Genomic DNA, 115,343 nt, shown 5'->3' on the forward strand with positions numbered 1-115,343 from the left:
CTCTCCCATCGGGTCAGGACAGTCTTCCATTTCTGCTCTTTACTTCACTCTCCCATCGAGTCAGGATAGTCATCTTATTTCAGCTCTTTGCTTCACTCTCCCAACGAGTCAGGACAGTCTTCTATTTCAGCTCTTTGCTTCACTCTCCCATCGGGTCAGGACAGTCTTCCATTTCTGCTCTTTACTTCACTCTCCCAACGAGTCAGGACAGTCTTCCATTTCTGCTCTTTACTTCACTCCCTATCGGTTCCGACTCATTCATGGTTTCCATAACTAGATAATCAGCAAATGTATTTTGTTCAATGCTAAGAACCTTCCCGTGCTCAAATTCTCGGGTTCTGGTTCTTAGTAATACTTCTTATATGGATGTTTTTGCTTTCTTTCTGAATTTTGGGGAGTCCTAGCATGGTGGACTTCCTGAATCATCGGGAGATTGGCTATATAGAGATCCGGGTATATTCACTTCCTGACCCATGGGGAGACTGGTTATAAGGAACTCCGAACATATGGGACTCCCTGACCCAAGGGGAGATTGGGTATAAGCAACTCCGAGCATGTACGACTCCATGACTCATGGGGAGTTTGGACGGCACGGATTCCGGCCCCGCGGCGCTAGGCCGGGGATCATGCGCTTTCCACCAGGAAGTCATTATTTTCATGCTATCCGGATTCCGCGCAATTTGCGTGAACAGAAGGTCTTTTTCGTTTTTTCATGCGGAAGCATCTGCCTGTGCCGCTCCAAGCGTAGTCTGAAGTATAATTGCTTTATACAATTTCGGTATCTTGCTATTCTATTCGTATTCCCGTACAAACGCCTATTTCGAAGGATATACTAGGGATGGAGGTGAGCGCCCATGCCGGAGCCTGTAACCGATGAAATGTGGCATGCCATTGTCAGCAATAACAGTGCTTATGACGGTCAATTTTGGTACGCCGTGAAGTCAACGGGCATTTTTTGCCGCCCTTCGTGCAAATCCAGGCCGCCCAAGCGCGAGAATGTCGGCTTTTTCCGTAGTCCAGAAGCGGCGCTGTCCGCGCATTACCGTCCATGCAAGCGCTGCAAGCCGACCGGACAGCGGCTGCCGGATGATGAATGGATTGCGATCGTGACTGCGTATATCGACCGGAACTACGCGGAGAAGCTGACGCTCCACCGACTGGCTGAGATCAGTCACGGAAGCCCCTATCATTTGCACCGGATTTTCAAAAAAATCATGGGCGTAACCCCGGTTGAATATGTTCAGCGGCGCCGGATCGGTCAAGCCAAGGAACTGCTTCGATCAACGAAGCTGGCGATCGCCGAGGTTGGGGAGTGCGTCGGGTTGGCCAATCCCCCCTACTTCATTACATTGTTCAAGCAGACTGCCGACTGCACCCCGGCCGAGTACCGGAAGCGGCAGCAGGAGGCTGCGAAGGAGGATATCGACTATGGAAAAGAAGGCTGACACACCCATCTATTGGTCCGTTGTCGCGAACGAGGAGTGGAATCTCATCATTGCGGCGACAGACACCGGACTCTGTTATGTCTGCTCTCCGGAACAGCCGCTCGCCGCCATCGCCGAATGGGCAGTTCGCCGTTGGCCGGGCAGGCCGCTGCAGCGGGATGACGGGAAGCTGCAGCCGTATGCGAAGGAGCTTGCCGGCTATCTGCAAGGCAAGCAGCACAGCTTCGCCATGCCGTTGGACTTGCAAGGAACGCCTTTTCAATTGGCGGTCTGGCGGGCGCTATGCGGAATTCCGTACGGGCAGACGCTGTCCTATTCGGAGCTTGCCGAGCAGCTTCAGCGTCCGTCGGCTGTTCGGGCCGTCGGAACCGCCATCGGGGCCAACCCCGTCCTCATCACCGTTCCTTGTCATCGCGTCATCGGCAAGGACGGAGCGCTGACAGGCTACCGCGGCGGGTTAGACATGAAGGCGAAGCTGCTCCGGTTGGAGCGAGAAGTCCTGACCGCAGAGGGAGAGCAGATGCATGCTTGACCGCCTGACTGAACGGATGTCACAGCTCGATTGGAGTTCCGTCCGGCGATCATTGGACGAGCACGGCTACGCGAAGCTTCCGCTGATCTTAGATGCCGCCGCCTGCGAGCATATTATCGGCACCTACGCGGAGGAAGCGAATTTCCGCAAGACGATTGCCATGGCGAGATACCGCTTCGGAATCGGAGAGTACAAATATTATGATGCTCCGCTTCCGCCGCTGCTGCAGCAGCTTAGAGAAACGCTGTACCCGGGCCTGGCCCGGATAGCGAATGACTGGACGGAGCGGCTAAGGGGCTGCGCGTCAGCATATCCGGAACGGCTTGCCGAATTCCTGGAGCGCTGCCGCGAAGCAGGCCAGATCCGCCCTACCCCGCTCATCCTGAAATATGAAGCGGGAGGCTACAATTGCCTCCATCAAGATATGTACGGCGATGTCTTCTTCCCCTTTCAGGTTGTATTCGCGCTGAACCGCCTGGGGGAAGATTATAAGGGAGGCGAATTCCTGTTGGTGGAGCAGCGGCCGCGGGCGCAGAGCCGGGGGCACGCCCTGTCGCTGGCGCAAGGAGAAGGGCTCGTCTTCCCGACGAATCATCGCCCGGTGCAAGGCCGCCGCGGGTATTATCGAACCGGGGTTCGGCATGGCGTCAGCACGGTTACGGAAGGCACGAGATATAGTCTGGGCATCATCTTCCATGATGCGAAATAAAGGAGGACGGACATGAAGCCGGCATGCACTTATAAATCACCGAAAACCATACTTAATAAAGGCACGGGGGTCCTATCGGGCTACAGCCACTCGCTTAATCCTTATACAGGCTGCTCATTCGGCTGCTCCTACTGCTATGTGCGCCGCATGCCGGTGTCGATCTTCCGCGACGAGGAATGGGGTACCTGGATCGATGTCAAGCAGAACGCGGCCGAGCTGTTCCGGAAGGAATACCGGCGGGCGAAGGAGAAAGGACCTGTTACCATCTTTATGTCATCCAGCACCGATCCGTATCAGCCAATCGAGCATCAGGAGTGCATTACCCGTTCGCTACTGGAGGCTATGGCCGAGTGTCCGCCCGACTTCTTGCTCGTGCAGACGCGCAGCCCGCTCGTGCGCAGAGATATCGACCTGCTGGTCGGGCTTGGCGATGCCGTTCGCGTCAGCATGACCGTGGAGACGGACCTTGAAGAGATACGCAAGCACTTCTCGCCCCAAGCTCCACCCATTCCGGCACGGCTCAAGACGCTCGAGCTGCTGGCGGAAGCCGGCGTGCCGGCCCAGGCCACGATCGCGCCAGTACTGCCGAGCAGCGAAGCGTTCGGGTCCGTGCTCCGCCCGCTCGTGAAGCGGGTATGCATCGACGATTATTTTATGGGCGACGGAAGCGGCGGAAAAAGAACACGCCAATTGAACATGCAAGCGTTATACCGGCAGCTGGGACTGGAGGAATGGTATCATCCCTCCGCCTATCGCATCGTCTATGACCGGCTGCGGCGGCATTTTTCCGAAGAGGAACTGTTCATCAGCCAGGCGGGATTCGAGCCTTGACGCTCTATGTCGTGGTTGAGCCTGGAGACATACCCGGGGTAAAAATCAAAGAAGCAGAGCCGCTTCGGCATGTTTGCCGAAATGGCTCTGCTTCTTTGCGTTATGCAGGCGACAACCGCCTTCCCGCTGCCGGCGATTTGCGTTCCCGAGAAGCGCATCGCGGCACAACTCCTTACTTCCGCTTCATGCTTCGAATCAGCGCTTTCGTCTCCGGAGCGACGCGGTATGACTCCGTAATCTTTTGCAGCGCTTTATTGTAGGTGAAGTCGTCGAGCGAATTGCTTCGCAAATAGTCCATGGTGATGTCCGGCAGCTTCACGAAGCAGATCGACACGGCCCAGGCTACCGCCATTTTGACATAGTAGCCCTCGTGCGTAATCCGATCCAGCCGCCCCAGCACATGGTGGATATAAAGCTCATCGATATAATAATTCAGGAGCATCACGACGCCGAAGCGAATGTCGTATTCCTCGTCCGATTCGAGGTAAGGCTGGATGAACTCCCAGACCTGCTCTTTATGCGAGGAGGCGAATTTTAACCCCGAGCAGAAGCTGTCGCATACGGACCAGTTGTCGATCTTGGGCACGAATGCCGCGACGTGAAGCAGAATCTCCTCCACATCCGCCTTGGCGCAACCAATCACCATACCCTGCAGCATCACTTCCTCGAAATAATCGCTGTCCGCCTGTGCCAAATAAGCCCGCCAGTCGCCCTTGGCAATGTTCCGGGCGAGCTTGCGCAGCTCCGGCAGCCGCACCCCGACAACATTATTAATATTCGGAATCAAGGAAGCGGAAAATTTCCGGTATTTCTCATCCGCCAGCGCCATAATCTGTGCTCGAATCGTGGTATCCATGTCTAATCTCCTCCGCTTGCTTTTCATGACGTCCGCCTCGTTCCCGCCCGCCGTCCGGCCAGGCGCCGAGCCGTTTTATTCAAAAGATAAGACCCACAAGTAAATGGAAGCGACCGAACCGTACGGCGAATATGCCTGCCGATATCGATCGAACTGCGCCTTCTTCATCGTGTCGAGACCATATAAGGCCATCATGCCGCGGCGAATCGCGATATCGCCCCAGCTCACGACGTCCGGCCGCTCCAAAGCGTGAATAAGCAGCATCTCGGCCGTCCACTTCCCGACTCCGGGCAGCGTCATTAAGCGGGCGGTTGCGTCTGCATCGGATAAGCGATGCAACTCCTGCAGGTCGAATTCGCCATTCGCGACCTGCAGGGCTATCTCGCGAATGCGCTCCGCCTTCGTCATCGGCATGCCGCAGCCTTGAATCCGTTCAGCCGGCTGCGCTGCGAGATTCTGGGGAGAGATATCCCCCAGACGCTCGTGCATCCGTTCCCAGACGGTGTTAGCCGCCTTCACGGAGACAAGCTGGCCCACGATAGCGTGAACGAGCGCAGCGAACGGATCGGGCATAATGACGCGCTCCACCCGGCCGAGGCGGGCCATCGCAGCCCCAAGCGCCGCATCGGCGCTTCGCAAATAATTGATTTCCCGCTCCCCGTAGTCAAAATACTTCGTCACGACGTTCCCCAATCCGCTCCCCTCCTCCGTTAGGATTATGATCTTGCGGTTCGTAATAATCTTGCCCGCGGAAGCCGTTGAACACGGATACGAGTCCGCACAGCCGCAGCCGCTCTTCGTCCACCCGTTCCCTTCCATAGGCCTCGATGAAGCGCTCCGCATAGCGGTCGCTCCCCAGGTTGAATTGCAGCGACACTCGCATATCCCGCATGCCGGAGCAGGCTCATCTCCGCCTTGCCATTCCGGTAATTCTCCTCCGCCCGTCTGACCATTTCCTACAACCCGTTCGTACAGGGACAGTCCGTGCCGGGAAGCCGATGGAAATAGGACAAGCTGTCGGCAAATACGTCGCACAGCCGGGATGGCTCAGCGATATATTCGGAACTGGCCGCATCCGCGCCGACGATTCGATCGGTGATGAGACAATCCCGGAAAACGTCGGTCCTGTACATTCTTACGTTCGGACAGACACCGAGCTTGGATAGATGCGCCGTCATTCGCTCTTCGTTCTCCATCTGCCCCGCAGCGGTCACCTTCACATAAAAAGAATCATCCGCGCGATCCACCCGATACACGGCGGAGCGGGGTTTGTCCTTCACGACCGTAACAGCTGCTTCCCTGCAATACGCCTGCACCGCTTCCGGATAAGCTGCGAACCTGACTATCGCGTCTCTGCTCATCTCCAACCCCTTCCGCCGTTAGCTAATAGCCCGTACGAGATATTGTTCATACGTCGCCGGCAAGCCTTGAGCCGTGGCATGGCGGCGGAAAGTCGCTTCAATGCCGGACAAAGACTCATCGATAATCTTCGCGATGAGCGCAGGCGATTGTCCGAAGCAGCGAATGCGGATCACATCCATCGGCTCATGCAAATATTGAACACTGGTGACGGTCTCGATCTCAACCTGCCTCAGCCTTCCCTGCTCCAGTCGATGCGCCAGGCGATCGAGTATAGGGGTTCCGTCCGGAGATCGCTCGAAAAATCCGGGGAACAAACGCGGCAGTTCCATCGACATCCGATCGCCCGGATGAAGCGCGAGAATGTGCCCGCCGGGCTTCACGACTCGGGCAATATCCTGATAGCATGAGGTCGGACCTCTGCGATTGTAGGCGCAATCGAATTCCCCGTCCGCGAACGGAAGCCGTTCCTTCGTATTGGCGGTGACGAAGGCGACATTGGGCGGAGGCTGTTCCCTTCCGGACGCGATGAAGCCGCTCGTCACATCCAAGCCGATGATTCGCTTCACGCTCGGAGCCCATTGGGCCGTGAATTCCCCGTGGCCGCAGCCTACGTCAAGCACGATGCGATCGTTGACCATTTCTCTCACTTCCTGCTCGAATCGAACTTCGGCATTCGGTTCCGTTATCGTCGAATTCCATGAATACGCATATGCTCCGGATAAGGCCGCGATTTGATCGTACCAGGCGAAGGAGTGCGGCGGAAGCCATTCCTGGTGAGTCCTTGGATCTTCCAGCTTCGGGTACACATGAACACCTCCGGATACAAATTGAACCTGCCCATTTCAAAAGTACATCAAGTCTACCATCCCTTTTGGAAAAATCAAGACCGGTATCTTGCGTTTCTAATGGCCGCTGCCGTCGATAAACACCTCAACTCGCCGCTAAAGAACGAGGTGATTTCCGCTAATTTATTCGGGAAGAAGGTATCCCCGCATATTTTGCCGAAAGATGTAAGGTATGCCCAGACGGACCCGTCTGCAAGGCTGCGCGGGCATGAGCCCGGGGTATAGGAAGTACATACCGATGCCGACAGGAGAAGGATGAGGAATGAGCGAGACAACAGAAAGCGAAACCATAGAATTGGATGATGATTGGGAGCTGGAGAAACAGCTATACCTGAAAACGGACGATTTGACGAATGCAGGCAGACACGAGGAAGCGATCGCGAGCGCCGTCGAGATGCTGCGCTATTTTCCCCAGCACGAAGGTGCATTATATCTGATGTCATTATGTTATCTCCGCATGGAGCGGTATGGAGAAGCGGAGAATACGGCGCGCGAGCTGCTCGCTGCTCATCCAGGCGCGGAAGCGGGCTTGGATCTGATGGGCATGCTTTGCTATGAGACAGGTGACTTTAGACAGGCGGCGGACTATTTCAAGCATTGTGTCGAGTTGAACCCGGAATCCCCTTATTATCGAAAATGGCTGGCCAGAGCATGGTATCAAGGCCTGGATCGTGATCGGGCCTTCCAACGGTTCGGCTACAAGCTCCGGCCGGATTACGGCTCCCAAGTGAACAAGGCCATCGCGATGCTGCATGAGGCGCTCCGGCTGGAGCCCGATTCCGAATCGCATTTTCTGATCTCCCTGTGCTATGAAGCGCTGCGCATTCCGGAAAAGGAATTCGAACATCTGAAGGAGGGCATTCTCCTCGATCCAGAGCATATCAACCTTCATGTCCGCCTTGCTTGTCATTACATGATGTATGGCGACTTGGGCTCCGCCCAATCTCATTGCGAGCTGGCGCTGATGCTGGATCCGAATTATTCGGATGCGCTCACGGTGGAACAAACGATCGATACCTACCGTCAAAATGCTAAAACGTATTACAACGCCAAACAACAATATTGGAAGGCCATATGCCGGATACATCCTGCAGAAGCTGACCATTGGCGGCTGGCTGCTCAGATTCACTTGGACTACGGCGCCCGGCCGTTGAAGGAACTTCGAACCTATTTGAAGCTGGAGCCCAACGACTTGGAGATGCAGGTCACCTATGGGAAGCTGCTGTATGACGACAAACAGTACTTGGCGGCGGAGCGGCATTTCCGCAAGCTGGACACGGTATATCCGGGCAACGTCCATATTCAATCCTGGCTGGATACGATATCCCATATGAATCGGATCAACCTCTATTCCGCTCCGGTTCGAAGATGGTTGTACCGTTGCTTGATTCACTATCCGTACTGGATCTTGCTATTTTTGCTTGTCGCGCCTTTTTATCTTATCGGGCAATTGTTTACAAGACGGAAATAAGAAAGGTCTGCTAGATTCGGTGCAAGGATATCAGGAAAGGAGTCGCAGTATCTGTGGAGCATTCTACAGCATTCATTCAAGCGTTAAGAGAAGCTTGTTCACCTTATAACGGGGATAAATGTTATCCCGAAGAGATCCCCGCTCACATTCTCACGAGAGTAAGGCAAAAATTCGACGTGCCGGTTGACGAGCGGCTGATCGCTTTTTACGATTTCACGATTTTCGGATACGGGAAGGACGGGATCGCCATCGGCGTAGGCGGGTTCTATTGCAAAGAAGTATGGACCAAAACCTTCATCCCATGGATAAAAGTCGCCAAACTCAAAACGATTGAAATTCAAAAGAAAAACCTGGTTCTCGATTCGTTTCTCCAACTCGGCCTGTCCTCCTCGCCTATGCCCGGCGAGCAGTTGGCAGCGTTAGTGACCCGGCTGCGGGATACGGCGCTCGAGTTCGCTTCACAGGAGGCTTCGGGGCCTGAGAAGGAGCGAAGCGACGCGCAGGACAAGGAAACGCTGCATGAAGCGCTGCTTCGCGTCTGCCAGACTTATCACCGGAACAAAGTCTATCTTCACCCGATTCCCGATGACTTGCTTAGCCCCGTTCGTATCAGGTGCAATATCCCGCGGGACGAGACCGTGCTCGCCTTTTTTGATTTCACGATTTTCAGCAAAGGCAAGGGCGGGATCGCGTTCACCGAAGAGGGAATATACTGGAGGGTCATCACGATAAACTTCCTGTCCTGGCGGCAGTTCACTCCCCCGGCCCGGGTGCCTTCCGATGATACGACGCTGCATTTGGCCGGGAACGAGATCAATTTGCTTGGCAGTCCGCTCAAGCATGCGGAATGGATTGACCTGCTCATCGATATCGGTGAACTGCCGCAATTGGCCGCTGTGCGCCAAGATGCGGGGACGCTGCATTCGACGGGTTCGGGAGACGGCCCGGAAGAAGCGATATCCCTGCGGCAGGCGATACTGCGAGTCTTGCAGCCGTACGGCGGCGCTGTCATTTATAAGAAAGCATTGCCGGAGAAAATGAATGAACGCGTAATGAAAAATTATCCGCTTCCTGCGGACTGGGCCGTCTGGGCGTATTTCGATTTTGCGCTTATCAGCAAAGGAAAAAATGGTGTCGTGTTCACTGATCAGGGTTTTTATTGGAAAGGGCTCTCGGAAGGCTGCGTTTTTATCCCTTGGCACCGGCTCCGTCAAGTCAAGTTAGATTTTTTGCCCAAAAAGGAGAATTTGGTTCTGGATGGCGAAGAAACGTATTCTGTCAGCGGCAGTTCGATCGATGGAGCGGAATGGCTCGATATGCTGAACAAAATTAAGGCGCTGCCTCAGTTGGCCGGGCTTGACGCTCCGATTGCTGCCGTCTACCCTAGCGATACTTATCCTCTGCTAGATGTTGAGTTCATTGCAGCGGTTTGCCGCGCGCATTCTTTTTTTGACAAATTGAATGATTACGATATGGACGGAGAGAAAGAACAGCTTATCCGCGAGCATTTCCGCATCCCCGGCACGGAACCGCTGTTGGCGTTCCGCAAGACCGAGCCGGGAACCCCGTGGAAATACGGCTTGACCATCACGGGACGGGCCATTTGCATTTGCAACGATACGCTCTACTGCAAGCGGGCGAGAGCCGCTCTCCCCCTGGCCAGATTGCCTGAATTGCAATTCACTGTGCGCAACAAATCGATCTACGTCGGCGAAGAAGAAATTTTCCGCCGCGGAGACGCCGCTTCGCTGCTCGCTATGCTCAGCGATCTCCAAGTGTATGCGGCATCGCTGACGGCTGCGGATAATCCGGTGCGCTACCCTTATGACGCTTCCTACGCGCCGCGCTGGAATCTTCCGGTGCGGAATACGGAAGAGGAGCGCTGGATTGTGGCGGAAGGCGGAATGCTCCGCGGCGTGCATAGCGAATCGGAACTGAAATGGGCCGCGGACACGGGACAACTCGATCCGGCACGTACCCGCTGCTGGAAAAAAGGGTTGCCGGCATGGATTTCGGTAGAAGCTGCCGGCTTTGTCTAATCGTGAAGGATATATCGATAGAACATCATAATGAGGAAACATAAGCAAGGAGATGAAGAAGATGGACAGGCTATCTTTTTTACAGCGCATGGCACAGCAGCATCCGAACGATGCGGAAGCGATCTACTGGCTGGCCGCGGAATACGCGGCACGCGGACAATGGGTGAACGCGATCGGGCAATACAGCGCCGCGCTTGCCGTCTGCGCCGACGATGCGATCCGCTCCGCCTTGCTGGCGGGGCTGACGGAAGCGACTGCGCGGCTGCAGCATGGCGGCGGTTCGGCAGAGCAGCCCGCAGCGGCCGGGAACGCAGGCAGAGAGGCCGGCGCGGGAAGCTACGGGCCCGATGCCGAAGCGCTGCCCGGCGCGGGAAGCAGCGAATCAGGCCCCGAGTTCCGGACTGGCATGGGAAGCAGCGAATCAGGCCCCGAGTCCCGGACTGGCGCGGGAAGCAACGAATCAGGTGCCGAGTCCCGGACTGGCGCGGGAAGCAACGCGCCGGAATCCGAAGAGACAGATGAAGATGACGGGGAAATCGAGGTTGAGGATGTCGCGGACGAGGAATGGGAGGCTGCTCAAGCTGGCCATGCGGCCGTCTTCGCCCGTTCGGGCATCGGTCTGCAGGTGCTGGATGGCGGAAAATCCGCGGCGGCTCCGCCAGCGGGAGCGTCTCACAAAGTGACGTTCGCGGATGTCGCCGGCTTGCAGGAACTGAAGAAGACGATCCAACTGCGCATTATCAGTCCGTTCCAGAACCAGGGACTGTTCTCCAAGTTCCGCAAAAAGGCGGGCGGAGGCGTGCTTCTGTACGGACCGCCGGGCTGCGGCAAAACGTTTATGGCCAAGGCGACCGCGGGCGAATGCCGGGCTGCGTTCTTCCCTATTCATATTGCGGACATTTTGGACAAATACATCGGCGTCAGCGAGCAAAATCTGCGAGACTTATTCGACAACGCGCGTGCGCATAAGCCGAGCATTCTGTTCTTCGACGAAATCGATACCGTCGGCTTCAACCGCTCGAAGTCTTCGTCCAGCATGCGCGGCATGATCGATACGTTCCTAACCGAGATGGAGGGCATCGATACGAGCACGGATCATTTACTCGTCATCGGCGCGACGAACATGCCTTGGGACGTCGATGACGCGCTCAAGCGACCCGGCCGCTTCGATCGGCTTGTCTTTGTCGCGCCTCCAGACGAGGAAGCGCGGGAGCATATGTTCCGCTTGAAGCTGGAAGGCCGCTATATCGAAAACATCGACACCGTGCGGCTGGCGAGCCGGACCGAATTTTTCTCCGGGGCGGACATAGAGCATTTATGCGAGAGCGCGGCCGAGCGGGTGCTCGGGGAAATTCTCGAATCCGGCCAGGAGCGTCCGATTCGGATGTCCGATTTCGAAGCGCTGCTGGAGACCGCGCGCCCGTCTACGCTGGAATGGCTGCGCAAAGCGAAGAACTACGTCAAATACGCCAATCAGGCCGGGGCATACAATGACGTGGAGGATTATTTGCGCACATACGGCCGGCGGATTTAACTCATCAACAATTAGGGACTGTCCCATCAGCTTGAATGACGCAGGGCAAGACGGGATAACAGAGAAGGCAGAGGCCGGAAAGACAGCGGCGGGACGAGTTGCGGAATGAGCTGCGGGACGAGTATCGGGATGAGCAGCAGGATGAGCAGCAGGACGAGTAGCAGGATGAGCAGCGTAGATGAGCAGCGGGTTGAGTATCAGGATGAGGAGTAGGATGAGTAGCGGGTTGAGTATCAGGATGAGGAGCAGCGGGAGGAGCAGCGTAGATGAGTAGCAGGGTGAGCGGCCGAAGATGGTTGAGGCAGCCAATCCTGCATTTGTGCAGCAATTTACGCTCTTTCAGCCCCTGCCTGATGAAATTCCTGCAAAACTACATTATTTTCATCGATTTTTGTCTTTTGCCCACTGCACAGTCACAAATTGATGCAGTTTTCAGGCCGTTGGAAAAACCCTGTTTTTTACGAAGGGGGTGGAGATGTCCATTTACACAATCAAAACTTGGCACTCAGAGCGTTTTAAGTCGATTTTTTCTACTGAGAGACGAGATCCACCATATAAAAAATGAAGTATCAAAAATTCCCATATAATTCTCAACGGCCTGATTTTACGGGATCCAAGAGACCGCGTCGGATCCTGGGGGCATCATCGCCTTCAGGAAGCATCATTGCCTTCTGGAGGCATCGTTGCCTCCTGGGGCTTGAACGTGTGGAGGGAATTGCTGCTATTTTACAGGAATTTCGGCTCAATGAGTCCACATCCCGAGGAATTGCTGCAAATCTACATCATTTTAGGCCCTTTTGCTTCAAGCTCAAGCGAAACGGGTGAAATTCCTGCAGTTATGCAGGATTCCCTTTCTGGTAAAGTCGTCCATATCGAATTGCTGTATTTGCGCAGGATTTCGCTTACCGAATAGGCGTAGAAATCGTGCAGTTTTGCGGATTTCGCCTACCGGATAGACGTGCCTAGGGAAATGGTGCAGTTTTCAGGCCGTTGGAACCTTCCCTGTTTTTTACGATGGGGTGGAGATTTTCCATTTTCCTACTCAAAACTTGGACCCATAGCGTTTAAATCGATTTTTTCTACTGAGAGACGAGATCCACCACATAAAAAATGAAGTGCCACAAAATCCCTTGGACTTTCTCAACAGCCTGAGTTTTGCAGGACTTCCGGTAACGGAGAGCGCGACATAAAGAAAAACTGCACTTTTACAGTATTTTTAGCCACTTCGCTGTGAGCCGGGATCAGGGGCGGGGCTGTCTCCCTGTAGCTAAAGCTACTTATGGACAACCCCTTCCTTGTGCCTCCCTTTCCCTTCTGCTTCATGCCGTCCTCAGTACTCATGCCGTGTCAAGGCTTCGCTCCAACGCACCGGTCTCCACAGCCGAGCAGCCCGCCAATTCATAAGGCAAGCAGAGCGGAACGCCAGTCCTCGGATCAGGCACGATATCGGCCTCGATGCCGAAGACCTCCCGCAGCACCTGCGGTCTCATCACTTCTGCCGGCGTTCCCTCGCCGACGACCGTACCCGCTTTGATCGCGACCATATGCTGGGCATAGCGGGAGGCATGATTCAAGTCGTGGACGACCATGACGATGGTGCGGCCTTCTTCCCGATTCAGCTTGTGCAGCAGTTGGAGCACTTCCAGCTGATGGGCCATATCAAGAAAGGTCGTTGGCTCGTCAAGGAACAGAATGTCCGTCTGCTGGGCCAGCGCCATCGCAATCCAGGCACGCTGCCGCTGGCCTCCGGACAGTTGATCGACGGGGCGGTCGCGGAAGGCGTTCATGCCCGTCATTGTGATCGCCCAAGCGACGGTATCCCGATCCTCCGCCGATAACGAGCCGAACCCCTTCTGATGCGGGAAGCGGCCGTATCCGACCAACTCGGCGACGGTCAGTCCGTCCGGGGCCGACGGATTCTGAGGCAGGATGGCAAGCTGCTTCGCCACCTCCTTCGTCGACATGGAGTGAATGGATCGGCCGTCGAGCAGCACGCCCCCCGAGCTGGGCCGCATGATGCGGGCCATTGCTTTCAGAATCGTGGATTTCCCAGAGCCGTTCGCTCCGACGAGGGCCGTTATTTTGCCGTGCGGAATGGACAGGTTCAAATTTTGCACAATCGCCCTCTCGCTATAACCAATGTCGAGCTTCTGTGTCTGAAGCCGTTCCTTCATCATCGTACTGCTCCCTTCGCTCCGATATTTCTATACTATAAAATTTATGAAGTACTTGCTCAAAAAGGTCGGTTTTCAGCACCTCTACAAAATTTATGAAATCATCATGCCAACGCCGAACTGAGCCTGATGCAGCCGGTAGTAGATGCCCTGGGCCGCCAACAGTTCATCATGCTTCCCTTGCTCTGTTATGCCTTGCTCGGTGACGACGACGATCCGATCGGCATTCTTGATTGTGGCCAGCCGATGCGCGATGACGAGCGTCGTCCTTCCCTGCGACAGCGCGGCCAGCGCCTCCTGAATCGCCGCCTCGGTCTCCGTATCCAGCGCCGAGGTCGCTTCGTCCAGGATGAGGATTGCCGGGTTCTTGAGGAACATGCGGGCAATCGACAAGCGCTGCTTCTGACCGCCCGACAGCTTGACGCCGCGTTCGCCGATGAGCGTATCCATTCCTTCCTCCAGCGACAGGATCAGATCCTCCAGCTGAGCCTTCCGCGCGGCCTCCCATATTTCTTCCTCACTTGCGCCAAGCTTACCGTAAGAGATATTTTCCCGAATCGTGCCGTCGAACAGGAACACGTCCTGCTGCACAATTCCGATATGAGAGCGGAGCGATTCGAGCGTAATCTTCCGGATATCTGTCCCATCGATCGATATCGAACCTTCGCCGATCTCATAGAAGCGCGGCAGCAAGCTGCACAGCGTCGTCTTGCCAGCGCCGGACGGGCCGACGAGCGCGACAGTCTCTCCCGCCCGAATGGTCAAGTCAATGCCATTCAAGATCTTCTCCTTGTTCTCATAGCCGAAGCTTACGCCGTTGTAGCGAATATCCCCTTGCGGCTTGCCAATCGGCCGGGCATCGGGAGCGTCAGCGATATCGGGAGCTGTCTCCAATAGCTCGAGATACCGCTTGAAGCCGGCGATCCCCTTCGGATACATTTCGATGACGGCATTGATCTGTTTGATCGGGCCGAAAAATACGTTAGACAGCATAACGAAGGCAATGAATTCCCCGTACGTCATCTGATCGTTGATGACATACCATGTGCCGCATACGAGCACGAAGAGCGAGATGAGCTTCATCAGAATGAAGCTGATCGAGGAATTCCAGGCCATAATCTTATACGTAATGAGCTTCGTCAACCGGAAGCGGGCGTTGTTCTCGGCGAAGCGGCGAATCTCATGCTTCTCGTTGGCGAACGCCTGAACGACCCGAATGCCGCTCACGTTGTTCTCCACCCGCGCGTTATAGTCGGCGATATCGGCGAACATTCGCTTGAAGGCCCGCGACATTTTGCGGCTGAAGTAGAGCGACAAATAAATCATGAGCGGCACGATGATGAATGTCAGCACGGCGAGCTCCGAGTTGATGCTCAGCATGATGCCGAAGGCGCCCCCCAGCGTCATGACGGCGATGAAGAGATCCTCCGGCCCGTGATGCGCAATCTCGCCGATATCCATCAGATCGTTCGTCATCCGGGACACGAGATGCCCCGTCTTGTTGTTGTCGAAGAAGCGGAAAGACAGCTTCTGCACATGATCGAACAGCTTTTTACGCATGTCCGTCTCAATGTTAATGCCCAGCTTATGCCCCCAGTAGGTAACGACGAAGTGCAGCCCGGCACTGACGACATAAATGCCCAGCAGCCCGAGGCAGGCATACAGTATCCACCTCCAATTGCCGTTCGGCAGCAGCTGATCCACGACGCCGTTGACGGCGATCGGAAAGACCAGCTCCAGCAATGCGGCCAGGATGGCGCAGGAGAAATCGAGAATGAACAGCCATTTATAGGGCTGATAGTAAGCAAAAAAGCGTCGAAGCACAGTGATAACCTCTCTTTTCATTCATGATCAGGACGACTGTCCGTCGCTTGCTTACGCTTTGGATCGCGCAAGCAGATAGAGAAAATAAGGGGCGCCGATAACGGCGACGACGATGCCTGTCGGCACCTCGGACGGCTGCAAAATCCAGCGGCCGATCGTGTCTGCCGCCAGCACAAGCAGCGCGCCGGTCAGCGCGGAAGCCGGCAGCAGCAGCTGATGCTTCGGTCCGACAAGCCGCCGGGCCAAATGCGGGCCGATCAGTCCGACGAAGCCGATGCCTCCGCTTACGGCGACGCTGGAGCCGGCAAGACCGACCGCCGCCGCAAGCAGCTTCAGCTGCTCACGCGACACATTCGCGCCAAGTCCTGCCGCCATCTGCTCGCCCAGATTCAGCACATTCATGATGCGCGCCTTGCAGAATACATAGGGCAGCAGCACGACGATGAACGGCAGCAGCGCCAGCACGAACTTCCAGTTCGTTCCCCAGATGCTGCCCGCCAGCCAGGTCGCCAGGAATTGATACTTCTCCGGGCTCAGCCGCAGCGTCATCACGATCATGGCAGCGCTGATTCCCGCCGCAACGGCCACGCCCGTCAGCAGCAGGCGCGTCGGCCGCATCCCTTCATGCCGCTTATAGGCCAGCGCGCAGATGAGGGCGGCCGTCAGTCCCGCGCCAATCCAGGCCAGCACCGGCAGCAGGAACACCGGAGCCGCGGCCGTCGTCGGATAGAATGAGATGAATAGGATCACGATGAGTCCGGCGCCGGCGTTGATGCCGAGAATGCCCGGGTCGGCCAGCGCATTGCGGGAGATGCCTTGCATGACGCAGCCCGATACGGCCAGGCCTGCCCCGATAAGCAGGGAGAGGACGATCCTCGGCAGGCGGAATTCGAATAGAATCAGCTGCTGCTTATCGGTCCCCGCTCCGAACAGGGTGCGTACCAGATCCAGCGGAGACAGCCGGATGAACCCGGTATTCATGCTGACAATGAACATGAGTATAATCAAGATTCCCAATATGGCCATAATCGCAAGGCTGCGGCTTCGCTTGCGGCGCTCGGGCGTCAATGGTGTAATCTGTGCCATTTCGCTTACAGCTCCCTTCTTTCTTTACGCGCCAGGAAGAGGAAGAACGGAACGCCGATAAGCGCAATCAGCGCGCCGACAGGCGTCTCGAACGGCGGATTGATCATTCTCGCGGCCAGATCGGCGAATACGACAAGCAGGCTGCCGAGCACCGCCGAGCAAGGAATAATCCAGCGGTAGTCGACGCCGACCAGATAACGCGCCAGATGAGGGATAATGAGACCGACGAACCCGACGGCTCCGACAACGGACACCGCCGCACCGGCCAGAATCAGAACAATGATCGTACCCGCCAGCTTCACCAGTCCGGTACGTTGCCCCAGCCCCTTCGCGATCTCGTCGCCCAGACTGAGCATCGTGATCGAACGCGAGATGGCGATTGCGCCGATGAGCGCGGCCGCAATCCAAGGGAACATGATTTTGAGCTGGAACCATTTCGTCCCGGCTACACCGCCTGCATACCAGAAGGCCAGATCCTGCCCGATTTTGAAATAGAGCGCGATCCCTTCGCTCAGCGCCGACAGCAGCGCACTGAGCGCGGCTCCGGCCAGTACAAGGCGCCCCGGCGTAAGCCCCCCCTTGGCCAGCGAGCCGATGCCATAGATAAGCCCGGCCCCGAGCCCGGCGCCCAGGAAGCCGTACAAAATCAGATACATGAACGGCAAGCCCGGGAAAAAGGCGAAGCAGATGGCCATCATAAATCCGGCCCCCGCATTAAGCCCCAGCAGTCCGGAATCCGCCAGCGGGTTCCGGGTCATGCCTTGCATAATGGCTCCGGCCACAGCGAAGCAAGCTCCGACCATCGCCCCGCCCAAGACACGTGGCAATCGGAGCTCTTGAATAATCTGATGCTGCGTCACATTTGGATTGAAGCGGAAGATCGCTTCCCATACGGTCGCGAACTTGATATCCGCCGCGCCGAACGATATCGATAAGACGAGGCCGAATGCCAACGCAATCAGGCCGCCTATAATCATGATGACGCCCGCCCACGGACGCGACCGGAATTCGACTTCCTCCGGGACGGTTTCCTTGCGTAACACGTTTGCCACTTGATTCATGCATGTCACCCTTATGGTAGGTTTGATATTGATTCTCATTTTCATCAATTTCATTCTAGGTCGATCGCACAGTAGTGACAATGGACAAACGAAAGCGATTTTTTGCACAAAATCGAAAGCCCTTCCTCCCCCATCGATGGGCGGGTTGCCGGCTAATTCCTTCAGCGGCGGCCCATTAGCCAAGCGGGCGGCTTCCCGACGTCCTTTTTTCCCCGCCTTTTCTTTTGCACAAAATAAAATGCCCCTCTTTTCATTCGCCATTGAAAAGACTCTATTTTTCTACTACAATAATCACCGATAATCATTATCAATTAGAGAGGAGCAGCAATTTGATGACTGAAGACGCTCGCGCTTCCGCTCCACTCCGTTCGTTGCTCTTTCATTTGTCGAACATCGAGCTAATCGCCCGGCCTGTCGGATGGACCGGCGACATACATACGGAGAACCAACATTCCTTGCTCATTTTTACAAGCGGTTCGGGCAGCCTTGCCGTGGATGGCCGTCCCTTCCATTTCGGTGCTGACAAATGCTACTTGCTCGCGCCCGGAAACGCGGCCCGCATCAGCAACGGATACGATAACGCCGTCCGCTTCTACCGGCTCGCTTTCGCCGCCATCCGGGTAGGACTTTCCCGGCATACGAATTATACGGGCAGCCTGATGCCGGAACGTTATGCGCTTGCGGCCTATCCGTTCTCCCGGCTTATTCGTATCGTGGATGAGCTGTACGCAGGGAGACTTTACCGGTCCGATTTGGAGTCCTTCCGGCGGCAGCTTCGCTTTCAGGAGCTGCTCCGATTTCTGTTCGAGCAGAACTGCCGCTCGGAGCATGCGCCGAACCCGGCCCAGACAGTCGAGGATACGTCGGCTATTTGCAGAGCAATTATGGGGAGCCGATAACGGTCCGGCAGCTTGCCGAGATGGCCCGGCTGCCGCAGTGGCAATATACGGCCCTCTTCCAGGAGTTGACCGGCAAAAAGCCGCTTGATTATGTGACCGATATGCGCATCAACAGCTCCAAGCAGCTCTTGATCGCATCGCAGGATCCGCTGCGGGAGATCGCCCGCCAAGTCGGATTCTCCGATGAATATTACTTCAACCGCCGCTTCCGGCAGACAACGGGAGTGACGCCGAGACAATATGCCCGTTCCATGAGAAGCCGGACGCGGGTAAGAGATTGGACAGGGCATGAAGTCGAGATTCCGGCCCAGCCAGAGCGAATCTTCTACTACGGGGAGACGCTCGGGGATCTGCTGGCGCTTGGCGTGGATGCGATTGGCGGTCATAACCGCTTCAACAATTATTCGCTTTTTCAAGATCGGTTCATCTCTGTCGCAGATGTCGGACATCCGATCAATCCGGACAAGTTGATGGGGCTCAATCCGGATCTCATCATCTTCGCCAACGCGGATGAGCGCCAATACAGCCGCATCTCCAAAATCGCTCCTACGGTCACGTTCAATTCCTTCGCTCCGCTTGAGCATCGCTTGCATACGCTCGGCAGCTGGCTCGGCAAACAACGCGAAGCCGATGAATGGCTTCGCATCTATCATGCGAGGGCTGCGGCGGCCTGGCAGCGGTTAGGTCCACTGCTCGCTCCGGGAGAGACCGCATCCGTGTTCATCTATGAGCACGGCCGACGGCTGTTTGTTATGGCCATGGCCGGATTCTCGTCGGCCCTGTACCATCCTTCCGGCTTCCGTCCGGCGGAGCCCATTCAGCGAATGCTCGATGCGGGCACAGGCTTCGAGGAAATTGCCGAGCCGGATCTGCCCGCTTACGCGGGAGACCGGATATTTATGCTCATTCCGTAGAATCCCGAGTCCAAGGCCGCGATGGATTGCATGATGCGCAGCCCGCTCTGGCACAGTCTGCCTGCCGTGCGAAGCGGCCGCGTCCATCTGGTCGACGCCGTCAAATGGAACTACGCAGATGCGCTCACGAGAGAGCTGCTGCTCGATGCGCTGCCTCGCCTCATGGGCAAGATCGGTTAACATCCCCTGGGCGGCAATCCCCTAATCTGCTGTCCGAAGACGAGGGTCGGCTCGAACTCCCCGCATGTATGATCCGGTCTGCTCCTATTGATTCTCATTCGTTCGCTTGCCATTGTATCCCGCCTGCCCCGGCCGGAAATAGACAAACAAGAGCGTTTCTTTGTACAATTTCAATCAATACATCTGCATGTGACGGAGGGCGGAAGGATGAAGATGACACGAAGCCAGCTCGCCAAGCTTACCGGAGTGCATAAGGAAACGATCCGGTACTATGAACTCCAAGGAGTGCTGCCTGCCCCTGAACGGGCGCCCAACGGCTACCGGGTCCACACAGACAAGGATCGGGTCCGGTTGAAATTCATCAGAGACGCCAAGTCGCTCGGTTATTCGCTGAATGAAATTAAAGAAGCATTGCATTTGCTGGCAACCACAGAGGAGGACATTGAGCAGTATTTGCAAATATTTCGTTCGAACGATGATGACGATGATAACCCGGACTTGACATTGTAGCATGCTACAGACTTTATACTACAGGTGAAGATCAGAAGAACCCGTTCCCGGAATCCGGGAGCGAGTTCGATGCACCGGAGGTATGTAATATGACTGGATTGGAACTTGTCGTTATCGCCGCCAACCTGCTGGCAGCCGGGTGGATCTGCTTCGGGAGGAAGAACAAGCGGCTGGATGGGCCAGCCCTGTTCATCCTGGCCGCCGCGTTCCTGCTGCATGCCGGCATCGGCCAGCTTCGGCTGCAGATGGTGCCGGGCTATATCCTGGCTTTGCTTCTAGGCCTGATGCTTCTCGTCCGACTTATTCACAGCGGGGATGGCCGGCCCCGCCCGTCTCGCCTTACGATCGCAGCGCTGTCGCTGCTCGTGCTGGCCTTGTCCGGGGGCTCCGCCTATTTGGCGTATCTGTTCCCGGTCTTCGCCCTTGCCGGAGCCGACAGGCCCTTATGCGATCGGCACCGCATCCTTTCACCTGGTCGATCGGAGCCGTGAGGAGACCTATACAGACGATAAGGGCGATAACCGGGAATTGATGATCACCGTCTGGTATCCGGCCGATCACGATGCCGCGGCCAAGCTGCCGCGGAAGCCCTATCCGAAGGAAGTGACCGAAGCGATGAGTCTTGTCTTCCGCTTCCCGCCGTCCCTGTTCGGATATCTGGACGCCATTCCGACCCATACGGTCGAGGAAGCCGCCGTCTCGGATGCGCAGCCGAAGTATCCGGTCCTGCTATTCTCTCCCGGGGTTCGTTCCACGCGCTACCAGAGCATGACGATAGTCGAAGAGCTGGCCAGCAACGGATATATCGTCGTCGGCATCGATCATCCGTACACGTCCACGAAGGTGGATTTCCCCAATGGGAGCAGCGTACTGTACCGCCCCGGGCCCGAGTACCCGACTTCCGCAACGCAGTATGAGGCGAATGGGCTTCTTCCATCAGAGCTTCGCGGATGTCGCGCTCCTGTCTCCGATGTTCGCCAGGGAGGTGTCTGCGGACCAATCCGTCCGCATTAACCGGGACTATGTCCGCTCCTTCTTCGATCGCTACTTGTCGGCAAGGAAGCGCCGCTGCTGGACGGCCCGTCGTCGCGGTATCCCGAGGTGGAGTTCGATCCGAAGCTGACAGCGACCGGGGCGGCGGCAGCGCCATCCCGGTAGGCGCAAGACCCGGCCGGCGCGGAACGGGTCAGAAGCCTCCGCTCTTCGCACCGCCATTCCATGACACCTCTTCGCAATTTCCGGCTATTGCCGAAGTTGCGCGCCGGCGTTGCCGAAGTAACATACCGGCTGGCCTAGTCCTGTTCAAGGACTGGCGGAATTCCCGGATACTTGACGACAGGCCATTTCGTCTTGCGGAGCGACTTCATCAGCTCTGGCGACCCATAGACATTGTCTCTCACCAGATCATGCGGAGTCAGCGCCATCCATTGATTGAGAGACACGTCGGCGAAGCGGTCGCTCTTGAACATTTCCAGGAACCACAAGCTGTCCGTGCCCGTGTTCTGAATGTAGTGGCCGAACGCGAACGGAACGTATCCGACGTCCCCTGCCCGGTAATTGAACGTCCGTGCCGTGCCGCTGCCCGCGAAGACCGTCATCCGCCCTTGACCGCTAAGATAGTACTGCCATTCGTCATTATTCGGATGCCAGTGGAGCTCCCTCATCGCGCCGGGCTTAATCTCCACCAGGGCGGCGGCCACCGTGATGGATACGGGGAAGTTAGAGGAATCGACGATGCGGACGGAGCCTCCCGGCGTCGTCAGCGGAGGCTGAGCGAGCAGACGATGCACGAAGCTCCGCTCGACAGTGCCGTTCGGGGCAGGCACCTGCGCCTCCGAGATTGGACCTGGAACCTCGTCCTGGAAAATGTACAATTGCTCGGCCGGCACTTGCTTAAATGCGCTTATCGGCACTCCGAAATTGGCCGACAGCACTTCCTTCGGGGTGTGCGCGAACCAATCGGAGATCGACAGGGTGTTCAGATCGGAGAAATTCCCGTCATCGAAGACAAGCAGGAACTCGCAGCCTTCCTCCAGCCCCTGAATGGAATGAGGAATGCCCGGCGGGAAATACCACAAATCGCCCGGACCGACATCGGCAATAAAATTGCGGCCGTTCTGATCGACCGCGGTAATCCTCGCCCGGCCCAATATCATGAAGGCCCATTCGGCCTGCTGATGCCAGTGAAGCTCTCTTACCCCTCCCGGCGTAAGACGCATATTCACGCCGGCCAGCGTCTTCGCGACCGGCAGTTCCCGCGCCGTAATCTCGCGGGACCATCCTCCCTGATTCAACTGCATATGCGCGTCGGAGAATGAGAACTTCAAATTCGGCACCAGTCCCTCGTCCGTAACCGGCGGCACGAACATATCCGGGTTCTCCCGGTCGCGCATCACGTCGCGCGGGCCATAATCGGTTGCACCGGCGCCGTCGCTTTTCCGAATCGGATGCGGGATGCACTCCGGCTGTGCTTGCTTCGGATTGTGTTGCACCCGTTAACCACCTCCGCCTCAAGTTGTTGTAGCCTGGCATCTTCCTGGACGAGCCATTGAGGATCTGCAGGTTATCTCTCCGCACAAATCACTTGAACCATATGAGGCGGAGGCGATGATTCCGCCATGATTCCAGATGCTCAATGAACTGTTCGATGGAGGTCATCGTAATGAGGCAGACGTCGGCAGAGCCCGGAACCGGCTTCTTCGCTCTCGGCTCGATGTCCTGGCCCACTTCATGCAGATTGAATCTCTGCCTGCCGAACCGCAGCGGAAAGGCAGAAAAATTCCTTTTTAGCAAGAGTAGAGGAAGCGGCAGCGGTTACAGAAGCAGCTTTCTTTACCGGGCTCGCTGTAGCTCGCGTTTTCACCGTTAATCCTAGTTCGGCGGGAGAGCGTCCTCTCTTCGCGGAAAAAACGGGCTTCGTTGAACTGCTCCCGGCTCCCGAAATTCACAAAAAAACCGTCTCCTTGCCAATGGTTGCGGCGATGCCTCCATTTGACCCAGAAACGGTTTGTTTATGTTGTGGAACGGTCCTTCCGTTCGCCTATTCAAGCCCGGACGACAAACGAAAATCCTTCGATCTCCTCGGCCGCCTCTTCGAACAGCTGGAACAGCTTGCGGCCGTACTCGCCCAATCTGTGCTCGCTTGCCTCATAGTCGAGCCAGGTGAGCGTAAGCGGCAGCTCGACATATCCGGCAAGACAATCCCATAGGGCGTCGAGGTTGCGGCCATAATGCTCCGGCAATTCGAGCGATTCCTGCAGGAATGTATGCAGCTGCTCCTTGCTCTCGATGGAGCTTCCCTCTACGACTACGTTACGCACGGAACGTCCCCCTTTCTCATTCTATCGGTTCGAACGTCTCATAATGATCTTCCGTCTTATAGATCAGCCCATCGTTGGAAAATACAATTCTATCCTTTCCCCGATGGCCCTTCGTATAGTTGATATCCGCTTCATACCAGATTCTGTCCTTTTTCTTGGGCAGCTTCCCTTCACGGTTGCGGAATATGTCGCCCCCGATGCTTTTCCCTGGAGCTACCTCGTGCAGATTGCCTTGGCGGGCATCCCAGCCCAGCCTCTTGGCTTCCTCTTTCGTGATGAAGTTATCCGGCAATTGCTGGTGCGATTGGATATAGCTCGCAACCTCTTCGAAGCCGGTCAGCACCTGCGGGCCCGAATCTGGAATCGCGGACGGCTGGATGTCCAGACCGCAGCCCGCTAGCAGCAGCAAGCTTAATAGAAAGACCAGCACTGATTTGATGACTTTCAACAATGTCTACCCCGCTTCGCTCTTCGTAGAGCAGGAAGCTTGATGATAATCTTCCCATCTTCCTGCCCTCTCGCTGTAGTATCAACTATCTTTTCTCGATTTTCAACCCCTTGCTTGCAAATTCCCCCCCAAATCCGCCTTTTGTCATATTATAGGTGGCTATCTGCGGGAAGAATGTCCAATCAAGGCCAAAACGCCATGCATATAATGCCACTAGGTTCGACACTTATGGGAGAGAGGAGCTGAGACTCATGTCTCATGGATGCAAAGGCGAAGAGTTTTGCCCGAGCAAAGCGGTATTCGATCCGCCGCAATATATCTTCAACAAAACGTATCATCCGCAGAAGGTCGAAGTCGTTCATCCGATCGAGATCATTAATCAACATTTCTGTGTGCCGGTATTCAAGCATGTGTTTCCCGTAAAAGAGAAAGATGTATTTTGCTCCAGCGTAAGAAAACGGAGAAGAGCGAGAAGAAAATCATAATTTATTCCATTTGACGACTTACCATTGACAAACGACTGAAACAAGACATATGATAACAAAGTAATTTTCATAAAATCCTCGTTAGGTGAGGCTCCTATACAAACATAGGCCACTGCCCGGAAATATCGAAAGATACCAATGGGTAGAACAGGAACTGCCGGATTAAGGCTTTTCTTAAGGTGGCTAAGAGCGGACGCTCTTTACGTTGTATAGTGCTAAAACTAGACTAGGGGGAGCAAATGACGCTGTAGTCTCTATTTCTGCGCGTGTCCAACCCTCTAGCTCAGCTAGAGGGTTTTTTCATTTCTATTGCGAAAAGGGGGAATGCGTCCATGGACAGCGGACCTAGTAGTCAACAGCCGCATAGGCGACGACATCCTGTACTGAGGAAGAGCCATCTGCTTGTTGCTCTTCAAGCGATACCCAACTTATTTCATTCCCCCGAAAAAAATCGATGGCGGCGGGTTTATTTAAGTATGCGTATGTGACTTGAACGCATCGGTAGACGGTTCAGGCTCCCTCTGGAATACAGGGGGAGCTTTTTTATGTTTGTGTTCGAACGAATCGATACCGTAGGGATTCTGAGATGACCTGCGAGAGGAGGAATTGACAATGGCACGGAAATTGAAAAATTTGAAAAATAAAGATAAACTGACGAAACGCATCGCAGAGCGCCTCATTCAGGCCTCCGTGTTGCTGGAAGAAGATGTGATGGAGGAATGGAACACCCGCCCCGAGGGCCTGACCGATGCCGAGGCTAGCGCCCGGCTCGAGGACTGCGGCAAAAACGAAGTGGCTCATGAAAAGCCGCCGGCATGGTATATTCAACTGTTGAGTTGCTTTGCCAATCCATTTATATTGATTCTGCTGTTCCTTGCGGCCTTCTCTTATATAGCCGATTCGGATATCGAAGCCGTAGTTATTATTTCGACCATGGTCACCGTCAGCGTCATCATCACGTTCACCCAGGAATTCCGTTCTGCACGCACGGCGGAGAAGCTGCGAGCCCTGGTCAGCACGACGACCACGATTAGCCGGGAAGGCCGCCGCCAGGAAATCGACAACAAGCTGCTCGTGCCCGGGGATATTATTCACTTGTCCGCCGGGGACATGGTCCCGGCTGATGTCCGGCTACTCGCCGCTAAGGATGTCTATGCCGCGGAATCCGCTCTGACGGGCGAAGCGATGCCGGTCGAAAAAATCGATACGCTGCCGAGCGGCATGTCCCGGCCGGGGAATACGCGCCGAATCAATCCCGCCAATGCGCTGGAGTTAACGAATATGTGCTACATGGGAACGAATATCGTCAGCGGCTCGGCGACGGCCGTCGTAATTGCGACCGGTCCGGATACGTACTTCGGTTCAATGGCCAGCCAGTTAACGGGCAAAGCTCCGCTCACCAGCTTCGATCTCGGCGTGAAGAGCATCACCTATCTCCTTGTCCGCTTCATGCTGATTATGGTTCCGGTCATCTTTTTCGTCAACGGATTCACGAAGGGCGACTGGTGGGACGCTCTCTTGTTCGGCCTGTCGGTGGCGGTCGGACTGACGCCCGAAATGCTGCCCGTCGTCGTGGCCGGGAATCTGGCCAAGGGAGCGGCAACGATGGCCCGCAACAAAGTCGTCGTGAAGCGTCTCCACGCGATCCAGAATCTTGGCGCGATGGATATTCTGTGTACAGACAAGACGGGAACGTTGACGGAAGACCATATTGTGCTGGAACAGCATCTTGATATCAATGGTGATCCGGACAAACGCGTGCTGGAATATGCTTACCTGAACAGCTATCATCAGACCGGCCTGTCTAATCTGCTGGATGCTGCCATATTGAAGCATACCGAGTGTTCCCATTTGCTAAATAAATATGAGAAGCTCGATGAGATTCCGTTCGATTTCAACCGGCGCCGGATGTCTGTCGTCCTTCGCGCTTCCCAAGAAGAGCATCTGCTCGTATGCAAGGGCGCCGTGGAAGAAATGCTCGACATTTGCACGCATGTCTACGAGCAGGGCCAGATCGTTCCGCTCACAACGGATCGGGCGGACAAGACGCAGCGGCTCGCTCAGGAACTGAATGAAGACGGCTTGCGCGTACTCGCCGTAGCGATGAAGCGAACCTCTTCCCGCAAGGAGCCTTATGGAACCCAGGATGAGCAGAACCTCGTGCTGGTTGGCTGCCTCACCTTCCTGGATCCGCCGAAGCCTTCCGCCAAGGAGGCTATCCGGGCGCTGGCAGACAACGGAGTCAATGTGAAAGTTATCACGGGGGACAATGCGGCGGTCGCCTGCAAAGTCTGCAGAGATGTCGGGATCCCGACCGAGGCGGTTCTGCTTGGTGAGGCCGTGGATGCGCTGACGGATGAGCAGCTGGCCGAGATCGCGGAGCTAACTACCGTATTCGCCAAGATCAATCCGCTGCAAAAAGCGAGAATCGTTCGTGTCCTCAAAAGCAGAGGCCATACAGTCGGTTTCATGGGCGACGGCATCAATGACGCCGTGTCGCTGAAGGAAGCGGACGTAGGCATTTCTGTCGATACCGCGGTCGATATCGCCAAGGAATCGGCGGATCTGATCTTGCTGGAAAAAAGCTTAATGGTACTGGAGCAAGGCGTCATCGAAGGACGGAAGACGTTCGGCAACATGATCAAGTATATTAAAATGACCGCGAGCTCCAACTTCGGCAATATGTTCAGCGTCCTGGCAGCCAGCGCCTTCCTTCCCTTCCTGCCGATGCTGCCGATCCATTTGCTGCTGCAAAATCTATTCTATGATATCTCCCAGCTCTCGATTCCGTGGGATAAAATGGACAAAGAGTATTTGCGGAAGCCGCAGAAATGGAATGCGAAATCGATCAGCCGATTTATGGTGTTCATCGGCCCGATCAGCTCGATTTTCGATATTACGACGTATGCCTTGATGTGGTATGTCTTCTCGGCCAATTCCGTCGATCAGCAGGCACTGTTCCATTCCGGCTGGTTCATCGAGGGCTTGCTGTCGCAGACGCTCATCGTGCATATGATCCGCACTGAGAAAATCCCATTCGTCCAAAGCACGGCGAGCACTCCCGTCCTGCTGCTGACGAGTCTGATCATGGCATGCGGGGTGGCGCTTCCATTTACCGGAATGGGTGCCGCCATCGGCCTCGTGCCGCTGCCGCTATCGTACTTCCCATGGCTGGTGGCGACCTTGCTCTGTTATTGCGTGCTGACCCAGGTGGTCAAAAACTGGTATATCCGTAAATTCGGAGAATGGCTGTAATCGTGCTGATTCCGGCAACCGGTTAGCCCGGAACGACTCCTAACCCGATCTGGCGAACATGCCCGATCGGGTTTGTTCTGTGCAAGGAGGTCTATTGGCGGGAATCCCAGCCGCCGCATCCCCCGTCAGCACCGGGGCGCAGCTTGTCTCGAAGCCACAAAAATGGCTTGACTTGAACGGTACCATTGAACTGCCCCAATCATACGATGTAGGTAATCATCGATGGAAGGAGATTGCAATCGTGGAAATCCCGGTTACCGGATTTGTGCATCATAGCGAGGGGGGGAATGAGCATTCCCATAAGCTATATATTACTTCTTGGAATGGGAGGCCTGTGCATGTTCATGAGTTTTCCGGCATCACGTCCGTAAATGTCGGTCATCGGCATGAATACGCCGGAACGACAGAGCCAGCTCCGAGCGGAGTGCAGCATACGCATCACTATCATGCGAAGACCACATTCAATGCCGGACACTCTCATGTTATCAGAGGCACGACAGGTCCGGCCATTCCCCTGCCTAGCGGTGGGCATATTCATATGTTCGAAGGTGTCACGACCGTGAATGGAAGCACTCCCCACGCCCATCATTATGAAGGCAGAACGGGGAATGAAATCTCCTGCTAAGGCGCGCTTCCCTATTTTTTCATAAAATGGCCGTCCCGGCACATACTAAGCGGCAAAACGACGTATAAGGAGGATCCGTTCCTTGCGGATACAGCAGATCGAGACCTTTCCGCTCTTCTATCGTCTTGCCCGGCCATATGGCGATGCCAATGGCCCGAAAATGTACCGGACGAGTTATATGATCCGGGTGACAACCGACACCGGCGCTGCCGGATGGGGAGAATGCGCCGACTGGCTGCCGACGCTGCACGCCGGCTTCCATGAGCGGATTATTCCTTTTATGCTAGGCAAGTCGGTCTTCGAGCGTGGCACTTGGCTGCGGACGATCCAGAATTGGCATTCGCGCGCAGCTGCAGCTGTCAGCATGGCATGCACGGAAATTATGGCCCAAGCGTGCGGTCTGTCGGTATGCGGCCTCTGGGGCGGCAAGCGACGGGATCGCGTGCCCGTGTATGCGTCTTTCCAATCGTACAGCGAAGAAGCAGATTGGAAGCAGCTATCCCTGCAGCAAGTGGAAAGAGCATTGAGCGACGGATTCGACATGATCAAGCTAAAAATAGGCGGAAAGTCTGTCGCTGAGGATCAGGAGCATGTGCGTAAGGTGCAGAAGCTGCTGTCGGGCGGCATCGGCTTGGCCCTCGATGCGAATCAGAGCTATGACGCCGCGGCCGCGCTGCAATGGCAGCCGTTGCTGCAGTCGTGGCCCAATCTGATGTGGCTGGAGGAGCCGCTTCCTGTCACGCAAGTCGAAGAGTACGCGCTGCTGAGACAGCGGATCGCCGTGCCGATAGCCGGCGGAGAAAATCTTGGTTCGGCAGTGGCCTTCCTGCCCTTGCTGACGCGCCGGGCGATAGACATCATTACGCCCGATCCGCTTCATATGGCCGGGATCGACGAATATAGGCATACGGTGTGCCTGGCGCGCACATTCGGCATGCGCGCGGCTCCGCACGCCTATGACGGGGCGCTGTCCCGCTTATACGCGATGTTCGCCCAGGCATGTATTGAACCGTGGACCAAAATGGACACGGATTCGATCGAGCCGGTGGAATGGGACGTGATGGACAATCCGTTCACCCGCCTTGTCCCGCTGCGGCCGGAGAACGGTGCCGTCACCCTTCCTGAAGGAACGGGGATTGGAGTTGAACTGGATCTAGACCTGCTCGCGTTCTATCAATGGGACGGCAGCGCCTACGCATAGGCATGCCGTCCCTTCCGGGCAGCTGCAGAAGCGCTCGCTTCTACCGTTCCTACCTGTAGCAGCGAGTTGGACAAGCTCCGCCGCTCCTATGCACGGCCTCTTCTCCTTCCTCGGGGAAGCGATACGTCCAGAACCGTTCCCGGCTGTATCGCGCGCGGAACGCCGGATCATCCAGTGTTCCGCCGCCAAGCAGGTGCCGGACCTGGCTCTTGTGCGCATGAATCGCATGAATCTTCTGCTCGACATAATCGCTGACATCGTGAACCTCGTCCGCCGGGCCGAGCAGCTTCTCGCGGCCGGTTGCAATCGCGATGCACAGGATGCGGGGACGCTTGGCCGCCGGCATCCTCCCTACCGCCCGCACGACGGCGGCCCCGGTTGCGTCATGGTCCGGGTGAACGCTGTACCCGGGATAGAAGGTATAGACCCATTCGGGCTCCACTTCTGCCAGCAAGGCTTCGATCCGGTCCGCGAGCTTCTCTTCGTCTTCGAATTCTATCGTTTTGTCATGGTAGCCCCACATCCGCAGGTCGCGAATGCCGATGCGGCGGCACGCTTCCTCCAACTCTACCTTGCGGATGATGGGCAGCGTAGCCCGGCTCGCGAACGGAGGATTGCCCATATTCCGTCCCATCTCCCCCAATGTCAGGCAGGCGTAGGTGATAGCCGTTCCTTCGTGAATATGTGCGGCCAGTGTGCCGGCGATAATCCCTTCGTCATCCGGGTGCGGTAGGATGACGGCAATATGACGCTGTCTGTTCATATGATGTCTGGTCTCCTCTTCGTCATCTTAGAATGGTTCTTCGCTTAGCTGCAGACTGACAATCAGTCTGCCTTCCTGATCATGGCCCGCCATAATCAGTCTGTCGTGCGCCTCTGCCTGCTCGTCCCAATGGGTCAAGCCTTCGGCGTACACCCACCCGTTCGACGTCTTCAGTCCGACGCGATACGGTCCCTTCCCGGTGATCGAGCCTTCGGCATAGCGGATGACGGTATTGGTGACGAAGGCGGAAGCGGTATGCTTCGTCTTGTCGCGATGAGACGCATAGGCCCCGGTCGTCATCTCGAGATGGAGATATAATGGCTTCTCTCGCCATAATTGCAGCGCATGCTGCACCTTCTCTGGCTGTATCAACTGCATGTTCATTCCCCCGGACATGGAACAGCCCCTCGCCCGCCGGAGGCGCAAGGGGCTGTCTTTTTGATTTCGCCGCCGATGCGCGCATCCGCGGCGGTTATTGTGCATCCATTTCTTTTAGTGTACCGGAATTTCAGAGAATTGGGAAGGTATCTACTGTCTCTTCCGGATTTCTGTCTCGATAAGCTCCGCCAGCTCGTGAATGGGTTGCGATCCGAGATCGCCCTCGCCCCGCTTCCGCACAGACACGGTTTCCTCCCGCTGCTCCTGCTCCCCGACGACGAGCATATACGGGATTTTGGCGCGCTGGGCATCGCGTATTTTGAATCCGAGCCGTTCGTTGCGGCCGTCGGCTTCGGCACGGATGCCGCGCGCTGCGAGCGCCTGCTTCACCTGAAGCGCATAATCCGTGAACATCTCGGATACAGGCAGCACCTTCGCTTGAACGGGGGCCAGCCACAGCGGGAAGGCGCCGGCATAGTGCTCCGTCAGAATCCCGATGAACCGGTCGATTGAGCCGTACATCGCGCGATGGATCACGACCGGGCGATGCTTCTGGCTATCCTCGCCGATATAGGCGAGGTCGAATTTCTCCGGCATCTGGAAGTCCAGTTGAATCGTTCCGCACTGCCAGCTCCGCTTCAGGGCATCGAGGATAGGGAAGTCGATCTTCGGCCCGTAGAAGGCGCCGTCTCCTTCGTTGATCCGATAATCGACGCCGCGGCGATCAAGCACTTGCTTCAGAGCCCGTTCCGCCTCGTTCCACAGATCCTCTGATCCCATGGAATCTTCCGGCCGGGTGGACAATTCGATCTTGTACTCGAAGCCGAATACGTTGTAGATTTCGTCAATCAAGGACATGACTTCGTTGATCTCGCTCTCGATCTGATCCGGGCGGACGAAAATATGCGCGTCATCCTGGCAGAACGTGCGGACACGAAGCATGCTGAATGGCTTGCGCCATGACATGAGCCGTACTGTGACGCAGGATGCCCAGCCCTTCCAGGCTGTCCTGCGTAATGATGTCGACAAGGCTGTCATGCTCGATCGTCCGGTTCAGATCCATGAGCGCGCCATCGATTTTGCCCGCAATGGCCTGCTTCTTCCAGCTGGTGCTGATCGAAGCCGCCACATCCGCGATGGTCGTGCCTTGCGTATACCTCCTGTTCGATTTGTCTGGAAATGTAACCTTGATCTCCATGCTTCAGCCTCCCTTTCCTCCATACTGGTCCAAGCTTGATGAACGCACGCGGGAACGCAAAAAAAACGCAGCTCTCCCTGACAGGGACGAGTGCGTTCTGCTCGTGGTTCCACCCTACTTCGACCTTGCATGGCCGCCTGGCAGGTTCGCTTCACTAGCCATGCAGATGCAAGATCCTTCATTGGACATCCGGTAACGAGGATGAGACGGTGCCGCTTACTGCCGCAGAAGATCATTCGTTCGATGGGTTCAACGCCACGGCTGTAAAGGGGTAATTCCGCAACCGTAGCCGAAGAAGCTTGCAGCTTGCGCTTCTCTCTCTGGGCAGCCCGTGCAGGGAATCATGTCTTTGGTCATCGCCTGATGAATATGAATTTTATATTACACGCGCATTTCAAAAAAAGTCAAGTCTCTTGCTCACGTTGATTTTTCTGCAAAATATCGTTCCCGACCTTCTCTATCACAGACAGCTTCCCCAAATGCGGTGAACGCCTACCGCCGTACGGATCGGATAACAGCAGGACGGATTTTTTACTGCGGGCGAAACAAAACTGTACCAGTGCAGTTCCATAGAGTCGAAGCTTATGGGAGGAAGGGGTTCAATTCCGCGTCAAAGTTGGTTATAAAAAGCAGATGAAAAGGGGGGTGAGGGAGGTAGCGGAGGATAAAAGAAAAAACGGGATAGGTTACCCGTATTTACAATCCGCAGATTACATTTTTAATGTCTCTTTTATGATATTGAAGTCATAGCTGGATGGGATTGGCCCGATATGGATGACAGGAATCCCATTGGTTAATAGAGTATAATTTTGCTGATTGGTTGTCACTATGACATCTATATTTTTATTTAAGGCAAGATACTCCATCTCATGGACGTAATTTGCAGTCATAATTTTGACGAGTCCGCAAATATTTTCAAGCAACTTCAGCTTAACATATCTCATCACGCCGATTTCATTTACATACAATAATATCGTTTTTTCTTTTTGCTGCATTCTATATCCTTGCTTGCTGGCAACAAAGAACATCGTAATGTCTGCAATATCATCATCCCTAATTGACGCTGAATCATGAAAGTATTGTTGCATGGCCTCATGGATTAAGTTAAAAAGAGTGAATTCACACTTTTTTATCTTTATCGCATGTTGATTGGCATAACTATGAATTCCTGTAATCCATCTTATCCTTGCATGTTTAGCATAGTCATATACTTGTTGCAATAAAATGTGGTCGTCAGAAAATGGAAAACGCGTTTTCTCTTCCATGTATTGAATCACTTTACCTACAGAATCGATATGACATGGCTCTAACACTTCTTCTTCTATTTTGCCTTCACTTCGTGGCACACCGAGTAACAGAGCTGCCCCATAATGTAATTCACGATAGCTTGCCCTAATATGAAGTATTTTTAAATGTCTATCAATAATCGGGATCATCCATCGGACCGGCTCACCTAATTCAAAAAAAACAGAGGGACAATTTGTGATGAACTTTTTTTTACAAAGGCGAGTTTGCCAGATAGAGAAAACAATCGGAAGTTGTATGTAAGAAATGTCACAAAACTTAAATCCTCCAGTTTGTTCAATTGATTTCATAAGCGTGCGTATCGATGTTAACGTTTCTTGTTGTATGGAAGCCGTACAGTTCGAATTCAGATAATAGTCAAAATAAAATTGTCGTAAATGAAACTCATTTCCACTAATTTTTACTGGTTTTGTATCTAATTTTAGATGGTATTTTCTCAACTCTTGCTTTAATATCCTCATCATTTTACTGATTGCACTGACACTATAAAATAACTTTCGGCTGAGTTCTGTCAATGTACACCCTGACTCATTATGGATGAGATATCTTATTAGATTTTGAAGTATATCGGTATCACTTACGACATGTGTCAATGGTAAAATAGGCTGGTTAGAGGGACGATTTAGGCGAATCCCCTTGCCCCTTTGGCTTTCCAGGAACCAAGTATCCGGCAAAAAAGACTTAAGAGTTTTAAGCTCTTTTCTAATCGTGCTAACAGAACAGCTCAGCACCGCAGCTAATTGTTGGGTTGTTATCCAATCATTATGTTCAACTAAATATTGGTATAAAAGAACAAGTCGATTAGAAGATTTCACGCTTGCAATCACCTCTGATGTGTTCCCTACAAAGAAATTTATCATTTTTATTTTGGAAAATTAAAATATACATTATCATGGATAAAGTGAGTATAAGTATATATTAGTTCACAACGAATGATGAAAACTTCATGCCAATTTCCCCCTGTTCTTAAGGGAAAATATGGAAGATGAACAGAGAGAGCACACCATGTTAATGTGTTCATTAATTCATATTCATTACAGAAGCTCCTTCCGGGATAATCCTCGAAAGGAGCTTCATGTTATGCAGACAAGGCTGCTTTACGCTTTACGGATGGATTCGATCTGGATGAACGGCCTGCCATACTTCATAGCCATCTTCGTTGCGGCTATAGTCATGATAATTCGTCGCTTCCAATACATGTGTATAGTACCATTTGCCCGGCTTATTGTCCGGCCACGGCTTCGCATGATCATGAATATCGTTCGCCTTCACTTTCCGATTCAGCATACTGTTGATGAAAGCCATTGCTTCTGCACGCGTAATATACTGGTTCGGCTTGAAGGTGCCGTCCGGATAGCCTTTGATCCAGCCTTTGTTCGCAGCCGATACGATATACTTCTTCGCCCAATGTCCGAACACATCCGAGAACATGTCATTTGGTTGATCATTGAGCTTGTCGAATCGGGACGCAATCGCCGCGAACTCCGCCCGTGTAATGAAGTTACCCGGCTTGAAGGTGCCGTCCGAGTACCCGGTAATCATTCCGGCATGTTCCAGCGTCGAGATGTGCTTGTTCGACCACCGGCTGCCGGTTACATCCGAGAAGGAGTTCTTGTCTGACATATAGTGCTCCCGGCTCTCATTCTCCATGAGACGATAGAAGATAGCGGCTACCTCTTCTCGGCTAATCCGGTTCTCCGGCCGAATCGTCCCGTCCGGATAGCCGGTAATATAGTTGTAATGATGCTCCATCTCCAGCTTTGGTGTGTCCTCCTCCAACTGTGGCGGTTCCGTTTCCGGTCCTATAGGTCCCTCCGGCGCCGGGTTTGGCGGTATTTCCGGAGACGGGCTTGTGTCCGTATTACCCGAATCGGTATTGCCCGAATTCGATGAGTTTTTCGTGTAATAGAACGTGTATTCCTGTCCTTCCTGTTCGCTGAACGTATACATATGGCTGGATTTCACAGGCGTGTAGTCCGGTACATAGACCGGCGTCAAAGTAACCGCGTCTCCCGGCTTGCCGCTCATTGTCATTGGCGCAACCAGCTCTCTACCTGTCCCCTGATCCACATACTTCACCATGACCTGGCGCACAGTCTGCGATACGTCCTTGACATAGAAAATAGGAAGTGCTTGGTCCTGTCGCTCATCGAAAGTATAAGAGTAATCTGGCATCTCGGGCTTATAGATGACGCCCGACACCGTTATCGGGGTCGCCAAATACCGGATTTCCTCGCCGGATCGTCCTTTGACCAGCTCGGAATCATTCAGCACCTGGTTCGTGCCTGCTTCCAGATGGTGAATCGTCAGAAGCTGGACATCAGCGTCTTCGCCCTCGATGTACTCGAACGTATACTCCTGAACAGGATCCGTGGTAATCGTGTACAGCTCATTGTATGTTAGCGGCGTGTAGACCACACCTGTTACCGTGATCTGATCCGCTCTTAACCACAACACTTCCCCTTCCTTGCCGCTATAGATGGAAGAGTCTCTCAACATTTCCTTCGATTCTTGATCCACGTAATGGACGGTTACTCTGTATGTCTCGATATTGATCTTCTTGTAGCTGAAGGTTACGGTGGCGTCAGCTGCCACATCGCTCAATTCCTTGGTGCTCTCGTCGTATAATACATACCCCGAGACGTGCGGAGCATGCGCCTTGAAGCTGCCGCCCCTTGCCGTCTGGAACGTCTCCTCGCCGATGGACGCGCCTTGTTCATCGACCGCCTTAACCGTGATCGTGACAACATCCGTCGCATACGTAAATACGATCTCACTATCGGTTCCGATCAGTGCCTGCTGGTTGGCGCCGGAGGTCAGCTTCCAGCCCAGTATGCTCGGCGCCGTCGCTTTGACGGTCTCGCCAACGGCTCCGCTCATCACGTAGCTTTGCAGCAATACGCCGTCTTCCGACACCGCTTTGACGGCGACTTCATCATTCGCAACCGTTCTGTACTTGAAGATAACTTCGCTGCCGTCGGCGATTGCGGTTTGCGTCTGGCTGCCTACCAGGACATAATCCGCCACATTCGGCGCGCCTACCGTCACCGCCTCGCCCTTGCGCTGGCTGGCTACGATAACGGTGTCCAGCACGTCATTCGTCAAATAGTCCACTGCTTGAACCGGGATATCCACCAGATCCTTCGTATATTGGTATTCCACCGTCAACGCAGTTCCATTGTAAGTAACCGATTCAGCCGTACTTATTGCGGTGTAATGATCCGCCGCAAGATCTGGAACCGGGATTTCCCGCGTCTCGTTGACCGCGAACGTTTCGCTCGCCGTTTTGATGATGCGGCCGCCTTCTTTCAGCACAACGGTTACATTGCCGCTCGCCTGGCTGTACGCAAAGGTCAGGCTGTTGTTGGCGCTGCTTACGCTGGATATCGTTTGCGTGATGGCTCCTTCCAGATTATAGCCCGAGACGTAGGGCGCATTGTAGCTGAAGCTGTCTCCCGTCGTCGCCGCCACGTTGAAGCTTGGCGCCACCTCATTGCCGCTGCCGTCAACCATACGGATCGCAACGACCGTCGCCAACGTTTCATAATCGAAGGTAACCGTCTCATCTTTGTCTCCCACCGTGACGCTTGCCGGCGAAGAGTTTATTAAGTTGTAACCTTTAACCTCGAATGCGTCCACTTCAAAAGCTCCGCTGTTCTTCGGTCGGGTAATATCATACTTGTATAACTCCTCGGTTCCGCTCTTCCCGATCACCGTGATCGTTACCGTGTAGTCAGGGACCACATCCTCGATGCTCTTGTAACGGAAAGTAACATGGGTGTCGGCTGCGACATCGATCAATTCTTTGGCGCTCTCGTCGTCTAATACATACCCCGAGACGTGCGGAGCATACGCCTTGAAGCTGCCGCCCCTTGCCGTCTGGAACGATTCCTCGCCGATGGACAATCCTTGTTCATTGATCGCCTTAACTGTGACCGTGACGACATCCGCCGCATACGTAAATACTATCTCCTTGTCGGTTCCGATTAGCGCCTGCTGGTTGGCGCCGGAGGTCAGCCTCCAGCCCAGTATGCTCGGCGCCGTCGCGTAGACCGTTTCGCCAATTGTTCCACTCATCATATAGCTCTGCAGCAAGACGCCGTCTTCCGACACCACTTTGACGGCGACCTCATCGTTCGCCACCGTTTTGTAGTGGAAGATGACCTCGCTGCCGTCGGCGATTGCGGTGTGCGTCTGACTGCCTACGAGCACATAATCCGCCACATTCGGCGCGCCTATCGTCAACGCCTCGCCCTTGCGCTGGTTGGCTAGGGTAACCGTGTCCAGCACGTCGCTCGTCACATAGTCAACTGCTTTAACCGGGATATCCACCAGATCCTTCGTATACTGGTATTCCACCGTCAACGCGGTTCCACGGTAAGTAACGGTGTCAGCCGTGCTCAGTGCGGTGTAATGATCCGCCGCAAGATCCGGAACCGGGATTTCCCGCGTCTCGTTGACCGCGAACGTTTCGCTGAGCGTTTTAATGATGCGGCTGCCTTCTTTCAGCACAACCGTTACATTGCCGCTCGCCTGGCTGTACTCAAAGGTCAGGCGGCTGTCGGCGCTGCTTACGCTGGATATCGTCTGCGTGATGGCCCCTTCCAGATTGTAGCCCGAGACGTATGGCGCACTGTAGCTGAAGCTGTCTCCCATCGTCGCCGCCACGTTGAAGCTTGGCGCCACCTCGTTGCCGCTGCCGTCAACCATGCGGATCGCAACGACCGTCGCCAACGTGTCATAATCGAAGGTAACCGTCTCATCTTTATCCCCCACCGTGACGCTTACCGGCGAAGAGTTAATTAATTTGTAACCTCTGACCTGGAATGCGTCCACTTCAAAAGCTCCGCTGTTCTTCGGTCGGGTAATATCGTATTGGTATAACTCCTCCGTTGCGCTCTCCCCGATCACCGTGATCGTTACCGTGTAATCAGGGACCACATCCTCGATGCTCTTGTAACGGAAGGTAACGCTGGTATCGCTAACAACATAGGTCAATTCCTTGGTTTTTTCGTCGTCTAACACATACCCCGGGACGTGCGGAGCATGCGCCTCGAAGCTGCCGCCCCTTGCCGTCTGGAACGTTGCCTCGCCGATGGGCGCGCCTTGTTCATCGATCGCCTTGACCGTGATCGTGACGACATCCGCCTCATACGTAAATGCAATTTCCTTGTCGGTTCCCACCAGTGCCTGTTGGATCGCGCCTGTGGTCAGCCTCCAGCCCAGTATGCCGGGCGCCATCGCGGAGACCGTTTCGCCGACCGTTCCGCTCATCACATAGCTTTGCAGCGATACGCCGTCTTGCGACACCGCTTTGACGGCAACTTCATCATTCGCAAGCGTTCTGTACTTGAAGATGACTTCGCTGCCGTCAGCTATGGCGGTCTTCGTGTGGCTGCCTACCAGTACATGATCCGCCACATCCGGCGCACCTACCGTCAACGACTCGCCCTTGCGCTGGTTGGCTAGGGTAACGGTATCCAGCACGTCGTTCGTCAAATAGTCCACCGCTTGAACTGGGATATCCACCAGATCCTTCGTATACTGGTACTCCACCGTCAACGCGGTTCCACGGTAAGTAACCGTTTCAGCCGTGCTCAGTGCGGTGTAATAATCTGCCGCAAGATCCGGAACCGGGATTTCCCGCGTCTCGTTGACCCCGAACGTTTCGCTGACCGTTTTGATGATGCGGCCGCCTTCTTTCAGCACAACCGTTACGTTACCGCTCGCCTGGCTGTACACAAAAGTCAGGCTGTTGTTGACGCTGCTTACGCTCGGTATCGTTTGCGTCAAGGCCCCTTCCAGATTGTAGCCCGATACGGATGGCGCCGTGTAGCTGAAGCTTTCGCCCGTCGTCGCCGCCACGTTGAAGCTTGGCGTCACCTCGTTGCCGCTGCCGTCAACCATGTTGATTGTTACCGTCGCCGCGGTCGAGGTGTAGGTAAAGATCATCTCGGTAACGCTGCCGTCCGGCGTAAACACATGGTTCTGGCCGGCGTCCAGAACATAGCCCGGAATCGAAAAGACGTCCGCTTCATCCCTTAGCGTGATTGGTTCTGTTCCCTTCAATATGCGCTTGGTGTAGCTGTATAATGTGAGACCATTGCTGACACCCTTGATGGTTACGTCCACATAGGCAGCGTCTATCGCATCCTCTAAAGGCGTATAATAAAAGGTTGCCGTTTTATTCTCGTCTACAATCGGATAGGTAATTGGATTGGTATTCACCGCACCGGGTGTAAGTATATAGTCTGGCACATTAGGCGCATATACCGTCAACGGGTCGCCCTTAGGCACTTCATAGCTTATCGCGCCCAGCGTTGTGATTTCCGCGCCTGATAAGTAATCCATGAATTGGACCTCTACGGTCCACACGTCTTTATCGTATTGAAAGTAAATGGTTTGGGCGTCTGCACTTACTGTGGCGGTAACCGATTCTGCCTCTCCGCCCGCAAGCAGCCAGCCATGTATGGTCGGCGCCGGTATAGGAATAGACGAACCAACCGTTCCGGATAAATCATAGCTTTGAATCACCTGATCTATACCCGGCTCATAGGTTCCGCTGCCATTCGTATCATACCAAGCCACCACATGGACCGTACCTTTCGTTGCAGCCTTATAGTAGAACTTGATTTCAACGGGCGTTGAACCGTTGGCCACATAAATATCCTGTGACGTCTCGCCTATAATGGAGTAATCCACGCCGTCATGAGTCAAGCTTGGCGGAGCCTGAATCTGGTGCGTATCGCCTACAGTCAGATCCTCGCTGTGTATGTCTGTAATCTTCGCTCCTGTAGCCTCGTCATAAGCGGCTACTCTCACCGTACGCTTTATTCTTTCGTAGACGTAAGTCACGTTGATATCGTTAACACCATCATAGGTCACCGTTTCGGGCTCCACCGACTTATAGGTATAATGCTTTAAGACCTCCAGCCCTTCCACGGATTTCGGATCGTTAGGATAGGTCATGTCCTGGGGAACGCCTTTCATCAGAGAACGGTAAACGGTGCCTAAAGGAATGTTATCGACATCGACGATATTGATAATCAGTCCTTTTTCGGTAGTCTGCTTGGTATAGTAGAATATAATCTCGTTTTCCCCATTCGCGGCTACGCTGGCAATACTGTTGCCGTCAGGCGTTGTACTGTTATTGGCCGCTCCTTCATAATCGAATCCCCTGATTACGGGCGGATCATGCGAGAATGGTTTTCCTATTTCTGCGGCTACTCTATACTCGGAAAAGCTTTCTATAGGCGTAGCTGTGCCTTCATACATCGCTTTTATCGTTACGGTCGTCATGTTATCCGTATACCAAAAAACAAACGGCTGCTCCTGTTCCGCGGTCGCGGGATTTATTTCGATAAAGCCGCTCTCCGGCTCGGTTAATTTATAACCTGGCACAGTCAGAGCGGGAAACCGAAACGGTTCATCGTTCGCTCTCATTTGCAGCGGAATGGTGTATAACGGTTCCTGCGGTTCTGTTTTCCCCTGTACTTTGCCTATAATATTGACCGTAAAAGAAGGCATTAAATCGCCGATATTGATGTGGCTGACAGGACCTGCATTCCCCGCCCAGTCCACCGCACGGACATGAATATAACCTGTATCCGAATTATTAAGGGTAAATAATAGACCGTCTATATCGTCATTGTGCAAATACTGGGCTGGAACAACCGGGTTATTATTCTCATCCATTTCAGCGTAAGTTAACGGATCGTCATCTGCATTTTCGGATTTGTGAATTAAATAGCCTTTCGTCCCGCTTGTTACCTTTTCTTCGAAAATATTTGATTTTTTGCGTTCGGAAATGTTCGGGTTCTGATCAATTGCTTCCACATAACCCTGATAGGTTGTCCCGTTATCCTTCGCCGTGATGAGTGTCTTGTATTGGGCCGTTCCGTTAGCTGAATGGTAGCTGGCCACTGGCGCATCCGGCGGCGCTTCATCGGTAGCGGCGTTGTCATTTAATTTGGTGTCATGTGTCAATTGAGCCAGGAAGAACACCGTATTTGCGATAATATTTCTTTCGGCAACCGGAATGTTGGCATTGGTTGTGTGCCCGGTCTGGATAAAAGCGGTATTATGATACGTCGTTAAGTAATAGTTGCTGTGATATAGGGCATAACCTGTGCCATCATCATAGCCAACCGTATCATCGCCTTGATACAACGTGCCGTTCGCATTGGCAAACTGCAACCAGATGGTTCCTTTGGCGCTGGATCCATTTACGTGGGTGTTATTTACCGGCAAAATATCTCCAGGTTTAATGGTGTTCGGGTATTTAAGCAAAAAACCATCCCTTACCACCAGTGCACGAGTTGTTTGATGAGCAAGTCGTGCAACATTACTATTCGCAATAATGCCTGCATAATGTCTCAGCTTCGTGTATTGCCAGCCTTCCCCTCTGTTAGCGGTAGAACTTGTAATGTTCTCTAAGCCTGTCCCTACATTAGAGTTCGTTCTGTCAATTATCGTATCATGCCCGAATAACACGCCCCTGCCTGTCTTAATAAAATCTTCAATCGCAGTAACAGCGGCATCACTGGTACTGACGCTGCCGTTAAGGTCAGCCACGCCAATGATTACAACATCAAAAACATATTTCCCTTCACTGTTTTTTAAATAAGCGTCAGGATCGGCGTTAAAGTTAGCTTGGCTGACATCCGTGATCCGTAAAAGGTTGTCAATATCTCCGACACCGGAAGTGCCTTGCAGCCAGTATTGTATATACGATTGGTTGCGAGCGGTGTAGAAGCCGCTGCTGCCGGGGTATACGACGAGAACATTAACGGGCTTATTATATTTCGTGGATCTTGTTTCAAATTGCTCTTGCATATCCTCCGGCAACAAAGGTTCGTATTTTCTCTGATAATACAGATAACCGTAATCATTGCCATCGTCGGGCGGCTCCCAGTTCACATCCATGCGGTTCGCCTTCGGGACATTTTCTCCCCACGCCTGAAAATCTCCGTCTTCATCCGCAGAGGCAGAAGCGTTCAGGGCATAAAACGGCACTGCCTGCAGAAGAAGGAGCAAGGAAAGAAATAATGCTAATGCTTGTCTCCACAATTTCATTCGATACTTCATTTTTGGTCTATCCCTCTCCTCTCCATAGCATTTTGATCTTTTTTGTAATATAATGATAGATCTTAACTATCATTAGCAGTTTTCCCTAGTTATTTCACTTCCTTCCTATGTAGTGGCAATCTGGGTGCTTTGACCCAGCCCCGGCCATGCCCTGCAAAGCATTATAAAGGAAAGCGTTTGTTATGTGTTTATTTGGCTCTTATCATGTCGAAATGGACCGTCAAGATGTATGATCTGGCACTTAACGTGCATTTGTTCATCCCCTGTGGATGCCTGATCCGGTCTTACAATTCAAGTGCCCGGCGGAAAGCCTTGACGTAATTGCGGCTTACGGATAGAAATTCGTCCGCCCCGGACAGTTCAAGTTGATAAGCGCCATTGAACCAGGGAATAAGCCGCTTTGCAAAATGAAAATTCACAATATGGCTCTTATGAATACGTATAAAGGAATGATGCCGCATTCGACTCTCCAGTTCCTTTAAAGGTGTCTTCATTTGATATTCCCGCGTTATCGTGACAATTCGGGTTACGCCATTCTTATGCGTGATAAAAATGATTTCCTTCGGATTGATATAAATGATCTCCTGTTCCACCTCAACCGCAAGCTTGCTTCCTATTCTTGGCGGGGCCGGCACGCTTGGCGGGCAAGTCCATTTCTCCAGGCGCCTGACGGTGTCCGCCAGATGTTCTTTATCGAGCGGCTTCAATAAATAATCAAAGGCTTCCAGACGAAAAGCTTCTGCTCCGAACTGTCTGTTTGCGGTCACGAAGACAAGTCGCGGAACATCCTTCATGTTGGCAATCGCCTTCGCTGCCTCAATCCCACTCATAATTGGCATCGCAACGTCCAGAAAGATTACATCCGGCTGCAATTGCATTGCCCGCAAGACGGCTTGTTCCCCACTGTCTGCCACGCCTACAATTTCTATAGTTGAATGCTGCTTCAATAAATAGATTAACTCGTCGCGGCTATGTCGTTCATCATCAACTACCAACGTGCGAATCGGGGGCATCATAAGCCTCACTCCTTCTTGCTTTACTACGTAACTTGTCCAGAGAAATCGGAAGGACACCTTGTGTCCCCTTCTCCTGATTTCTTTCTATTCGTCAATTCCACCTCCTTGCCAAGCCTCATTTATCAATCGCCGATTCATTAGCGGTGAAGACATGCTCAATCCCGAGTCCGAATGCCTATATGTTTGATCTTCCTAGCTATACTAATTTTTACCTTTATGGGCGGTTCCAAAAGATTAGTAAAGCTCTTGGCCTATCCTGCCTAGAAGATAACGGTAGAGTCGGGTAAACGACAAGCAAATGGCCACCTGTCGGTACCGCATCGCTAGAGCTTACCGAGGCTGCCACACATCATTATTTTTGTTAATTCAGGATTATGTAATAGAAACAAAAAGGACGGTTTGTTATTGTTAACAATTAGTTAGTTTCAATTTGTGAAGGGTTGGGGGGGACTTGTGGTATAAATTCATCCCGGAGGATTACATGGAGTGGTTGTCGGTTCATACGGTGACGATTACAATAAATATCATTTTTCTAAACGAGGTTAATTCTTTATGCCATTATTTTTGCCTCCTCTTGGTTAAATGCTTTTTGCCTTATTAAATCTCAGAATCTTCTTTTTTATCCCACTTATCTTCTTCAATTGAAACGTAGCCGTATTATAATGTTTCTCGGGCGGATATAAATCTTCATTTTTGTCTTTGCAGAAGGTATTAAAGGGTAGAAATATGACATGCTCTACTAAGGGGGAAGAAAAAAAGCCAAGACCTAATCGTCTTGACGTCTACTCCGATAACGGCACCCGATATTTCTGCCGCTACCGGTACGGTAACATTTGCGGCAATCACCGATGCAGCAGTTCGGAAGGATTCATGCCGTATTTGTAGCGGAACACTTCGGCAAAGTGGCTGAGATTGGCATACCCGACCCGGGCCGCCGCATCGGTCACGTTCACATCATCATCACGGAGCAGATTTGTAATTATAAAGGAACGGCATTACGCAAGCAATGCTTGAATACAGCGAAGCTCAGCCTTTCAGCTTCTGGTTCATGAATACGACTTCACGGGCTAGTCTGTCCAGGCGGCCGCGAATATCCGGATCGGCTATCTGCCGCTCCGCGTTGAAATGATCGTCATGCAAATAGACGTAGCTTGGCGCGACGAACGCCCGCAAATAACCGGCGATCGGCTTCAGCTGATTCTCAACGACGAGGTAATGCTGGTACGTGCCGCCCGTTGCGACAAATCCCATCACTTTATTGTAAAAGGCCGCGGTCGGAACCAAGTCGAACAGATTTTTCAGCACGCCCGTGATCGAGGATTGGAAAATCGGCGTCCCGATAATATAACAATCTGCGGAAGACACGATATCGATGACGGTCCTCGTATCCCCCGTATACGCCGATGGCTCTCTCCCGTCGCAGAACTGGACCTGATAATCCTTCATATCGAGATATTCGTTCTCGATCTCGGGATAGAATTGCTTCGCCGAATCCAGCACGCTTTGCACCGCGATTCCCGTCTTGGAACCAACGATCGTTCCTGATATACCGAGTAATTTCATTCCCGACACTCCCTCTCTTCTGCCGACCGTGACGTGGTTCGACATCCATATCATGGTTTTGATACTTTTGCAACATTAATGTATAATAATTATGGAACACACCCATTGGCTTTGTCAATTCGAAAGCGCCCAGACGTCCCTGTGACATTCGGGTTCACTTATCGATACATTATAAACTTCTATGTTGACTATGTATGTCTCGTTCGTTAGAATAAATCTATTGTGATTGACAAGCATTGGTAAGCTTCATTATGCCATGGAATGCGGCGGAAGGTAGAGGCCCCCCCTCTCTCTTCCGCTCTTCTTGTTGACAGACTCCGATAACGAAAGGATTGAGTACGCACGATGAAAGACTATCGAGTGCTTCTTTTTTATAAATATGTGGCGATCCCCGACGCAGAAGCCTTTGCGGCCGAACATCTGCGATATTGCCAGGAGCTCGGCATCAAGGGACGCATTCTGATTGCTAACGAAGGAATCAACGGCACGCTGTCCGGAACAGTGGAACAGACCGAACGGTATATGACGGATATGCACGGCCATCCCCTGTTCGAGGATCTCTTGTTCAAGGTGGACGACAGCAACGGGCATGCCTTCAAAAAGCTGTTCGTCCGTCACAAAAAGGAACTGGTTACGCTTCGCTACGATCAGAAGCTTGACCCGAACACCGACGGCGGCGGTCGGCTCAGTCCGGTCGAGTTCCAGCAATATTTGCAGCGTGACGATGTCATCGTGCTGGACGGGCGGAGCGGCTATGAGTATGATCTGGGTCATTTCCGGAACGCGATTCGTCCGGACGTAGACAGCTTCCGGGAATTCCCTGACTGGCTTCGGGACAATATGGAACAGCATAAAGACAAGACCATCATTACGTACTGCACGGGGGGAATCCGGTGCGAGATGCTGACCGCCGTCATGCGCAAGGAAGGCTTCGAGGATGTATATCAATTGGACGGCGGCATCGTAACATATGGCAAAGACCCGGTTACGCAAGGCCGGCTGTTCGACGGCAACTGCTATGTGTTCGACGAACGAATCTCGGTTCCGATCAACCATACGGACGAGAACGTCGTCGTGGGCACCTGCTATCACTGCGGCCAGCCGAGCGAGAATTATATCAACTGTGCGGATGATACCTGCCATCGCCAGCATCTGTGCTGCGATGCGTGCCAAGCCGAGTACGAAGGGTATTGCTCGGAGGAATGCCGGCAGCATGACTGGCCTCCGCGGCAGCAGCCCGTTAACAAGGCGGTGATAGCCCATGATGGATAACGCGCCGCTATCGACGCGCGAGAAAATTATGCAAATGCTCAAGACAGATGGCGAGCTAAGCGCCAAAGCGATGAGCGAGCGGCTGGGAATCACCTTGATGGCTGTGCGGCGGCACCTGAATACGCTGGACCGCGATCATTTGATCGAATCCGGCACCGTCCGCCAGCCGATGGGACGTCCGATGGCCGTCTATCGTTTAACTGCAGGCGCCGATGATCATTTTCCGAAGAAGTATCATGCCGTAGCCCTGGAGCTCCTGGCCGAGCTCGCACAAGATTCCGGCGAAGCCAAAGTGAACCGCCTGTTCGATCTCCGGCAGCGCTCCCTGTACAATCAATACGAGTCCCGCCTGCGCGGGAAGAAGCTGGCCGACAAGGTCGCGCTTCTGGCCGGTATTCAGGATGAGAGCGGCTATATGGCCGAATGGGATAAAATAAGCGAAAACGAGTTCGTCTTGACCGAATACAATTGCCCGATTGCCCGGATTGCGAATCAATATAACCACGCCTGCGCTTGCGAGCTGCGGCTGTTCACAGACTTGCTCGGCGCGGAAGTGGAACGGACATCCTGCCTCGCCAGCGGAGACAGGAAGTGCGTCTATAAGATCAAGGGGGCCGATGGCGGAATCCGGTCAGCCAGGGGGGAAACATCATGAACAATATGGGCTTTGTCATCGTGGAGGTCTGCGCCAATAACGGCATCAATTCCGACGCTCTCGAAGCGTTCGAGGCGGAAAATCCCGACATTGCCGTCCTGCGCATGGAATGTCTGTCACTGTGCGGCCTGTGCGCCCGGCAGCCTTATGCGCTCGTCAATGGCAAGCGCGTTACGGCCCGTTCCGTGAACGAATGCCTTGACCGTGTGAAGGAGACAATCACCGCAGAGCTGGATGAATATGCGGAGGAAGATCTGTACGATGAATAAAGGAAACGCAAAAAAACCAGTAAAACACATCTTCTTGTGTCTTACTGGTTTTTTGAGTGGGCTATTTCAAGGCGATGCCGAATTCCGAGCCCGGCGCGCCGGCAAATACGATCGTGCCGTTCTCCGGCAGCGACACTTCGTTATTGCCGCTGACGACCGTGTAATTCACGCAGAGGCCCTGCTCGTCATAGACGGCGAACGCACCCTTCGCCGGCAGCGCGACGGTCATCGTCTTGCCTGCGGCCGATTTCGGAACCGTGAGCCATTTGGCATGCCCGTTCGCTTGCAGCGTGAGCTTGGATTCTTTGCCCGCGTAGAGCGGCTTTACTGTCCCCCCGCTCACATATAAGCCGCCGGCCGACTCCATATAGTCGGCGCCATCCTGCGTGAAGAAGCGGATTTCAGCCATATCCCGGCCTGCCATTCCCGGGATCTGAAGCTGGCTCGTCGCCGTATTCGGACCTGTAATTTTTTTGTCCCCCAGATAGCCCGGCAGCTCGTCAGTGCGGGTGATCTGTACCGACGATTGCATAATGAGATACATGAGAGACGTATACTTCTCGTTCACAGGATAGAAAGTCATGCCTTCCCGCTTCGCCCATGCGTCTGCGGTCTCCTTCGGAAGCTTGTTGTCTTCCAGCTTCTCGGCCGCATAGTGGGACATGGCGAGCTGCCCCAGTCCCGGCACCGTGATATATTCTCTCATCCACAGGTATGTGCGTCCATTTTTCTCGGTTACGAAGCTGACCTTGGAGGTTCCGTTCTCATTGACGAAGCTCCCATCCGCAGTATACACATACTTTTCTTGCGAATTATCCATCATGAATGTCAGCGGCAAAGACAGTTCTCCGTCCTTCTTGATCTCAATCTGGATATTCTGGCCTAAGGTGCCGTAATAACCTGCATGCTTTGCTACCTCTGCAGGCATCTCCGCCTTGACTGGCTTGCCGAAGGATTTCTCCGGCTTGATCGTTTTGATTGCGCCCTTCTCTTTCAACGCTTGCAGCAGCAATTCGTTCGCCAGCAACTCATTCGTCGAACTGGAACCGCCGGAGGACAGCACCGCTGCCGCCATCTTCTGCTCCGGAAGCACGACGAGGGAAGCGTGATAGAGGAGCGTGTCCCCGCCTTTGGCCAAGCCCTTCATTCCGTATTCGTTGAACGGGAACAGCTTCACGCTGTCCCAGCCGAGACCGTAGTTGAAGATATTATCCGTATCTTCCGGCCACAGGCCTTTCTTGTATTCCTCGTCCGCCATCGCCTGTACCGCCTTGTCAGAGAGAATGCCGTCCGCCTGGCCCGTAAATAGTTGCGAGAATCGCACCAGATCTTCCGCCGTGGAGTAAATTCCCCCTGTTCCGATAACGTTGACGGTTTCATTCGGAAGCTGTCCCTGGTAGACAGGGAAATAAAGCCCAGCCATTTTGCTTCCTTCCAATTCGTCCTGGGACGTCTTCGTGTGGGTCATCTTCAACGGATCGGTAAAATATTTGTGAATGAATGCCGTATAGTCCATGCCGCTGACTCTCTCTACCAAAATCTCGGCCAGCGTGAATCCGTCATTGCAGTAGACCGAGAACGCTCCCGGGTCCGCCTTCAGGCTCTGCGCGGATAATTGCTTCAGCAGCGTATCATGCGCATAGGTGTCATTATCCTCGAACAGGAAAGAGCTACCGAGACTGGAGCCTTGAAGACCGGAGGAATGGTTCAGCAGCATGCGCGGCGTAATCTGCTTGTACCGTTCGTCCTTCATCGTGAAGTCGGTAATGTAGCGGACCAAGGGCGCATCGAGATCGATCTCCCCGTCATCGGCCAGCTTCATGACGGCAGCGGCCGTAAACACTTTGCTCGTCGATCCGATGCCATACATCGTATCCTTGGTAAGCGGCTTCTTCCCTTCCATATCGTTCATGCCGGTCTGTCCGGACACCGTGATCTTGCCGTTGTCAATCAGCGCATATTGTACGCTGATCGTCCCGTACGATTCGGTGAGCAGCGCCGCCTTCTCGGCCGCGATCTTCTCCAATCCCTGAGTCGCAGCCGCAGCAGCGCTGCTGCCGGACGGGGACGCCATCGCCGCTGACGGCGCGATCATCGACAGGGCAAGCGCTACGGCCAGCACCCAAGAGAGCCTTTTCTTCATTCCAAAATTCCTCCTTTTTGTGAATCTATTACTTAGTACGATCTGGCAGCACGATCGGTTCAATCAAATAGGAAAAAGAAGGGCACGGCAAAAAACGCCCCTTCCTGATCCTCGGATGCAGGAAGGGGCGCCGCCTGATGCCCGCATTCACGGGCCGATGTCAACGTTTATTTCCACTCTACTCGATTCCATGCCCATTCTCAAAGACCCGAATGGCGCATACCGGGCGGAAGCCTGCCCGCTTGTATACGCCTGCCCCCGCTTCGGAAGCCTGCAGGACGATAAGCCCGTCATGCCAGGTCAAGATGTCAGACAAAATATGATGGAACATGGCAGAGCCGAAGCCTCGCTTCCGGTATTCGTCCAAGGTCGCGATATCATATATGCCGACGCTATCCCGGCTGCGCATGGTCGATCCGACGGTGACAGGCGTTCCATCGTTCAGCACTCCGATATATAACGCCATCTCAGGCCGGGTCCATAGCTGGGATTCGGCAAGCCGCTCATAGTACAGGCTGACATGCTTGGCTTCGCTGCTCTCTCCGAATAGGCACGACAAGACCGCACCAAATTGCTCTACTTCCCCAGGAGTCCGAATCTGCTTCACGGCAAAGCCCTCCGGCATGTACGCCTCCGGAGACAGGTCTTCCGCATACGCATACATGCCCTCATTGACCTCGGCCAGACTTAGCCCGGCATGTTCAATCTCCTGCCGGGCGCTTGCGCCCAGCGGCTCCCAGCACCATAGCGACATCGGGAACGATCGCGCCGCAAAATAATCCGTCATCTGCCGCACAGCGCCCTCTGATCCGGCATCATCTGCCCGCAGGACGCCAATATTGAACGTATCCGCGGGCATGCCGCAATCGACCAGCATATATTGTTCCGTGGTCTGGACGGACATGCCTTCGCTCTCCCGTGCGACGAACGAGACTTTCTCCATAAAATTATGTTGAATATAAGCGGACATCCGTTGATCCATTTCTTTCATTCCAACTCGCTCCTTATTATATATATTTCGTAAGGGTCGCAAGTCTGCTGTCAAATACAGAATAGCCAGTCAGAATGAATGGCGGCGATATTTTAACAATATCTCCATGCAGCTATCGCCATCTGTTTATCGTGCAGACGTTGCATGGAGCGCTCTGAAAATGATGGCCGATGGAAAAAACATACGATCACCCTTTCTTCCGTTCGATGTAAAAGCGGTCAGGACAATTCCCCCATCGCATTTCAATTATACGGAAGTGTCCGATAAGGCGCAATTGGACAGGGCCAATCTCATATCTGCCCTGCCGCCTTGTTTCCTCCCGTACCCGGAAAGACCGATCCGGAAATTTTTCATATTCCATGCTGCCATATTGGGGGTTGAAAGTGACGCGACGTCAGCGGATATACTCGAACTAGGCTTGATGAAGAAGGCTCTGAGAAAGGGGAAAAGAAACAATGAAACAAGGAAAAACAGCCGCTCGCATTCTAGCGCTGGCGCTTGCCGCCGTCATGGCGTTCGGTCCGTCCGCTGCGGCAAAGGGGTCTAATCACATCAGAACGGAGGCGCAAGCGGCCCGATTCAGTCCCTGCGATCTGAAGCGAGTGGAGTCATTTGCAGATGAGTTTTTTGCAAGCGATTCTTTCCGCTCGTCCGGCGCTCCCGGCGCAGTGGTTGCCATTGTGAAGGAGAATCAGGTTCTACTCAATAAAGGGTATGGCATGGCGAATGCGGAGACACGGATACCGATGACGGCCGATACGGTCGTCCGGATTGCCTCTATCAGCAAATCGGTTACTGCGGCCGCGGTCATGCAGCTTGCCGATCAGGGCCAGCTCAGGCTGGATGACAACATCGAAGCTTACTTGGGCGTTGGCTTGAAGTTGAGTAATCCATTCAAGGAACCGGTCACGATCACGCATTTGCTGACCCATACGACCGGCTTCGACTATACGGATATGGATGCGAAGGATATTCATACCGATTTCGGCCAATACACATCGATGGAGCAATATCTTCGGGAGCGTATGCCGTCTGTCGTGCGGAAGCCGGGCGATATGTTCAAATACGATAACTTTGCCAATCTGCTGCAAGGCTATATTGTCGAACAAGTCTCGCGGATGCCGTTCGAGCAATATATGGAGAACCATATCTTCCAGCCATTGGGCATGACGCATTCCGGCTTCGTCATGGATGCAGACACCAGATCCGCCATGGCCGTCGGCTATGACTCTTCCGGGGCGGCAATTGCCCCGTACACCTATACGCCGACCATCGCACCGCACGGAAGCATGCATTCGACCTCAAGTGACATGACCAGATTCATGATGGCCCATCTGAACAGCGGCGAGCTCGATGGCCATCGTATCCTATCCGGATCAGCGGCGGAAGAGATGCACCGCTTCCACTATGCCATCCACCCGAAGAAACCTAATATGACCTACGGCTTCGAAGCGGCATTGCATCCGCTGCATAACGGCCGGTACGTGATCGAGAAAGCGGGAGATACGGACGGATTCTCTTCGTGGATGTGGCTGCTGCCGGAAGAGAAAGTCGGCATCTTCATCGCCTATAATACGAAAAACGCTCAGTTGCGGGTGGAGTTCATGCAGGCATTTATGAATCGCTTCTTCCCGGAAGAGTCTGCCAAGCCGGTATTTCTCAAGCCGAGCCGAACGGAGCTGGAACGGTTCGCCGGCCTCTATCGCGACGCGCGCAAAGGAATGAACTTGACCCGCATTGCCGCATCCGATGATGGCAAGCTGCTCGTCGAGGACACCGTCGGCGGCAAAATTGAACTGCGGCAGATCGACCCCCTGCTCTTCATCGATGACTATGGGCTAACCATGGCATTCAAGGAGAAGGAAGACGGATCCATCGGATATATGATGTATCTGAATCCGTACAGCATTGCGATCAAGGCCCCGGATCAGCCTCCTGGCACCGGAACCGGCGTCCCGGCCGCTCAGCCGTACCGCGATGCGATAGAACAGCTGCAGAAGTTGGGCGTGCTGGAGGGGCAAGAGGATCATCCGCTTCGTGCCGAGGAAGCCGTGACCCGGGGCGAATTCGCCCGCCTACTGATCGGCATGCTCGATCTGCCGCTGTCCAGGAGCGCGGCCGCATTCACGGATACCGCAGAGAGCCCGTACCTGCGGCATATCAATACATTGGCCGAGCGCGGAATCATCAAGGGCACGGCCGGCGGCGCCTTCGAGCCGGATCGCATGATCAGCCGTCAGGAAGCGGCAGCCATCCTGTGGCGGGCGCTCGTCCAGGCCGCTCCAGCGAAGCCTTCCGAAGCGGCGCTTGCCGGGACGGCCGATTCCTGGGCGCTGGAAGGGGTGCAGAGCATCGCGGCCCGCCAGCTATTCGGACCGGATACCACGCCGGGCGCAGACGGCCGCATTGATGTCCGGGCCACGGATCCGCTGCTGCGCCAGGAAGCGGCATATATGCTGTACCACGCCTTCCAGGGGTTATATCGCGAAGGCGGGTTGTTCTAGCGAAGAAGCAGCTCCCATAACCATCGGGAGCTGCTTCCTATTGTTGTCCTTATGGATGATAAGGATAGGTTCGGCCTTCGTCGATTGCCCATACCGTCCCGAAGCTCCAGCCGGATAAAGTGCTTCGCTTCAGCATCTCGGCAGTCGTTTTCGGCTCGCCCATACCAAAGTCGTCATCTTGCCGCAGGTCTGCGTCATGGTCAACTTGGTTCATCGGGCACTCCTTCAACCCGGACGGGTGGTGTATAGGGGAACCATTATACCCGATCGATCACCTATTCCGAGCGGAGAATCTTCGTGGATTGTTCCTAACGCGAGAGCAATTCGAGCAAAAATGGCTTGAGGTCTATGATGCGCAAATGCTCCGGTTTCCGATCGGTGCCGCAAATAAGCAGCGGCACGAGCGATTCCTCGCTTCGCATCGACCCATGTCCCCCGCCGCCTTTATGCGTCGGGGAGCTTCTGTCCGCCAGCTCATAGCCCGGCTTCGCGGTTACGACGAGGAACTCTCCCTCATGGGAGTGCAGCGCCGCCGATAATCGCCGCAGTCCGTCAGGATAGTGTCCGTAGTTAATCGTTTTCGCAGATGCATCAACCTGAAGATCCATCACTTTCGCATCGCCTTCGATTGTCCACGCCTGCCCATACGTATCGATGAGCGGCCCGTCTGCATGATACCTCATCTCCTGTCGCATGTTCCCGGGAACTGAATGTATCCAGCCGTGTTCCTTCCACGCGATCAGGTCGATGCGCGGATCAGAAGACAGCGATTCGGCTATCGTTCGCAGCGGCTTGTGCTTGCCGTTCGTGTAAATATAGGCCATCGTCTCATTGACCGCGAGAATCAAGTCGGTCTCATCGGACACCGCGTCCCCCGGCCGCAGCACGCGATAGTTCGCCAGGAGAGAAGGCAGCTCGATGACTGGATTGTCCCGTGCCGGTAATATGGACGTCATGCCGCTATCCCCGGCAATGATAAATACCGCCTGCCGTAAAGCATCTTCCATCGAGCCGAATTCTTCGAGCAACGAACGAAGTTGCCGGTCCACTTGTTGGACGCCCCTTCGTTCCCCGGGTCCATTCTTGTGCAGCTTCTGATCCAGATCCGGTAAATAGACAAATAAGAAATCCGGCAGTTGGTTGTTGCTTATCAAGTATCTCGCCGCTTCCACGGAATATGCATTATTCAACCCTATGCGACGGGTGATGCCATCACGAAGATCGGTCTTCCCCTCGAACGGGTTGGAAAACGCGCCGAGCGCCAGCAGATCGGGGCCTGTCACCTCTATCTGCCGCGGCAAGGAGGCAGGACGCTGAATCCAGGCGGGAATCGATAAGGTATGCTTCTTCGTCCCCCGGAAGATCAACCCGTTAATGGAGCCGGCTGTATGCCCGCGCCGGGCCAAGTCCTCATAGATGGTCGGAACTTTGGGATTCAGATGCGAGCCGTTCAAATGCTGCAAGAGATCTGTCAATACCGGGTTAACGCCATGCTTCAACACCTCCATCGGGCCCGTCCCGTAATTAATGACTTTCTTCTCGGACGCGGAATACCAGGTCAGTCCCGGGATTCGATGCTCGTCTGGATACGTTCCCGTCAGCAGAGAGCTGTCAATCGTAACGGACATCGTCGGAAAAGAAGAGACCATTTTCTTATAGTATTGCCCGTGCTTGGTAAGAAATTGGAACGCAGGCAGCTCATTTCGTTCGATGCCCCGATCGATAGCCTGCGACATTAAGGAATCGATCAACAAATAGATCACTTTTTTGGAACCGGTTCCTTCCATGGACTGCAGTTGTATCCGATTTTCCTTTGGTTTCTGTTCTGGCTTCTGGCATCCGGGAAGAATAACCAGGACGCAGAGCAATAGAATCAGCCGTATCATCTTGGCCCGCATGAATGCGTCACCCCACCCTGTGCATGAAGTAGGCTACGAGCCAATGACAGGCGGAAGTCTTCCGACTCCGCGAAGACCGACAGACTTCCCCTGCGCGCTTGGCATAAATAACCTTATACAACATATAGGGTGCGATATTCACGGGTTTTTATGCTGTTGATTGGAAAAAAGTACCCCTGGCAAACGCGGCCAATGCCGCGCATTCCTCAATTCTAAGGCTCACCCCGGTCTGGGCATTCGCATATCATGCCTTTAGCGAATCGATCAAGAGGTTACGGAAGGGTGATATGCTCATGAAGAAGCCGGATTACAGTTCACCTTCACTGAATCTGTCGTACGATATGAAAAACAGCAATTTTTTCACGCAAGATGCGGATAACCTTATTAACGTGCTGTCCCAAGCGCAAATATCCTCGCTGGAAAATGTGTCTCTGCTTGATATTTTCCTGAGCCAAGGCCATACCGTCGAACCGCACTGGCATCCGAACGAGGCGGAGCTCGTCTATATCATTGCGGGAGAAGCGATGATTGGGGTGGAGAGGCGCAAGGAGAGCTGTACTGCATGATAGATTACTGCTGACTTACAGAAACAAATACATTTCATGTTGCTCAAGCTTGTTCTTCTCGAAGCCCTTGCCTAGCAGGAAGCCTTCCAGCCCGTGGTTGTTCGGAAAACCGATTGATAAGCCGGTCAGGTTGAGCATGCGGCTGCCTTCCCCCAGCATCGCCGACGCGATGCCTCGGCTGCGATAGGCCGGATCGACGTATAAGAAGCTGATTTTCCCGCACTGGTTCACGCACATTCCGCCAACCAGCTTCTCGTCCAGAAAGGCGCCGACGAAGGAGTTGTTTTCCGACAGCCGAATATAGTCGGCATCATTCTGCCAATTGATATGAAAGTGAAGCCAACCCTGAATCTCTTGTTCAAACCGTTCAGGCGATAGGCTCCTTACTTCCAGCCCCTCCACATATGCCGCCAATCCCAACAGATCCTGCAGCTGATAATACGACAGATCATATATTTTGCGATAACCGAGCTTACGATAAAAATGGATCGCGCGATCATTCCCGACGATCACTTCCAGGAAAAGCTGGGTGCAGCCGCAAGCGATCGCCTCCTCCTTATGGCGGGCGAACAGCTCTTTGCTGATGCCGCGGCCGCGGTAATCGGGATGGATGGCCAATGTCCCGCACCGTATCGTCTTACGTCCTTCGTACACCTTGACTCCTCCGAGAATCACCCCGACCGGCTTCCCGCCATCCAGTGCGATGAAGGAATGCTCCGGCTGATTCCCTTCCGGGCCGAAGAATCGCTTGACGAAGTCTTCCTGCTTCATCTCCATCGGTACGATGTAGTCGGAAAATCCGATGCGAAACGCTTCATATATCAATTCCATTGCAACTTCCGTGCAGCGAGTGTATTGAATCATCTACAACACATCCTTTAGTCATTTTTTGCTGGCACCATCCAGCGTCTGAAGATCACAAATCTCCGCGCGTCTCCCGTTCACATCGATCAAGAGAAGACGGTTCGCCCCGTGAAGCTGTACATGTTCATGCAGATAGCGCATCGTCATCCGCATCAGGCCGGCATTCGTCTCCAACTGCCATATCCACAAATCTTGATGCTGGCGCACCTGCACAATGATCCGGCCTCTTCGAGTCTTCGTACCGATACTCTGATGCTGTCTTATGTGTCGATGCCCGCGCTCCTTCCGGCACTCCGTTCAAGCCAACAATCCAAGCTGGCGCGCCTTCTCAACCGCTTCAACCCGGTTGGAGGCTTGGAGCTTGGAATAGATGTGGATCATATGAGTTTTGACCGTGGCAACCGAAATACAAAGCCGTTCCCCGATCTCCTTGTTCCTTAGCCCCGAGGCCGCGGCTTGCAGCACCTCGAGCTCGCGCTCGCTCAACACATCGCCTCCGCCGGAATCCCGATTCCAGAACGAGCTGACGCGCTGAATGAACGCCTTCTCCTTCGCAAGCAGGTCCTGTTCCTTCTCCTGCAGCAGCTTCTCCGGCCAACAGGTAGAGATAGGCAATCTCATTCGCATAGCTGTAATGAACGGCTTCCCGGATGAGATTCAATATTTCGGGCCTGCACCGGGAGCCTTCTTGATGCAGAATCACGATCTTGTGCAGCAGAGCATCGACCAGGATCAACGGAAGCTTGCGCTTGCGCACCTGCATCAGAATATCATCGGTCTGCTTCAGCGCCTCCTCCGCTTCTCCCCGGGCGGCCAGCACTCTGGCATAGAGCAGCCGCTCGTCATAGCGCAGCCGGCCGCTTGCTTCCCCTTCCTGCACCCGTGTCAGGAAGCGCTGCAGCAGCTCGGAATCCGGCTCACCGAGTGACAGCTGGTATCTTAACAGCGATAGATGGTAATAGAGATGATGGCGGAATGCCGGCTCCCCCCACATCTCTCTCATCCGCTCCTTCGTCGCCCTCGTGTCCCCGCGGAGCAAGGCCAATTCGAACCGGTTGAAGGCATATTTCCATGGAAGGATAGCTGGCAGTGTGTTGGCGCTTCACCTTCCCGAACCAGTGTTTCGCGTCATCGAGCCGCATCCTTTTCATATAAATGCCGCCGATTCCAACCTGGATGCAGAAATGATAGAACAGCCGCTGGAACAGCAAATCCCGATTATCGCTCAACCAAGCCAACGGAATCTGCCTCAGCAAGACCCAGCCCTGCATCGACTGCGGCATGCGGGCGATCACGTCCATCGCCTCCGGATACCGCCGTGCCTGGATGTAATGCTTCACGCTCTCAGCCTGGTCGCCCCGCTGCTCATAGATCGCCGCCGCCTTGACATGCAAATCGTGAATCGCCCCTTCGCCTTCATTGGAGAGCCGATATCGTAAAAACTCGCAGAATAAATGATGATACCGATATAAACCGGCCGTCTCGTCAATCGTGACCAGGAACAGATTTTTGTCCTGCAGCCGGTCGATGAACATCCTGGCATCTCTAATCTCAAGAAGGCCATTGCAGACCGCTTCATCAAAATAGCTCAGAATGGACGTATGCAGCAAGAACCTCGTCTCATCCCCGTCCAGCGAGCGAAGAATCTCATTGGACAAATAAGTCACCATATATTTATTGAGTCCGCTGCCATGACTGGATGGCATCTCCGTCTTCTGGGACATCGCCAGCGCGATAAGCTGCAGCCCTCCCGCCCAGCCTTCCGTCTGCTCATTCAATCTACCGGCTGTATCATGATCCACCTCTAAAGCCAACGTTTGCTGCAGAAACTGAGCGGCCTCCTCATGTGAAAATTTCAGTTCGGATTCATTGATTTCCGCATACTTGCCGTCCATCATCCATTCACCCAAATACAGCTTCGGCGCTTCGCGGCTCAGCAGCACGATCCGGACCTGCTCCGGACTATACTTGATGAAAAATTCAAGAGAACGAAGTACCTCCTCCTTATCAAGGACATGGGCATCGTCCAGGACAAGCGTGAGCGCTTCCATATGATGGAGCTGATTCACAATCAACGTCAAGATCGTTTCCATATCATGCTTGTGTGGGATCGCTTCGAAAACTTGATACAAGCCGTCGGCGCTGCTGCCCAGATCCTCCTTCAAGGCCCCCAGCACATAATACCAGAACGAGTACAGGTCATTATTGTCCTCGTCCAGCGCAATCCAGCGGAAATGACGCTGGCCCGCCTCCTTCATATAGGAAGTGAGCAGCGTCGTCTTCCCGCTCCCGGCAGCTCCCTGCACGACAACGACCTTGTATTCCTTCACATGCCGCAGCTTGGTGAACAGCCGCTCCCTCCGAATATAATGCTTGCGCGGAACCGGCGCCATAAGCTTGGCGCAAATCAACCTGATGCGATCCATATGTGCTCTACCCCACCTAATTGTGTAATGCTGAATGTCGGGAACCCAGCATCTGGGAATCCGTTCCTCTTACTATACCACGCGGGAGCCGCTTGCACGTATCAATATCTTCCTGCCCGGCATCTTCTTCTGCAGATCATGGCGCCGGCCGCGAACAGGATGCAGGACAGAACGATCACATACAGCGCAGGCCAGACCGCGTCCCCATACGTAGCTCCTCGCTCCAAGCTGATCACGGCAGCCATATACTGCCGCTGCGGCAGCCAATAGGTCAGCACGTTCATCCATCCTTCATGCTGTACCGTATAGAAGCCGCCGGACAGAAGCGAAGTGACAAGAATCAGGCTTGAAGCCGCTGTAACCGCATTGTCGATGTCGTCGATGCAGACCGTGATGAACAGCGCGAATGCCGCGGCCACCAGCGACAATACGGCAATAAGCCAGCCATATTGCAGCAGCGTGAAGCCGATATCGGCATGCAGGAGGAGCCTTGCTCCCGCGATGCACAGATAAGCCGGCACACTGATAAGCAGGAAGCAGAACAGGACCTGGGCCGCAAGATAGGTCATGACGGACATCGGAGAGGCTGCCATTCGCCGCAGCGTGCCCTGCACCTTGTCCTCCGCGAAGAAATTCATATAGAACATGCCCTGCAGCAGCACGAACATCATGAGAAAGCCGGCAACGTTCGAACCGATGCCCCGCTTCTCCGCTTCCGGCAGCAGCTGATCCGGATGCTCCAGCGCTTGACGCACCATCGTGGCATACGCCTCGCTCTTCATCGTCTCGATCGTATAGCTCCCGTCCCCTTCATCGATGATGACGGCATCATATTTGTTGCGCACCAGCTCGGACCTGCGCGGCGCTTCCGCAAGCCGCTTCACCTGAAAATCGTGCAAACCGGCGATGGAAGCCTCTTCCGGTTCGGAAGCGGCGGATACGAGGGCGAGATTGCCTCTCGAATCTTTCACCGATGTCAACAGCAGCGCAGCAGCCACAGCAGCGATCGTCATGACCGACGTGATCGTCACAATCGCCTTGCGGCTCATCAGTCTCACCCAATTTTGATGAAAAACATATGCCATTTCTCTCATACATAGTCCTCCGCATGAAATATCCTGCTGCAGCCCCACAACAGCACAAGCGAACCAACGGCGAAGCCGCCCAGCAGCGGCAGTGCCATCCCCGCATCCTGATCGTAGATGACGCGGAAGACCGCTTCCGCCACCCATTTCACCGGCGAGAGATAGGATAGAATCTCCGCGGTGCGGCCCAGGCCGTCCCACTGGAAGAACAGGCCTCCGAGCAGAGCGAGCAGGTTATTGACGAAGCTCAAAACTTTTGTTGCTCGTCTCCTCGCTTCGGCACAGGCAGCACATGAGCACGCCGAGCGCGGCGGAGAACAGATTGAAGCCGATGAGAATCAGCGCGACCGCGATCCAGCTGCTCCCGCCATAGTGAACATCGAGCAGCCAATGGGCCAGGGCAAGCAGCAGCAGCGTGCTCAGCGTCGAGAAGAAGAAGGTCGCTGCTATTTTCGAGATATACAGATAGGAAGTCCTTACAGGCGCGTGCAGAATTCGCAGGTTGCTCTGCTTCAAGCTCTTCTCCATGAAGCTGTTCGAGGCTATCATCGACACGTTCAGCGACGTAAATATGAGAATGGTCACCCCGTAATAATCGTAGGAGGAGACTTCGCCGCCGCCATAGATGCCGCGGGTCAAATAGCCGAGGAGGAGCATCAGCAGCAGCGGGAACACCGAATTCGACAAGAGGAGCACCGGATTTAGCGCCAGATTAACGATATCGCGCTTCAGGATGGCGTGGACTTTGTACTGAGTTGACGGCATCTCCGGCCTCCTCAATCGCGCAGCGTCCGGCCGGTCAGCTTGAGGAAGACCATTTCCAGGCTGGCCGCCGCGCTCGTCATATTGATAATTTTCATTCCCTGGCTCATCAGGAGCGCAATGATTTTATCGAGGTTCTCGATTCCTTTTAAGGTCGTAATCCGGATGCGGTTATGGTCCACGTACACCTTCTTCACGCCATCGATCCGGTATAGCTCATCCGGATTGGCTGTGCTGGCGTCCTCTACTTCGACATCGTAGAGCTTCTCTTCCTCCAACTCCTCCTTCGTGCCGCTAGCGATAATGCGGCCATGATCGATGATAATAATGCGGGACGCAATCTCTTCGACCTCTTCCATATAATGCGTTGTATAAATGATGCTGGCCCCCTCGTCGCGCAGCGCCTTGATCGATTCCAAAATATGATTGCGCGACTGCGGATCGATGCCGACGGTCGGTTCATTGAGACGGGGCTTGTGTGCAATCGCGCAGGCAATATTCAACCGGCGCTTCATGCCGCCGGACAACGTCTTCGGCTTCTCCCGCTTCCGCCCGGACAGTCCGACGAAGTCGAGCGCTTCCTCTGCCGCCCGCTGGAGCGCGTCGCCGCGCAGACCGTACAAGGAGGCGAAAAATCTCACATTGGCCTCCGCCGGAATATTCTCGTATATCGCGATATCTTGCGGGACGATGCCGAGGCTCTCCTTCAATCGGACTGGATGCTTCTCCACCCGCTCCCCCTGGAACCGGATTTCTCCGCCGTCATATCGCAATAACGCAGCCAAAATGTTGATGGTCGTGCTTTTCCCCGCTCCGTTCGGCCCGAGAAAGCATACGATCTCTCCCGGAAAAATCTCGAACGAAATGTCCTGCAGCGCCCGGAAATCGTTGAAGCGCTTCTCCAACCCCGTCACCTGCAATATCGGTTGACTCATGCAAATCACTCCTTCTGGCCTTCATGTTACGTTGAAGGGACAAAAAAAGAATCAACCGTTCGGTTGATTCCGAAGGTTGATTCTTGTCATCGGCTCTGTCACGTTACTTGCCCGGCCGGTTGGGCATGCTTCTGGATCAGGGAAATCTGGCCCGCATGCAGGCCGGTATGGTATAGCAGCCGGCTGACCGCCTCTAGCGGCGTCGAGGCTCCCATCGGCGAATCCACCGCCACACGCCAGGCCTCCTCGGGCAGCTCACGCATCGCCTCCATCACGTGTTGGTTCGAGGCACGCAGCAGGGCCAGCAGGCCTTCCCGGTCCAAGAATTCGGCCTGATCCCGGCCTGCCGCCGGCCCGCGGCTCGTCAGGATCTCCAGCCCGGGAGGCAGCGCGCGCCGGAAAAACCATTCCGCGAACAAATACTCGACTTCCGCATTATGTCGGAGCATATAGCCGACCGAGGCGGCCCCGATGCGCAAGCCCAGAGCTTGCTCCGGCAAGCTGTTGGCCATATTGTAGAAGCGTTCATGAAGCGTGTTCCATATCACAGCTACGGATAAATAGGTCATTGCATTCGGCTCCTTTCCCATTGTCCTCTCATGTGGCGGCTTGCTTGACGGATTGCGTATGACCATCGCGCGCGACATGTTCGAATCGGTCGGCGTTCAGATCGATATCATATGCCTGGCCGAAGCCCGCGACATACCGCCCCGCCAGCGGCGTCAGCTCGAACAGCGAGAAATCAAGCCCGCGCAGCACCCGGATCATGGGAGCTCCGAACGACGCTTCGAACCGTTCGAATAGCTCCTCATGGCCTTCATTGCCGATGTTGACGGCATGGCACACGAAGCGGGCACGCTCGCGGGCGAACAGGTTCGCCGAATTGGATTCATCTTCAATCAGCATGACATCGACGTCCGGATTGGCCTCCACATGCCGATAATGATTGGCAATGCGGCTTATATAGATATACAGCTTCCCGTCCTTCTTCACGAACGGCGCATAGGAGACAAAGGGCCGGCCCTTCTCGTCGATCGTGCCCAGCATCAATGTCTTCACGCGATCCGCTAATTTCATATATTGAAGCTTTACCGTTTCGTTAGCCAATGGCTTCATGAACATCCCCCGCTTTTCTATTCCATTTTTGCAATACATGAATCCGCGGACAATCGCTGTCCCGCCCGTATTGGATCTCGGTCTCCACGCCGTACACGCTTCGGATAAGCTCCATCGTGAACACATCTTGCGGCGTCCCGTACAAGCGCAGACTCCCTTCCTTGATCACACAGACCCGATCGCTGTAGGCGCTCGCATGGTTCAGATCATGCAGCACCATGACGACCGTAAGCCCCAGTTCGCGATTCAGCGTGCGTACAAGTTCCAGCACCTCCAATTGATGCGCAATGTCCAAATACGTGGTTGGCTCATCGAGCAGCAGCACCTTCGGACGTTGGGCCAGCGCCATCGCCAGCCAGGCCCGCTGCGCTTCTCCCCCGGACAAGGAGGCGACGAGCCGCTCCTTGTATGCCTGCATCCCTGTCTGCTCCAACGCCCATTGAATCACCTCTTCATCCGCTGCGTCGAGGCGCTCATACCATTTCTTATGCGGCATGCGGCCGTAGCTGACCAGTTCTCCTACCGTCATGTCCGCTGGGCTGGCGTTCGACTGGCAGAGCATGCACATGAGACGGGACACTTGCTTCGTGCTGAGCGAACGCAACTCCCGCTCGGCAATGCATACCCGGCCGCTCTCGCAAGGAATGAGACGGGTCATCGCCTTCAGTATCGTTGATTTGCCCGAGCCGTTCGGCCCGATGATCGAGACGACTTCCCCTTCCTTCACATCAAGGGAAAAGTTATGGACTACGGTTTTGTCCGCATACCGGATATTCAATGACTGCACCTTCAACATGAGTCACGCTCCTCCTTTCCGCATCAAATACAGGAAGTACGGCCCGCCCACCATCGCCATAACGATGCCCGCAGGAATCTCCAGCGGAGCAAATGCCGTGCGCCCGATCGTATCGGCCACGAGCAGGACGAGCGCGCCGAGCACAAGGCTCATCGGCAGACGATGGCGGTAGTCGGAGCCGATCATCATCCGGGTGATATGGGGCACGACGAGTCCGACGAAGCCGACCAGACCGACAGTAGAGACCGAGATGGCAGCTAGATAGACCGCGATGAAGGACAGCGTAAAGCGAATGCGGTTCAGATTTTGCCCCAGATTATGCGCGGCCTGCTCGCCCAGCCGCAAAATATTGGCTTGCCGGATGCAAAGCAGCGCGCCCAGCCAGCCGGCAAGCGAATACGGAAGGATGACGGCGACGTCCCGCATCCCGGTGCCGGACAGGCTGCCGTTGAGCCATTGCAATGCGGAGGGAAGCTTCTCGCTATACAAAATCGACAAGAGTCCGATGATGCCTCCGAATACCGCATTAACGGCAACCCCCGATAAAATGATGCGAATCGGCGTAAATCCCCCGTGCAGCTTTTTCCAAGCCAGGGCATAAACCATCACGGCCGCAATCCCGCCGCCCGCAATCGCCGCCAGCGGTATCATGGAAGCATACCCGGGAACGACCAGCATGATGAATAACACAGCGACGGCAGCGCCGCTGGACACGCCCGTCAAGCCCGGGTCAGCCAGCGGGTTCAGCATGACGGCTTGCAGCAGGGCACCGGATACGGCCAGATTAGCGCCAATCAGGAGAGCGAGGAGGACGCGCGGTATCCGGATGTCCCACAGAATCGTGTCGGCGGCTGCATCCCCGCGTCCGAACACGGTCAGGAGCGTATCGAGCGGAGACAAGGCGACGCTGCCTATGCCGATGGAGAGCAGCACCGCCGCTCCAAGCAATACGGCCGCTCCTCCCATCAGAGCTGTTTTGCGCATCTGTCTGTTCTCCGTCACAATCCCGGAACCTCCATCTTAGTCATATAAAGTGCGCGCCATTTCCTTGTAAGCATCCGGCGTCTTGACAATCGAAGCGATGCCGAACAGCTCGAAGTCAAGGGTAGCCATCTTCCCGTTCTGGAAGGCGTTCAACTTCTCCCAGGCACCGTTTTTCTTCACGTCCTCCTCGAACTTTTTGGCGACGGCATCCGGGTCACCGTGGGCAACAAGCAGAATGACGTCCGGGTTCGCCGCGACAATGCTCTCCATATTGAACGGGACATAGGCTTCTGTGAGCTTCAGCTCTTCGGACACGACATTAACCGCCCCCAGATTGCGCGCCAAGCTTCCGGCGAACGTGTTGTCGTTCATCAGCATCAGCGCTTCCGCCGAGCCGAAGAGGAACATCACCTTGGGCCCCGGCTTGCCCTTCACGCTCTCGATGGCTTCACGTTCCTGCCGCTCGATGTCTTGCAGGAAAGCGTTGGCCTGGTCGTCACGGCCGAGCAAGCGGCCAAGCGTCTTCGTCGACAGCTTCAGCTGTTCCAAGGAATCGACAGGCAAATAAGCGCTCGGCAGCGAAGCCGGTCCGAGCTTCTTCTCCATGCTGTCCTTAATCGAAGCCGGGCCCAGGACAACATCCGGCTGCAGCTTCGCGATCTGCTCAAGATCAGGCTGATGGGATGAACCGATACGCGGGACTTCCGCCAGCGACTCCGGCAGCTTGCTGTTTGTCGTCGGCAAGCCGACCGGTTCGATGCCCAGCTCATGCAATATTTCCGTAATCGAGACGGATAACGTCACGATGCGGGCTGGCGTTTGCTCACCGAACTGCTTCAGCAGCTCCGCCATCGCCTCATCCTCTTCATTCGCCGTTTGCTCGCTGCCGGCTTCGCTACTGTTGTCTTTGGCGCCTTCTGCCGTCTGGGCAGCGTCTCCGCTCAAGCCGTTGGATTCCTCCGCAGCTGCTTGATTCGGTGCCGCGCTCCCAGCTTGCTCCGATCCCGCTTTGCCGCAAGCTGCCACAACCAGCATCAGAAGCAAAATAATGACGGCTGCTTTTCCCCTTCTATGTATCATTCTATGACCTTCCCCCCTTACAAATGATAATGAGAATCGTTATCTATTAATTGATAACGGTTCTCATTATATCCTGAGTGAGAATCTTTTTCAATTAAAATTTGAAAAGATGTTCCGACACCTATAAAACGACAAAAACCGCCAAGCCCTATATCTGCCCTGACGGCCACTATGTACGCATGAAGTATCGCGCGACCTTTACCTCACTCACCCATTGGTTCAGGTTCTCTGGTATTGTACGGTCTTTTGTTCACTCTCCCGTCGGGTCAGGTAGTCTTGGTGGTGCTTAGCCTTTTCTTCACTCTCCCGTTGGGGCAGGATTCCTGGTGTTGCACGGTCTTTGCTTCATTCTCCCGTTGGGTCAAGGTTCCTGGTCTTGCTCGGCCTTTGCTTTACTCTCCCATCGGGCCAGGGTCCCTGGTGTTGCTCGGCCTTTACTCCATTCTCCTGTTGGGTCAGGGTTCCTGGTCTTGCTCGGCCTTTGCTTTACTCTCCCATCGGGTCAGGGTTCCTGGTGTTGCACGGTCTTTGCTTTACTCTCCCGTTGAGTCAGGTTGAACATTATCGCAATCAGATTTTCACATTCGAACTCACATTTCGATTTGGACTTGGATCAGTCTCCATTTATTAAAGGCACGCCAAAGCCCGGGTTAATTCGCTCTATTTTAACTAGTCATATGAATCACGAAATAGTACATGAATAAGCGAGTATGCAAGAGAAATGTGCTGCCTCTAGAGGGAGTGATTGGGATCCTGTACGAAAGGAAATCTGCAAATATATCTTTTCCTGACGGGATGGGAGATTGATGATAAGGGGTTATATGCATAGACTCCCTTACTGACTGATGGGGATATTGGTCATAAGGAGTTCCAAACTATATGTCTCGACAAGTGAAATGAGGATTAGATATCAGTTCTGTCTGAAATGTGCTGCCTCTAGAGGGAGCGGAGGGGAGAGTGGCGGTTAGAGGCAAAAGGGCTTGGCATCAGGCATGTCGGCATGTAGACATGGACACACACACTTACTACGAACAGGGTAAAAGCTAGGGTTTTAGGAATGGTTTGGTTGCGTGGCTTTCAGGATATGCGGCAGCAAACGGCAGCGGCTTCGCGGAGGGGATGCTTACGAGGAGCATTGGGAGAATGGTTGGGAGGGCGCTTGCCAATCGAGCCACGGAATCAACACCGCGCAAAGAAAAAACGAAGCGCCGCTCCGTCCTTCATTCCCCGTCCGCGAATGACAACCCTTTGTCGGCAAGCGCGTGACGGAGCTGATCCATGGCTTTCGGCCCCATGCCGTGCAGCTTCAGCAGTTCCGACTCGCGAGCTGTCGCCAGCTGCTCCAGACGGACATAACCTGCCGCGATAAGCGCTCTGCGGGCGGGCTTGGCCAAGTTGTCAGGCAGATCAATCGATTGGCCGGGTTCATTGTATGGGGTCATGTTCATTTTCTCCTTCCTATATCGTTCGTGCCAGCTTCAGTTCGAATTCTGACTTCCTAACATACTCCATATAATTGATGCGGACATCGGTATTCACATAAGCTTGATAGCGAATGCGGATAGCGGGCGCCGCAATCAAGTCGAGCACGCCCTCCTTCTTAACCCAGCGGACATCGGACGTCTCTTCCGATGTGCTCAATTGTCCGCCTACAGCCGTGCAGGTATAGTCGAGCATGAGCTTGGTGGGATCGAACTGGTCCAGAGGGCGCGGATGCTGACGCTCTGTCAGAAGGGTGTCAATCTCCCGCAGCAGCGGCAGCAGATGCCGGTCATCCGCAAGACGCAGACTGCCGATCAACGCGGCCCACCATCCGGATTCCGCCATGAAATAAGCGCTCCACCAGTACAGCTCTTCAGCCGAATAGCGGACATGATCATGGTACACCCGGAAGATGAACAACACTTGCTGCGCCGCAGTCATCTCGGAGAAGAGCTGGCGCCCGTCTTCCCCTTGGTTGACGCTGCCTTGTATGCCAGGATCAACGGTTCATAGCACGCGGATGCGAGCCCCCAATCATCGAGGCGCTCCAACATATGACGATTCACATTTACCAACAATATACATATCACTCCTCCAGCCGATTGTATATAACATATTGGCTGACAGTCAAGCTACGATCACCATGGCCGCGATAAGGATGTCCGAAACGCGCGAGAACATGCCAAAGCTGCTTGAGATGCTGCCATGTCTCCCCCGGCGTGCCCCAGCCGGCCCAGAGCTCGGATGACGGGCACGAACGGGCCGCATTCCCGATCGCGTTCGCATCCAAGTGCCCCGGGACGGTGGCGAATCCCGTACGACCCGGCGCGCCAACGGCGGCATCTTCGGCCCACGGAAGTCATCCGGCACATCGGAGGCCGCGAGTTGGAACCCGTGATGCCAGTACAGCGCTACATGATACCTGGAGGCGAGAGCAGCAAGCTGCTCACCGATTCGCGTCCCGCGGAAGGACGGATCGGCCACGATCGCCTCCACATCCGAGGACAGCGCGATATCGCCGTAAATCTAAGCCTCAATATATTGGTCCAGCTCCCTGTGGATGCTGGAGGGCGCTTCTTCGCCGGATGCGAGGAGACGGCGAAGAAGCGCGGCGCTGCCGCCGGCATCCCTGTCCGGCGCGGAGCCTGCGGCCGCTACCTCGTCCAGCAGCTCCGCGAGCAGCGGTTCGAACACATCGATCGTGCCACTATGCTCCGGCTCGGAATAGCTGTCCCCGAGCGTATATGTGCATCGGGCCAGCATAGAGCTGCGCAGCACCACATGGCAGGAGCCGAAATTCGGCGCGCCCCCGTCGGGGTGCTGCAACAGGTTCAGCGCCCCGTATTTCGGGCGCTCCCGGTGTGCTATCCCGGCCTGATGATAAGCGCCCGAACAGCCTCCGCTCCCAGCGGTCGCGATCCCCGCCGGGGTAAGCCGTCAGGCTGGCGCTCGTCACGCCCGTCTCGAACTGGCAGCGGTACACCCCGTCCCGCAGCAGACCGTCCACGACGAGCGAGCCGTCGGCAAACAGCCGGTCTGGGTGGAAATTGACCGTCATCCGGACCGATTCGCGCACGGCGGCAAGAATGTCGCGCAATGTGGCGGACGGGAAGCCCGCTCGCGTCAAATGCCGTTCGATGCGCTCGCATGCGTACTGCCGCATCTGGCTGGCGGACGCCAGGACAAGCTGGATGGCTTGTGCCTGCGCTCGCGTCAATGCCGGCTTGCTATGGAAAGGTTCAACCATGGACCGCACCTCTTTTCCCGATAAATGGACCTGCCCATTCCCACTTGGTTGGCCCGGCATCTGCCGCTATTGAACCGTCTTCGACTTACGTTGCAGGTTCGGCATCCAGCATCGCGATGAATACGGTCAAAGCGCTGGAGCAGCTGACACTGGTGAAGGTCACGCTGGAGCCGGCGGATCGGGGCACTGCGGTTCGGCTGGAGCATAGCGGCTGGATGGACACAGAAGCATGGAATCAGGCGCGACAGTGGCATGTCGAGGCTTGGCTGGCGATGCTGGCCAGTCTGAAGGCGATGCTTGAGTCCGGCGGAGGAGCCGGATGCTGCCCATAATCTGCCCATAATGAAGAGCCCCGGGAATTCCCCGGGCTGTTCTCTTATGGTGCCGCGTCTGCCTAGTATGCACGAAGGACGTGAAGCAGGTAGTCCTTGCGGTTCAGCGGATTATAGTCGGACCGCTTCCGAAGCGGGTACCCGGATTCCATCCGGATGAAGCCGCACGGCCGCACAATGAACACGCCCTCCCCTTCCGTAATCGCATGGAGACTGCGCTTGAACGCCTCTGTCGTCTTGACCGGAATCGTTCCGGTCAGCATACAGGTGTCGGCGGACATGACCGGCACCTTCATCACCGCCTGCAGGCCGGCCAAGCGATGCATGGCGGAGCTGATGCTGCCGGCAGGAACGGTAAGCTCGTATTCATGGATCGGCTCATGTACATCCGTTCCGGCCCGGGACAACGCCTCCATCAGCACCAAGGGCACCAGCTTCCTGAAATCGCCGGCTACCGTGACCGGGCTGGCATATCCGGTCTGGGTCAAGGTGACGGCAATGTCCGTCACTTCCCAACCGTACAAGCCTTGGCGCAGCGTGGCATATACCGTATCCTCAATCGCCGTGTGGAAAGCGAGCGGAAGCGATCCCAGTTCCACCTCCAGGCGGTAGGCTACGCCGCTTCCAGGCTCGCCCGGATCGATCCGGAAGCCGACCGTGGCATAGAACGGATTCCCTTCCGCCCCCATGAATTCCACTGCCGTCCCCGTCCCTCGCGGCTTCTCGATACAGACGATCCTCGTCTCCGCGAAGCGAACATCCAACTGGTAAGCTTCCTTGAGCGTCGTTTCGATCACTTCTTTTTGCACTTGACCGAATAAGCGAATATAGGTCTCCCGGTGATGCTCATCCCGCCAGATATGGATAAGCGGATCTTCCTCCGCCATATTCATCAAGGCTTGATACAGTGCATGATCGCGGCTCTTCGGAACCGCTTCGATGTGTGATTCCATCTGCGGCGCGGCGACGTGAATCTCTCGAATCCGCTCCGACCAGGTTCCAATGACATCCCCGATTCGAACCTCCTTCAAGCCCCACACTTTGCAGAATTCTCCGGCTCCCGCGATCGCCGCGTCGCACGTCCGTCCGCGATCAAAGAGCTGGATCCGCTTGACCTTATAGGAAACGGCCTCAATCTGTCCGTCAGCCTGCTTCCGGTTCACTTGAACCATCTGTCTGACGCCGAAGCTTCCGCTGAAGACGCGGATATAGGCGATTTTCTCCCCGGAGGACGCCCGTTCGATCTTGAACACGACTCCGGATAATGGCGTATCGGTGCATGGCTGCGGCGCCGGGATGAACCGGGCGATGGCCTCCAGCAGCTCGTTGATGCCGATCCCGGTCATGGCGGAACCTGCCAGGATCGGGTATACGCGAGCCTCCCGGATAAGACGGGTCAGCGTCTCCTCGATTCGGGATCCGTTTGTCTCGCCGCCGTAGACATAGGAAGCGAGAAGCTGTTCATCATGGTCGGCCGCCAGCTCAATGCATTGCGCATCGAATTCCGGATTCTCCTTGCCGCACTGTTTTTTGACAACATTAGCCTGCTTCGTCCCCGCCTGCACGGTACCGTACAGCGGAATGGCACAGCGGGACAGCCGTTCGCGAATCGCCTCGAATACCGCCTCAGGCTGCGCGCCGCTCCGATCAATTTTGTTCACGAACAGGATCACCGGAATGGCCAGCTTCTCGAGCACCGCCATCAACAGCTTCGTCTGTGCCTGAATGCCCTCTACCGCGGACAGGACAAGAACCGCTCCGTCCAACACGCCGAACGCCCGCTCCACCTCGGCGATAAAGTCGGCATGGCCGGGTGTATCGATCAAATTGATCTTCACCTCGTTAACGACGAAAGAGACGACCGATGCCTTGATCGTAATCCCTCTTCTTCTCTCCAGCTCCAGGGAGTCTGTCTGCGTGTTGCCCGAATCGACCCCGCCCAGCTCCCGGATGACCTTCGTCTCATACAATAATCGTTCAGTCAGGCTCGTCTTGCCTGCGTCGACATGGGCGACTATCCCGATATTGATTGTTTTCATTTATTAAAATCCTCATTTCTTCTCTCATATTGTTCTCCTTTCGCAATGTGGTTCTTTGCCGCATGCTAATCACACTCCCGTTCATAATGTACCTTCAGTATAATAAGAGATTGGAAAAATGACAAAATAAAACATCGCAGCACAACGCCGCGATGCTCTTTTTTCTATGAAGTAAGGGCTTACAATTTAATAGAAACTGCTATAGCCAGGTCATGAAATAACCTTGCTTCACCAGGATGCCATGCCGTTCGGCCCAACGGGCCAATTCATTCATGCCGCCGTTCTCCCCTCCCGGGAACCGGAAGCAGCAATAGCCCGGGATAGAGGTCTTCCCCTTCAGCCGGATGCCTACAGCGGCTTGGCGATACCCTTTCACTACGATCTCTTCTACTTCCTCCGCCGCGATGGATGTCCCCCCAATCGTGATGGAATCCGATTCCGCCCGTATGTCTGCCGTTCGCTTCTTCATGCGCACGCATACTTCCGCACACAGCGATCCAACGAGCATCGCCAAGGCAGCCATTTGCAGGAAGAACAACGCAGGCACGGTCTGTTCGGTCATCAAGACGACATGCAGCATGGCGGCACTGAACAGGAAGGTTGCCACAAGCACTTCCTTCGTCCTTGTCGGATACATAATTCGATAATACATAATGATCCGCTCCATTCTGTAAAGTGGTGATTACGGATGGTCTCTCATTAGCAGCTTTTACCTTTATTATACCACCAACGTTGCTATTTTTGACACACATTTTTCACAGAATAGACATTTATGAATGAAGTGTGACGCACCGTCCCCCGGGGACGCTCCTTCCAGTGTTATGCCGGTACCCGTATAAATTGACGCCGACGTCAGTGAAAGCTATAATAAACTGACAACATTGTCAGTGAATTGAGGTGATCCGATGTCGCCGCGAACCAAGGAACAGAACGAGCGAATGCGGGCCGCGCGCATGAAGCTTATTCGCCAGGCGGCATTCGACGTCTATCTTGACCGGGGCATCCACCGCGCCGAGATGAATGAGATCGCGAAGCGGGCCGGCGTCGCGCGAGCTTCTATCTACTATTATTATCGGGATAAGTGGGAGCTGTTCCGGCTTCTCTTTCTCGACTTCATCGAGCAGACCCGGCAATGGGCCGGGCGAACGCTGGACACGGAGGAAGCGCCGGCCGCGCGTCTGCAGCGGCATGCCCGTTATTATATGCAGCGAGCGGCGGAAGATCCGTCGTTCGTCCTGCTCACTCGCGGCATCGATGAAGATCTGCCTGCCGTCTTCGGGGAGCAGGCCACGGAGCAGCGGGATTTTCTCCGGCTTCGCCCCTTTCTTATTCGTACGTTCCGTGAGGGCATGACAACCGGGATCCTGCGCCGATCCGACCCGTCCCTGGCCGCCGATCTGTACTGGGGAGGCCTCCTCGGCGCAATGGCGAATCTATCTGCCCGGCAGGCCCCCCGGGAGGAGCTGGGCGCCCTGGTGAATGAAGCGGTAGATCTGTTATGCGGCGCGATGATACATAAGACCCAAGAAATGACACCACCAATCGCCATGATGCATAGGCTCGATGAAGGAGGCAATTCATGACATGATGAATCCGCTTCAGCTCGAAGTCGCCGAGACGTCGCTGCTCGATGACAAGCTGGACATTCGCGTCACTCACGCTCCAACGGCGTGTACTGTTACGCTGCGGGCGGCGACGACGGATGAGGAGGGCGTAGTCTGGCGCTCATATGCCGTCTTCCGCAGCGACAACAGCGGGATTATCGATCTGGGCCGGCAGGCCCCGCTGGAAGGAACATACCAGACGCCCGACGCGATGGGTCTTTTCTGGTCCATGAAGCCGTCAGCTTCCGATCCGGAGATTTTCCAGAAGGCTGGTTCCGATCCGCTTCAGGTGACCTTGACAGCCGAGGTCGAGGGAATGATCGTGGCAGAACGCCAGATCGTCCGGCAAGTCATCGCCGACGAGGTGGAACGCATTCCGCTAGACACGGATGAACTCGGGATAGCGGGCACCTTCTTCCGGCCCCGTACGGCAGAGCGCCCCCCAGCCGTCCTCGTGCTGGCCGGTTCGGGAGGCGGCGTGAATGAATTAATGGCCGGCTTGCTTGCCTCACGCGGATATGCTGCCCTTGCTCTGGCATATTTCGGGGTCGGCCCGCTTCCTTCCCAGCTGCGGGAGATCCCGCTTGAATACTTCGAGAAGGCCGTCTCCTGGCTGAAGTCCCAGCCTGGGATTTGCCACGAGTCCATCGCGGTCGTCGGCCGTTCCAAAGGAGGCGAGCTGGCGCTGCTGCTCGGGGCGACCTATCCGGAGCTGCATCCCGTCGTCAGCTACGTGCCGAGCCCGTATCTATTTTCGAGCTTCGTCGGCGGAACGCCGGCATCCTCCTGGACGCACAAGGGAGAACCGCTGCCGTTCGTGCCGCTGCGCATGAATCTGGCGCTTCTGTTCCGCATTCTGAGCCGGCGGTTCACGAAGCAACCGCTCTCCTTCGCATCCTTGTATGAGAAGAGCGTCAAGCTGAAGCCGGACTGGGGCGGCGCCATGATTCCGCTGGAGCAAATCCAGGGACCCGTGCTGCTCATCTCCGGCGGAGATGATAAGACCTGGCCTTCCACCTACTTCTCCGAGGTAGCCGCAGCGCGGCTGATCGAGAAGGAATTCCCTTATCCCGTCCGGCATCTCTCCTATCTGGACGCGGGCCATATGATTCAGGTGCCGTACTTGCCCAGCACCGTCCATCGCAGCGGCACGCTGCTGCTCGGCGGAAGCGACGACAAGGATGCCGAGGCCTGCGCGGAATCATGGGCGGAGATGCTGAACTTCCTGGATAATCATTGCACACGGACAGAAGATCAGGAGGAGAGTCAATGATAATATTGAAATCAAATGAAGAAATCGGCCTCATGAGAGAGGCGGGACGGATTGTAGCGGAATGCCATGCCAAGCTGGCCGAGGCGATCAAGCCGGGCGTCGCGACGACAGCGCTTGATCAGCTGGTCGAGCAGCATATCCGCTCACGCGGAGCCGTGCCGAGCTTCCTCGGCCATCACGGCTTCACCGCTTCGATCTGTGTGGCGAAGAACGATGTAATCTGTCACGGCTTCCCCGATGACCAGCCGCTCGAGGAAGGCGATGTCGTCACGATCGATATCGGAGCACATTATCGCGGCTATCATGGCGATTCCGGCTGGACATATGCCGTGGGCACCGTATCTGACGATATCCGGCAGTTGATGGACGCCTGCCATCAGAGCCTGTTCCTCGGCATCGAGCAGGCCGTCGCCGGCAATCGCGTCGGCGATATCGGCTTCGCGATTCAGACATTCGCCGACCGCCATGGATACGGCAATGTCAGAGACTTCACCGGGCATGGCATCGGCCAGGAGCTGTGGGAAGAGCCGCCCATCCCCCATTATGGCCGTTCAGGTACGGGGCCGAGATTGAAGCAGGGCATGGTCATCGCGATTGAACCGATGCTGACCTTGGGCGACTATCACGCCTATGTCGAGAGTGACGGATGGACAGCCCGGACGGCGGATCACTCGATCTGCGTCCAGTATGAGCACACCGTGGCGATTACCGACAACGGTCCTGAAATATTGACGAAGCTGTAGCCTATGAGCCGGACGAATCTAGAGATTCGTCCGGCTTTATTTGTTCTGCTCCCACCACTGTTTAACGTCATTAAGGAAGCCTGCCCCCTCCGCAATGACACAAAGCGTTTAGTTAACGGAAGTCTCCGCCGATTACCGTCTCAATAAGGATTACTGCGAATGAGTTGCATGAAATTGGCGGCGGCTGCGGATAAGGGTTCGTTCTTGCGCGTAAAAATCGAGATGATATTTTGCAGATGGATCCCCTCCACATGCACGCGGCAAAGCTCTCCGCGAGCAACATGATCGCGAACGACCAGAGCGGACACAAAACTTGCCCTCGTAATAATTACTCCGATTGAATGATATCCGGATATTTCTCCGGAAAGCCTCCGTAAATCGCCAGATCGACCTCCAGGTTTAAAAACTGCTTCAACGCATCATTGGAATTCGTCGTATTGATCATCATTTCCACTTCTTCGTACTGTTGCTTGAACTTCGCGCTCCAAGAATTAGAAAATGAGCGGCAAATAAGTTGCGGATAACCGGATATGGCCGGTTGACTTATCTTTAATAATTCCGAGGCACGGGTGATGCTTCCGGTCGTCGCAATCACATGAAATAAATGCAAAGCATGCAAATTCATGCAAACGCTCTTCTCCCCTTCGATCTATATATTAAATATATAAGAATGAAATAAAGATATATTACATTTATAAATATACTTCAAATACAATAGAAGAGGAATGACTATCATGCCACTTGGCAAAAGGAGTTGCGATTCGATATGGAAATCGGAAATCCTGCTTTTAACTACGACAAACATGGACAGAAGTACTCCGGATACAGACGAACGGAGCCCCGAATTGCGAAATATGTGAACGAAGCGCTGGAATCTGCCAAAACCGTGCTCAATGTCGGTGCCGGCGCCGGCTCCTATGAGCCCGAGGATCGGTATGTTGTAGCGGTTGAGCCTTCAAGCGTGATGCGTTCTCAACGCCAAGCTCATCATCGAGTCCCCGCTCTAATCGGAATGGCCGACGCGCTCCCCTTCGATGATCATGCTTTCGATGCAGCGATGGCCATGCTGACGGTTCATCATTGGCCGGATAAGCGCAAAGGGCTGCAAGAGCTGCGAAGGGTTGCCAGGGAACAAGTGATCATCCTGACATTCGACCCGGATGCGCTGGATGGCTTTTGGAATTCGCGCTATTTTCCCGAGCTAATCGAAGTAGAGAAATTACGTTTTCCAAAAATAGAATTTATCGTTACGTCGCTGGGGGGCAACTGTCGGGTCCAGCCAATCCCCGTCCCGTTCGACTGTGTCGACGGATTTCAGGAAGCTTTTTATGGTCGGCCGGAAGCTTTTTTAGAAAAAGAGATGCGGCTCTTCTCGCAGTCAGCATGGGGGTTTCTGCCGGAGGGAGCAGAGGATAAATTAGTGAAGTCGCTGTCGCATGAACTGGCATCGGGAGAATGGGACCGGAAATATGGTCATTATCGAACGGAGCCCTATTTTACCGGGGCGCTAAGGCTGATTGTAGCTACGCCATAAGGGGAATAGCTGTGATTCAGATGGGAATTCGCAAGGTAAAAAATGAAAGCTGCTGAACCTGGAGGTTTATATGGAGCAAATTCGACAAAAAATCAGATCAAGCAAGACGCTTGCCGGTCCTTTTCCGCCTTTTCATGCAGACGATGCAAGTGAATACCCCCATGATCTTTTTCTGGAATGGTTCCATGAAGCCGCCAACGACTTTTTGAACCGGGGCGCCGTAGCCCAACGCGATCGCATTGATCGGCAAACAAAGCGCCGTGTTAGACAATCGCAAACATATTCGACTAAGATACCGGTTGGATGAAGGGAAATGGATCAAGAATTTATTGTGGGCTTAGACCGATGTACTTCTGGGCACGCCCCGCAAAAAAGGGCTCAAGCGAATCGACGCTTGAGCCTCTTGCTGTCATTCGGATGTCGGCGGATGCTTGTTGGTTTTGGCTTATTTGAACACTTTCAGACGATCTTCGAGCGGTGCGAACTGCTTCTCGCCCGGTGCCGCGGTCGGCTTGCCGAACGGCATTTGCGCGATCAATTTCCAAGTGTCTGGAATGTTCCATTCCTTGCTTACCGCATCGTTGATCAATGGATTGTAGTGCTGCAGGGTTGCGCCATAGCCTTCCGCTTCCAGTGCGGTCCATACGACAAATTGCAGCATGCCCGAAGACTGTTCCGACCAGACCGGGAAATTGTCTTTGTACAAAGCGAATTGCTCCTGGAGGCCCTGAATCACTGCTTGATCTTCGAAGAACAGAACGGTTCCGTATCCGTTGCGGAAGGCAGTCATTTTGTCTTGAGTCGATCCGAAGTTCTCCGCCGGCACTACCTGCCGCAGCGTCTCGGTCGTCAAATCCCACAGCTTGTCATGCTGCTCGTTCAACAAGACGACGACGCGGGCGCTCTGCGAGTTGAAGGAGGAAGGTGTATGCAATACAGCCTCTCCAATCAAGCGCTCCAACTGCTCGTCGCTCAGTACAGACTCCTTGCTGATAGCATAAATGCTGCGTCTTTTCTTGACTGCGTCGAGAAACTCTTTACTCAACTGAACCACTCCTCTTCATCTATCGATAAGATCGTATTGCCTACACATGCTATAATAAACGATAGATCGATTTAATATAATTAGGCACATCTATGTGCTGTAGTATCACCAAGGATACCGTCTTTATACAGGGGGAGCGAATGAAATGAACAAGAACAATCCAATGCCGTGTGAAGTCGTCGTCGCCTTGGATGCCATCGTCGGCAAATGGAAGCCGATTATTCTCATGCAGCTCATTACCGGAGGCACGAAGCGCTTCAGCGAGTTGAAGCGGCTGAATCCCGACATCACGCAGCGCATGCTGACGCTGCAGCTGCGCGAGCTGGAAGAGCAAGATCTCGTGCAGCGCGTCGTCTACCCGGTCGTCCCGCCCAAGGTCGAGTATTCCATCACGGAATATGGACAGAGCCTCGTGCCGATTCTGGAAGCGATGCATAATTGGGGCAAGGCCCATTCCGAACGGATGAATCAGAAAAAAGCGCAACAGCAGGCCGTGGAGACCAGGTGAGTTCCACCTGGCCCCTGCACCTGGCCATCGGATTCCCTCATGACCTTCTCCGGGAAATGCGGCCTGCTCCTATCTCTGAATTATTTTCCCCAATCCCGCATGAATCGTCCGTGCACAACCCTTCGCCGCCTTCCGGAGTCAAGACCGTCAACGGGTTCTCTTCCTTCCATGCTTTGTCCAGCACTTCGAGGAACATCTCCGGCCGCTGGGCTCCGCCTACCGCATACTTCCGGTTGAAGACGAAGAATGGCACGCCGCGGCAGCCTAGTTGATTCGCTTCGCGCATCTCCTGCTCGACCTCGGAGGTGAATTGCGCACTCTCCAGCATCGACGCGGCCGCTTCCCGATCCAGTCCCGCTTCTGCGGCCACGGCAAGCAGCGTATCCTTCTCGCTGACATTTTTCCCATCGGTAAAGTACGCCTTGAACAGCAATTCGGCCACCTTATCCCGCTTCCCATACTGTCCGGCGAAATGAATCAGGCGGTGCGCATCCAGCGTATTGGTCATAATCATCGAATCGAATTGATAATCGATCCCCGTTTCCTTGCCTTGACGGACAATATCCTCATGCATCGCGATCGACTGCTCCCGGCTGACACCGTATTTCTCGGCGATGGCCGTATACGCATCCTTCGTCGGATGCTTCTCGGCATTCGGATCGAGCTGGAAGCTGCGGTAAATAACCTCCACCTTATCCCCGTGTCCGAACTGACTCAACGCTTCCTCGAACCGGTGCTTCCCAATATAACAAAATGGACATGCAACGTCCGACCAAATCTCCACTTTCATCCTGTCATTCCTCCTGACTGCCAACCTATATTTGCCTTCTTCCTCATTATATCTCGAAATAAAGATAAATCCAACCTGCCTTACAGCAGCTCCGGCTTCATCAAAAATTGCTTCGCAACATCCCGGGCGCTTCTGCCCTCCGCGTTCACCTGGTAATTCATCTCACGTATCTCGTCATCCGTAATGCAGCCTGCCAGCCGGTTCAAGGCTTCTATCAGCTCCGGATACCGCTTCGCCGTATCGCTGCGCATAAGCGGCGCGCCCTGATAAGGCGGGAACAGATGCTTGTCATCCTCCAGCACGACCAGATCATGCTGCCTTAGCTCGCTATCTGTAGAATACGAATCCACCAGATGAATATCCCCCGTCTCGATAGCCGTATATCGAAGCTTCGGCTCCATCGTCTTCATCTGAGGGAACGCAATGCCATACCGCGGGTCTGCAGGACGGCGGAGAGGCCAATGAGCCCTTCCGCCATATTCGGACGGCGCGTCATATGGATGCCGAGCGGAACTGCGATCATCAAGGCAAAGAACAAGGCGAATGAAATCTGAACATGCGCTAGCAGAGCGCTGAATAATTGATCTTGCCGTTCTCTCAACACGTCGACTAGGATACTCATGAACCGGAACCCCCTTTCCTTCGGTTCGCACCCGTTACCGGATGGACGGGCATCGCCGCATCATTGGATTATCCTGCTATTGAATGTCCTATTGCCGCATCACTCAATCGTAAATCAGGCACGGCCTAAACTTCCTAGGCTCTTCCCAAGCACAAAAAAACGGCTGCATGTCAGCCGTTTTTCCATTATCTATCTTGTATTCGTGAAGTCCTGCGTTAATACAGGAATTTCCGCTATTTGACCCGAGATTTTATGAAATTGCTGCAAAAACGCATCCTTTTCCGCCAATTTTTGCCTCCTGTCTATTGAATAGACTGAAATTCATGAAGCTAAAACTGCACCATTCCCCTAGACACGTCAATCCGTTAGGCGAAATCCGCAGAACTGCACGATTTCTATGCCTATTCGGTAAGCGAAATCCTGCACAAATACAGCAATTCGATATAGACGACTTTACCAGAAAAGGAATCCTGCAAAACTGCAGGAATTTCACCCGTTTCTCTTTCACTTTAAGCAAAGGGGCCTAAAATGATGTAGATTTGCAGCAATTCCTCGGGATGTGGACTCATTGAGCCGAAATTCCTGTAAAATAGCAGCAATTCCCTCCACATGTTTCCACCAGCCTGCGCTTTGCAGGAATCCCTGTAACGGAATATATGCCATAAGGAAAAACTGCACTTTTGCAGTAATTCGGCAAGTCGAACGTTAAGGATCAGGGGGACTGTCTGATAAATTATCCTTATTTCATCGGATTAATGATTGCATAATAAACAATATCTTCGAAAGAGTCGTTTTTATAAACATGATCTTTTAGAGTACCTTCGTAAGTCATTCCGCATTTTTCCATTATCTTTCCGGATAACAAATTCGATAACTGCTTCGGTTCCATATCCCTTTCCCCAATATTGTTCTCCAATCCAGTAAGCAATTTCACCGTTTTTGTATGGTTTATCATTGGAAATACCAATAGCGCCAAATAACTGTCCGCTATGTTTGTCGGTTACAGCGAATTCATACATTCGGTCTAATTCAATGTTTTGCTCATGATTTGCAATCCATGAAAGAGCACATTCTAAAGAATAGGGAAATGGTAGAGTCAATGTGCTTTTGTATATATTATAATTATTACATAATTAGGTAACATTTTGTGCATCCGTTTCTTTAAATAGACGTAGAAGTAATCGATCCGTTTCTATTGTTTTTTCTGCTTTGCGATAAATATTATTTTCACCCCATCAAAAAAAGATATAATGGATACCCTTTAAACTTTACATCCCAATTTTGGTCTAATCCAAATGTTTGAATTAGCGTCTGTACGTCTCTCATAAAGTCGTTCAAGGTCTCATGCAGAAGTTGTAACACCTCCCCTTACCCTTACGTTTTCAGACTAAATGCAGATACCCCAAATTCTTCATTTGGAGGTAAATAGTCCCAATATTATAACACTATTTCATTATTGTCTAGTACATCTACAATTCTGCGGGCGCACAATCAGTGTTTCCCACACAACAATAATTGTACATAATGCGGGTTCTACTTTTCCTAAGCAGAATAGGAATGATTCACATAACATCAGTTCGTCCCTTTCCTGCATTTGACATCCGGGGCACTCCATGCAACAATAATATTGTTTCATTTGAAACAATATTATTTGACTTTTATATCTTCCTGGGGTCCCGTCAACATTTTAACGAAAATATACGCTAAGAGGCAAAGTGTTTACAAATGGATGGCCCTACACAACACAATTAATCTTGTGTTGAGGGGGAAAGTCGGTGAACGCGGACGATCGTGAGCTAGATGGGGGGAAGTGGTTGTTTGGTAGATTTCACGGTCGAGGAGCTTCAGGAGATTGTCGGCATGACTCTTTAACCTACGCGCATTATGGCACCATTAAATTCCCTTATAGAGGTGTCTACTTTCTTGACAGAGGTTCAGAGTTCCCCATCGGGCGAGTATTACTGAAACAGGCAATGAAATAAGGCAGACCGCATGAAACTACGATCTGCTAATTGTTTATCCTTTCAGACTCCTAAACCCCACACATCGTTTGCTTCTCTCGTCCCACAGTCGGTATCGAAGTGCCCGCAAACTCAAACGAAGTCCAATGGCAGAAACGTCATGCATTGCTGCGTTGCTCTCGTGTATTATTACAGGATGGGAAACACCCTCTAATTTCATCTGAATCGACTGCATCTTAAGCTCTTCACTGTAATGCTTTAACTTCTGCCCTTTCTTTGCTAGCATAAAATGCACCCCCTAAAGTTTTCATCGGTAAACCGTAGGGTTTTTTCCAATGTCTACTTTAAGGGGTGCACACCAGATGTGGTCACATCTTTATTTTATATTAGCATTTGGTGGCGTTAAGCTTCATTTAAAGCTTCTTTCAGAGTGATTCCTGCCGTGAATACAGGAACTTTACCCGCCGGAAGTTCCACCTCTTCACCGGTTTTGCGGCTTCTTCCCATGCGTGCTTCACGACTACGGACATCAAATTTTCCGAAGCCAACTAATTGAACTTCTTTGCCTTGCTTTAAAGCTTCAAAAATCGAGTCCAGTACATGCGTTACTGCTTTTTCAGCATTCTTTTTCGAAAATCCACTAGACTTAGCTACTTCTTCCACTAATTGTTCTTTGTTCATTTGCGATACCTCCACTTATATTATTTAAATTACGAAAATGAAACCCTTCGTGGCATGGATGCAAGCGAGAATAAACAAAAAGCTGCCCCACGTTTAGGGCAACTTGAAAGATTTTAATAAACTTTAGAAACGTTTTCGGCCTGCGGTCCACGATTACCTTGGGCCACGTTGAACTGGACACGTTGACCTTCATCCAACGACTTGTAACCATCCCCGTCAATCGCGCTGAAATGAACGAATACATCGTTTCCGTCTTCGATTTCGATAAAACCGAAGCCTTTCTCAGCATTAAACCATTTAACTGTACCTGTTTGCATAGGATTCCTCCAAAAATAAATTTATTAACACGGTCATTAGACATTTTCAGAACGCATAATTGATGTCCGCTAATGTTTCGGTTAAGAAAATAATACCACGTCCGCTAATGTAAGTCAAGATTTGGAGGCTTTGCTAATGAGAAAGACAACCGGGATTTCGGAACAGGGTGAGCAGACTATACAGGATTTCATTCACGCTCTCACTACCCACGAAGATTTGAATCCCAAGACACTAAAGGAATACGCAAGCGACATGAAACATCTTATCAGTTGGTTTGAGAGAGACGAACACCAAGAGGAAGAAGTGATATTTCGAATTGCAGATGTGGCTACTCCAACATTAATACGGTACCGGGAAGCTTCACAAAAAGTGATGGAATTGAAACCGACCACCATTAACCTGCGACTTATAACACTGAAACGTTTTTTTGATTGGGCCGTGTCGGAATCTACATAATCCTTCAAAGCCGGTCAAATTGGTTCCGGAAGGAAAGGTAAGCCCTCGGCACATGACAGATAAGGAAGAGGCTGCATTAATCGCTGCGGCCGAGCATGGCGGTTCTCTTCGGATCAGACGATCCTCATTGTCATGCTTCATACCGGCCTCCGAACGATGGAGATTTGTGACCTGGCTCCCAGCGATATTCAAATCGGTAAGCGTATCGGCCAGCTTACGGTACGATCCGGAAAACGAAATAAACAGCGGGAAGTACCACTTAACGCGACGTGCAGGGCCGCTTTGGAAAAGTACTTGGCAGTTCTCCCCACGGAAAGTCCTTATCTTTTTCCCTCGGAGAAAACCGGTGATCGATTAACGGAACGGGCTTTGCGTCATTTAATACAAACATACATGAAAGCGGCCTGGCTCGAAGGATTGAGCGCCCACGATTTACGGCACCGGTTCGGCTATGTGATGGCCTGAAAACACGCCGTTGCACCGCTTGGCGCAAATTATGGGACACGATAGTCTGGACACAACGATGATTTACGTCAAGGCAACCCGTGCGGATCTGCAAGCGGAAGTCGAAAAAATAGCTTGGCAATAGGGGGATGAAGTACGATGTACGCGAGAGTAAGGGAACTGCTGACTCTAGAGGAACGGCTGCAATATTTACAAATACCGCCTGATCTCGGCGAACGGGAAGCCACGAAATACGAGCATCTGGAGGAAATCCGGAAGGAGTATGGCTACCAGACATTTACATTGAGCGAGTATCGTTCTTTGTGCAAGCATCTTTTTAGCCATGCAATGGCAAACGGCAATCCCTTACACCTGATTCAGCTCGCACTCGAAGATTTACGTAAGCGTAAAATCATTCTGCCCTCAATGGCCACGATTGAAAGATCGGTTTGGGAAACTCGCAAACGGACAGAAGAAAAAATATTCAAGCTGTTCAGCAGTTCACTGACAGAAATACAAATTGCTAAGCTGGATCGCGTCTTAACCACCATGCCGAAAAGTAGCAAAACCTACTTGGCATGGTTAAGGGAAATTCCAGGTACCAGCTCTCCGGATTCTTTTTTGAAGGTTATTGAAAAGCTTGAATACATACGGGATTTGCAGCTGCAAGTCGATACGAAAGGCATCCATCCGAATCGGCAACGCCAGCTTTCCAAAATCGGTTCGCGTTACGAACCTCATTCCTTTCGCCGTTTTAATGATCCGAAAAAGTACGCGATTTTAGTAGCGTATCTATTAGAACTGATTCAGGACTTGACAAACCTGGCTTTCGAGATTCATGATCGGCAGATTATGATACTGTTTTCCAAAGGGAGAAAAGCCCAAGAAGAACTTCAAAAACAAAACGGTAAATCGATCAACGAAAAGGTTGTTCATTTTGCCGATCTTGGAGCCGCTCTTATAAAGGCCCGAAGCGAAGGTATTGATCCTTTTATTGCGCTTGATGCCGTCATGCCGTGGGATCGGATCGTCGCATCCGTGGAGGAAGACAAACGGCTGGCGCGGCCCGTTGATTACGACTATTTGGACTTGTTGGAAAAGAAATTCTATGCGCTCCGGAAATACACGCCAAAGCTGCTAAAATCGTTGGAATTTCGGTCAACCAAGTCCGCAGAGCCGCTAATGAAGGCGGTCGATATCATCCGGAATATGAATGAAACGGGAAAGCGAAAAGTTCCAGGAGGCGCGCCGCTGAATTTCGTTTCGAACCGCTGGCAAAAGCACGTTTACGATGATGACGGAACGATCAACCGGCATTGCTACGAAATGGCTGTCCTGACAGAGCTGCGGAATTACGTTCGTTCTGGGGACGTATCCATTGTCGGATTTCGAGGAATACCTTGTACCGAAATCTGATTGGAATGGTATCGATCCTAACGCTACAAAGCTTGCCGTTAGCTTGTCCGCAAAGGAATATCTTGAAGAACGGACTGAATCACTTCTTCAAAGATTAAACTGGGTTTTGGACCACATCGACGAGTTGGACGGCGTTAATTTGGAGAACGGGAAATTGCACATCGAGCGATTGGAGAAAGATGTTCCCGATGAATCCCGGAATTTCAGCCTTTCCCTCTATGAGCTGCTGCCACGAATCAAGCTAACGGATCTGCTCATGGAAGTAGCCAACTGGACGAATTTTCATGAGCAGTTTATTCACGCTTGGCGGATCGAGAAAACGATCTTCATCCTGGATTACCTTTCAAGCGAGGCGCTGCGACGAAAAATCCATCGGGGGTTGAACAAAGGGGAAGCCATGAATGCATTGGCCAGAGCAATCTTCTTCGGCAAACATGGCGAGCTGCGAGAACGTGCGCTACAAGACCAGCTCCAACGGGCAAGTGCATTGAACATTATCATCAATGCAATTAGTGTTTGGAATACCGTCTATCTCCAGCAAGCAACAGAACACCGCAAAAAGCAAGGAAAGCTTCAGGAAGAACTACTAAACCACATTTCTCCCCTTGGATGGGAGCAATGCCCAATAGTCCGGGCTAGACAGCCCGGACTATTGGGCTTAGAGTAAGAAAAAACGCCAAGTCGGTTACATCTGAATGCTTAGCGTATATTTTCGTTAAAATGTTGGCTGGACCCCTTCCTAAAAGAATGGAGCGTGACTGGTGAGGCGGTCCGGCAGGACTGATGGATGCCAGTGAGCTGGCGCTCGCCGGCGTTGACACCCTTGTGGTCGAACGCCGCTGGGAACGGGTGCGGAATTCACGGGCGCTTACCCTTCATCCCCGCTCCCTGGAGCTGATGGCGATGCGAGGAATCGTGGATCGCTTCCTTGCCCGGGGACAAACGCTGCCGACGGGTCGTTATGCCAATCTGGAGACCCGATTGCAGTTCGATGCGCTGGAGACAGATTATCCTTTTACCCTGTTAATTCCCCAATTTGTTACGGAGGAGCTATTGGAGCAGCGTGCGAGGGAGCTTGGGGCAGTCATATGGCGGGGGCATGAAGTTACCGGATTTACACAGGATGCTCAAGCGGTTCACGTTCACTCGCATAGTCGGGATGGAGCCTAGTTGCTGGAGGCACGGTATGTGATCGGTGCAGACGGAGCGAGAGGCTTCGTTCGTCGGCAGTCGGGCATTCCCTTCCCGGGGACCGACACGGCTTCGACGGGCATTTTAGGCGACATCGTGCCGGAGGAGCCGCCAGAGCACCCATTTCTATCCATCTTTAACAAGCATGGATTATTACTCATGGTTCCGCTTGGCAAGGAGACCTACCGGTTCGCGATCATCGACCCGCTCCATCAGCATCTGCCTACAGATGTGCCGGTCACGCTTGAGCTGCAGGGCGGGATCGAACGGATTACCGGCAAGACGCTCCGCATTCGTTCCACCGTCTGGCTGTCCCGATACGGCGATGCCAATCGGCAAGCGGAAGTATACCGGGCCGGCCGGGTATTTCTCGCTGGCGATGCGGCCCATATCCATTTCCCGGCTGGAGGGCAAGGCTTGAATGTCGGACTTCAAGACGCATTCAATCTGGGCTGGAAGCTCGCGGCCGCCCTCCGCGCTGAAGCGAAGGCCGACTGGCTGCTGGACAGCTACCATGCCGAGAGGCATGAGGCAGGCCGGCAATTACTCGCCGATACGAGAGCCCAGGTACATCTTATGACAGACTTCTCCGAGAACGGAACCGCCCTCAGACAAATCGTGTCGCGCCTCCTCTCCTTCCCTGACGCCAATCGGTCGATAGCGGAACTGATCGGAGCGACCAGAATCGCTTACCGGCCCCTTCCGGGCACGGGCACGAATCCGTGGATAGGCCGCCGCTGCCCGAATCTGAGGCTCGTCCTGCCAGATGGCGCTCCCCTGACGCTCTACCAACTGATGCATGGCGGACAATTCGTGCTTATTCATCGTCCAGGATCCGGTTCGCTTCCGCAGGATCTGCTGGAATCATGTGCCGATTCTAAGATCCGCGTCATCACCGCCAAAATCGAGGATGCTGGAATAGCGTGCATCGAGGCGCTGCTCGTTCGCCCGGACGGACACATCGCGTGGGTAATGGCTCAGGGCGATACGGCCGCTGCTTCGGAAGATAGTTTTGAAGGGCTGCGAGCATGGATGTTATATGCGTCTGATTGCGAAGCTAGTGTGTAGAAAGAGGGAGGCATAAAAGCAAAACAATAGAAAACAGAAGAAGACCGATGCCGCGCATATGAAAAAAAGCAGAATTTCCACTATCCATCCCCAGTTCCGTTATGTTAATAAAAATCGGGAAGGCGCTGCAAGAACAATCGTTCCGCTTCGCCTCCCCGATAGGTCGGCATTACACCGATTAGGTGCCGCAAAAGGTTCGGTACGGGCATGAGGACGGCTCAGGCAAGGTGGCGTATTCAGCCTGTTCCGGGGAGTATGCGTAAGGGTTCGCGAGCACAGCCAGCAGCCGCTCCATCACGCTGTAGTCTCCCTGCTCAACCGCTGCTTCAAGCGCTTCCTCGACCCGGTGGTTGCGCGGGATGACTGCCGGATTGCTGTCCCGCATCAGTTGCTGCGAGAAGTCTGGAGACTCCTCCTGCCTGCCCCGTCTCGCCTGCCACCGCTCATGCCACTGCGCATATTCCCCGGTCCCGAACAGCCCCGACTCCTCCGACTCACCCAAAGTCAGGGTTCGGAACGTATTCGTATAATCGGCCGAATGCTTCTCCATCAGCTCAAGAAGCTCTTCGATCAGGGATTCATCTTCAGCCTCTTCGTTAAACAGCCCCAGCTTCGCCCGCATTCCCGCAAGCCAATGACGTTGATATAGCTTGGTGAACGCCGCAATCTCCTTCTCGGCCAGTTCGACAGCTTGCTGCTGATTGTCATGCAGCAGCGGAAGCAACGCCTCGGCCAGTCTTGCGAGGTCCCATGCGGCCATATACGGCTGATTGCCGTAAGCATAGCGGCCCTGTACGTCAATGGAACTGAATACCGTCGCCGGATCATAGGCATCCATGAAGGCGCATGGCCCGTAATCAATGGTCTCGCCGCTAATCGTCATATTATCGGTGTTCATCACCCCGTGAATGAAGCCCGCGAGCATCCATTGGGCAATCAGTCCGGCCTGGCGCTTGCCGACTTCCCGCAAGAGGGATAGATACCGGTTCTCTCCCTTATCAGCTTCCGGAAAATGTCTCTGACAGGCATAATCGGCCAGAGCTCTCAGATCTTCCACCTTGCCCCATTGCGAAGCGTACTCGAACGTGCCGACGCGCAGATGGCTGGCAGCCACGCGGGTCAGCACCGCGCCAGGCAGCTCGGTCTCGCGATATACCGGCTCGCCGGTCGTCACGACTGCCAGGCTGCGGGTGGTTGCTATGCCAAGTCCATGCATGGCTTCGCTGATAATATATTCTCGCAGCATCGGCCCCAGTGCCGCGCGGCCATCTCCCCCGCGGGAGTATGGCGTCCTGCCCGAGCCCTTCCATTGAATGTCAACCCGCTCCTTCATGGGCGTCATCTGCTCGCCGAGCAGCAGCGCCCGTCCGTCCCCCAGCATCGTAAAATGCCCGAATTGATGCCCCGCATAAGCCTGGGCAAGCGGCGCGGCGCCCTCGGGAATCCGGTTGCCGGCGAACACCGCCGCTCCATCATCGCTGTTCAGTGCCTGGACGTTCAGCCCAAGGGATGCCGCCAACTTTTCGTTAAAAATAATTAGCTTCGGCGACCGCACTGGGGTAGGGTTTTGCCCCGTAAAAAATAACTGCGGCAGTCGAGCGTAACTGTTATCGAAGTTCCATCCTTCTGGGATTGCTCTCTTCTCCGTCATCGTATCTCCTTTTTCCTATGTTCTAATGAATGTAGCGTTTACTTCTGTTCATTAATTATGCCTCACGATTCCGCTTGTTCTTTGTTCAAGCTCGATTTTTTGTAGGCTAACGGGGTCATGTTCATTCTCTGCCGGAATTTATCGATGAAATAACTCGTGCTGTTGAATCCGACTTGATAGGAAACTTCGGTCACATTGGCGTCGGCTTGCTGCAATAAGACTAAGCTTCTTTGAATTCGATAATCTAGTACATAGCTCAAGGGCGTAGTCTTCAGCATTCGCTTAAAATACCGGCAGCATTCGGAACGGCTTAATTGACCCGCTCTGGCAATGTCGTCCAGCCTGATGTTCTCCGCATAGTGGAGGTGTATCCATTGTAACATGTGCTTCATTCGCTCACTCTTAACCATGGCCGTCTGATCATATTCTAACGGAAAGCCATTCACGATTAAGTTTTTCCAGATGAATGTGAGCTGCAGGTTGATGTCGATTTCATAATAAGGCGTTTTCTGTGTAATCCATTGATGGATGTTGCTGATAGCATCTAAAATGTTGTTCCCCCACGGCTCCTGTGCATTCAAGTGTAAGTATGGCAAGTTCGTCGCATGTATGTAAGGATACACATAGCTCGCAAGCTCTTGCGGCAGCACGAATTGCGGGGACACGTTTAAGCACAGATAAACGCAGCCCGAGTGATGCTCATCTTCGGCCATATGAAGACAGCCGCTGTTGATGAAGAGCCCCTCTCCTTCTTGAACCGTTCGTTTTTCTTCATTAATTTGAAAGACGGCTTCGCCTTTGCGGATCAGCACAAATTGAAATTCATCATGCCAATGAAGCGGTATATAACCATTGATATTTTGGTTAATCGTTGTCTCATAACAGGCAATTGGCAATTCCACTGTACGATGCTCGGTCAGCTCTTTCAAGTTGTGGTCTATCTTGAAATTTTTGATTTGCACATAACCGCCTCAATATATTGATATTTTTTCATTCGATTGAAGTATTAATTTCCTGAATTTTTCCTTATTATATCACTATTATTGGATTTAAGGGTGAGGGTTCAATGAGGAAGACAAATACGAGAAGAATGGGATTATTTCTAGTTATCACAGGGGCGATCCTGTGGGGCATCGGGGGAACGGTCGCCCAAAAGCTGTTTCAACAATTCTCCATTGAGGTCAATTGGCTTGTCACGACTCGCTTGCTTATCGCTGGCGTTCTGCTGTTAACCGTTCAGTTTTGCAGACAAGGCCGTTCACAGATTTTAGGGGTATGGAAAAACAGAAGTACCGCTTGTCGGCTCATTATTTTCGGATTATTCGGCATGCTCGCGGTTCAATACACCTATATGGCCTCCATTCAACATGGAAATGCGGCCGTTGCTACGCTGTTGCAGTATTTAGCGCCGGTCATGATCATTCTATACTCCCTCATTCGCAGACAATCTGTACTAACGCGGCAGGATGTGCTTACCGTTTCGCTTGCTTTGGCAGGCTGCTTCTTTTTGTTGACAAATGGTTCAATCTCTCAGCTGTCGGTGCCGGCACCTGCCATCGTATGGGGGGTGTTATCTGGAGTTGCGCTGGCCTTCTATACTTTATATGCGGTTCCTTTACTAGCGCAATATGATTCCCTTGTCATTGTCGGCTGGGCGATGGTCCTGGGTGGTGTCGCTTTAAGCTTCATCCATCCGCCATGGCGCATGGACTTCCACAGCTTAACGGCCGAAGCGTATGGATATCTGTTTTTTGTTATTATTTTCGGTACGATGCTTGCATTTTGGTTCTATATCGAAAGCTTGCAAAGTCTGTTGCCAAAAGAAACAAGCCTTCTCGGCAGCTTGGAGCCATTGGCGGCTGTATTCGCAACCGTCCTGTGGCTAAATGAACCGTTCGGATGGTTCCAATGGGTCGGCGCCTCCTGTATCCTGAGCATGATCTTCATATTGGCCTTGAAGAAAGAAGCGGCTTCCACCCAACCGAAACAACAGGAAATGAAGCACCCGCCTATAAAGAGATTCACAAGAGGCAGCGGTTCCTGACGGTACACTCAACTGCCTCTTATTTTCCGCCATTCATACTTCGGCCGGCACGCCTTTCTCGCGCAAGCAAGGAAGGCGATTTTTATCGGTTCACGTGGGCGTCGGGAGCCTTGTCCGCGACAAGATTCAAGACGATGTTATGCTCAAGGAGCGCTTTCAGCCCGCAGAGCACCATCGTATAGCCTCCCATGGAGTTAATGGCTTGGTTGACGATGGTGTCCCCGCTTCCCGTGAACCCAGAGTTCAGCGTCGTCACGAATGTATCGTTATCGGTGCGAGGTTCAAATGACCATTCGACTTGCGAATCAGCATTTCTGTCTTTACAACGGGCACTTGACTCAAGGTTAACATCTGTCGTCCTCCTCGTGTTCCATCTCTAATGGGGCGGGAAATGCTTGCTGCTCGTATTATTCCTTTTTTCTCTATATAATATAGCATTATGTCCGCGCGGCCGGTCGATGAAAACTGGAATAATTCAGGATTGGCAACGGCTTAGAATGAGTTCGCAAAAGTTTTTAGGAGGAATCTATATGAGCGGTATTGCCCAAACCCCACAGCCACCATACTATGCAGTTATTTTCACTTCTGAACGAACAGATGAGGATTATGGTTATGCTGGAATGGCCGAGGAAATGGTAAAGCTTGCATCCGTCCAACCCGGGTTCCTGGGTATGGAAAGCGCGCGGGAAAATGTAGGCATCACGGTGTCTTATTGGGATACTCTCGAAGCGATCCAAAAATGGAAGCAAAACGAGAGACATCTCATTGCGCAGCGTAAAGGAATGGCAGAATGGTATCGCACCTATAAAACGAGAGTGTGTAAGGTCGAGCGCGATTACGGATTTGAAGCGCCAACTTTGAAGTAAAGTTGAATGAACCGCCTTTTGCTAGGGGCAGTCCCAAAAGTCGTTCCCTTCTGCAGTCAGACAGCCCCCCTGCGTCTTGCAGGGCGGCTTGCCAAAAAAACTGCAAAACTACAGCATTCCCTTGGGGCGATCACTCCATCAAAGGAATTCCTGCAAAACTGCAGGATTTGAAGCCATGTCAGTGGATAGAAAGCAAAAATCGGCGGAAATGATGCACTTTTGCAGGATTGGCATCAGATAGCAGCTGAACTAGTGAAAATTCCTGAATCTGTGCAGAATTCGCTCCTTCCCCATGATATTATAAAGCTGCATTTCTTTAAAAGCTCTGTTAATGTTGAAGAACTTTTTGTAATGATTTTTTCAGTGTTTCTACAAAGTTCTGGCGTGTTTCATCACTTAATTCTAACAAGGAAAGATACGGGTTTAAATCTTCCAATTCGACTAATAAAAGCTCTCCTTGTTCATTCCGACAGGCATCAACTCTCTGAACCATCTTTTATTTTTATCTGGCGCATAAAGAGCGTACTGAAATCCTTTATCGATAAAAGGCATCTCATGCGATCGAGAAAGCCTCGGCAGCATGGAAACGACGAAGATCATTATGATATATTAAAATAACTAACATGAGAGTTTACTAGGAGAGAACAGAATTGAAGAAAAAAATGGTGACAGGCTTTATTTCCTTGATTGTATTTGTCATTATTATCCTTACCGCCGGGAGCTTTTACTTTTATCACGTGGCGATTGCGCGCGCTTCGAAAGACTTTTTGAGCGACAATCCCGACCTGAAAACCAGTCCTGAGGTGGAGGAATCAAAGGAAACCACGCTGGCGGACAAGGAATGGTGGAACAACCAAAGCTTTGAGCGCTGGGAGATGGACTCGGATGACGGCATTCATCTGAAGGCGTATTATTTGCCGGCATCCAAGCCGTCGGACAAAACGGTCATCATCGCGCACGGATATTCCGGGAACGCAACGCAAATGAGCGGTTACGCCAGAATGTACCACGAGAAATGGGGCTACAACATCCTGCTCCCCGATGCTCGGGGACATGGGGAAAGCGAAGGCCATTATATCGGTTTCGGCTGGCCCGAGCGTAAGGATTATTTGAAATGGATTCAGCGGGTTTTGGACACGAATGGGACGAATTCACAAATCGTTCTCCACGGCGTGTCGATGGGAGGGGCAACCGTGATGATGACCAGCGGCGAGAATTTGCCGCCGAACGTGAAAGCCATCGTCGAAGACTGTGGTTATACCTCTGTGAAGGATCAGCTTTCCTTCCAGCTGCGGCGCATGTATCATCTTCCGGCATTCCCGATCGTGGATACCACCAGCCTGCTGACCAGGCTGCGGGCAGGGTACTTTTTCGGAGAAGCCTCCGCACTGGAGCAGGTGAAAAAGTCGAAAACCCCGACTCTCTTCATTCATGGGGCCAACGATACTTTTGTGCCGACGGAGATGGTGCATAAAGTTTACGAAAATTGCCCCGCCGAGAAAGAGCTATACATCGTTCCGAAAGCCGGGCATGGAGAAGCATACCGGATGGATCGGGAAACGTACGAAAAAACCGTGGCCGGGTTCATCGGAAGGTTCGTTTCGTGAGTCCTTTTCATGTGAGAAACCCTGTACCTTTAGAAAAGGACAGGGTTTTTCAACAATCTGAGACACCACAAGGCGTTTGAATATATTTAGGTTCCCTTTTCAACGGGATACTTCCCATGAACACCGCGATGCCATCTCTACCAGATAAGCCGATCGGGACCATAAGAGTTGTCCCACTGATTTTATGGCCGATTCAAGTTCTTTTAAGGTCTCCTTATCTACAATGACACCTTTCGCAACGGCCTGAAAGATATAGCTAAGACTATGTAGTGAATTATCATACTGCCCGATGCCCGCATATTCCAAAACGCTTTTCATGTAATAATCCAACGATTGTTCGATATCTTCGTGATACAAGATATCCCCCATATTCTTGTAAAAACGAGCTAAAAGCGCTCGTTTAAAAGGCGTTGTGCGAATATCCTGCAGCGACTTCACCATTTGTTCTTCATAGATAAGAAGCGTCTCTGCTGAATGAAAGTCTTTTTTTTGTAAATATTGATCAAGTAGTTCAGCAACCGCATAAATAATATTGTATTCGGAAGTATTTTGTAAATAAGAACGTAACTTTGAAATCGAACTATCCACGTTCCCCATCTTGCCCTCTATACAAGCCGACATAAAATGCACATTATCGGCTACATATGAAAAAGAGTACTTACTGTACTCATCTAGATATTCCTGGCTTGCTTTGTAATCACCAGTATTATAGGAAGAATTGCATAGACTAAGATAAGCATTCGCTCTATAGGCACCATTTTCTGAGTTATCGTTCTCCACCACATATTTCATATAGGGTACAGAGTCATCATAGTTCATTAAGCTGTCAGCGTGAACTCCTATTGAATAATAAAATACAATTCGTTCTTCGTCGCCCAGAAACTGTATATAGTCCAATACACACTTACCTAGTTGATAGGTTTCTTTCAATTTGCTGAAATCATTTCGTTCGATCATGTATTTTCGGTATAATCCCTTAGCAATATAGGGCATCATTCCATGAGCGCGAGAGTAATCAATAATAAGATTGTACACAGCTAGTTGAATAGAGGTATCTTCTACCGAGTCAATTACTCTGCAAAGCTCTTTTACTCCCTCCATACCATTTGATAAGTCAAGAAATTTGGCGGCTATTTCGGGTATTAATGCTGGATGCTCGAGTGTTTCCAATTCGTTCTGCAAGATTGAGAAAATGACTTTAGGTTTTTGCTCAATCTCAATGTACTGATCTGCGATGTCGCTATTCATTTTTCGATAATACTTGATTAACTCCCCCAAGCTTTTAGGCTTCACACAACCGATACTCACAGCCTCACCTTCCCCTAATAATCCGGATTATCACATCCTATTCTTCTAGCCGCAGCTCCTTCTTTGAAATTCCAATAGGTATGTATCTAACTTTTGGCTTAATCTTACAACAGTTTCGTCGGTAAGACACTTTTTTTCCGTGGCCGCTACTATAAGCTCCTGTCGAGTGCTCTCAATGATTTCAATTAAACAGCCAGCTTTCTCATAGCTATAAGTAAAAGGGATTAAGTCACCTTTGTATACCGGTTGATGGCTCATTTCCACACCTCATCCATAAACTGTATTATTTGACCTGATTATAGATGAAGTTGGTAAATATGACTTGATTCTGGATTATTATGCAACAACTTTATACATAAAAAACAAAAAAACGCCCATAAAGGCGTCTTAATGCGTCAATCTCCTTTCGAAGAGAATTTTCAAATTTTTATCTGTCGATCGAGTTACTGCTGCTATAGACCGATGGCATAAACCAAAGAGGATCTGCAGAGACAGCACTTGGAGTGAGTGAGGCCCCTTACAATTGCAGCAACATTGCCAGTAAAAGAATCGGGCTTTCGAAAGATGGTACCCCACCAACGAATGGCGGGGCCATGACTAGCGTTATGAGATGTTATATTCATTAGAAGTTAGTTATCCACGGGGCATCGATGTATGAAACAATATGCTCCATGCTGATTGCTCCAAAAACTAGAAGAGAGGCAATGAAAAGAAGTTTACGTTTTCTCATGGCACCATATTCCTCCTTAATTATTTTGCAGCAATTATTTGTAAAATATTATCAACCTTTTTAATTATTTCACTATTAATGATTGACTGATTATGTATCATTGAATGCGTCACAAACGACAATGATTCAAAAGCTTCCGTAAAACGACCAATTTTTACGTACTCTAATGTACTTTTCAAGAAACTATCAACAGCGTCTTTTTCATGTTGTTTACGAGTTAACAATTGTCCTTTGATGCGAAAGTAGTGCGCTAATCTTGACCTTTTATATGGCGTAGTTCGTGGTTGGGTGATGCTCTCAATTATTTGTTCTTCATACATAAGGAGTTGATCTGCTGCAACAAGATCGTTTTTATGGAGATATAGTTCCATTAATTCAGTTACGGCATGAATCAAATTATATGAGGACAGGGTATCTAAACAGTTATTAAACTGAGTAATGGCGGACTCAATATTCCCTTTCTTCCCGTTAAGAAAGGCAGTCATTAATTTAACATTCTCTTTGACGAAAGGATATGGGAAATGACTATACTTTTCGAGATAGGTATTGCAATCGTCATAATTCCCCAAATGGTAATAGGCATTGCAAACATTATGAGTTGCATTTGCTAGCGGTTCTTCTTCCCCATTTTCCACAACATAATTACCGAATTTTATGGCATCATGATAAAACATAAGACTATAAGCGTGAACACTCAAGCCATAGTATAGAAGTATCCGCTCTTTCTCGCTTAAAAAATTAGCATAGTCCAGCACATTTTTACCAACCTGATACGTTTCCTTCAACCTGCTGAAATCATTTCGTTCAATCATGTACTTCCGAAATAATCCTTTGGCAATGTAAGGCATGATTCCATGGGCGCGTGAGTAGTCTACGATGAGGGTGTATAAAGATAACTGAGTGGAAGGATGATTCACGGAGCCTATCGTTCGGTACAACTTCTCTACTGCATCCAGGCTGTCTTCATTGGGCGCTTCAAGAAACTTTGCGGCAATTTTCGGTATGAGCGATGGATGCTCGAGGGTTGTCAATTCGTTCTGTAAAATAGTGTATATGACTTCCGATTTATGTCCGATCTCGATGTACTGTTCTACGATGGCGTCATGGGGAATGTCCAATACCGCGGCGATCGACAGGATGGATTGAAAATCAGGGCGTTTGACCTCGCTGTTTTCAATTCTTGACAGGCTGCCTTTATCAATGCCGACCGCTTCTTGCAGCTTCGACAGACTCAATTCCTTCTTCTGCCGATAGTACTGTATTAGCTCCCCCAACCTCTGTGGCTTCGCAGCAACGGTACTCACAGCCTCACCTTCCTTTGGCATTGCAAATAATTGACCATCTATAGATTACCATATAATTCGAGTTTTGCAAACACTACCCAACAAATAATTTCAAAATTCGCTTGTTTCCTTCTGGTTTGAAGTGACATTGACCCTTGGTATAAATCAGAGCCCCATTACGAGGTAGACAATTTCCAACCCCTCCCTCGTTCGTGATTGAGGCTCCTTTTACGGGAATCACGCAGAGAGTGCTTAAAGTGTAGACATAGTCGGAGAAGACGACCTTGGTCACTTTAGAATTAGGTAATTAGTCTGTATTGCAAATTCAACAAGAGCCACTATATTCATGAAAAGGAATTTATTAGATTTGAACATAGTATAGTTTTGACAGGAGGAAGCATGATAAGATGCGATTTCCATTCAAAACGTTTTTGCGACTGCCACGATTGCAAAAAACGAAAGTGTCGCTGTCGAAAGCGCTGCTGTTTTTTAGCTTAAAAAGAAAACCATCCAAGTTCCCATGAACAGACCTGGATGGAGAAATTTTGGTTCAAACAAATTGTCTCTCTTTATAGATTCGCTTTTTGACTGGATTAATATTATTGTACAAATCAGTATCCGTAACCAAGTACAGAACGGCCAATGATGACAAGCAAAATGAAGAGAACAAGTATGGGCCCTATACTTGTGAATCCAACGTAGTAGCCATGACCATACCCTCCATATCCCGCTTTATAAGTGTGGCCTGCACCTGACATTTTACATGCTCCTTTTCGCGGTGAAAAATTGTACTCTGTACAGTTACACCGTATGCCGGTGAGATGAAGGGAGTTAGTCTGATAAAGAGCGGTCGTCCCGTTTCCTTACGTTTTACTTGGCCAACTGACCAGCCTCCTAAGCCGACCCAGGCTTTAGAGAGTCGGCGAGGCCCATGTGCCCTTTAGATACACCAGACGTAAATACGTCGGGGCTGCCCCAGCATGATAAAAGGATGAGCTAGACGTACGTTCCCAGAAACGCCGGGTGTTCCTGTCATGCGTCAACGGAAGCCAACTCTTCAGGCAGTTTGCGCAGCGGTTCGGGAACGTAAGTTGTTTTCCATTTTCAACATCTTGACCACCTGAATAAGGATTTTTGAGGGGCCGTGGCGAATAGTATACTGTGGAATTCCCCCCCTCATATGATTAGTTATCTTGACATTAACAATTTCTAATGGAGACTTCGAATTCTTTTTGTCTAAAACACTCGATTTTTTAAAGAAAACTACCTAATTTCTTTTTTGTGAAATTAATATCCCTAATATCACCGAGACGTTCAAAGAAATGGTGATAACAACTGAAAGTATAACATCCTCTGTGGTTGATGCATTTATTAATGTCAATATAATATAAAATGCTATAAATGATAGTACGATACTTATTACGGAGTATCCGATTTTGCCCATATTTCCTTCAACTCCCTCCTTGCTTAATTAACAAACTAAAATCGTTGATATTTAGAAATTATTTTTAGTAATAATCTAACATGAATCCATTCATCGTAATTTGGTAGTAAGACATGAAATAGAGATAATAGTTTTTACCATTATTAAAATGTTTTTTTGTAAAACATGTCATTTTTAGGGGTTATAATGCAAATTTAAAATTAAAAATGTTACCTTAATTAGTGGTTTAATTTCGGACAGACCTTCACACTTATTTTGTGCCACTCTCATAATATATTTAATCATTTTACGAATATATCACTTGCAACATCTCATGAAAAACACAGCAAGTTAAAACATTGAGATCTTTAAAATATGCCCAAAAAACTTCTTCTACCGGAAATCCCAGAGATCTATTAGGAATCAATATTCATTCTCGCATGTCTACGATGCATTTCTTAGTGCAAAAGTTTTACGTCCTCCAGAAAAACGGAACTATCAGCTCGCTTCCCGGCCTGGGGAGAAAATACTGTACTGTCGGTGATTGGCCTTCCTATGTTAGAGATCGAATATGCTTAAATATAGGGCGGCCCACAGTCTCAAGTTAACATATATTATTTATTGTGCTTAGAAAGACTCAATAAACCGAGTCGGCACCATATCGCCCATCATCAAGAAGTTTTATTCGCACAGAAAAATATTTTACTGTAAAATATTGACTCTCGTTAATATGATATTGAGATAAATGCAACCTATTAGTTTGTTATCTTAGTCAACCTACATTGTATCCTTAAGGGGTTCCTACCCCTACTCCCAATTAGACCGACTGAACTTGTCATCACCTTCCTAGTGTCGAATATACTTACTTCGACATCTTTTAAATAAAACATACTAGGGGAGTTCTAAGCCTCCCCTATATATTATACATTACCAAGATAACGTAATATTGTAGTCTAACGTTTCAGTGCCATACCCTGGGGTTACGCTCAGTCCACTTGGGTATACTCCTACAGAAGGAGTTCCTGAGAGGTATCTATGCCCGTATCTCAACATGATATTCGATTTTCCGCTTTTTTTAGTAGTATAAACGGATTGCTGAATTTCACCAGATTTCAAACTTGAGTTTAGCCATATATCATATTTTGCAGCAACACCTTGTCCAATATCATGATCAGATGGTGTTCTAGACTCGCTACAATACCACTGTCCATCATAGTTGCAGTTTTGACTGTAATGTTCTAAGATTCTTCCTCCTGATGTTTTCAAATACCACTCATTCGTTACTGGATATCCAATTGACATTTTATCAGTAAATGCAAAGTTCGGCTTCACTTTCCAATTGAATGTCCCATAAATAAAAATCTTTTTGCTTCCTAGAACATCACTAGTTACTTCATATGCATCAGCATAAAGTGTGATATCAGAGTCGGTTAGGCTAAGCGGGGCAATTGTAGGTTTAATAGTTGCGAGGCAAATTATCGGTAAGTTTGGTTGCGTTTTCAGCAATCAAGAATCTAAGAACTTCAGTACTATAATATTTAAGTTGGCTCTCCTTTATTCCGATCTTATTGGTCACAATCGACAGTTCTTCTTGTGTTAATTCAGTTTTATTGTTCAGATTAACATCTGCAAAAACAGACTGAGACATTGTAAAGAGCATAGCGACAATCATCAGGAACGAAAACGTTTTTTTCAAAAAAGTTCACCCTCCTCATTTTTTATTCTCGCCAGCCGCTCTTACCTCCTTCCAACTGTCGGATTAGTTTGGTTTCCAATAATCAACACGATAGATAATTGAAATTATAAGTGAAAAGCCAAACTATGACTTAATTTGGCGATATTGAATTTTCAAACCAAATATAACCAATAAAAACACTTTCGTCAACATGTCTATATAAAATGAACCAATGAATTTTCAGATTAGAACCTGACAAATAGACGATCGATGATCGACCCAGATTGAAGACAAACTCCCGCGAAATACTGCAGTCGCGGGAGTTCTTTATGTTTATTCCCCGTATTTCAAATACGAAATTGAAATTATGAGATGGGCGACCGGTCTTCCAGAGCCAGGTCGCCATTTTTTTGAGGTTCATGGCAGCAAAAACAAGCATGGCTTGTGCAGACATTCTTTTTAACCCTCGTAGGGTCGTCTACTGCATACCATGCTTCTCCTTTAAATCAGCAAAAACTCACTCTATTGTTTCTTTCCGCTGCGCATAAATCCGTTTGTTTTCTTCTGTATGGCGAAGGTGGTCCGCCTCTTCAATATATTCAGCCCAAACATGTCGACTAATGCGATTTAATGCATCTTTACTCTCTGTACATCGGCCCGGAACGGACAAACTTTACAGATTGCCGGGTTCGAGCGATACATTTTAAAACCATCACGGTTCGTTGTTTCGTAAGACAGTACCGCATTTGCTGGACATAGATAGCAGTCATAGTTCTCATCGTACACGTACTCATGCTTTTAATGGCGTTTATTGGTACTCTCTCATAAAAAAAAGACTGTCGACAGGACTTTGTCGCAGTCAGACGGTATCTTCGAAGATACCGTTTCGCTTTTACCCTTACGTTATTCGATGCAATGGTTTCCTCTTGAATAAGGTTGAAATCAACTCTTCATCTTGGCATAGTAGGTCCGCTCCTCGTTGGGATGTGTTCATTCTACTAGCCCTTCATTTATTGTCCAATTAAGTGTAGCCGCTCCCCCCTCTTTAGAGGTATCTTATATCCTTCTTCGTCCCCCCTTGCACAAAAAAATCTCTTAACCTTCTATTAACCGCATTAAGCTGACCTTTACAAACATTTTAAAAACCATACATATTTTCATCTATTAATGAAATTATGTATCGTTTTTCATTCCAAAATTACGTTACTTTCTAATTGAAATATAAATTGTGAGAAGGAGAAAAATAATAAAGATTTTCATTAAGAAGACAAACATTAGAAAGATATGTTTAGGGGAAATTCGTAAATCCATAGCACCAAACAAAGGATAGTACATCTGCATTTTTAACCATTTATCGCTTTTCGAGGGGGAGACTAAATGGATAAATTCACCGCCCACTTAATTCAAAATGATTCAATTATTCGAAAAATCCAAATATTAGAATCCTTAATTGATAGCGAAGGTATCGTATCTTCAAGTTCTTTAGCCCGTAAGCTGCAATGTACAAGCAGAACGATTATAAGTGACATTTCTCAATTAAAACAAACTCTTCCAAATAATTGGGATATAATAAGCATTAATTCCAAAGGTTACGTTCTAAAAAAAGATCCCTTAGATCATCTTTCCAGTATTATAGCTACTTATTTAGCAAACAGTGAACTCTACAACATTTTGTTGGGACTATACAACCAAAAATACTATAGCTTGGAAAAATGGTCTCAATTATTGTACTTAGATAAATTAACATTGAAGAAAAAATTAAATAATTTCAGGAAAATTCTTAGACATTTTAACCTTGATTTTAATTTCAGAACAACGATCCAAATAATTGGAAAGGAACTGAATATTAGATACTTCTATATGGTTCTTTTTTTTCACGTGCAAAAGTATAAAGAAATTTTTAAACCGGACCTAGACTTGCAACAAAAAATTGAGAACTATATTCGTTTCTATAAAATGGAGATCGATTATAATCTATTAACCATACTCATCAATGTGTCTGTAAATAGAAATATATACAAACATTTTATTTGCAAAAGTTTTAATATGGACTACATATTTAGCTCTCAAAAGTTAGATTGCACCTATGCCATTGTCTCTGCCATTGAAAATTTCTATAAGGTCAGCTTCCAGCAAAATGAACTTAAGTTTTTTACACTATTTTTTTTCCTCATCTCTGAGGGGGATGATAATGAAAAAAGTAAAATCAAGAATTACTATCGTGGATCATATAAACAACTTTACGATAAGCACCTTGCTTTAATTGACATGATTTCAGGTGAAGTAAATATGAATGCCAAAGTAATAGAAGAAATAAGACATAACATCCATTTTTCTTTCCACAAGATCTATATATTTAAAAATCTCAATTTACCGTTAGAATACTTTTGGGGTAGATTTAAGACGGTTCCTCATGAATTAATAGAGGGCTACAACATCATTCACCCTCTTATTGTCGCATGGAATAAAGAAATAAATGAAAATAGATTATCTGAGGATGAGAGCTACCACATCACGTTTCATATTTTATCTATTCTCCTGTCAAATTATAAAAAAAAGGGTTTATTGCTTTTATCCGGACCAACTAATTGGAAAAAATTCATCTATCACAAATTAAATAATGAATTGGGTAACGTTCTAAACCTCCAGACCGAACCAAGCAATACGGTCAAATTTGATTTCATTATAACCAATTACAAGATCAATAAAACTCAAATTCCTGTCATTTGGATTCCAGATAAACTCATCCTGAAAGATTTAAAGTCTATTAAACAACTGCTTAGTCTATCCTTATAAAAACGGGGGTATCAACAATACCGGGCTCCATTCGTACTTGCAGAGATTTCGTTCGGTCCAATAAATAAGCATCAGCAGCCGACTCATTCAGCTCTGATGCTTTTTACATTTTTCTTGAAGATATCCTAACAACAATATAATTATCCGCATGATATACTCATCTGCCTGATCTCCACACGCAAATGGTTACACCGAGGTGTACGAATCTCTCCGCTTCCAGTTATCTCCTTTCGCTATTTATTTTCCTGCAGAAACCGATTGAATATCGCTAAGAATTAGTAAATAACAACTCCCCATTAGCTTACAGAGAACCAAACTAATGGGGAGCCAATTTAATTTAAATGCTACTTTCTCTTCATTGAAAACCGGCGGAAAAAGTTCCCGATCCCTCGCTCTTTGACTCTTGAACTGCTGCTTTGTCTAAGACCTGGTTGATATTTGCTCCATAAGTCCGGATTTTCTTCCCATGGAGCCTGCTCTAACCTTTCATTATTTCTATAGAAAATGACACGCCCATTCAATCTTTCGCGATTTCGATAAATATAGCGTAGTTCAGAAGCTGTGATTGACTGGCCGCCGCTCCCCTCTTTCGTAACCACTTGCTCGATATTTAAATTGTCAAGAACAAAGTGTATTTTTGTTCTCTCATTGGAGGCGGCAATTTCTATACCGAGTTTACTGCCTCGTTTCCACAGCAACGGCGATTCTATCATTCTATCTAATAATAATTTATGATAATAATCTTTCCCATAATTCCCCTTCACTTCTTGGAAAATATGAGAGGCCTTAAATGTAGCTTTAGCTTCTCCAATGTTAATATAATCGTGCCACAAAGGATAATTTTCGTTCCTCGATAAACGATTCCCTTCTGGAACCTTTATTTTCCGTGCGGCTTTTTGTGGGTCTTTTTGAAATTTCATCAATTCTTCTAAGTTATATTGGTTAGTTATACTCAATGCAACATTATTATTATATTGATCTATAACCATAGCAGGAGAGTCTGATTTTTCGATATTAAAGTTTGGATTAAATATCTTTAGATATCTTCCTCTTTCCTTACTAAGTCCATAAACTAAATCACCATGCACGAAGCTATAATCCGCCATGTTGATAGGCAAATTCCCATCCGGATCCATCAATCCTATAGGATTGTTCCTAACCATACGGTACAGGTTTAATCCATCTACCGTTCCGGCCGGGTCCGGATTCAGCCAGCGACCCAACCATGGCATATAGTAGCGGTGTCCGTAATAATACAGGCCTGTGGCATCCAGCTCTTTGCCTGAATAGCGGATGGTCTTGTAGCTTGCCTCCACCTCTGTCCGGGCTGCCCACAGGGCTGTGCCGCCGTAGGGATAAAATTCTTCCTTGCTGATGATCTGGCCTTGCCAATCCACTTCCAGTGAAGAGGACCCGAGATGATCATTGAGGCTGTACCGGTACTGATCATTGGTGATGCCGTCCGGTTCGGTTTCTTCCTCCCAGTGCAGCACCCTCACTTGTCCCGCTCCCTCATCCACGGTGATGACCTGCAATGCTTCCGTGACCCGGTCCCCGGTCTTGCGGATGCGAAGCTCCAGACCCGGCAAATAGAGGGTCGTATCCGTTTGCGTTGTTGTCTGTGTTTTGCGGGTAGACCGTTTTACGATGCGCATTCCTGAGCTGTCATAGAGATAGCCTTCCCAGTCGTTATCGCCGCCTTCGCGCACGACCATATGGACTCGGCTTAACTGATTGCGTGTATCCCATTCCAACGGTCTCCCCGGGAATAAAGCTTGTTGATTGCCTGCTCTGTCAAAGGAAGCCGCGATATCCGGTATGTCTTCCCCTTGCCGCCAAATCCCCCGGTTTGAACTCTTGTCTACATAAACATTCCTTGTATATTGACTCGCCCCGGTATGGCTAAGCTTGATTAAATTGCCGGCCCGATCATAGCTATATTTCTCAGCGTAAGTGACGTATTGGCTATCGTCCAGAGGGATAGGCGTGATCAAGGGAGGAAGCGACGTCTGCTGACGAAGCGAATCGGATTCCCGCCCCGAACTGGATACAAGCTGATACAAGGCATCGTAGGCATACTGCCTTTTCGGAGCAACGGCCTGATTCCGGAAATAACGAACCGGCTCCGCTTCGTTGCAAATAGACAAGATATTGCCTACCGGATCAGACTCATAATGATAATCCTGCAATATTTCCCTTTCCCCGGAGGACAGCTGGCGGGAATCTTTTTTTCGGATTAGCCGCTGCGTGCTCTCCTCGTAAGTATATTCCGTTATGACACCATTCCCGGCTTCTGCGAGCTGCACTTGACCCGCCGCACTGTATTCTACCCGGTTCCAAATCTGCTGTTCGGCTTGGTCTTGCAGCGTGAGGCTTACCGCCTGCGGCTGGCCGGCGGCATTGTATGTCAGTTGCTGGAGATTCCCTTTGGCGTCGGTTTGGGCGAGCACCCTGTCCTGGGCGTCATACCGCCAGCTCGTATCATAGGTTTCCGCAGCCAGCAACGAGACCCAAGCACTTTCCTCTTCTATACTCCAGTCGCCAGGATGATCCCAATTTTCCAGCAGTTGACGGCTTTGGTGCAATGGCATTCCGGCCAATGAGAAGCTGTCTGTCTGTATCCGGCCCGCAGTATCGTAGTGACGCACCAACTGCCCGCGCAAATTGTTGGTCTGGGCATCCGCTTCTTTTTCGCCATAAATAAACCGCTCCCGGCACCATGGGGATTGCGTTCCTTCCTTCTGCTCGAATACGGCTGTTGGTCTGCCTAATACATCATATTCGAGACTCGTCTGTGTGCCGTTGGCATCGATAAACCAGACTGACCGCCCCTCGATATCAAAAAGCTCCGCCTTGCGGCCGGCATCCACGCTTTCCGAACGGAGCGCTTCGCCTCTCAGGGAGGCCAGGGTTCTTATATTCGGCAGAGTACCGCTGTCATCCTGATAGTCCAAGAGCAGACGGGGATCCATGCTGCTGTCAAGATAGCCTAACGCGGTATACGTGTTCCGCAGGATATACTCATCTGCCGGATCTTCAGCCGAGATACGGTTATACCGAAGGGTGCGAATCTCCAGGTTCCGGTTATCTATTACCGAAATCGTAGGCGTGCCGCTATATATGGACGTTGTATTCATAGGTTTAACCTCCATCTCACCGTGCAGGCGGTGAAGCAAATAATGATGAGTCCATCGTATCATTTTCATCTTCGTTTACTGTAAACCATGGGTAAAAAGCAGTTCTCCTCTCATATCCTTTGGCGTTGACCATCCTGATTTGGCGTGCCAGAGCATCATAATCATAGATCGTTGCATACATAGAGCCGCTGACGGCTTCATCGCCGACATATTGCCAGTCATCAAGAAACAACGGCTGGAAGCTGCGGATAACGGCTCCTGTTCCATCATAGTCAACCCGTTCCGTAATCGCCCATCGGGTATCTGCTCTTTTAGCAGTTTGTATCGTACGCCCAAAGCCATCGCTAAACACGATGCTGGCCTGAATTTGCTGGGATGGGTCATCAGGGTAACGATCTGCTGCCAAAATTACCGTATGCGGCGGCTTACGGTCCGCATCACTTAGCAGCTTGAACACAATAGGCGCCAATAGCCGTTGAAGCGACCATGGGTCCCGGCCGCGGGCTCTAATCGTGCCGTCCGGCATAATCAAGCGATTGTCTATCAAGAACGACCATTGCTTTTCACTATCTGGAACCAGCGCTGACAGTTGCGCAAGAGTTATCGTTCCCATCCAGCTATGCGCATCATATACACAGCAGGATGCAACCAGCAAGGGAGATGATAGGGTAAGCGCCTGCTCCATTGTCTCGGGCGGCGCGAATTCCGCCTCCGGGCGGAAGCCCGTCTCTATCCCTTCCTCCGTGCCCCAGGTCCGGCTGCATACGACCCGGCCGAGAGCATCCAGGGAGACCTGATTCACATTGTTATTCGCATCGGTAATCTGGATGGCCTCCACAAAGCGGTAATCATAGGCAACTTGAATGTGATTGCCAAGCGCATCTTCGATGGATATCACCGCACAGAAATGATCATCCCATGATAATACTTGCTCCCCCGATAAGAGAGAGGCTTGTTGTCCCCGAATACGGTAAAAACTCTCTTCATCCGCATAACGGGTAAATCCTTGTTCCGCGACAAAAATGTCCGCTTCATCGCCGGAACCCAATATTCTTGCGCTTCGTTGGTAGCCGGAAGAGGCAAGAAGCGCGTTCAATTGTCTATCGCTGAGTACGCCTTCGTAGGCTTGCAAACAGGATTCATCGAGAACCGCGCTTCGGGTGTAATGAACCAGAGCTCGCAAATCCGGTTCCCCCCCGCCCGCATAGATGATCTCGGACTGGCCGCCATAAGCCTGTTCCAGCGCCGGAGAGCGTAATGTGCCGTCCCCCCCCAGCAGCTCGGCGCTTATTCCTTCGGCGGGCACGCTGTCAGCAGAATAGATGAAAGTATCCAGACGTGTCTGATGGGGAATATTCAAGCGCCAGCCTTCCGGCTCTGCAAGGTGATACACTTTTTGCCTTTGCCGTGTCAAGCGCAGCAGCATTTGCTGCAAATCGTAACTGCTGCTCCAACTGGTATCCGGCAGGGTGTCAGGGTACGGAGTGTCCTCCGACCGCGGCCGACGCGGATATTGGATCGTTACGCTCTGTGTCGACACGCCGTATTTGTCGAACCCTTGCTGTATCTGCTGTGTACACTGCGGATCAGAAGCAATTTGCTCATAGTTGTACGTAAGCTGCTCCAACTGCATGGGCAATGTAACACATTCCGAATCGGCGCTCTGCACCAAGCGCACTTGATAACGGAAGCTCTCCACCCGATAAGGAGGCCAATTCACAACATCTCCCGCAAAAATTTCAGAACGGAGGGGCATCCCTCGCAACGAGCGATACAGCCAATACTCTTGCCGCCTATTGGGAGAGTCTAGCGGTACATCCATAGCCGTGGCTGCATCGAATCGGGTAAGCCGGATTGGTTTCAGCTGACAAGCGGCAGAATCGCCTTCCCAATATTGCTGCACGGCGCGCTCCTCATCCTGCTTTTGCCCGGAATGATACCAGGTCCGCGTCAGCACGGGCGGAGTGCTGACGCTCAGGGTTCCCTCCGAATCCCGCTCCTCTTCCCATGTGTCAATGCGGCCGAACCCGGCAAATTCCTTTTCGGTCCGGTCATACACGCCATTACGGTAAGTGTATTTCTGAATCCTGGTGCGGCCGCTGATTTCGTCCAGCGTGTGTATACCCGCTACCACGTTGATCGGGAATGGCACACCGCAGACAGCCGATGAGGCAGCCTGTTTCTCATCCAGCCAATACTGGGCGGAGCTTCGATACAGGAACGAGCTGGAAGCGCCGAGATTGTTGCTGACGGTTTGCAATAAATACGGCTTCGCCGCAAAAAAATCTAATTTCCAACTGCGGGGGGCCATGTAGGGTACATGCAGCACCAGACTGGCTGCGCCCAATCCGCGGATATCGCCAGGCAGAAGCCGGCACAGATCATCAAACCGGACGCCTTCCGGCAGCGGAACCCGCAGCGGATCAGCAAAGCTATTGCCGGAAAGATTCCGGTAAATGAGAAGAGCGTCGCCGGAAGCATAAATGATATCGGAAGCGCCGGATCCATCAAGGTCCGCGAGAAATACGTGTTCAGGGTTAAATTCACGCTCCGTTGCCGTAAACCCGGGAAGAGCCAGCGGAGCCCCGAACACGCCGTTCCCCAGATTAGGCCAGCATGTAACGCCATCATGGCGGATGCGAACCAAATGAGACTGACCGGATCCCAGTATATCGCTGAAGGCCACCAGTTCCTTCTTATCCACACGTTCCACGGGCAAACGAATGCCCGCTTGCTGCCACACTTCACATGCGTGCTTGAAGCCCGCCTCTTCTCCGGCATAAAACCGGACGCTCTTCGGTCCAATCATAACCAAGTCGGTGAAGCCTGATCCGGTCACATGGGCAAGCTGGGCCTGTGGATGGAAGAATTCCGTTGGCAGGGCCTGAAGCGGTACAAAACCAGACCATGTCTTATCCGGATTCATGCTATATCGCCCCGCAACCCCGGGTTCCGCAAGCAACCATTCCAGATCCCCGTCGCCATTCAGATCCATCAGCATCCCGTTCCGGGATTTCGCGGGAATATGAGGCAGCGGCCGCCAGCTGTCATAGGTAATCCCCTCCGGTGTATTGCCCCGGACGGGCGAACGATAATGCCAGTGGTCATTGTCTTGATATAACAAGCCTGGGATACCTTCTCCGTACAAATCGACCAGCTGATAATGTTCTCCATCCTCTAATTCAGGCACCGGTAAAAAAGGCTGCCAATCGGCCATCTCCTCCGTCTCTCGGATGTCAAATGGCGAATAATCGAATTCCAGCGGCGGAATGCTCTGCATGGCTCCGTCCGCTTCATAAGCCAATCGCCGGATCGCGCTCAACATGGAAACAGCAGGGGTTTCATCGTATTCCAACTGCATCCGCCACACCAGCGCCGGCTCTTCACCAAGCTCCGCAAAGGCATGGAACATCAAGACCTGGCGGCACAAGCGGCAGGTTCGGACCTCAAATCCGTAGTCATAGCGGGAAAAACAGTCTAGACGCGCCAGCCACTCCCCCTGGGGCGTGTATAGGGGAAGAACATCCGCTGAGATATCGTTCTCGCCATAATCCAGGATAACGGAATATAGCCATTGGCCGTCCGCCGGGATTTCCCCCTTCCAGACATAGAGGGAAGGATAGGCAATCTTACTTCCATAGCGAATCGATTTCAGATAGCGGTTCGCTCCATATTGATGATTGTCGTGCTCAAGATTCACGCCTTGCTTGTCTTCTTCTTTGTATTGGTAATAAATATGCTCTCCGAAGGGCGATACAGACTCTTCTACTAACCATTCTGCGATCTTGGCAGAATCGTCAGGGGCGGCTATCCGCGCCTGAGCAGTCTTGCCCAGACAGTGCAGCACCCCGTCGGCAGCATGGAGCAGCCAAAACGGCGCGGTTGCGCTTCCCGCTTGCGCTTCCCAGTATTCCAGCAAATGAAAGGCGCTCTCGATCCGGGGAAAATAGCGGGTAACCGTAAATGTCTCGCCTAGCGGTATCCCCTGGGCCGTATTGGTCTGGCGGGTAATGATCTCCCCTTGTTCGTTGCATTCCGGAACAAGCACTTCCCCATCCGGACCAAGGAACTGGTCTTCGGGGGTATAACGGGGGATCCCGTTGCTTGTTCTGCGACGAATACGCATTGCTCCCATCGTCCAACCCATTCCACAAGCACCGTTGCCGTTGCCGCTCACATAGGACAGACTTACCTCAGGAGTAAGATAGCGGCCGGAAGTGACCGGCAGCGGCACGTTGCAGCGCGCCATGCCGTCGGAACCGGGAGCCGCAATGTTTTCTTCTATTCCTTTCATCGAACCGCCGCCTTTGGGCAGCGATGGCGAAAATAGCTTGATATCGGCATTGTCAGATTGTGGCATAATATCCCATTCCTCCTTGGAGGGGCTTGAGAATACAAGCCCCTAAATATATCTGACTGTAAATCTATTTCATAACATATCGAATGTGGAAGATGACGTCATTCAGGCTTTCCAGCAGGAGGCGCTGGTCACCGCCTGACCCGGTATGGAATATCGACAGCACGAGTGTGCCGGATAACGGACTCATGCCCTCGAAAGGCAGGAAGCGGCTGTCGTTGAGATCCGTGATGAACAAGCCGCTGTCATCGACGCCATGAGAAAGCGCAACGGTCTCGCCGCCTAGCGTTAAGGTGGCTTCGATATCCTGATAAGGTCCCAATAGCGCGGGCAAGGTAACCGACAGGTTTTTGATTCTGCGGGCCTTTTCCGCTTGGTTGTAAGAACGATCCAAGCCCAGGACGGACAGGTCAAGGGTTGCGCTGAAAATATTGTTTTGCAGTTGTACGCCCACTCCTCCCACAGGGTCAGGCGTCTTTCCGCCCAGAACTTCCTTGACGAAATCTACGAAGCTAGACTCTGGCGTTTCTTTGCGGAGAAGAGTGTCTAAAGATACTGTTTTTACAGCTTCCATTCCGCGCTTGTCTTCCTCCAGCCACAGATTCTCCAGCTTCTGAAGCTCCAGCAGCAGCGCCTCGCCCGCCAGTAATCCCTGATACAGATCATTCCAGGCAGGGAGGGTGAAGACTCCAACCGCTTTATCCGAACCGATTTCTTTCTCTAAAGACTGCTTGGCCATCATGCAGAGCGGCAATGCGGCGTCATACATTTGATAGTACAGAGACGACAGATTTCTTATCATCCATTTAAACAAAGCTTGACTTGTAAAACGGGTGCTTTGCAGCTCGTAGACCGCTTGCGCGTGCGCCTGTTGCGTTTCCGCCAGCGCCAGTTGCTTGCGCGCCATATCCATCTGTTCCCGCAGGGCCGCAATCTGCGAAGCCAACTGCGCCGCTTCATTCTCCGCGATATCCCGCTGCAGCATCCAATCCTCCCGCCGCCGGCGGTAGCTTTCGCTGATATCGATGATGTTGGCTGTCTGCTCCATGACAGCGGCGCTGACTTGCAATCCTTGGGCTACAGCAGCGCTGACGGCTCCCCAGCGGGAACCTCCGGTCGCCAAGCCGAACACGTTAGGAGCCATATCCAACCCGCCGGCGATGGCTAACGGCACGTTTGAGCTGGTATTGATGATTCCGGCCGTGGTGCGCAAAGTGAGCGAAGCGGTTTCATTGTCCGACATCCAGTTGTCCGCCAAGCCGGCAAAATGGGTCTTCCTTAATTCCGCCCCCGCTTTTGCTGTCATGGTTGCTTCCAGACTTGCTTGGAGCGCGGCCAGGTTCTTCTCCTGAATATCGCGGGTTTGCTGCAGGACAATCTGCTGCTGGGATTGCAACAGCATGGTCATGGCCTCGCTGTCCTGCTTGGCCAATGCGTTTTCCAGGGCATTGCCAAATTGGATGACACTGTTTACCGCCGTGCGCGCCTTATCGACGACCAGAGGGAAACGATAGATACTTTGACGGCTTTGGGCAGAACCGGCGCTTCCTCCCAAGCCATCGCCTGGACCATACTCAAGTTGCAGCTGACGCGGTTTCACCGGTTCCGCAATTAGCGGCAAATGAAGCGGCTGACCGTCCAAGCTCAGATTGTGGCGCAAATTGTATAAACGAAGCTCAATCTTATCCCAGAACGCTAACAGTTCATCATTATAGGGCGGCAGGAAATGCCCGTTTTCTGCATTCAGAAGCGCTCGCAAAGCGAGGATTGGCGTTGCCTGCGCATTTCTTAGTGTCGGTACGGCAGTTATCGCGTTTGCTTCGCTTTGCAGCGTCGGATCAGGCCAACTGTGATTGATCCGGATTTCGGGGCGGGGACCAAGCAGTTGGCTGGCATGGATGTAATACATCTTGGCTTCGGTCAGGGCATCCCGCTCCAGCATCCGGTACAAGTTGTCGCCGCGGCTGATCAGGAAGTCCAGCGTGTGAATAAATATTGCCAGCTTGTATTGCATCGGATCGGCCATGGCAATCTCGTCCGGATCTACCGTTGTCAGGGACAACGTGTCATCCCACTCTGTATCCTCCTGTAACGGGAGCACATTCCAATAACGCACCTTGCCTACATCCGTCAGCAGATTGCCGTATTCATCACGGTACCCTGCGTTGTTAAAGATGAATTGAAACCAACGTTCGGCCAGTTCATACCGCTGCTCGGTTTGGAAACGAACGGCCATTAAAAAAGGAACATGGAAAAAGATTTCCCACAAGTAAAGTCCATACGGCCCATAGAAAGCATCGGTGCCGCCCAGTTGGCTATTTCCCTGAATGGTATAGTCGAACAGTGCGTCAAGACTCTTTTCCAACAAGGCAGACAGGTCGATATTTTTTATAAGGGTAAGGTTGATAGGATCTATGATATTGCTTCCTGATGGAGGAATAAATTGATTATTGATAATTGATCCGTATGATTGTGGGAATGTATCTCCTAGATAAGTTGCCAGGAAACTAATCGCTTCAGTCGGTTTTGAATCATCCCTTATTGCTACCAGAAAAGACTTATTTGCAGAGAAGCTGAATTCTCCACTCTCCCCTTCTTGTAAAGATAGTTGAGCAACATGAAGCCGGTAGTCATTAGAACTGTATCTTGTTTCATAACAAACATGTATTGCATTATCCGGGAGTGAAGTAAATATTGCCTTAATACTACCTTTATCATCAAAGATCAGTTGATTGTGATCAATAGTAATGGGAAAACCGGGACCTTCACCATGTATAAAACTATATTCACTAAAGGAAGACTTTCGGAAGGAAGACCAGACTCCCGAACTATTCATGATCCAGTCATTCAGGTACTGTTCCTCACTCGCTTCTCCAGCATTATTTTGCGTTTTCTCGGTAGAACGCCATTGTACATGCAATCGGTTTTTATACCAGCGAAGCCCCACATAGTTATCGACGGCTTCGCCGATATTGGCAGTAATTTTCTTCCACTGAGACCAGACTGCTGGCACTAGCTTATTATTATCCGGTTTTAATAGCAATCGGCGCCAGTAGTATTCACACGGTATGGTTTTGGTGCGGCCAACAAAGAATAAAACCCTTTCGTCGGCGCCTTTATTTACACTGATCGTTTCCAGATCCGCCAACACTTCATATTCAGCCAGGTAGTTTTGCAGCGCGTTCTTTACGCCGTCTTCGGTAAGTTTCCCCTGGCTAATGCTCTGCTCCAGGCGTTGGAACAAATCCGTTTTGTTGGAGCGCAATGACGGATCAATATAGCTGCCTGTATAATATTTCAGACGTTCCTTGCCTGCCCAGGTGGAATAACGCTTGTTATAGGTACCCCAATTATCCAGAAACTTTCCCGGCGCAAAATGGCTGTTGCCTTGCGGAGTCAACTCGCCTTCATAGCCTTCGATACAGCGGTTGATGAATAATTGCACGCTGCTGATGGCCTCCGCTACCGGCGATGTTTTCACCAGTTCACTGATCTTGGTATCCAGCAGCAAGTACTCATACAGGCTGTCCGCGTCCGTAATTTTGGCAAGCGTCCCTGGCCGGGCGATATAATGACTAACCAAAGCATCCCGGCGGGCTTCTTTAATCGATTGCAACAAGGGTGAAGTAGACATACTCTTACCACCTTCCTTTGTCTATGTTGGTTCAGGCCTGTGCTCCAGCCATCAGGCTTTGGGCCACCGAAGTGATCAAATCCATGTTTTCCGCGGCTTCATCCTCTTCTGCCATGTCAACCAGTTCTCCCAGCGTTCGGCTGCCAACGTTCAGTTGACGGCCCAGGTTGACCCAGCTTTCCAGTGTAAAGATCTGCTCAAAGTTCTTAGGATATTCGCTCTCCCCCAACAGGTAGGCGCTCATGGAGACCGTATACTCTTCATTCCAGCCATGAATGTGGGCAAGCAGCTTGGCTGCAGCGCGGGGTGTGACGGCTAGCGAATTGACCTGAGCAAAATAACGCATGGCCTCCTCACTGGACACCTGGACGCGCTGCTGCCACTCCTTCAGGCGGGATAGTACCAGCAGGAGGTGCAACGAGGGTACGGGCACCGTATGTTGTCCGTCCAGAAGCTGCCCAGGATGTTCGGTCAGCAGCGCCAAATCCTGCTCGCTTAACCCGCACCAACGGACAATCAGCACATACTGGCTGATCTGCTGGAACCAGTGCAGCAAATCGATTTCTTCTTCCAGATCGGTTAGTTCATCTTCATGCTCGGCGCTGAAATACGCTTGAAGCCTGTCCCAGAAATGATGCAACGTAAATTCACTGCTGGTTTTGTCCATCCAGTCCATTACCTGTGCCATCACGTTGGCTTTCAGATGGAAGCCCGCCGCCAATGCCCGGCACAGCTTGTCCACGGGCAGGGTGTCCTGAGCATCCGCGCTGGACACGTTCACAGTACTGCTTGCGGATTGGTGGTAGACCTGTGCCAAAAAGTTGTACATCTCCGGCGTAGCTGTACCGCTGTACCGGTTGGTAACCATGGCTTGCAGAGAAACAACATCAAGCTGATGGGCGTCCATCCAGTCAAGAACAACCTCGGTATCACGGATAATATCCAGAGTCTTAAGACTAGGGCTGCCGCCAATTATCCGAAGCAACGTCTCCTCCCCGCCTGACATCAGCTTCCACAGCAGCTCCGCCTCGGTAAAGTTCAATCCCAGCATCTGAGGAATTCTGCCCATACGGTAAAGCTGTCCAAAGTCACTCTCATTCATATTCAGTTTGATTCCCTGTGCTGCATCGAAGCAGTATCCGCCTATACGGGACAGCTCATCTTCCGTAACGCCCAGGGCTCGACGGCAAATCGCTTCATGTTTACTTTGCTCAGCAACGGCAAACCGCAAAGTAGAGATCAATGGAATGGTAAATGAATCATCGGTGGTACTGAATGTAGACTGAAAGAAGCTTTTCTGACCTCTTTCTGCATACGTATTGACTTCGCCGATAAACGCGGCGAACATATCCGATGTGATGCCATAACGCGTATTGAGCCGCGTGAATTCCGCCACTGCCTCCAATACCGGCTTATCCAGAATCAGTTCTCCATCGTGTTCGATTACGGCGCGGCTGGCATTGGCAATTAGCCAATCCAACTGCTCAAAGGAAAGACCCGTGCTGCGCGCCAGCCGGACAAGCTTTTCCGCCCTTCCTGCCAGAGCTAGAACATTAGCTGCATTAAAGTTTAAAACATCAGGCCTCGTGGATATTACCATAGTAGTTCGGTTTTCAGTATAGTTGTCATAGTTGGTACCTTTATCATATTGAGTAGAACGTATAACAAGTGACAGTTTATTTTGACCCTTTGCAAGCGCATCATTCACTTGCCGGGTCACATCAATCTCTATCTCTGAAAAATCACTCCCTATAATTTCCCAATTATCGATTATCTCTCCTCCCACAGGTTTGTTCGACCAAGTGAGTTTCAATTCATCCCAACTGTTGTCATTGACCAACTGAGCCTGGTGATATCTCTCCGTAGTCCCTAAAAAAAGCCCGTAAGGTTTTAGAAAAAGCTTAGCTTCATTCACAACTCCAATAAAGCCTGTCAAATCAAACCGGATGTATGCTTCCTGAATTCTAGACTCATCGTCCCTCACGTTGAGATAAATTGGTGATGGATTATTCTTGTTTGGGAGATCACTAGTAGCATACGCGGACGCTTCAGGTATGATTCTATATACTTCTCCTACCCACAAAGGAGTATCTTCCGTTCCTGTCAGATAAGCAGCTCCATAGGTTGAAACCGAAACATCGTATAAATATCCAAATTTACCATATTTCACAAATCGACTATCGAAATCTCTGTAGATTGAATGATAATCCTTCTGCATCGTTAAATCCAGCACTCCATTAAAGCTCAAGCCGGTTTTCAAGCAGAAATCATCGACAACCTTTAAGACGGAGGCCATATTGTCAGGATCACTGACCG

The 115,343-nt window shown here is 51.9% G+C and carries 95 protein-coding genes, 10 pseudogenes and 1 riboswitch (1 of these 106 running past the window's edge); of the genes and pseudogenes, 40 read left to right on the forward strand and 65 right to left on the reverse strand.

Annotated elements, in window-relative coordinates; all coding sequences use genetic code 11:
• Positions 1-854 precede the first annotated feature (854 nt).
• The 4 genes from DQX05_RS06510 to DQX05_RS06525 are packed head-to-tail and all read left to right on the forward strand — an operon-like array spanning position 855 to position 3,517.
• Positions 855-1,445, forward strand: a complete 591-nt coding sequence (locus DQX05_RS06510; RefSeq protein WP_119791966.1) for a bifunctional transcriptional activator/DNA repair enzyme AdaA — start codon at positions 855-857, stop codon at positions 1,443-1,445.
• Complete coding sequence (locus DQX05_RS06515) at positions 1,429-1,977, forward strand: methylated-DNA--[protein]-cysteine S-methyltransferase (protein ID WP_119791968.1); 549 nt, start codon at positions 1,429-1,431, stop codon at positions 1,975-1,977. The genes DQX05_RS06510 and DQX05_RS06515 overlap by 17 nt, the downstream gene beginning before the upstream one ends.
• The gene (locus DQX05_RS06520) at positions 1,970-2,686 is read left to right on the forward strand and encodes a 2OG-Fe(II) oxygenase (protein WP_119791970.1); all 717 of its coding nucleotides are present in this window, start codon (positions 1,970-1,972) and stop codon (positions 2,684-2,686) included. Before DQX05_RS06515 ends, DQX05_RS06520 begins: the two co-directional genes overlap by 8 nt.
• Before the next feature lie 12 nt (positions 2,687-2,698).
• Positions 2,699-3,517, forward strand: a complete 819-nt coding sequence (locus DQX05_RS06525) for an SPL family radical SAM protein (protein WP_119791972.1) — start codon at positions 2,699-2,701, stop codon at positions 3,515-3,517.
• A 172-nt stretch (positions 3,518-3,689) separates the two neighbouring features.
• Here the strand turns inward: DQX05_RS06525 and DQX05_RS06530 are convergent, their stop codons facing one another.
• The 5 genes from DQX05_RS06530 to DQX05_RS06550 all read right to left on the reverse strand — a co-directional run bounded on the left by DQX05_RS06530 (position 3,690) and on the right by DQX05_RS06550 (position 6,541).
• Entirely contained in the window at positions 3,690-4,373 is a 684-nt protein-coding gene (locus DQX05_RS06530; protein ID WP_119791974.1) for a DNA alkylation repair protein, read from the reverse strand.
• 75 nt (positions 4,374-4,448) lie between these two features.
• A complete protein-coding gene (locus DQX05_RS06535) occupies positions 4,449-5,066 on the reverse strand; it encodes a DNA-3-methyladenine glycosylase family protein (RefSeq protein WP_119791976.1) in 618 nt (205 codons plus the stop codon).
• Positions 5,038-5,265: a hypothetical protein gene (locus DQX05_RS06540; protein WP_119791978.1), complete on the reverse strand. Its 228-nt coding sequence runs from the start codon at positions 5,263-5,265 to the stop codon at positions 5,038-5,040. Before DQX05_RS06540 ends, DQX05_RS06535 begins: the two co-directional genes overlap by 29 nt.
• A gap of 64 nt (positions 5,266-5,329) precedes the next feature.
• Positions 5,330-5,734: a protein kinase family protein gene (locus DQX05_RS06545; RefSeq protein WP_119791980.1), complete on the reverse strand. Its 405-nt coding sequence runs from the start codon at positions 5,732-5,734 to the stop codon at positions 5,330-5,332.
• An 18-nt stretch (positions 5,735-5,752) separates the two neighbouring features.
• Positions 5,753-6,541, reverse strand: coding sequence for a class I SAM-dependent methyltransferase (locus DQX05_RS06550; protein ID WP_119791982.1), 789 nt, complete (start codon positions 6,539-6,541; stop codon positions 5,753-5,755).
• A gap of 301 nt (positions 6,542-6,842) precedes the next feature.
• Between DQX05_RS06550 and DQX05_RS06560 the strand changes: the two genes are divergently transcribed.
• The 4 genes from DQX05_RS06560 to DQX05_RS30585 all read left to right on the forward strand — a co-directional run bounded on the left by DQX05_RS06560 (position 6,843) and on the right by DQX05_RS30585 (position 12,537).
• Positions 6,843-8,051, forward strand: a complete 1,209-nt coding sequence (locus DQX05_RS06560) for a tetratricopeptide repeat protein (RefSeq protein ID WP_119791985.1) — start codon at positions 6,843-6,845, stop codon at positions 8,049-8,051.
• A gap of 53 nt (positions 8,052-8,104) precedes the next feature.
• Positions 8,105-10,090 (forward strand): DUF4339 domain-containing protein, encoded by a 1,986-nt coding sequence (locus tag DQX05_RS06565; RefSeq protein ID WP_147385159.1) that lies wholly within the window; start codon positions 8,105-8,107, stop codon positions 10,088-10,090.
• A 61-nt stretch (positions 10,091-10,151) separates the two neighbouring features.
• On the forward strand, positions 10,152-11,624 hold the full coding sequence (locus DQX05_RS06570) for an ATP-binding protein (protein WP_119791989.1): 1,473 nt from the start codon (positions 10,152-10,154) through the stop codon (positions 11,622-11,624).
• Between the two features lie 745 nt (positions 11,625-12,369).
• On the forward strand, positions 12,370-12,537 hold the full coding sequence (locus DQX05_RS30585; protein WP_182914644.1) for a hypothetical protein: 168 nt from the start codon (positions 12,370-12,372) through the stop codon (positions 12,535-12,537).
• Positions 12,538-12,961: 424 nt separating this feature from the next.
• Here DQX05_RS30585 and DQX05_RS06585 read toward each other — a convergent pair whose 3' ends face one another.
• From DQX05_RS06585 to DQX05_RS06600, 4 genes are all read right to left on the reverse strand, one after another.
• The gene (locus DQX05_RS06585; RefSeq protein ID WP_119792401.1) at positions 12,962-13,798 is read right to left on the reverse strand and encodes an ABC transporter ATP-binding protein; all 837 of its coding nucleotides are present in this window, start codon (positions 13,796-13,798) and stop codon (positions 12,962-12,964) included.
• A 93-nt stretch (positions 13,799-13,891) separates the two neighbouring features.
• Complete coding sequence (locus tag DQX05_RS06590; RefSeq protein ID WP_119791995.1) at positions 13,892-15,622, reverse strand: ABC transporter ATP-binding protein; 1,731 nt, start codon at positions 15,620-15,622, stop codon at positions 13,892-13,894.
• 51 nt (positions 15,623-15,673) lie between these two features.
• The gene (locus tag DQX05_RS06595; protein WP_119791997.1) at positions 15,674-16,708 is read right to left on the reverse strand and encodes a FecCD family ABC transporter permease; all 1,035 of its coding nucleotides are present in this window, start codon (positions 16,706-16,708) and stop codon (positions 15,674-15,676) included.
• A 5-nt stretch (positions 16,709-16,713) separates the two neighbouring features.
• Complete coding sequence (locus DQX05_RS06600; protein WP_119791999.1) at positions 16,714-17,769, reverse strand: FecCD family ABC transporter permease; 1,056 nt, start codon at positions 17,767-17,769, stop codon at positions 16,714-16,716.
• A gap of 332 nt (positions 17,770-18,101) precedes the next feature.
• Between DQX05_RS06600 and DQX05_RS31735 the strand changes: the two genes are divergently transcribed.
• The 6 genes from DQX05_RS31735 to DQX05_RS31755 all read left to right on the forward strand — a co-directional run bounded on the left by DQX05_RS31735 (position 18,102) and on the right by DQX05_RS31755 (position 21,286).
• The gene (locus DQX05_RS31735) at positions 18,102-18,668 is read left to right on the forward strand and encodes a hypothetical protein (RefSeq protein ID WP_259391828.1); all 567 of its coding nucleotides are present in this window, start codon (positions 18,102-18,104) and stop codon (positions 18,666-18,668) included.
• Complete coding sequence (locus DQX05_RS31740) at positions 18,641-19,582, forward strand: helix-turn-helix domain-containing protein (RefSeq protein WP_259391829.1); 942 nt, start codon at positions 18,641-18,643, stop codon at positions 19,580-19,582. The genes DQX05_RS31735 and DQX05_RS31740 overlap by 28 nt, the downstream gene beginning before the upstream one ends.
• Before the next feature lie 21 nt (positions 19,583-19,603).
• Entirely contained in the window at positions 19,604-19,762 is a 159-nt protein-coding gene (locus DQX05_RS31745; protein WP_259391830.1) for a hypothetical protein, read from the forward strand.
• Positions 19,763-19,969: 207 nt separating this feature from the next.
• Positions 19,970-20,272 (forward strand): MerR family transcriptional regulator, encoded by a 303-nt coding sequence (locus DQX05_RS06610; protein WP_119792001.1) that lies wholly within the window; start codon positions 19,970-19,972, stop codon positions 20,270-20,272.
• 89 nt (positions 20,273-20,361) lie between these two features.
• A complete protein-coding gene (locus DQX05_RS31750; RefSeq protein WP_259391831.1) occupies positions 20,362-20,763 on the forward strand; it encodes a hypothetical protein in 402 nt (133 codons plus the stop codon).
• The gene (locus DQX05_RS31755) at positions 20,696-21,286 is read left to right on the forward strand and encodes an alpha/beta hydrolase (protein ID WP_259391832.1); all 591 of its coding nucleotides are present in this window, start codon (positions 20,696-20,698) and stop codon (positions 21,284-21,286) included. The genes DQX05_RS31750 and DQX05_RS31755 overlap by 68 nt, the downstream gene beginning before the upstream one ends.
• On the opposite strand, the gene DQX05_RS31760 is transcribed toward DQX05_RS31755, so the two are convergent.
• From DQX05_RS31760 to DQX05_RS06635, 4 genes are all read right to left on the reverse strand, one after another.
• Positions 21,283-21,492 carry a hypothetical protein gene (locus DQX05_RS31760; protein ID WP_259391833.1) on the reverse strand — a complete coding sequence of 70 codons (210 nt, stop codon included), beginning with the start codon at positions 21,490-21,492 and terminating at the stop codon, positions 21,283-21,285. The two genes, DQX05_RS31755 and DQX05_RS31760, sit on opposite strands and share 4 nt — an antisense overlap.
• A gap of 72 nt (positions 21,493-21,564) precedes the next feature.
• A complete protein-coding gene (locus tag DQX05_RS06620; protein WP_119792002.1) occupies positions 21,565-22,764 on the reverse strand; it encodes an oxalate decarboxylase family bicupin in 1,200 nt (399 codons plus the stop codon).
• Between the two features lie 552 nt (positions 22,765-23,316).
• Positions 23,317-23,592 (reverse strand): barstar family protein, encoded by a 276-nt coding sequence (locus DQX05_RS06630; RefSeq protein ID WP_119792004.1) that lies wholly within the window; start codon positions 23,590-23,592, stop codon positions 23,317-23,319.
• A 16-nt stretch (positions 23,593-23,608) separates the two neighbouring features.
• On the reverse strand, positions 23,609-24,040 hold the full coding sequence (locus DQX05_RS06635; protein WP_182914645.1) for a ribonuclease domain-containing protein: 432 nt from the start codon (positions 24,038-24,040) through the stop codon (positions 23,609-23,611).
• Positions 24,041-24,291: 251 nt separating this feature from the next.
• On the opposite strand from DQX05_RS06635, the gene DQX05_RS06640 reads away from it, so the two are divergent.
• The 4 genes from DQX05_RS06640 to DQX05_RS06655 all read left to right on the forward strand — a co-directional run bounded on the left by DQX05_RS06640 (position 24,292) and on the right by DQX05_RS06655 (position 29,606).
• Positions 24,292-24,525 (forward strand): hypothetical protein, encoded by a 234-nt coding sequence (locus DQX05_RS06640; RefSeq protein ID WP_119792008.1) that lies wholly within the window; start codon positions 24,292-24,294, stop codon positions 24,523-24,525.
• A gap of 70 nt (positions 24,526-24,595) precedes the next feature.
• A riboswitch (M-box (ykoK) riboswitch) is annotated at positions 24,596-24,765 on the forward strand.
• 372 nt (positions 24,766-25,137) lie between these two features.
• The gene (gene mgtA, locus DQX05_RS06645; protein ID WP_119792010.1) at positions 25,138-27,780 is read left to right on the forward strand and encodes a magnesium-translocating P-type ATPase; all 2,643 of its coding nucleotides are present in this window, start codon (positions 25,138-25,140) and stop codon (positions 27,778-27,780) included.
• 241 nt (positions 27,781-28,021) lie between these two features.
• The gene (locus tag DQX05_RS06650; protein ID WP_119792403.1) at positions 28,022-28,405 is read left to right on the forward strand and encodes a YmaF family protein; all 384 of its coding nucleotides are present in this window, start codon (positions 28,022-28,024) and stop codon (positions 28,403-28,405) included.
• Between the two features lie 82 nt (positions 28,406-28,487).
• Positions 28,488-29,606, forward strand: coding sequence for a mandelate racemase/muconate lactonizing enzyme family protein (locus tag DQX05_RS06655; RefSeq protein WP_119792012.1), 1,119 nt, complete (start codon positions 28,488-28,490; stop codon positions 29,604-29,606).
• A 49-nt stretch (positions 29,607-29,655) separates the two neighbouring features.
• Here DQX05_RS06655 and bshB2 read toward each other — a convergent pair whose 3' ends face one another.
• The 9 genes and pseudogenes from bshB2 to DQX05_RS06695 form a co-directional block, all read right to left on the reverse strand.
• On the reverse strand, positions 29,656-30,369 hold the full coding sequence (bshB2, locus tag DQX05_RS06660; protein WP_119792014.1) for a bacillithiol biosynthesis deacetylase BshB2: 714 nt from the start codon (positions 30,367-30,369) through the stop codon (positions 29,656-29,658).
• Positions 30,370-30,396: 27 nt separating this feature from the next.
• Positions 30,397-30,747: a YojF family protein gene (locus DQX05_RS06665; RefSeq protein ID WP_119792404.1), complete on the reverse strand. Its 351-nt coding sequence runs from the start codon at positions 30,745-30,747 to the stop codon at positions 30,397-30,399.
• A gap of 150 nt (positions 30,748-30,897) precedes the next feature.
• Positions 30,898-31,689: pseudogene (locus tag DQX05_RS06670) on the reverse strand (aminoacyl--tRNA ligase-related protein); the annotation flags it as partial.
• Positions 31,658-31,945 (reverse strand): TGS domain-containing protein, encoded by a 288-nt coding sequence (locus tag DQX05_RS31765; protein ID WP_259391834.1) that lies wholly within the window; start codon positions 31,943-31,945, stop codon positions 31,658-31,660. The pseudogene DQX05_RS06670 and the gene DQX05_RS31765, both read right to left, overlap by 32 nt.
• Before the next feature lie 710 nt (positions 31,946-32,655).
• A complete protein-coding gene (locus DQX05_RS06675) occupies positions 32,656-34,065 on the reverse strand; it encodes a BglG family transcription antiterminator (RefSeq protein WP_182914646.1) in 1,410 nt (469 codons plus the stop codon).
• Positions 34,066-34,354: 289 nt separating this feature from the next.
• The gene (locus DQX05_RS06680; protein ID WP_119792018.1) at positions 34,355-42,337 is read right to left on the reverse strand and encodes an S-layer homology domain-containing protein; all 7,983 of its coding nucleotides are present in this window, start codon (positions 42,335-42,337) and stop codon (positions 34,355-34,357) included.
• A 284-nt stretch (positions 42,338-42,621) separates the two neighbouring features.
• Positions 42,622-43,353: a LytR/AlgR family response regulator transcription factor gene (locus DQX05_RS06685; protein ID WP_119792019.1), complete on the reverse strand. Its 732-nt coding sequence runs from the start codon at positions 43,351-43,353 to the stop codon at positions 42,622-42,624.
• A gap of 842 nt (positions 43,354-44,195) precedes the next feature.
• Complete coding sequence (locus DQX05_RS06690; protein WP_119792021.1) at positions 44,196-44,336, reverse strand: helix-turn-helix domain-containing protein; 141 nt, start codon at positions 44,334-44,336, stop codon at positions 44,196-44,198.
• 43 nt (positions 44,337-44,379) lie between these two features.
• Entirely contained in the window at positions 44,380-44,916 is a 537-nt protein-coding gene (locus DQX05_RS06695) for an NADPH-dependent FMN reductase (protein WP_119792023.1), read from the reverse strand.
• A 345-nt stretch (positions 44,917-45,261) separates the two neighbouring features.
• Between DQX05_RS06695 and trhO the strand changes: the two genes are divergently transcribed.
• Genes trhO through DQX05_RS06710 form a run of 3 tightly spaced genes read left to right on the forward strand, consistent with a single transcriptional unit; the run spans position 45,262 to position 47,112 of the window.
• Positions 45,262-46,188, forward strand: a complete 927-nt coding sequence (gene trhO, locus DQX05_RS06700) for an oxygen-dependent tRNA uridine(34) hydroxylase TrhO (RefSeq protein WP_119792025.1) — start codon at positions 45,262-45,264, stop codon at positions 46,186-46,188.
• Positions 46,178-46,843 (forward strand): helix-turn-helix transcriptional regulator, encoded by a 666-nt coding sequence (locus DQX05_RS06705; RefSeq protein WP_119792027.1) that lies wholly within the window; start codon positions 46,178-46,180, stop codon positions 46,841-46,843. The genes trhO and DQX05_RS06705 overlap by 11 nt, the downstream gene beginning before the upstream one ends.
• Positions 46,840-47,112 (forward strand): YuzB family protein, encoded by a 273-nt coding sequence (locus tag DQX05_RS06710; protein WP_119792029.1) that lies wholly within the window; start codon positions 46,840-46,842, stop codon positions 47,110-47,112. The genes DQX05_RS06705 and DQX05_RS06710 overlap by 4 nt, the downstream gene beginning before the upstream one ends.
• A 61-nt stretch (positions 47,113-47,173) precedes the next feature.
• Here DQX05_RS06710 and DQX05_RS06715 read toward each other — a convergent pair whose 3' ends face one another.
• Together DQX05_RS06715 and DQX05_RS06720 are read right to left on the reverse strand one after the other, a co-directional pair.
• Positions 47,174-49,255, reverse strand: a complete 2,082-nt coding sequence (locus tag DQX05_RS06715; RefSeq protein ID WP_119792031.1) for a serine hydrolase domain-containing protein — start codon at positions 49,253-49,255, stop codon at positions 47,174-47,176.
• A gap of 178 nt (positions 49,256-49,433) precedes the next feature.
• Positions 49,434-50,246: a GNAT family N-acetyltransferase gene (locus DQX05_RS06720; RefSeq protein ID WP_119792033.1), complete on the reverse strand. Its 813-nt coding sequence runs from the start codon at positions 50,244-50,246 to the stop codon at positions 49,434-49,436.
• 455 nt (positions 50,247-50,701) lie between these two features.
• Between DQX05_RS06720 and DQX05_RS06725 the strand changes: the two genes are divergently transcribed.
• Entirely contained in the window at positions 50,702-52,750 is a 2,049-nt protein-coding gene (locus tag DQX05_RS06725) for a serine hydrolase domain-containing protein (RefSeq protein ID WP_119792035.1), read from the forward strand.
• Between the two features lie 49 nt (positions 52,751-52,799).
• Here the strand turns inward: DQX05_RS06725 and DQX05_RS30590 are convergent, their stop codons facing one another.
• Both DQX05_RS30590 and DQX05_RS06730 read right to left on the reverse strand, forming a co-directional pair.
• Entirely contained in the window at positions 52,800-52,964 is a 165-nt protein-coding gene (locus tag DQX05_RS30590) for a hypothetical protein (RefSeq protein ID WP_182914647.1), read from the reverse strand.
• A gap of 94 nt (positions 52,965-53,058) precedes the next feature.
• Positions 53,059-54,648, reverse strand: a complete 1,590-nt coding sequence (locus DQX05_RS06730; RefSeq protein WP_119792036.1) for an alkaline phosphatase family protein — start codon at positions 54,646-54,648, stop codon at positions 53,059-53,061.
• A gap of 293 nt (positions 54,649-54,941) precedes the next feature.
• Between DQX05_RS06730 and DQX05_RS06735 the strand changes: the two genes are divergently transcribed.
• The gene (locus DQX05_RS06735) at positions 54,942-55,214 is read left to right on the forward strand and encodes a cupin domain-containing protein (protein ID WP_119792406.1); all 273 of its coding nucleotides are present in this window, start codon (positions 54,942-54,944) and stop codon (positions 55,212-55,214) included.
• A 15-nt stretch (positions 55,215-55,229) separates the two neighbouring features.
• Here the strand turns inward: DQX05_RS06735 and DQX05_RS06740 are convergent, their stop codons facing one another.
• The 3 genes from DQX05_RS06740 to DQX05_RS06750 all read right to left on the reverse strand — a co-directional run bounded on the left by DQX05_RS06740 (position 55,230) and on the right by DQX05_RS06750 (position 56,699).
• Entirely contained in the window at positions 55,230-56,078 is an 849-nt protein-coding gene (locus DQX05_RS06740) for a GNAT family N-acetyltransferase (protein ID WP_119792038.1), read from the reverse strand.
• An 18-nt stretch (positions 56,079-56,096) separates the two neighbouring features.
• Positions 56,097-56,291: a DUF1854 domain-containing protein gene (locus tag DQX05_RS06745; RefSeq protein WP_182914648.1), complete on the reverse strand. Its 195-nt coding sequence runs from the start codon at positions 56,289-56,291 to the stop codon at positions 56,097-56,099.
• Positions 56,292-56,375: 84 nt separating this feature from the next.
• Positions 56,376-56,699 (reverse strand): response regulator transcription factor, encoded by a 324-nt coding sequence (locus DQX05_RS06750; protein ID WP_220483160.1) that lies wholly within the window; start codon positions 56,697-56,699, stop codon positions 56,376-56,378.
• 70 nt (positions 56,700-56,769) lie between these two features.
• On the opposite strand from DQX05_RS06750, the gene DQX05_RS06755 reads away from it, so the two are divergent.
• Complete coding sequence (locus tag DQX05_RS06755; protein WP_147385160.1) at positions 56,770-57,006, forward strand: hypothetical protein; 237 nt, start codon at positions 56,770-56,772, stop codon at positions 57,004-57,006.
• On the opposite strand, the gene DQX05_RS06760 is transcribed toward DQX05_RS06755, so the two are convergent.
• The 13 genes and pseudogenes from DQX05_RS06760 to DQX05_RS33390 all read right to left on the reverse strand — a co-directional run bounded on the left by DQX05_RS06760 (position 56,996) and on the right by DQX05_RS33390 (position 68,551).
• Complete coding sequence (locus DQX05_RS06760; protein ID WP_119792046.1) at positions 56,996-58,504, reverse strand: winged helix-turn-helix domain-containing protein; 1,509 nt, start codon at positions 58,502-58,504, stop codon at positions 56,996-56,998. The two genes, DQX05_RS06755 and DQX05_RS06760, sit on opposite strands and share 11 nt — an antisense overlap.
• Positions 58,505-58,605: 101 nt before the next feature.
• Positions 58,606-59,598 (reverse strand): ABC transporter permease, encoded by a 993-nt coding sequence (locus DQX05_RS06765; protein ID WP_119792047.1) that lies wholly within the window; start codon positions 59,596-59,598, stop codon positions 58,606-58,608.
• Positions 59,595-59,840: a hypothetical protein gene (locus tag DQX05_RS31770; protein WP_259391835.1), complete on the reverse strand. Its 246-nt coding sequence runs from the start codon at positions 59,838-59,840 to the stop codon at positions 59,595-59,597. Before DQX05_RS31770 ends, DQX05_RS06765 begins: the two co-directional genes overlap by 4 nt.
• Positions 59,824-60,354, reverse strand: coding sequence for an ABC transporter permease (locus DQX05_RS06770; RefSeq protein ID WP_259391836.1), 531 nt, complete (start codon positions 60,352-60,354; stop codon positions 59,824-59,826). The genes DQX05_RS31770 and DQX05_RS06770 overlap by 17 nt, the downstream gene beginning before the upstream one ends.
• A gap of 11 nt (positions 60,355-60,365) precedes the next feature.
• Positions 60,366-61,286 (reverse strand): ABC transporter ATP-binding protein, encoded by a 921-nt coding sequence (locus DQX05_RS06775; RefSeq protein ID WP_119792090.1) that lies wholly within the window; start codon positions 61,284-61,286, stop codon positions 60,366-60,368.
• A 98-nt stretch (positions 61,287-61,384) separates the two neighbouring features.
• Positions 61,385-61,855, reverse strand: a complete 471-nt coding sequence (locus DQX05_RS06780) for a DinB family protein (RefSeq protein WP_119792408.1) — start codon at positions 61,853-61,855, stop codon at positions 61,385-61,387.
• A gap of 28 nt (positions 61,856-61,883) precedes the next feature.
• Positions 61,884-62,402, reverse strand: coding sequence for a HugZ family pyridoxamine 5'-phosphate oxidase (locus DQX05_RS06785; RefSeq protein WP_119792092.1), 519 nt, complete (start codon positions 62,400-62,402; stop codon positions 61,884-61,886).
• Positions 62,386-63,198 carry an ABC transporter ATP-binding protein gene (locus tag DQX05_RS06790; protein ID WP_119792094.1) on the reverse strand — a complete coding sequence of 271 codons (813 nt, stop codon included), beginning with the start codon at positions 63,196-63,198 and terminating at the stop codon, positions 62,386-62,388. Before DQX05_RS06790 ends, DQX05_RS06785 begins: the two co-directional genes overlap by 17 nt.
• 3 nt (positions 63,199-63,201) lie before the next feature.
• Positions 63,202-64,182: a FecCD family ABC transporter permease gene (locus tag DQX05_RS06795; protein ID WP_397335081.1), complete on the reverse strand. Its 981-nt coding sequence runs from the start codon at positions 64,180-64,182 to the stop codon at positions 63,202-63,204.
• 36 nt (positions 64,183-64,218) lie between these two features.
• The gene (locus DQX05_RS06800) at positions 64,219-65,262 is read right to left on the reverse strand and encodes a helical backbone metal receptor (protein ID WP_119792098.1); all 1,044 of its coding nucleotides are present in this window, start codon (positions 65,260-65,262) and stop codon (positions 64,219-64,221) included.
• Between the two features lie 1,220 nt (positions 65,263-66,482).
• The gene (locus tag DQX05_RS06805; protein ID WP_119792100.1) at positions 66,483-66,704 is read right to left on the reverse strand and encodes a helix-hairpin-helix domain-containing protein; all 222 of its coding nucleotides are present in this window, start codon (positions 66,702-66,704) and stop codon (positions 66,483-66,485) included.
• A gap of 16 nt (positions 66,705-66,720) precedes the next feature.
• Positions 66,721-67,185 (reverse strand): hypothetical protein, encoded by a 465-nt coding sequence (locus DQX05_RS06810; RefSeq protein ID WP_119792102.1) that lies wholly within the window; start codon positions 67,183-67,185, stop codon positions 66,721-66,723.
• Between the two features lie 186 nt (positions 67,186-67,371).
• Positions 67,372-68,551, reverse strand: a pseudogene (locus DQX05_RS33390) (DUF3626 domain-containing protein).
• Positions 68,552-68,607: 56 nt separating this feature from the next.
• Between DQX05_RS33390 and DQX05_RS06820 the strand changes: the two are divergent.
• Entirely contained in the window at positions 68,608-68,823 is a 216-nt protein-coding gene (locus DQX05_RS06820; protein WP_259391838.1) for an SRPBCC family protein, read from the forward strand.
• A gap of 62 nt (positions 68,824-68,885) precedes the next feature.
• On the opposite strand, the gene DQX05_RS06825 is transcribed toward DQX05_RS06820, so the two are convergent.
• Positions 68,886-70,862, reverse strand: a complete 1,977-nt coding sequence (locus DQX05_RS06825; RefSeq protein ID WP_119792104.1) for an elongation factor G — start codon at positions 70,860-70,862, stop codon at positions 68,886-68,888.
• A gap of 199 nt (positions 70,863-71,061) precedes the next feature.
• Positions 71,062-71,514, reverse strand: coding sequence for a 6-phosphogluconate dehydrogenase (locus tag DQX05_RS06835; RefSeq protein WP_119792411.1), 453 nt, complete (start codon positions 71,512-71,514; stop codon positions 71,062-71,064).
• Positions 71,515-71,767: 253 nt separating this feature from the next.
• Here DQX05_RS06835 and DQX05_RS06840 point away from each other — a divergent pair, with 253 nt between their 5' ends.
• Genes DQX05_RS06840 through map form a run of 3 tightly spaced genes read left to right on the forward strand, consistent with a single transcriptional unit; the run spans position 71,768 to position 74,482 of the window.
• Entirely contained in the window at positions 71,768-72,445 is a 678-nt protein-coding gene (locus DQX05_RS06840) for a TetR/AcrR family transcriptional regulator (RefSeq protein WP_119792106.1), read from the forward strand.
• Position 72,446: 1 nt separating this feature from the next.
• Positions 72,447-73,739: an acyl-CoA thioesterase/bile acid-CoA:amino acid N-acyltransferase family protein gene (locus tag DQX05_RS06845; RefSeq protein ID WP_182914649.1), complete on the forward strand. Its 1,293-nt coding sequence runs from the start codon at positions 72,447-72,449 to the stop codon at positions 73,737-73,739.
• Positions 73,736-74,482, forward strand: coding sequence for a type I methionyl aminopeptidase (gene map, locus DQX05_RS06850; RefSeq protein ID WP_119792110.1), 747 nt, complete (start codon positions 73,736-73,738; stop codon positions 74,480-74,482). The genes DQX05_RS06845 and map overlap by 4 nt, the downstream gene beginning before the upstream one ends.
• Positions 74,483-74,810: 328 nt before the next feature.
• On the opposite strand, the gene DQX05_RS33030 is transcribed toward map, so the two are convergent.
• On the reverse strand, positions 74,811-75,107 hold the full coding sequence (locus DQX05_RS33030) for a LysR family transcriptional regulator (RefSeq protein ID WP_397335032.1): 297 nt from the start codon (positions 75,105-75,107) through the stop codon (positions 74,811-74,813).
• Between the two features lie 141 nt (positions 75,108-75,248).
• Here DQX05_RS33030 and DQX05_RS06860 point away from each other — a divergent pair, with 141 nt between their 5' ends.
• Together DQX05_RS06860 and DQX05_RS06865 are read left to right on the forward strand one after the other, a co-directional pair.
• Positions 75,249-76,016 (forward strand): class I SAM-dependent methyltransferase, encoded by a 768-nt coding sequence (locus tag DQX05_RS06860; protein WP_119792111.1) that lies wholly within the window; start codon positions 75,249-75,251, stop codon positions 76,014-76,016.
• Between the two features lie 70 nt (positions 76,017-76,086).
• Positions 76,087-76,323: a hypothetical protein gene (locus DQX05_RS06865; protein WP_119792112.1), complete on the forward strand. Its 237-nt coding sequence runs from the start codon at positions 76,087-76,089 to the stop codon at positions 76,321-76,323.
• Positions 76,324-76,461: 138 nt separating this feature from the next.
• On the opposite strand, the gene DQX05_RS06870 is transcribed toward DQX05_RS06865, so the two are convergent.
• Positions 76,462-77,061: a nitroreductase family protein gene (locus DQX05_RS06870; protein WP_087443753.1), complete on the reverse strand. Its 600-nt coding sequence runs from the start codon at positions 77,059-77,061 to the stop codon at positions 76,462-76,464.
• 145 nt (positions 77,062-77,206) lie between these two features.
• Between DQX05_RS06870 and DQX05_RS06875 the strand changes: the two genes are divergently transcribed.
• Positions 77,207-77,569, forward strand: coding sequence for a winged helix-turn-helix transcriptional regulator (locus DQX05_RS06875; protein WP_119792113.1), 363 nt, complete (start codon positions 77,207-77,209; stop codon positions 77,567-77,569).
• A gap of 37 nt (positions 77,570-77,606) precedes the next feature.
• Here the strand turns inward: DQX05_RS06875 and DQX05_RS06880 are convergent, their stop codons facing one another.
• The 6 genes and pseudogenes from DQX05_RS06880 to DQX05_RS06905 all read right to left on the reverse strand — a co-directional run bounded on the left by DQX05_RS06880 (position 77,607) and on the right by DQX05_RS06905 (position 81,940).
• The gene (locus DQX05_RS06880) at positions 77,607-78,359 is read right to left on the reverse strand and encodes a DsbA family oxidoreductase (protein ID WP_119792114.1); all 753 of its coding nucleotides are present in this window, start codon (positions 78,357-78,359) and stop codon (positions 77,607-77,609) included.
• Positions 78,360-78,439: 80 nt separating this feature from the next.
• Positions 78,440-78,790, reverse strand: a pseudogene (locus DQX05_RS06885) (glycine betaine ABC transporter substrate-binding protein); the annotation flags it as partial.
• The gene (locus DQX05_RS30595) at positions 78,766-78,981 is read right to left on the reverse strand and encodes a hypothetical protein (RefSeq protein ID WP_182914667.1); all 216 of its coding nucleotides are present in this window, start codon (positions 78,979-78,981) and stop codon (positions 78,766-78,768) included. The pseudogene DQX05_RS06885 and the gene DQX05_RS30595, both read right to left, overlap by 25 nt.
• A 739-nt stretch (positions 78,982-79,720) precedes the next feature.
• Positions 79,721-80,201, reverse strand: a pseudogene (locus DQX05_RS06890) (GNAT family N-acetyltransferase).
• Positions 80,202-81,344: 1,143 nt separating this feature from the next.
• Positions 81,345-81,623, reverse strand: coding sequence for an HU family DNA-binding protein (locus DQX05_RS06900; protein ID WP_119792118.1), 279 nt, complete (start codon positions 81,621-81,623; stop codon positions 81,345-81,347).
• 113 nt (positions 81,624-81,736) lie between these two features.
• Entirely contained in the window at positions 81,737-81,940 is a 204-nt protein-coding gene (locus DQX05_RS06905) for a cold-shock protein (protein ID WP_119792120.1), read from the reverse strand.
• Positions 81,941-82,076: 136 nt separating this feature from the next.
• Between DQX05_RS06905 and DQX05_RS06910 the strand changes: the two are divergent.
• The 5 genes and pseudogenes from DQX05_RS06910 (at position 82,077) to DQX05_RS33040 (ending at position 86,516) form a co-directional block, all read left to right on the forward strand.
• Positions 82,077-82,986: pseudogene (locus DQX05_RS06910) on the forward strand (tyrosine-type recombinase/integrase).
• An 89-nt stretch (positions 82,987-83,075) separates the two neighbouring features.
• Positions 83,076-84,561: pseudogene (locus tag DQX05_RS06915) on the forward strand (DUF4158 domain-containing protein); the annotation flags it as partial.
• 3 nt (positions 84,562-84,564) lie between these two features.
• A pseudogene (locus DQX05_RS33395) lies at positions 84,565-84,873 on the forward strand (Tn3 family transposase); the annotation flags it as partial.
• Between the two features lie 161 nt (positions 84,874-85,034).
• Positions 85,035-85,988 (forward strand): annotated as a pseudogene (locus DQX05_RS33035) (FAD-dependent monooxygenase); the annotation flags it as partial.
• Positions 85,989-86,024: 36 nt separating this feature from the next.
• Positions 86,025-86,516 carry an aromatic-ring hydroxylase C-terminal domain-containing protein gene (locus DQX05_RS33040; protein WP_397335083.1) on the forward strand — a complete coding sequence of 164 codons (492 nt, stop codon included), beginning with the start codon at positions 86,025-86,027 and terminating at the stop codon, positions 86,514-86,516.
• A gap of 178 nt (positions 86,517-86,694) precedes the next feature.
• Here DQX05_RS33040 and DQX05_RS06925 read toward each other — a convergent pair whose 3' ends face one another.
• Complete coding sequence (locus tag DQX05_RS06925; protein WP_119792122.1) at positions 86,695-88,167, reverse strand: protein adenylyltransferase SelO; 1,473 nt, start codon at positions 88,165-88,167, stop codon at positions 86,695-86,697.
• Positions 88,168-88,229: 62 nt separating this feature from the next.
• Positions 88,230-89,129, reverse strand: a complete 900-nt coding sequence (locus tag DQX05_RS06930; RefSeq protein WP_119792124.1) for an AraC family transcriptional regulator — start codon at positions 89,127-89,129, stop codon at positions 88,230-88,232.
• A gap of 104 nt (positions 89,130-89,233) precedes the next feature.
• On the opposite strand from DQX05_RS06930, the gene DQX05_RS06935 reads away from it, so the two are divergent.
• Positions 89,234-90,211, forward strand: a complete 978-nt coding sequence (locus DQX05_RS06935; protein WP_119792126.1) for a DMT family transporter — start codon at positions 89,234-89,236, stop codon at positions 90,209-90,211.
• 82 nt (positions 90,212-90,293) lie between these two features.
• Here DQX05_RS06935 and DQX05_RS06940 read toward each other — a convergent pair.
• A pseudogene (locus DQX05_RS06940) lies at positions 90,294-90,515 on the reverse strand (SRPBCC family protein); the annotation flags it as partial.
• A 226-nt stretch (positions 90,516-90,741) separates the two neighbouring features.
• Here DQX05_RS06940 and DQX05_RS06945 point away from each other — a divergent pair.
• Both DQX05_RS06945 and DQX05_RS06955 read left to right on the forward strand, forming a co-directional pair.
• The gene (locus DQX05_RS06945) at positions 90,742-91,077 is read left to right on the forward strand and encodes an antibiotic biosynthesis monooxygenase family protein (protein ID WP_119792128.1); all 336 of its coding nucleotides are present in this window, start codon (positions 90,742-90,744) and stop codon (positions 91,075-91,077) included.
• Positions 91,078-91,727: 650 nt separating this feature from the next.
• Positions 91,728-92,684 (forward strand): alpha/beta hydrolase, encoded by a 957-nt coding sequence (locus tag DQX05_RS06955; protein WP_119792129.1) that lies wholly within the window; start codon positions 91,728-91,730, stop codon positions 92,682-92,684.
• Positions 92,685-92,783: 99 nt separating this feature from the next.
• On the opposite strand, the gene DQX05_RS06960 is transcribed toward DQX05_RS06955, so the two are convergent.
• The 6 genes and pseudogenes from DQX05_RS06960 to DQX05_RS31795 all read right to left on the reverse strand — a co-directional run.
• Positions 92,784-93,992 (reverse strand): tetratricopeptide repeat protein, encoded by a 1,209-nt coding sequence (locus tag DQX05_RS06960; protein ID WP_119792131.1) that lies wholly within the window; start codon positions 93,990-93,992, stop codon positions 92,784-92,786.
• A gap of 45 nt (positions 93,993-94,037) precedes the next feature.
• A complete protein-coding gene (locus DQX05_RS06965; protein ID WP_119792133.1) occupies positions 94,038-94,250 on the reverse strand; it encodes an aspartyl-phosphate phosphatase Spo0E family protein in 213 nt (70 codons plus the stop codon).
• A gap of 492 nt (positions 94,251-94,742) precedes the next feature.
• Positions 94,743-96,026, reverse strand: coding sequence for a helix-turn-helix domain-containing protein (locus tag DQX05_RS06970; protein ID WP_119792135.1), 1,284 nt, complete (start codon positions 96,024-96,026; stop codon positions 94,743-94,745).
• Between the two features lie 2,329 nt (positions 96,027-98,355).
• Entirely contained in the window at positions 98,356-98,934 is a 579-nt protein-coding gene (locus DQX05_RS30245; protein ID WP_147385161.1) for a hypothetical protein, read from the reverse strand.
• Positions 98,885-99,124, reverse strand: coding sequence for a hypothetical protein (locus DQX05_RS30600; RefSeq protein WP_119792138.1), 240 nt, complete (start codon positions 99,122-99,124; stop codon positions 98,885-98,887). The genes DQX05_RS30245 and DQX05_RS30600 overlap by 50 nt, the downstream gene beginning before the upstream one ends.
• A 364-nt stretch (positions 99,125-99,488) precedes the next feature.
• Positions 99,489-99,901, reverse strand: a pseudogene (locus DQX05_RS31795) (transposase); the annotation flags it as partial.
• Positions 99,902-100,480: 579 nt separating this feature from the next.
• Between DQX05_RS31795 and DQX05_RS06990 the strand changes: the two are divergent.
• Positions 100,481-101,899 carry an AcpB/EbpR/MafR family transcriptional regulator gene (locus tag DQX05_RS06990; RefSeq protein WP_119792140.1) on the forward strand — a complete coding sequence of 473 codons (1,419 nt, stop codon included), beginning with the start codon at positions 100,481-100,483 and terminating at the stop codon, positions 101,897-101,899.
• 344 nt (positions 101,900-102,243) lie between these two features.
• Here DQX05_RS06990 and DQX05_RS06995 read toward each other — a convergent pair whose 3' ends face one another.
• The 4 genes from DQX05_RS06995 to DQX05_RS07010 form a co-directional block, all read right to left on the reverse strand.
• On the reverse strand, positions 102,244-105,036 hold the full coding sequence (locus DQX05_RS06995) for an RHS repeat-associated core domain-containing protein (protein WP_119792142.1): 2,793 nt from the start codon (positions 105,034-105,036) through the stop codon (positions 102,244-102,246).
• 16 nt (positions 105,037-105,052) lie between these two features.
• Complete coding sequence (locus DQX05_RS07000; protein WP_119792143.1) at positions 105,053-109,396, reverse strand: SpvB/TcaC N-terminal domain-containing protein; 4,344 nt, start codon at positions 109,394-109,396, stop codon at positions 105,053-105,055.
• 64 nt (positions 109,397-109,460) lie between these two features.
• On the reverse strand, positions 109,461-113,027 hold the full coding sequence (locus DQX05_RS07005; protein WP_119792145.1) for a Tc toxin subunit A-related protein: 3,567 nt from the start codon (positions 113,025-113,027) through the stop codon (positions 109,461-109,463).
• 31 nt (positions 113,028-113,058) lie between these two features.
• A protein-coding gene (locus DQX05_RS07010; RefSeq protein ID WP_119792413.1) for a Tc toxin subunit A crosses the window boundary here: on the reverse strand, positions 113,059-115,343 show its 3' portion. It continues 913 nt past the right edge of the window; 2,285 of the gene's 3,198 nt are visible here — the last part of the coding sequence; its start codon lies beyond the right edge, outside the window; it ends in the stop codon at positions 113,059-113,061.

This window comes from Paenibacillus thiaminolyticus, assembly GCF_003591545.1.
Taxonomy (GTDB): Bacteria; Bacillota; Bacilli; order Paenibacillales; family Paenibacillaceae; genus Paenibacillus_B; species Paenibacillus_B thiaminolyticus_A.

Excerpts from the sequence above, each read along its gene's own strand:
- DQX05_RS07000 (WP_119792143.1), bottom strand. The coding sequence starts at position 109,396 with ATGCCACAATCTGACAATGCCGATATCAAGCTATTTTCGCCATCGCTG.
- DQX05_RS07005 (WP_119792145.1), bottom strand. The coding sequence starts at position 113,027 with ATGTCTACTTCACCCTTGTTGCAATCGATTAAAGAAGCCCGCCGGGAT.
- DQX05_RS31750 (WP_259391831.1), top strand. The coding sequence starts at position 20,362 with ATGACTGGATTGGAACTTGTCGTTATCGCCGCCAACCTGCTGGCAGCC.
- bshB2 (WP_119792014.1), bottom strand. The coding sequence starts at position 30,369 with ATGAACAGACAGCGTCATATTGCCGTCATCCTACCGCACCCGGATGAC.
- DQX05_RS06510 (WP_119791966.1), top strand. The coding sequence starts at position 855 with ATGCCGGAGCCTGTAACCGATGAAATGTGGCATGCCATTGTCAGCAAT.
- DQX05_RS06800 (WP_119792098.1), bottom strand. The coding sequence starts at position 65,262 with ATGATACATAGAAGGGGAAAAGCAGCCGTCATTATTTTGCTTCTGATG.
- DQX05_RS06780 (WP_119792408.1), bottom strand. The coding sequence starts at position 61,855 with ATGACCTATTTATCCGTAGCTGTGATATGGAACACGCTTCATGAACGC.
- DQX05_RS06585 (WP_119792401.1), bottom strand. The coding sequence starts at position 13,798 with ATGAAGGAACGGCTTCAGACACAGAAGCTCGACATTGGTTATAGCGAG.
- DQX05_RS06860 (WP_119792111.1), top strand. The coding sequence starts at position 75,249 with ATGGAAATCGGAAATCCTGCTTTTAACTACGACAAACATGGACAGAAG.
- DQX05_RS06795 (WP_397335081.1), bottom strand. The coding sequence starts at position 64,182 with ATGCGCAAAACAGCTCTGATGGGAGGAGCGGCCGTATTGCTTGGAGCG.
- DQX05_RS33040 (WP_397335083.1), top strand. The coding sequence starts at position 86,025 with ATGACAGACTTCTCCGAGAACGGAACCGCCCTCAGACAAATCGTGTCG.
- DQX05_RS06880 (WP_119792114.1), bottom strand. The coding sequence starts at position 78,359 with ATGAAAGTGGAGATTTGGTCGGACGTTGCATGTCCATTTTGTTATATT.
- DQX05_RS06560 (WP_119791985.1), top strand. The coding sequence starts at position 6,843 with ATGAGCGAGACAACAGAAAGCGAAACCATAGAATTGGATGATGATTGG.
- mgtA (WP_119792010.1), top strand. The coding sequence starts at position 25,138 with ATGGCACGGAAATTGAAAAATTTGAAAAATAAAGATAAACTGACGAAA.
- DQX05_RS06685 (WP_119792019.1), bottom strand. The coding sequence starts at position 43,353 with ATGATGCCCCCGATTCGCACGTTGGTAGTTGATGATGAACGACATAGC.
- trhO (WP_119792025.1), top strand. The coding sequence starts at position 45,262 with ATGAAAGACTATCGAGTGCTTCTTTTTTATAAATATGTGGCGATCCCC.
- DQX05_RS06570 (WP_119791989.1), top strand. The coding sequence starts at position 10,152 with ATGGACAGGCTATCTTTTTTACAGCGCATGGCACAGCAGCATCCGAAC.
- DQX05_RS06865 (WP_119792112.1), top strand. The coding sequence starts at position 76,087 with ATGGAGCAAATTCGACAAAAAATCAGATCAAGCAAGACGCTTGCCGGT.
- DQX05_RS06705 (WP_119792027.1), top strand. The coding sequence starts at position 46,178 with ATGATGGATAACGCGCCGCTATCGACGCGCGAGAAAATTATGCAAATG.
- DQX05_RS06845 (WP_182914649.1), top strand. The coding sequence starts at position 72,447 with ATGATGAATCCGCTTCAGCTCGAAGTCGCCGAGACGTCGCTGCTCGAT.
- DQX05_RS06640 (WP_119792008.1), top strand. The coding sequence starts at position 24,292 with ATGTCTCATGGATGCAAAGGCGAAGAGTTTTGCCCGAGCAAAGCGGTA.
- DQX05_RS30585 (WP_182914644.1), top strand. The coding sequence starts at position 12,370 with ATGAGTCCACATCCCGAGGAATTGCTGCAAATCTACATCATTTTAGGC.
- DQX05_RS06735 (WP_119792406.1), top strand. The coding sequence starts at position 54,942 with ATGAAGAAGCCGGATTACAGTTCACCTTCACTGAATCTGTCGTACGAT.
- DQX05_RS06695 (WP_119792023.1), bottom strand. The coding sequence starts at position 44,916 with ATGAAATTACTCGGTATATCAGGAACGATCGTTGGTTCCAAGACGGGA.
- DQX05_RS30590 (WP_182914647.1), bottom strand. The coding sequence starts at position 52,964 with ATGAACCAAGTTGACCATGACGCAGACCTGCGGCAAGATGACGACTTT.
- DQX05_RS06610 (WP_119792001.1), top strand. The coding sequence starts at position 19,970 with ATGAAGATGACACGAAGCCAGCTCGCCAAGCTTACCGGAGTGCATAAG.
- DQX05_RS06905 (WP_119792120.1), bottom strand. The coding sequence starts at position 81,940 with ATGCAAACAGGTACAGTTAAATGGTTTAATGCTGAGAAAGGCTTCGGT.
- DQX05_RS06710 (WP_119792029.1), top strand. The coding sequence starts at position 46,840 with ATGAACAATATGGGCTTTGTCATCGTGGAGGTCTGCGCCAATAACGGC.
- DQX05_RS06840 (WP_119792106.1), top strand. The coding sequence starts at position 71,768 with ATGTCGCCGCGAACCAAGGAACAGAACGAGCGAATGCGGGCCGCGCGC.
- DQX05_RS06875 (WP_119792113.1), top strand. The coding sequence starts at position 77,207 with ATGAACAAGAACAATCCAATGCCGTGTGAAGTCGTCGTCGCCTTGGAT.
- DQX05_RS06540 (WP_119791978.1), bottom strand. The coding sequence starts at position 5,265 with ATGCGGGATATGCGAGTGTCGCTGCAATTCAACCTGGGGAGCGACCGC.
- DQX05_RS06600 (WP_119791999.1), bottom strand. The coding sequence starts at position 17,769 with ATGAATCAAGTGGCAAACGTGTTACGCAAGGAAACCGTCCCGGAGGAA.
- DQX05_RS06740 (WP_119792038.1), bottom strand. The coding sequence starts at position 56,078 with ATGATTCAATACACTCGCTGCACGGAAGTTGCAATGGAATTGATATAT.
- DQX05_RS31765 (WP_259391834.1), bottom strand. The coding sequence starts at position 31,945 with ATGGAGATCAAGGTTACATTTCCAGACAAATCGAACAGGAGGTATACG.
- DQX05_RS06520 (WP_119791970.1), top strand. The coding sequence starts at position 1,970 with ATGCTTGACCGCCTGACTGAACGGATGTCACAGCTCGATTGGAGTTCC.
- DQX05_RS06825 (WP_119792104.1), bottom strand. The coding sequence starts at position 70,862 with ATGAAAACAATCAATATCGGGATAGTCGCCCATGTCGACGCAGGCAAG.
- map (WP_119792110.1), top strand. The coding sequence starts at position 73,736 with ATGATAATATTGAAATCAAATGAAGAAATCGGCCTCATGAGAGAGGCG.
- DQX05_RS06790 (WP_119792094.1), bottom strand. The coding sequence starts at position 63,198 with ATGTTGAAGGTGCAGTCATTGAATATCCGGTATGCGGACAAAACCGTA.
- DQX05_RS06515 (WP_119791968.1), top strand. The coding sequence starts at position 1,429 with ATGGAAAAGAAGGCTGACACACCCATCTATTGGTCCGTTGTCGCGAAC.
- DQX05_RS31745 (WP_259391830.1), top strand. The coding sequence starts at position 19,604 with ATGGATTGCATGATGCGCAGCCCGCTCTGGCACAGTCTGCCTGCCGTG.
- DQX05_RS06545 (WP_119791980.1), bottom strand. The coding sequence starts at position 5,734 with ATGAGCAGAGACGCGATAGTCAGGTTCGCAGCTTATCCGGAAGCGGTG.
- DQX05_RS33030 (WP_397335032.1), bottom strand. The coding sequence starts at position 75,107 with ATGAATTTGCATGCTTTGCATTTATTTCATGTGATTGCGACGACCGGA.
- DQX05_RS06965 (WP_119792133.1), bottom strand. The coding sequence starts at position 94,250 with ATGAGCCATCAACCGGTATACAAAGGTGACTTAATCCCTTTTACTTAT.
- DQX05_RS06810 (WP_119792102.1), bottom strand. The coding sequence starts at position 67,185 with ATGACTGCGGCGCAGCAAGTGTTGTTCATCTTCCGGGTGTACCATGAT.
- DQX05_RS06755 (WP_147385160.1), top strand. The coding sequence starts at position 56,770 with ATGCAGAATCACGATCTTGTGCAGCAGAGCATCGACCAGGATCAACGG.
- DQX05_RS06525 (WP_119791972.1), top strand. The coding sequence starts at position 2,699 with ATGAAGCCGGCATGCACTTATAAATCACCGAAAACCATACTTAATAAA.
- DQX05_RS06805 (WP_119792100.1), bottom strand. The coding sequence starts at position 66,704 with ATGACCCCATACAATGAACCCGGCCAATCGATTGATCTGCCTGACAAC.
- DQX05_RS06760 (WP_119792046.1), bottom strand. The coding sequence starts at position 58,504 with ATGGATCGCATCAGGTTGATTTGCGCCAAGCTTATGGCGCCGGTTCCG.
- DQX05_RS30595 (WP_182914667.1), bottom strand. The coding sequence starts at position 78,981 with ATGAGTATCCTAGTCGACGTGTTGAGAGAACGGCAAGATCAATTATTC.
- DQX05_RS06835 (WP_119792411.1), bottom strand. The coding sequence starts at position 71,514 with ATGTATTATCGAATTATGTATCCGACAAGGACGAAGGAAGTGCTTGTG.
- DQX05_RS06770 (WP_259391836.1), bottom strand. The coding sequence starts at position 60,354 with ATGCCGTCAACTCAGTACAAAGTCCACGCCATCCTGAAGCGCGATATC.
- DQX05_RS06680 (WP_119792018.1), bottom strand. The coding sequence starts at position 42,337 with ATGAAGTATCGAATGAAATTGTGGAGACAAGCATTAGCATTATTTCTT.
- DQX05_RS06775 (WP_119792090.1), bottom strand. The coding sequence starts at position 61,286 with ATGAGTCAACCGATATTGCAGGTGACGGGGTTGGAGAAGCGCTTCAAC.
- DQX05_RS06715 (WP_119792031.1), bottom strand. The coding sequence starts at position 49,255 with ATGAAGAAAAGGCTCTCTTGGGTGCTGGCCGTAGCGCTTGCCCTGTCG.
- DQX05_RS06665 (WP_119792404.1), bottom strand. The coding sequence starts at position 30,747 with ATGCAGTTGATACAGCCAGAGAAGGTGCAGCATGCGCTGCAATTATGG.
- DQX05_RS06945 (WP_119792128.1), top strand. The coding sequence starts at position 90,742 with ATGAGCGGTATTGCCCAAACCCCACAGCCACCATACTATGCAGTTATT.
- DQX05_RS06725 (WP_119792035.1), top strand. The coding sequence starts at position 50,702 with ATGAAACAAGGAAAAACAGCCGCTCGCATTCTAGCGCTGGCGCTTGCC.
- DQX05_RS06785 (WP_119792092.1), bottom strand. The coding sequence starts at position 62,402 with ATGAAGCCATTGGCTAACGAAACGGTAAAGCTTCAATATATGAAATTA.
- DQX05_RS06730 (WP_119792036.1), bottom strand. The coding sequence starts at position 54,648 with ATGCGGGCCAAGATGATACGGCTGATTCTATTGCTCTGCGTCCTGGTT.
- DQX05_RS31760 (WP_259391833.1), bottom strand. The coding sequence starts at position 21,492 with ATGGAATGGCGGTGCGAAGAGCGGAGGCTTCTGACCCGTTCCGCGCCG.
- DQX05_RS06990 (WP_119792140.1), top strand. The coding sequence starts at position 100,481 with ATGGATAAATTCACCGCCCACTTAATTCAAAATGATTCAATTATTCGA.
- DQX05_RS06765 (WP_119792047.1), bottom strand. The coding sequence starts at position 59,598 with ATGAGAGAAATGGCATATGTTTTTCATCAAAATTGGGTGAGACTGATG.
- DQX05_RS06935 (WP_119792126.1), top strand. The coding sequence starts at position 89,234 with ATGAGGAAGACAAATACGAGAAGAATGGGATTATTTCTAGTTATCACA.
- DQX05_RS06530 (WP_119791974.1), bottom strand. The coding sequence starts at position 4,373 with ATGGATACCACGATTCGAGCACAGATTATGGCGCTGGCGGATGAGAAA.
- DQX05_RS31735 (WP_259391828.1), top strand. The coding sequence starts at position 18,102 with ATGACTGAAGACGCTCGCGCTTCCGCTCCACTCCGTTCGTTGCTCTTT.
- DQX05_RS06720 (WP_119792033.1), bottom strand. The coding sequence starts at position 50,246 with ATGAAAGAAATGGATCAACGGATGTCCGCTTATATTCAACATAATTTT.
- DQX05_RS06995 (WP_119792142.1), bottom strand. The coding sequence starts at position 105,036 with ATGAATACAACGTCCATATATAGCGGCACGCCTACGATTTCGGTAATA.
- DQX05_RS06595 (WP_119791997.1), bottom strand. The coding sequence starts at position 16,708 with ATGGCACAGATTACACCATTGACGCCCGAGCGCCGCAAGCGAAGCCGC.
- DQX05_RS06925 (WP_119792122.1), bottom strand. The coding sequence starts at position 88,167 with ATGACGGAGAAGAGAGCAATCCCAGAAGGATGGAACTTCGATAACAGT.
- DQX05_RS06750 (WP_220483160.1), bottom strand. The coding sequence starts at position 56,699 with ATGAGATTGCCTATCTCTACCTGTTGGCCGGAGAAGCTGCTGCAGGAG.
- DQX05_RS06900 (WP_119792118.1), bottom strand. The coding sequence starts at position 81,623 with ATGAACAAAGAACAATTAGTGGAAGAAGTAGCTAAGTCTAGTGGATTT.
- DQX05_RS06820 (WP_259391838.1), top strand. The coding sequence starts at position 68,608 with ATGAATACGGTCAAAGCGCTGGAGCAGCTGACACTGGTGAAGGTCACG.